Source organism: Cognatundibacterium crateris, assembly GCF_010078235.1.
Lineage (GTDB): Bacteria > Pseudomonadota > Gammaproteobacteria > Burkholderiales > Burkholderiaceae_D > Undibacterium > Undibacterium crateris.
Map to the genome: position 1 here is coordinate 57,672 of NZ_JAABOS010000001.1, position 114,413 is coordinate 172,084.

101 protein-coding genes, 4 tRNA genes and 1 pseudogene (1 of these 106 only partly in view) are annotated in these 114,413 nt (G+C 51.9%); 63 read left to right on the top strand and 43 right to left on the bottom strand.

The genetic code is table 11. From position 1 onward, the window contains the following. Positions 1–340 carry the 3' portion of a bile acid:sodium symporter family protein gene (locus EYB48_RS00210; RefSeq protein ID WP_162018280.1) on the top strand. 626 nt of this gene lie to the left of the window's left edge, so only the last 340 of its 966 coding nucleotides appear in the window; its start codon lies beyond the left edge, outside the window; its stop codon occupies positions 338–340. Between the two features lie 48 nt (positions 341–388). Continuing rightward, complete coding sequence (otnI, locus tag EYB48_RS00215; protein WP_162018281.1) at positions 389–1,186, top strand: 2-oxo-tetronate isomerase; 798 nt, start codon at positions 389–391, stop codon at positions 1,184–1,186. A 79-nt stretch (positions 1,187–1,265) separates the two neighbouring features. Here the strand turns inward: otnI and EYB48_RS00220 are convergent, their stop codons facing one another. Continuing rightward, positions 1,266–3,863, bottom strand: coding sequence for a collagenase (locus tag EYB48_RS00220; protein ID WP_202927617.1), 2,598 nt, complete (start codon positions 3,861–3,863; stop codon positions 1,266–1,268). A gap of 644 nt (positions 3,864–4,507) precedes the next feature. After that, positions 4,508–5,533, bottom strand: coding sequence for an NADP-dependent oxidoreductase (locus tag EYB48_RS00225; RefSeq protein ID WP_162018283.1), 1,026 nt, complete (start codon positions 5,531–5,533; stop codon positions 4,508–4,510). 285 nt (positions 5,534–5,818) lie between these two features. Between EYB48_RS00225 and purU the strand changes: the two genes are divergently transcribed. Beyond that, entirely contained in the window at positions 5,819–6,691 is an 873-nt protein-coding gene (purU, locus tag EYB48_RS00230) for a formyltetrahydrofolate deformylase (protein ID WP_162018284.1), read from the top strand. Further along, positions 6,691–7,233, top strand: coding sequence for a YaeQ family protein (locus tag EYB48_RS00235; protein ID WP_162018285.1), 543 nt, complete (start codon positions 6,691–6,693; stop codon positions 7,231–7,233). The genes purU and EYB48_RS00235 overlap by 1 nt, the downstream gene beginning before the upstream one ends. Before the next feature lie 139 nt (positions 7,234–7,372). Here the strand turns inward: EYB48_RS00235 and EYB48_RS00240 are convergent, their stop codons facing one another. From EYB48_RS00240 to yjgA, 4 genes are all read right to left on the bottom strand, one after another. Further along, complete coding sequence (locus EYB48_RS00240) at positions 7,373–8,047, bottom strand: phytanoyl-CoA dioxygenase family protein (RefSeq protein WP_162018286.1); 675 nt, start codon at positions 8,045–8,047, stop codon at positions 7,373–7,375. 93 nt (positions 8,048–8,140) lie between these two features. Next, complete coding sequence (locus EYB48_RS00245) at positions 8,141–8,812, bottom strand: alpha/beta hydrolase (RefSeq protein ID WP_162018287.1); 672 nt, start codon at positions 8,810–8,812, stop codon at positions 8,141–8,143. Between the two features lie 68 nt (positions 8,813–8,880). Then, entirely contained in the window at positions 8,881–9,498 is a 618-nt protein-coding gene (gene mog, locus EYB48_RS00250) for a molybdopterin adenylyltransferase (RefSeq protein WP_162018288.1), read from the bottom strand. Continuing rightward, complete coding sequence (gene yjgA / locus EYB48_RS00255; RefSeq protein WP_162018289.1) at positions 9,491–10,093, bottom strand: ribosome biogenesis factor YjgA; 603 nt, start codon at positions 10,091–10,093, stop codon at positions 9,491–9,493. The genes mog and yjgA overlap by 8 nt, the downstream gene beginning before the upstream one ends. Before the next feature lie 204 nt (positions 10,094–10,297). Here yjgA and pmbA point away from each other — a divergent pair, with 204 nt between their 5' ends. Continuing rightward, the gene (gene pmbA / locus EYB48_RS00260) at positions 10,298–11,650 is read left to right on the top strand and encodes a metalloprotease PmbA (protein WP_162018290.1); all 1,353 of its coding nucleotides are present in this window, start codon (positions 10,298–10,300) and stop codon (positions 11,648–11,650) included. A 152-nt stretch (positions 11,651–11,802) separates the two neighbouring features. Here pmbA and EYB48_RS00265 read toward each other — a convergent pair whose 3' ends face one another. Together EYB48_RS00265 and argH are read right to left on the bottom strand one after the other, a co-directional pair. After that, positions 11,803–12,948 (bottom strand): ABC transporter substrate-binding protein, encoded by a 1,146-nt coding sequence (locus EYB48_RS00265; RefSeq protein ID WP_162018291.1) that lies wholly within the window; start codon positions 12,946–12,948, stop codon positions 11,803–11,805. 140 nt (positions 12,949–13,088) lie between these two features. After that, positions 13,089–14,483 (bottom strand): argininosuccinate lyase, encoded by a 1,395-nt coding sequence (gene argH, locus EYB48_RS00270; RefSeq protein WP_162018292.1) that lies wholly within the window; start codon positions 14,481–14,483, stop codon positions 13,089–13,091. 91 nt (positions 14,484–14,574) lie between these two features. On the opposite strand from argH, the gene EYB48_RS00275 reads away from it, so the two are divergent. Next, the gene (locus tag EYB48_RS00275; protein WP_162018293.1) at positions 14,575–15,612 is read left to right on the top strand and encodes a sensor histidine kinase; all 1,038 of its coding nucleotides are present in this window, start codon (positions 14,575–14,577) and stop codon (positions 15,610–15,612) included. 5 nt (positions 15,613–15,617) lie between these two features. Continuing rightward, positions 15,618–16,409, top strand: coding sequence for a LytR/AlgR family response regulator transcription factor (locus EYB48_RS00280; RefSeq protein ID WP_162018294.1), 792 nt, complete (start codon positions 15,618–15,620; stop codon positions 16,407–16,409). Between the two features lie 15 nt (positions 16,410–16,424). Here the strand turns inward: EYB48_RS00280 and EYB48_RS00285 are convergent, their stop codons facing one another. Beyond that, a complete protein-coding gene (locus EYB48_RS00285) occupies positions 16,425–16,652 on the bottom strand; it encodes a hypothetical protein (protein ID WP_162018295.1) in 228 nt (75 codons plus the stop codon). Positions 16,653–16,829: 177 nt separating this feature from the next. Then, a tRNA-Met gene (locus EYB48_RS00290) sits at positions 16,830–16,906 on the bottom strand. A 253-nt stretch (positions 16,907–17,159) separates the two neighbouring features. Here EYB48_RS00290 and ppnN point away from each other — a divergent pair. After that, complete coding sequence (ppnN, locus tag EYB48_RS00295; RefSeq protein WP_162018296.1) at positions 17,160–18,536, top strand: nucleotide 5'-monophosphate nucleosidase PpnN; 1,377 nt, start codon at positions 17,160–17,162, stop codon at positions 18,534–18,536. 282 nt (positions 18,537–18,818) lie between these two features. After that, positions 18,819–19,775: a chemotaxis protein gene (locus EYB48_RS00300; protein WP_162018297.1), complete on the top strand. Its 957-nt coding sequence runs from the start codon at positions 18,819–18,821 to the stop codon at positions 19,773–19,775. A 64-nt stretch (positions 19,776–19,839) separates the two neighbouring features. On the opposite strand, the gene EYB48_RS00305 is transcribed toward EYB48_RS00300, so the two are convergent. Further along, positions 19,840–20,268, bottom strand: a complete 429-nt coding sequence (locus tag EYB48_RS00305; protein WP_162018298.1) for a hypothetical protein — start codon at positions 20,266–20,268, stop codon at positions 19,840–19,842. Between the two features lie 296 nt (positions 20,269–20,564). On the opposite strand from EYB48_RS00305, the gene EYB48_RS00310 reads away from it, so the two are divergent. The 7 genes from EYB48_RS00310 (at position 20,565) to EYB48_RS00340 (ending at position 29,282) form a co-directional block, all read left to right on the top strand. After that, on the top strand, positions 20,565–22,610 hold the full coding sequence (locus tag EYB48_RS00310) for a CocE/NonD family hydrolase (protein WP_162018299.1): 2,046 nt from the start codon (positions 20,565–20,567) through the stop codon (positions 22,608–22,610). A gap of 75 nt (positions 22,611–22,685) precedes the next feature. Next, entirely contained in the window at positions 22,686–24,755 is a 2,070-nt protein-coding gene (locus tag EYB48_RS00315) for a M13 family metallopeptidase (RefSeq protein ID WP_162018300.1), read from the top strand. 165 nt (positions 24,756–24,920) lie between these two features. Beyond that, the gene (nadA, locus tag EYB48_RS00320) at positions 24,921–26,057 is read left to right on the top strand and encodes a quinolinate synthase NadA (protein ID WP_162018301.1); all 1,137 of its coding nucleotides are present in this window, start codon (positions 24,921–24,923) and stop codon (positions 26,055–26,057) included. A gap of 76 nt (positions 26,058–26,133) precedes the next feature. Beyond that, positions 26,134–27,003 (top strand): carboxylating nicotinate-nucleotide diphosphorylase, encoded by an 870-nt coding sequence (nadC, locus tag EYB48_RS00325; RefSeq protein ID WP_162018302.1) that lies wholly within the window; start codon positions 26,134–26,136, stop codon positions 27,001–27,003. A gap of 214 nt (positions 27,004–27,217) precedes the next feature. Next, positions 27,218–27,541, top strand: a complete 324-nt coding sequence (locus tag EYB48_RS00330) for a hypothetical protein (RefSeq protein ID WP_162018303.1) — start codon at positions 27,218–27,220, stop codon at positions 27,539–27,541. 4 nt (positions 27,542–27,545) lie between these two features. Further along, positions 27,546–28,427, top strand: a complete 882-nt coding sequence (locus EYB48_RS00335) for a sensor histidine kinase (protein ID WP_235934806.1) — start codon at positions 27,546–27,548, stop codon at positions 28,425–28,427. Positions 28,428–28,460: 33 nt separating this feature from the next. Beyond that, on the top strand, positions 28,461–29,282 hold the full coding sequence (locus EYB48_RS00340; RefSeq protein WP_162018305.1) for a LytR/AlgR family response regulator transcription factor: 822 nt from the start codon (positions 28,461–28,463) through the stop codon (positions 29,280–29,282). 31 nt (positions 29,283–29,313) lie between these two features. Here EYB48_RS00340 and EYB48_RS00345 read toward each other — a convergent pair whose 3' ends face one another. From EYB48_RS00345 to nadB, 5 genes are all read right to left on the bottom strand, one after another. Beyond that, entirely contained in the window at positions 29,314–30,546 is a 1,233-nt protein-coding gene (locus tag EYB48_RS00345; RefSeq protein WP_162018306.1) for an ABC transporter permease, read from the bottom strand. Beyond that, positions 30,543–31,805, bottom strand: coding sequence for an efflux RND transporter periplasmic adaptor subunit (locus EYB48_RS00350; protein ID WP_162018307.1), 1,263 nt, complete (start codon positions 31,803–31,805; stop codon positions 30,543–30,545). The genes EYB48_RS00345 and EYB48_RS00350 overlap by 4 nt, the downstream gene beginning before the upstream one ends. After that, positions 31,802–33,754 carry an HlyD family secretion protein gene (locus tag EYB48_RS00355; RefSeq protein WP_162018308.1) on the bottom strand — a complete coding sequence of 651 codons (1,953 nt, stop codon included), beginning with the start codon at positions 33,752–33,754 and terminating at the stop codon, positions 31,802–31,804. Before EYB48_RS00355 ends, EYB48_RS00350 begins: the two co-directional genes overlap by 4 nt. Next, positions 33,751–34,425: an ABC transporter ATP-binding protein gene (locus EYB48_RS00360; protein WP_162018309.1), complete on the bottom strand. Its 675-nt coding sequence runs from the start codon at positions 34,423–34,425 to the stop codon at positions 33,751–33,753. Before EYB48_RS00360 ends, EYB48_RS00355 begins: the two co-directional genes overlap by 4 nt. A gap of 183 nt (positions 34,426–34,608) precedes the next feature. After that, positions 34,609–36,216: an L-aspartate oxidase gene (gene nadB / locus EYB48_RS00365; protein ID WP_162018310.1), complete on the bottom strand. Its 1,608-nt coding sequence runs from the start codon at positions 36,214–36,216 to the stop codon at positions 34,609–34,611. Between the two features lie 319 nt (positions 36,217–36,535). On the opposite strand from nadB, the gene EYB48_RS00370 reads away from it, so the two are divergent. From EYB48_RS00370 to EYB48_RS00430, 13 genes are all read left to right on the top strand, one after another. After that, positions 36,536–36,808, top strand: a complete 273-nt coding sequence (locus EYB48_RS00370) for an HU family DNA-binding protein (protein WP_162018311.1) — start codon at positions 36,536–36,538, stop codon at positions 36,806–36,808. Positions 36,809–36,856: 48 nt separating this feature from the next. Continuing rightward, positions 36,857–36,932 (top strand) — tRNA-Val (locus EYB48_RS00375). Between the two features lie 20 nt (positions 36,933–36,952). Next, a tRNA-Asp gene (locus EYB48_RS00380) sits at positions 36,953–37,029 on the top strand. An 87-nt stretch (positions 37,030–37,116) separates the two neighbouring features. After that, positions 37,117–39,036 (top strand): SurA N-terminal domain-containing protein, encoded by a 1,920-nt coding sequence (locus EYB48_RS00385; RefSeq protein ID WP_162018312.1) that lies wholly within the window; start codon positions 37,117–37,119, stop codon positions 39,034–39,036. 208 nt (positions 39,037–39,244) lie between these two features. Continuing rightward, positions 39,245–40,681, top strand: a complete 1,437-nt coding sequence (gene ccoN, locus EYB48_RS00390; RefSeq protein ID WP_162018313.1) for a cytochrome-c oxidase, cbb3-type subunit I — start codon at positions 39,245–39,247, stop codon at positions 40,679–40,681. Between the two features lie 26 nt (positions 40,682–40,707). Then, the gene (gene ccoO, locus EYB48_RS00395) at positions 40,708–41,325 is read left to right on the top strand and encodes a cytochrome-c oxidase, cbb3-type subunit II (RefSeq protein ID WP_162018314.1); all 618 of its coding nucleotides are present in this window, start codon (positions 40,708–40,710) and stop codon (positions 41,323–41,325) included. 44 nt (positions 41,326–41,369) lie between these two features. Then, a complete protein-coding gene (locus EYB48_RS00400; RefSeq protein ID WP_162018315.1) occupies positions 41,370–41,516 on the top strand; it encodes a cbb3-type cytochrome oxidase subunit 3 in 147 nt (48 codons plus the stop codon). Positions 41,517–41,518: 2 nt separating this feature from the next. Next, entirely contained in the window at positions 41,519–42,496 is a 978-nt protein-coding gene (gene ccoP, locus EYB48_RS00405; protein ID WP_162018316.1) for a cytochrome-c oxidase, cbb3-type subunit III, read from the top strand. Between the two features lie 108 nt (positions 42,497–42,604). Beyond that, a complete protein-coding gene (ccoG, locus tag EYB48_RS00410; protein ID WP_162018317.1) occupies positions 42,605–44,017 on the top strand; it encodes a cytochrome c oxidase accessory protein CcoG in 1,413 nt (470 codons plus the stop codon). An 8-nt stretch (positions 44,018–44,025) separates the two neighbouring features. Then, complete coding sequence (locus tag EYB48_RS00415) at positions 44,026–44,571, top strand: FixH family protein (RefSeq protein ID WP_162018318.1); 546 nt, start codon at positions 44,026–44,028, stop codon at positions 44,569–44,571. A gap of 60 nt (positions 44,572–44,631) precedes the next feature. Further along, on the top strand, positions 44,632–44,889 hold the full coding sequence (locus EYB48_RS00420; protein ID WP_230403596.1) for a hypothetical protein: 258 nt from the start codon (positions 44,632–44,634) through the stop codon (positions 44,887–44,889). A 9-nt stretch (positions 44,890–44,898) separates the two neighbouring features. Then, the gene (hemN, locus tag EYB48_RS00425) at positions 44,899–46,302 is read left to right on the top strand and encodes an oxygen-independent coproporphyrinogen III oxidase (RefSeq protein WP_162018319.1); all 1,404 of its coding nucleotides are present in this window, start codon (positions 44,899–44,901) and stop codon (positions 46,300–46,302) included. Between the two features lie 2 nt (positions 46,303–46,304). Further along, the gene (locus EYB48_RS00430; protein WP_162018320.1) at positions 46,305–47,072 is read left to right on the top strand and encodes a sulfite exporter TauE/SafE family protein; all 768 of its coding nucleotides are present in this window, start codon (positions 46,305–46,307) and stop codon (positions 47,070–47,072) included. 4 nt (positions 47,073–47,076) lie between these two features. On the opposite strand, the gene EYB48_RS00435 is transcribed toward EYB48_RS00430, so the two are convergent. From EYB48_RS00435 to trpS, 8 genes are all read right to left on the bottom strand, one after another. Next, the gene (locus tag EYB48_RS00435) at positions 47,077–47,409 is read right to left on the bottom strand and encodes a flagellar basal body protein (RefSeq protein WP_162018321.1); all 333 of its coding nucleotides are present in this window, start codon (positions 47,407–47,409) and stop codon (positions 47,077–47,079) included. Between the two features lie 23 nt (positions 47,410–47,432). Next, entirely contained in the window at positions 47,433–49,439 is a 2,007-nt protein-coding gene (locus tag EYB48_RS00440) for an MASE3 domain-containing protein (protein WP_162018322.1), read from the bottom strand. 132 nt (positions 49,440–49,571) lie between these two features. Further along, positions 49,572–50,411: a universal stress protein gene (locus EYB48_RS00445; protein ID WP_162018323.1), complete on the bottom strand. Its 840-nt coding sequence runs from the start codon at positions 50,409–50,411 to the stop codon at positions 49,572–49,574. Between the two features lie 119 nt (positions 50,412–50,530). Continuing rightward, entirely contained in the window at positions 50,531–51,355 is an 825-nt protein-coding gene (locus tag EYB48_RS00450; RefSeq protein ID WP_162018818.1) for a helix-turn-helix domain-containing protein, read from the bottom strand. A gap of 107 nt (positions 51,356–51,462) precedes the next feature. Then, entirely contained in the window at positions 51,463–51,819 is a 357-nt protein-coding gene (locus tag EYB48_RS00455; RefSeq protein ID WP_162018324.1) for a response regulator, read from the bottom strand. Positions 51,820–52,098: 279 nt separating this feature from the next. Continuing rightward, entirely contained in the window at positions 52,099–52,740 is a 642-nt protein-coding gene (locus EYB48_RS00460) for a response regulator (protein ID WP_162018325.1), read from the bottom strand. A gap of 81 nt (positions 52,741–52,821) precedes the next feature. Continuing rightward, positions 52,822–54,060 (bottom strand): winged helix-turn-helix domain-containing protein, encoded by a 1,239-nt coding sequence (locus EYB48_RS00465; protein ID WP_162018326.1) that lies wholly within the window; start codon positions 54,058–54,060, stop codon positions 52,822–52,824. 54 nt (positions 54,061–54,114) lie between these two features. Next, the gene (trpS, locus tag EYB48_RS00470) at positions 54,115–55,137 is read right to left on the bottom strand and encodes a tryptophan--tRNA ligase (RefSeq protein WP_162018327.1); all 1,023 of its coding nucleotides are present in this window, start codon (positions 55,135–55,137) and stop codon (positions 54,115–54,117) included. Between the two features lie 308 nt (positions 55,138–55,445). Here trpS and hemC point away from each other — a divergent pair, with 308 nt between their 5' ends. From hemC to ppa, 5 genes are all read left to right on the top strand, one after another. Further along, entirely contained in the window at positions 55,446–56,333 is an 888-nt protein-coding gene (gene hemC / locus EYB48_RS00475; protein WP_235934851.1) for a hydroxymethylbilane synthase, read from the top strand. Between the two features lie 4 nt (positions 56,334–56,337). After that, positions 56,338–57,114 carry a uroporphyrinogen-III synthase gene (locus EYB48_RS00480; RefSeq protein WP_162018329.1) on the top strand — a complete coding sequence of 259 codons (777 nt, stop codon included), beginning with the start codon at positions 56,338–56,340 and terminating at the stop codon, positions 57,112–57,114. After that, complete coding sequence (locus EYB48_RS00485; RefSeq protein ID WP_162018330.1) at positions 57,111–58,265, top strand: uroporphyrinogen-III C-methyltransferase; 1,155 nt, start codon at positions 57,111–57,113, stop codon at positions 58,263–58,265. Before EYB48_RS00480 ends, EYB48_RS00485 begins: the two co-directional genes overlap by 4 nt. Beyond that, positions 58,266–59,462, top strand: coding sequence for a heme biosynthesis HemY N-terminal domain-containing protein (locus EYB48_RS00490; protein WP_162018331.1), 1,197 nt, complete (start codon positions 58,266–58,268; stop codon positions 59,460–59,462). Between the two features lie 118 nt (positions 59,463–59,580). Beyond that, positions 59,581–60,111: an inorganic diphosphatase gene (gene ppa / locus EYB48_RS00495; protein WP_162018332.1), complete on the top strand. Its 531-nt coding sequence runs from the start codon at positions 59,581–59,583 to the stop codon at positions 60,109–60,111. A 73-nt stretch (positions 60,112–60,184) separates the two neighbouring features. On the opposite strand, the gene EYB48_RS00500 is transcribed toward ppa, so the two are convergent. Both EYB48_RS00500 and EYB48_RS00505 read right to left on the bottom strand, forming a co-directional pair. Then, the gene (locus tag EYB48_RS00500; RefSeq protein WP_162018333.1) at positions 60,185–61,225 is read right to left on the bottom strand and encodes a serine/threonine protein kinase; all 1,041 of its coding nucleotides are present in this window, start codon (positions 61,223–61,225) and stop codon (positions 60,185–60,187) included. 36 nt (positions 61,226–61,261) lie between these two features. Continuing rightward, entirely contained in the window at positions 61,262–62,437 is a 1,176-nt protein-coding gene (locus EYB48_RS00505; RefSeq protein ID WP_162018334.1) for a GNAT family N-acetyltransferase, read from the bottom strand. A gap of 58 nt (positions 62,438–62,495) precedes the next feature. On the opposite strand from EYB48_RS00505, the gene EYB48_RS00510 reads away from it, so the two are divergent. The 3 genes from EYB48_RS00510 to EYB48_RS00520 are packed head-to-tail and all read left to right on the top strand — an operon-like array spanning position 62,496 to position 65,637. After that, the gene (locus EYB48_RS00510; RefSeq protein ID WP_235934808.1) at positions 62,496–64,082 is read left to right on the top strand and encodes an NAD+ synthase; all 1,587 of its coding nucleotides are present in this window, start codon (positions 62,496–62,498) and stop codon (positions 64,080–64,082) included. 47 nt (positions 64,083–64,129) lie between these two features. Further along, on the top strand, positions 64,130–64,468 hold the full coding sequence (locus EYB48_RS00515; protein ID WP_162018336.1) for a P-II family nitrogen regulator: 339 nt from the start codon (positions 64,130–64,132) through the stop codon (positions 64,466–64,468). A gap of 26 nt (positions 64,469–64,494) precedes the next feature. Beyond that, positions 64,495–65,637: an ABC transporter substrate-binding protein gene (locus EYB48_RS00520; RefSeq protein WP_162018337.1), complete on the top strand. Its 1,143-nt coding sequence runs from the start codon at positions 64,495–64,497 to the stop codon at positions 65,635–65,637. 49 nt (positions 65,638–65,686) lie between these two features. Here EYB48_RS00520 and EYB48_RS00525 read toward each other — a convergent pair whose 3' ends face one another. Beyond that, on the bottom strand, positions 65,687–66,334 hold the full coding sequence (locus tag EYB48_RS00525; RefSeq protein WP_162018338.1) for a Smr/MutS family protein: 648 nt from the start codon (positions 66,332–66,334) through the stop codon (positions 65,687–65,689). Positions 66,335–66,357: 23 nt separating this feature from the next. Then, positions 66,358–67,302 carry a thioredoxin-disulfide reductase gene (gene trxB, locus EYB48_RS00530; RefSeq protein WP_162018339.1) on the bottom strand — a complete coding sequence of 315 codons (945 nt, stop codon included), beginning with the start codon at positions 67,300–67,302 and terminating at the stop codon, positions 66,358–66,360. A 255-nt stretch (positions 67,303–67,557) separates the two neighbouring features. Between trxB and EYB48_RS19395 the strand changes: the two genes are divergently transcribed. The 4 genes from EYB48_RS19395 (at position 67,558) to serS (ending at position 73,357) form a co-directional block, all read left to right on the top strand. Next, positions 67,558–69,903 (top strand): DNA translocase FtsK, encoded by a 2,346-nt coding sequence (locus EYB48_RS19395; protein WP_162018340.1) that lies wholly within the window; start codon positions 67,558–67,560, stop codon positions 69,901–69,903. 39 nt (positions 69,904–69,942) lie between these two features. Beyond that, entirely contained in the window at positions 69,943–70,602 is a 660-nt protein-coding gene (gene lolA, locus EYB48_RS00540; protein ID WP_162018341.1) for an outer membrane lipoprotein chaperone LolA, read from the top strand. Between the two features lie 13 nt (positions 70,603–70,615). Beyond that, on the top strand, positions 70,616–71,920 hold the full coding sequence (locus EYB48_RS00545; RefSeq protein WP_202927618.1) for a replication-associated recombination protein A: 1,305 nt from the start codon (positions 70,616–70,618) through the stop codon (positions 71,918–71,920). A 138-nt stretch (positions 71,921–72,058) separates the two neighbouring features. Beyond that, positions 72,059–73,357 carry a serine--tRNA ligase gene (serS, locus tag EYB48_RS00550; RefSeq protein WP_162018342.1) on the top strand — a complete coding sequence of 433 codons (1,299 nt, stop codon included), beginning with the start codon at positions 72,059–72,061 and terminating at the stop codon, positions 73,355–73,357. A gap of 92 nt (positions 73,358–73,449) precedes the next feature. Here the strand turns inward: serS and EYB48_RS00555 are convergent, their stop codons facing one another. Beyond that, positions 73,450–75,300 (bottom strand): GGDEF domain-containing protein, encoded by a 1,851-nt coding sequence (locus tag EYB48_RS00555; protein WP_235934811.1) that lies wholly within the window; start codon positions 75,298–75,300, stop codon positions 73,450–73,452. 472 nt (positions 75,301–75,772) lie between these two features. On the opposite strand from EYB48_RS00555, the gene EYB48_RS00560 reads away from it, so the two are divergent. The 5 genes from EYB48_RS00560 (at position 75,773) to EYB48_RS19340 (ending at position 82,096) form a co-directional block, all read left to right on the top strand. After that, positions 75,773–76,933 carry an Acg family FMN-binding oxidoreductase gene (locus tag EYB48_RS00560; RefSeq protein ID WP_162018343.1) on the top strand — a complete coding sequence of 387 codons (1,161 nt, stop codon included), beginning with the start codon at positions 75,773–75,775 and terminating at the stop codon, positions 76,931–76,933. 1 nt (position 76,934) lies between these two features. After that, positions 76,935–77,825 carry a DUF6920 family protein gene (locus tag EYB48_RS00565; RefSeq protein ID WP_162018344.1) on the top strand — a complete coding sequence of 297 codons (891 nt, stop codon included), beginning with the start codon at positions 76,935–76,937 and terminating at the stop codon, positions 77,823–77,825. Between the two features lie 429 nt (positions 77,826–78,254). After that, entirely contained in the window at positions 78,255–78,896 is a 642-nt protein-coding gene (gene udk, locus EYB48_RS00570; protein WP_162018345.1) for a uridine kinase, read from the top strand. 962 nt (positions 78,897–79,858) lie between these two features. Next, positions 79,859–81,601, top strand: coding sequence for an AIPR family protein (locus EYB48_RS00575; protein WP_162018346.1), 1,743 nt, complete (start codon positions 79,859–79,861; stop codon positions 81,599–81,601). Between the two features lie 312 nt (positions 81,602–81,913). Continuing rightward, positions 81,914–82,096 (top strand): putative holin, encoded by a 183-nt coding sequence (locus EYB48_RS19340; RefSeq protein WP_328823224.1) that lies wholly within the window; start codon positions 81,914–81,916, stop codon positions 82,094–82,096. A gap of 74 nt (positions 82,097–82,170) precedes the next feature. On the opposite strand, the pseudogene EYB48_RS19470 reads toward EYB48_RS19340, so the two are convergent. The 6 genes and pseudogenes from EYB48_RS19470 to EYB48_RS00605 form a co-directional block, all read right to left on the bottom strand. Continuing rightward, positions 82,171–82,368: pseudogene (locus tag EYB48_RS19470) on the bottom strand (phage integrase central domain-containing protein); the annotation flags it as partial. Positions 82,369–82,402: 34 nt separating this feature from the next. Then, entirely contained in the window at positions 82,403–82,717 is a 315-nt protein-coding gene (locus tag EYB48_RS00585; RefSeq protein ID WP_162018347.1) for an Arm DNA-binding domain-containing protein, read from the bottom strand. Positions 82,718–82,881: 164 nt separating this feature from the next. Further along, a tRNA-Ser gene (locus EYB48_RS00590) sits at positions 82,882–82,971 on the bottom strand. Positions 82,972–83,087: 116 nt separating this feature from the next. Continuing rightward, complete coding sequence (locus EYB48_RS00595; protein ID WP_162018348.1) at positions 83,088–83,909, bottom strand: 4'-phosphopantetheinyl transferase family protein; 822 nt, start codon at positions 83,907–83,909, stop codon at positions 83,088–83,090. Beyond that, a complete protein-coding gene (locus EYB48_RS00600; RefSeq protein ID WP_162018349.1) occupies positions 83,902–85,971 on the bottom strand; it encodes a hybrid sensor histidine kinase/response regulator in 2,070 nt (689 codons plus the stop codon). The genes EYB48_RS00595 and EYB48_RS00600 overlap by 8 nt, the downstream gene beginning before the upstream one ends. 16 nt (positions 85,972–85,987) lie before the next feature. Then, a complete protein-coding gene (locus EYB48_RS00605; protein ID WP_162018350.1) occupies positions 85,988–86,845 on the bottom strand; it encodes a phosphate/phosphite/phosphonate ABC transporter substrate-binding protein in 858 nt (285 codons plus the stop codon). Positions 86,846–87,143: 298 nt separating this feature from the next. Here EYB48_RS00605 and EYB48_RS00610 point away from each other — a divergent pair, with 298 nt between their 5' ends. The 9 genes from EYB48_RS00610 to pip all read left to right on the top strand — a co-directional run bounded on the left by EYB48_RS00610 (position 87,144) and on the right by pip (position 96,284). Continuing rightward, the gene (locus tag EYB48_RS00610; protein WP_235934813.1) at positions 87,144–88,358 is read left to right on the top strand and encodes a molybdopterin molybdotransferase MoeA; all 1,215 of its coding nucleotides are present in this window, start codon (positions 87,144–87,146) and stop codon (positions 88,356–88,358) included. Continuing rightward, complete coding sequence (moaD, locus tag EYB48_RS00615; protein ID WP_162018351.1) at positions 88,355–88,612, top strand: molybdopterin converting factor subunit 1; 258 nt, start codon at positions 88,355–88,357, stop codon at positions 88,610–88,612. The genes EYB48_RS00610 and moaD overlap by 4 nt, the downstream gene beginning before the upstream one ends. A 1-nt stretch (position 88,613) precedes the next feature. Then, entirely contained in the window at positions 88,614–89,105 is a 492-nt protein-coding gene (moaE, locus tag EYB48_RS00620; protein ID WP_162018822.1) for a molybdopterin synthase catalytic subunit MoaE, read from the top strand. Next, positions 89,102–89,485 (top strand): fluoride efflux transporter CrcB, encoded by a 384-nt coding sequence (gene crcB / locus EYB48_RS00625; protein WP_202927619.1) that lies wholly within the window; start codon positions 89,102–89,104, stop codon positions 89,483–89,485. Before moaE ends, crcB begins: the two co-directional genes overlap by 4 nt. Positions 89,486–89,633: 148 nt before the next feature. Then, on the top strand, positions 89,634–90,491 hold the full coding sequence (locus tag EYB48_RS00630; protein WP_162018352.1) for a response regulator: 858 nt from the start codon (positions 89,634–89,636) through the stop codon (positions 90,489–90,491). 156 nt (positions 90,492–90,647) lie between these two features. After that, complete coding sequence (locus EYB48_RS00635) at positions 90,648–91,037, top strand: BlaI/MecI/CopY family transcriptional regulator (protein WP_162018353.1); 390 nt, start codon at positions 90,648–90,650, stop codon at positions 91,035–91,037. Positions 91,038–91,039: 2 nt separating this feature from the next. Continuing rightward, a complete protein-coding gene (locus tag EYB48_RS00640; RefSeq protein WP_162018354.1) occupies positions 91,040–92,887 on the top strand; it encodes a M56 family metallopeptidase in 1,848 nt (615 codons plus the stop codon). A 112-nt stretch (positions 92,888–92,999) separates the two neighbouring features. Continuing rightward, positions 93,000–95,231, top strand: coding sequence for a TonB-dependent receptor plug domain-containing protein (locus EYB48_RS00645; RefSeq protein WP_162018355.1), 2,232 nt, complete (start codon positions 93,000–93,002; stop codon positions 95,229–95,231). Between the two features lie 90 nt (positions 95,232–95,321). Further along, positions 95,322–96,284 (top strand): prolyl aminopeptidase, encoded by a 963-nt coding sequence (gene pip, locus EYB48_RS00650; RefSeq protein ID WP_162018356.1) that lies wholly within the window; start codon positions 95,322–95,324, stop codon positions 96,282–96,284. 9 nt (positions 96,285–96,293) lie between these two features. Here pip and EYB48_RS00655 read toward each other — a convergent pair whose 3' ends face one another. Further along, positions 96,294–97,307, bottom strand: coding sequence for an SAM-dependent methyltransferase (locus EYB48_RS00655; protein ID WP_162018357.1), 1,014 nt, complete (start codon positions 97,305–97,307; stop codon positions 96,294–96,296). 245 nt (positions 97,308–97,552) lie between these two features. On the opposite strand from EYB48_RS00655, the gene clpB reads away from it, so the two are divergent. Then, on the top strand, positions 97,553–100,141 hold the full coding sequence (gene clpB / locus EYB48_RS00660; RefSeq protein WP_162018358.1) for an ATP-dependent chaperone ClpB: 2,589 nt from the start codon (positions 97,553–97,555) through the stop codon (positions 100,139–100,141). A 330-nt stretch (positions 100,142–100,471) separates the two neighbouring features. After that, positions 100,472–100,714 (top strand): hypothetical protein, encoded by a 243-nt coding sequence (locus EYB48_RS00665; RefSeq protein WP_162018359.1) that lies wholly within the window; start codon positions 100,472–100,474, stop codon positions 100,712–100,714. 12 nt (positions 100,715–100,726) lie between these two features. Here the strand turns inward: EYB48_RS00665 and EYB48_RS00670 are convergent, their stop codons facing one another. Next, on the bottom strand, positions 100,727–101,527 hold the full coding sequence (locus EYB48_RS00670; protein WP_162018360.1) for an AraC family transcriptional regulator: 801 nt from the start codon (positions 101,525–101,527) through the stop codon (positions 100,727–100,729). A gap of 108 nt (positions 101,528–101,635) precedes the next feature. On the opposite strand from EYB48_RS00670, the gene EYB48_RS00675 reads away from it, so the two are divergent. The 6 genes from EYB48_RS00675 (at position 101,636) to EYB48_RS00700 (ending at position 110,332) form a co-directional block, all read left to right on the top strand. Then, positions 101,636–102,907, top strand: coding sequence for an MFS transporter (locus EYB48_RS00675; protein ID WP_162018361.1), 1,272 nt, complete (start codon positions 101,636–101,638; stop codon positions 102,905–102,907). A gap of 50 nt (positions 102,908–102,957) precedes the next feature. After that, entirely contained in the window at positions 102,958–103,470 is a 513-nt protein-coding gene (rraA, locus tag EYB48_RS00680) for a ribonuclease E activity regulator RraA (RefSeq protein WP_162018362.1), read from the top strand. 206 nt (positions 103,471–103,676) lie between these two features. Next, a complete protein-coding gene (locus tag EYB48_RS00685; protein WP_162018363.1) occupies positions 103,677–104,387 on the top strand; it encodes a CerR family C-terminal domain-containing protein in 711 nt (236 codons plus the stop codon). Between the two features lie 71 nt (positions 104,388–104,458). Continuing rightward, positions 104,459–105,931: an efflux transporter outer membrane subunit gene (locus EYB48_RS00690; protein ID WP_235934815.1), complete on the top strand. Its 1,473-nt coding sequence runs from the start codon at positions 104,459–104,461 to the stop codon at positions 105,929–105,931. A gap of 27 nt (positions 105,932–105,958) precedes the next feature. Then, complete coding sequence (locus EYB48_RS00695; protein WP_235934816.1) at positions 105,959–107,194, top strand: efflux RND transporter periplasmic adaptor subunit; 1,236 nt, start codon at positions 105,959–105,961, stop codon at positions 107,192–107,194. Positions 107,195–107,203: 9 nt separating this feature from the next. Continuing rightward, entirely contained in the window at positions 107,204–110,332 is a 3,129-nt protein-coding gene (locus EYB48_RS00700; protein WP_162018364.1) for an efflux RND transporter permease subunit, read from the top strand. Between the two features lie 124 nt (positions 110,333–110,456). On the opposite strand, the gene EYB48_RS00705 is transcribed toward EYB48_RS00700, so the two are convergent. The 6 genes from EYB48_RS00705 to EYB48_RS00730 form a co-directional block, all read right to left on the bottom strand. Further along, on the bottom strand, positions 110,457–111,038 hold the full coding sequence (locus EYB48_RS00705; RefSeq protein WP_162018365.1) for a DUF6438 domain-containing protein: 582 nt from the start codon (positions 111,036–111,038) through the stop codon (positions 110,457–110,459). Positions 111,039–111,081: 43 nt separating this feature from the next. Then, positions 111,082–111,465 carry a hypothetical protein gene (locus EYB48_RS00710; protein ID WP_162018366.1) on the bottom strand — a complete coding sequence of 128 codons (384 nt, stop codon included), beginning with the start codon at positions 111,463–111,465 and terminating at the stop codon, positions 111,082–111,084. A gap of 330 nt (positions 111,466–111,795) precedes the next feature. Continuing rightward, positions 111,796–112,224: a hypothetical protein gene (locus tag EYB48_RS00715; RefSeq protein WP_162018367.1), complete on the bottom strand. Its 429-nt coding sequence runs from the start codon at positions 112,222–112,224 to the stop codon at positions 111,796–111,798. 111 nt (positions 112,225–112,335) lie between these two features. Beyond that, positions 112,336–112,881, bottom strand: coding sequence for a DUF6988 family protein (locus tag EYB48_RS00720; RefSeq protein ID WP_162018368.1), 546 nt, complete (start codon positions 112,879–112,881; stop codon positions 112,336–112,338). Between the two features lie 583 nt (positions 112,882–113,464). Then, positions 113,465–113,845 (bottom strand): hypothetical protein, encoded by a 381-nt coding sequence (locus EYB48_RS00725; protein ID WP_162018369.1) that lies wholly within the window; start codon positions 113,843–113,845, stop codon positions 113,465–113,467. Positions 113,846–113,908: 63 nt separating this feature from the next. Beyond that, the gene (locus tag EYB48_RS00730; protein WP_162018370.1) at positions 113,909–114,349 is read right to left on the bottom strand and encodes a hypothetical protein; all 441 of its coding nucleotides are present in this window, start codon (positions 114,347–114,349) and stop codon (positions 113,909–113,911) included. Between the last annotated feature and the right edge of the window lie 64 nt (positions 114,350–114,413).

The following is a 114,413-nucleotide window of genomic DNA, read 5'->3' on the forward strand; positions in this document are numbered from 1 at the left end:
GGTGTATGTGGCGTTTGGCGAAGCGGTGGTGCAGGGTATCTGGCAGCGTGTACCGCTGACGATGCTGCTGGTGATACTGATGATCAGTGCGCTGCTGCTGACCATCATTATGCTTATCACGACTTATGGCAGCCGGCGTCTGGGGTTTTCTAAGGAAGATGAAATCACTATCGTATTTTGTGGTTCGAAAAAAAGTCTGGCCAGTGGTGTGCCTATGGCCAAAGTGTTGTTTGCAGGTGGTTCCGCAGGTTTGGTTTTACTACCCATTATGTTGTTTCATCAGTTACAGTTGATGGTGTGTACGGTGTTGGCGCAGCGGTATGCCAATCGGAAAAGCTGAGCGGACAATGTCTTCCGTTTTCAGTCAACTCACTTAAGGATAGAAAGCATGCCTCAGTTCGCCGCCAACCTCAGCATGATGTATCAGGAATATCCCTTCTTGCAGCGTTTTGCCGCTGCTGCGCAGGATGGATTCAAAGCGGTTGAGTATCTGTTTCCCTATGATTTTTCTGCGCAGGAATTGCGCGACGCACTGGATGCGGCAGGATTACAGCAAGTCTTATTCAATGCACCGCCAGGTGACTGGGCTGCGGGTGAGCGCGGTATTGCGGCTTTGCCCGGACGCGAGGCCGAATTCAGACAGGGCTTTGATCTGGCACTCCGCTATGCCGAAGTGTTGGGTAATCCGGCCATTCATGTGATGGCTGGTATCGTCGATGCGCAGCAAGACCCTGAGCGTTGCCGTGCGGTGTATCAGCGTAATCTGGCGTATGCGGCATTGCACGCTGCACGGCATGGGAAGATAGTATTGATCGAGCCGATTAATACCCGTGATATGCCAGGCTATTTTTTGAATTTGCAGGAAGACGCACAGCAAATCTGCCATGAAATCGGCGTCGAAAATCTGCAACTGCAGTTTGACATCTATCATTGCCAGATCATGCAGGGCGATGTGACGACCCGCATGCTGGATGGCTTGCGACGTCAGGTCGGCCAGATCGCGCACATACAGATCGCAGGCGTGCCGGGCCGGCATGAACCTTCGCTGGGAGAGCTGAACTATCCCTATCTGTTTGCACAACTGGATGCGGCGGGCTATGCGGGCTGGGTCGGTTGCGAATACCGTCCGGCGGCTGGCACCTCAGCCGGGCTGGACTGGCTGCGGCCTTACTTAAAGCGTGATTGAAAAGCTGCTTTACTGCGCGCTAAGCATGGGCGACAAAGCCCCGGTACTGCGGGCTTTGTCGCTTTCAGCAGGTTTATATTCAGTATTGCGTTGTGACTTTCAGACCCGAGAACTTAGTCACTCCATATAAGCTGATATAGATGTAACCGGCAGGCGGGTTGTTGATGATCACGCTTTCGTTGTTGCCCGGATTGACCGAACTCGCATTGTAGTGGTCACGTGAAGGCCAGCTGCCATTGGTGCTCACATACATATCCGCATTGCCGGTTCCGCCACTGGTGCTGATGGTCAGTTTGGTGGTGCCAGCCGGGACACTGAGATACAGATATGCGTAGTCGCCTGCCACACTGCTCACATTGCTGCGACTGCAGTTTTTTCCGAGTGCAGCAGCACTACCCGGGCATTCCGGTAAATTTCCCCCACTGCTGAGATTGATGGTTGTTGAGACTTTACTGCTGTCGCCCGCATTGTCTTTAACCGTCAAAGTAACCGTGTAGCTACCTGGATTGCTATAGGTTTTCGAAGGGTTGCTGGCGCTGGAGCTGCTGCCATCGCCAAAGTCCCAGCTACGGCTGACGATACTGCCATCACTGTCGGTCGAGGTATCGCTGAAACTGACGCTAAGGCCATTGATGCTGCTATTGAATGCGGCTACCGGTGGCTTGTTTGCCGGTGGCACAGTCGAGCTGCATTGTGGTAAAGAGCTATTGTTCACGCAAGGCAGCCATGCACTGAAGTCCGCATCCAGCGTGGTGTTGATGCCATTCATATAGCTGGTGTAAGCGCTGTAATTCCCAGGCCGGAAATAGGAATTCAACAGCGTGCTGACCCGATTGCGCTGTTTTTCAAACATATAGCGTACTGCCAGATAGCCCCAGTTATACACTCTGGTCTGACCGGACGAATAATCGTTGTTGAAAATCTGACTCAGTTTGTAGGTGCCGCTGGCTGCCTGAGTTTTAGCGTCGTTGTAATCGAGCTTACGATACGAGTAAGACATATACTCCGCAAAACCCTCTATCCACCAGATAGAATTGACGCTGACGGCAGCATTGAAATCACCAGACATATTGAAACGCCCATCCAGATAATGGATGTATTCGTGGGTCAGATTCCAGATTTCAAAAGCAGGCAGCTTCCATTCGGCCTGGTAAGCGATAAAACGTGCCTGGTTATTCGCAGCGGAAGGATCACCTTCCAGATACATACCGCCGTTATTGGTATCGATGCCAAAAATTGCACCGGCATAGGTGGCGTAGGATTTACTGCTATTGAAAATCACCATTTCCAGCTGCTTGTTATTGTCATTCGCAACCGGCACATTGCCAGACTGTACCTGCTGATGAAAATACGATTCTTCACCGCCGACGATGCTGCAAGCTTCCTGCAGTTGTGCGCTGGTCAGCGACTGCGCTTTGAGTTTCAGTGTCGGTGAGCAGCTATATCGTACCGGCAGCACATTGCTATCCAGCGTAGACTGGAAATTACACAGATTGTAGTAAGCGCAATTCGCCTTATCGTAGTATTCGACCATTTCGCCAAGCCCTACCCAGACAGCGGCCGTGCTACCCGTCACATTGCTACGGTCTAGCATGGTTTTTACGCGGGATTTGGCCAGATTTTTTAATGCGCCGCCTTCGCTATATTGCAGAAAGCGCGCCATTTCACGGCCTGCATTGGCGACCAGGTAGTCGTTATCGCTTCCTAACAAACCGAAGTTCGCATTCATGAAATTGTAGAGGCTGTCCACGATAGCAGGGTCAGACTGCACCAGCGACTTGAAGTCGGCATTCTGATGCCCGCGGAACAGAATGGTGAACGCGTTGTTGACTGCACTGCGCATGTACCAAAAATTGAGGAAGCTGCTATTCAGGCTCAGCATGCGTTTGACTGCCGTGTTCAGGTAGCGTGCGTTCTCAGTTGCGCTGTCTATCAGGGTGATGAACTCAGACAGGATTTCGCCGTGCACGTCATTAATCAGCGCAAAATTCGGATTCTTGATAAATGCGTCTAAGGCTGCGCGTATCGCTGTCTGCAGATTCGTGCCATAGCTGCCCACTGCCGTATCGTAAAACTGCACATAGTAACCCGCACGCAAAAACATCACCATTTGCAATGCGCTACCCGCATTGCTGCCGTTATAGCTGGCGGCTTCGTTTTCAAAGGCTTTGGCAATCGTGACCATTTGCGCTTCTTTAAAAATGGCATACGCCTGAGCGCCACTGACGCCGAATAAATCATTGATGCAAGCTGAGCTTGAGGACTTCACCAGACTGACCAGCGCAGCGCCGCTTGCAGAGGCAAACGCATTGCGATCACAGGCCGCGAGTGCTTTGTCCAGTGTTAAACCACGCGATGACTTGGCCAGTTCAGCTTTGGACAGATTCGTGCTCAAGGACGAGGGGCGGTTTGGAATAGCGGGCTGGTCGGCGCTGCTATAGCTGGTGCGGGCGTTGATCTGGCTCGCCTGTTGCGGTGCACGTTCAGCAGCAGTGTAGGATTTTTTCTGGTGGTGCTTGCTGGACGCTTGAGACTCCAGGCTGGCGGTTTTTTTGACTGGCGGGGATAGCTTGTCCTGAGCGTCAAGCGCATGGCCTTCTGAGGCAAGCAGAGCGCCGCTGATCGCTGCGCAGGAAATAAGTAAACGGGGTAAGGCAGTGGAAAGATAGCGTTTCAATTGAGTCTCCTTTATTGGCATGGATGCTTGGAAGTTTGTCCATGACGTGTAGATGCTTAACTGTTTTGCACATCATTGAAGCCTGTCAGTGTCCTCCTGAAATGTGGGTGGATAAAATGAATATTTGTTTGTTTTTATTCGGAATGGCAGAGCTGAATTTTCTATTTATTGCTTATTTAATACCAAAAACTATGATTTAGGCATTAAAAATAGTAAATAAAGCAATAATTTCAAGAAAATATTTGCATTGGTGTAATGGTTAAATATATTTATATCAGATTTGCGAAAAGTCAAATATATTTAGCGCGCAGGCTTAAAAAGAGCAGGGCGGGCAAGCAGCGCACTTTTCAGCGTTTATTGCCCGTTCTTGTCACCAGCCTGCGAAGACCGCAAGACAGAAATGGCGTGGTAGCGGATTCAGACTTGAGCGCTGAAGCAGCGGCGGCAGGCTGGTCTGAGGTAGCCGTGCAAAAGTGAGATAGTTAAGGAGTTGGGCAAAGCGGTGGGGCGGTGATGTAGCGATATGTACGCTGAGCGTCAACGCTGCATATAGATAGGATAGTGGGCAAGTGGAAGAGCCGGCATCAGCCAGCTCCTCCAGTCCCTCCAGTTTTTGACCGGCAGTTTATTTACTGCTATCTGCTTTATTCGTCCGAGACTTGCAGTATCAGTTTGCCGAAATTTTTACCTTCAAACAGCATCAGCAGGGCTTGCGGGAATTGTGCTAAGCCTTGCACGATATCTTCGCGGGTATGGAATTGTCCCTGCTGCATCCAGGCGCCCATTTCAGCAACGGCTTCCGCATAGCGGCTCGCATAATCAAACACCACGATGCCCTCCATGCGTGCGCGGTTGACCAGTAAAGACAGGTAATTCGCCGGGCCTTTCACTGGCGAGGTGTTGTTGTACTGGGAGATCGCGCCGCAAATGATGATGCGTGCTTTCAGGTTGATGCGGGTCAGCACCGTATCGAGAATGTCGCCGCCGACGTTGTCGAAGTAGATATCCACGCCATTCGGGCAATGTGTTTTGAGTCCTTCTTTGACTGAGCTGTTTTTATAGTCTATGCAGGCGTCAAAACCCAGTTCATTGACCACGAAATCACATTTCTCTTTGCCGCCTGCGATGCCCACCACGCGGCAGCCTTTTTGTTTGGCGACCTGGCCCACGGTTTGTCCTACCGCACCGGCGGCACCTGACACCACCACGGTTTCGCCAGCCTTGGGTTGTCCGACATCGAGCAGGCCGAAATACGCGGTCATCCCCGGCATACCCAGCGCATTCAGAAATTTTGGCAGCGCCGCCAGCTTGGGCGAGACCGGATAAAACGCCGCGTGTTTATCATTGGCGTCGCCTATCCAGTATTCCTGCACACCGGTTCCGCCGGACACATAATCACCCGCTTTAAAACGCGGCGATTTGGAGGCGACCACCTGGCCGATGCCGCCCGCACGCATGACTTCACCGATCGCAACCGGGCGTATATAGGATTTACCTTCATTCATCCAGCCACGCATGGCCGGGTCCAGCGACAGGTAAATGGTTCTGACCAGGATTTCGCCGTCCTGCAAGTCGCGCAGCGGCTCTTCGGTGAATTGCCAGTCGCTGGCTTGTGGTAAGCCGACCGGGCGGGCTGCCAGGCGGATTTGGTGGTTGATGCTTGCGTTCATGTCGTCTCCGTTTTTTTAGGGGGGGATATCAGCGTGCACGCGCGGTGCGGGGGGAATCTCTTTTTTGTCGCCGCACACAATATACATCAAATCAGAATAAATAGAACGATCGTACTTTTTAAATTTTTTTGATGAATCTGGATTTTCTCAGTGCCGCTGGCCTTGCCCGGTCTGAATAAAAACGCGTTCTCATGCGACAATGCACACTGCGCTGTTTGCAGCATTATCCGAATATTATTTGAAAACCCTATTCGTCAGAATAGCTGAACCAACGAAAAAACGAAAATGAGTCAAAAACCTGAATTTATCCTGACCTTGTCCTGTCCCGATCAGCGCGGCATCGTGCATCGCGTATCCGGCTTACTGAGCCAATATGCATGCAATATCATTGACTCAGCCCAGTTCGGCGATGCACAATCCGCCAGCTTCTTTATGCGCGTGCATTTTGCAGCAGAGGATGACAGCGCGAGTCATACGGTATTGCATGCGGCATTTGCCGGACTGGCGCAGGAACTGGGCATGGAATGGCAGTTACATGACGCGCATCATAAGCCGCGTGTGATGATACTGGTGTCACGCATAGGTCACTGCCTGAATGATTTATTGTTCCGCCATAAAAGCGGTTTGCTGCCGGTAGATATACGTGCCATCGTGTCGAATCATCCGGATTTTTACCAACTGGCCGCCAGCTATAACATTCCTTTCCATCATTTGCCCTTAGCAGCCGGGGCGCCGGAAGGTCTCAAGCGCGCGCAGGAGAAAAAGATCCTGGAAATCGCTGAAGCGCAGGATGTGGAGCTGGTCGTGCTGGCGCGTTACATGCAGATACTGTCACAGCAGATGTGTGAGGATCTGAAAGGCCGCGCCATTAATATCCATCATTCTTTCCTGCCCAGCTTTAAAGGCGCGAAACCGTATTACCAGGCGCACGAACGCGGCGTGAAGCTGATCGGCGCGACCGCGCATTTTGTGACCAGTGATCTGGATGAAGGTCCGATTATTGAGCAGGACGTGGCGCGGGTTGATCATGCGATGGGGCCGGAAGAACTCACCGCAATCGGGCGCGATGTGGAATGCGTAGTTCTGGCACGCGCAGTCAAGTGCTTTGTGGAGCACAGAATTTTAGTTAACGGACATAAGACAGTCGTATTCAAATAATGGCATTAAAATCGATCATTTATAAAGCAGAACTCAATATTTCTGATATGGACCGCGGCTACTACGCGGATCACAACCTGACCATCGCAAGACATCCGTCGGAAACCGATGAACGCATGATGGTGCGGGTCTTAGCTTTCGCTATTCATGCCGCAGAAAGGCTGGAATTCGGCAAAGGGATTTCGGATACAGAAGAACCCGATTTATGGGAAAAAGACTATACCGATGCGATCCAGACCTGGATAGAAGTCGGCCAGCCGGATGACCGCCGCTTGTTAAAGGCTTGCGGCCGTTCTGATAAGGTGTATGTATACAGCTATGCCAGTGCCAGTGATGTCTGGTGGAAGCAGATGAATAGCCGCTTAGACCGCGCGAAAAATCTGTGCGTCAGAAATATCCCGTCCGAACAAAGTCAGGCACTGGAAAAACTGGCACAACGCACCATGCAATTGCAATGCACGATACAGGATGGTCAAATCTGGCTGTCAGCCGGTGAGGTATCGGTACAGATCGATGTGGAAACGCTGAAAGACTTTAGCTGATCCTATGTGTACATGCTGGCCAGCCAGACAGCATGGAGCACATGTGCTCATCCTGTTCTTGCTGGGCCTGGCGTATCTTGCTTTGAATCTTTTTGCCCGATGCAGTCAGTTTGAGCGGCAGTTTTCTGGCAGTACTCAATTATGTGCGCTCTGCCCACTGTAAGGGAAAGGGCAGTGAGGCTGCACTCATTTCAAGATGCAGAATTCGCCTTTGCTGGCATAGTCGGGATTTATCTGACGCATGCAGTAGTAAAGGCCGCATCAGTAGTACATCGCCAGCCTGCAGCTCGCAGTAGTGACTTTGGTCAGCTGCGCTGCGCTGGCTGATTTCTTCCAGCGTCAATTTTCCTGCCTGATGACTGCCGGGGATCACCTTCAGTGCGCCATTATCCCGGTCGCTATCGTCAAGTGCGAAGCGCCAGGTCAGCATACTATTGAGGATATCTGCCGGTGGCTCCACATGAAAAATACCATTTTTCTGCGTCCATTTTTGATATTCACTCAATCTGGCTGAAGAAGTATTGACGCAAATAGTTTTATCCTGGTGCCAGGGAACCAGCCAGTTGTGTGCTGCATTTTTATTGAAAAACAGACCGCGTACCGTGCTCGCTGCGCTCAGGTCTAGCGCGTTAAGCACGGTATTCATTGCTGAAACCGGAAGCGCAGCCTGAATTGCCGGATACTGTTGCAGTACTTGTCTGACGCCATACTGTGCCTGAACCGGTGTGCAGGCGGAACCCAAGGCTTCAAGTTCGGCAGAGTTCAGGAATTTCCTGAGAATGAAGTAGCCATTTGCATGCAATTCCGTTTGCATGTTGGACGAGCAGTGCTGAGAAATCATGTCTGAAGTGAAGTGCAGATAAGCACAAAGCGTCCGTGGAAGCCTTGCGCATATCCGTTAATCAGCTCAGTCTGCCAATACCTTGGTCAGCCAGTTGCCGATATCGACGATTTCTTCCGCGCAGACGGAGTGAGGCATCGGGTAGGTATGCCATTCTATCTGGTAGCCGCATTGTTCCAGTAACTGACGCGATTGCTCTGCGCGCTGCAGAGGGATCACGGGATCAGCCACGCCATGCACCAGGAATATCGGTGTATTCTGGTTAGCAGGATGACGCTCGGCAGCGATGTGTTCGCTGAGTGGTACATAGCCGGACAGGCACAGCATGCCGCCCAGTTGCTGCGGGTAGCGCAAGCCGGTTTGCAAAGTCATGGCGCAGCCTTGGGAGAAACCAGCCAGGATGATGCGATGTGCAGGTATGCCGCGCTCGATTTCTCTGCCGATCAGTTTTTCTATTTCCCCTTGTGACTGACGCAGGCCAGCTTCATCTTCACGTCTGGCGATGTCGGTGCCCAGTATGTCGTACCAGGCGCGCATGACGTAGCCGCCGTTAATGGTGACCGGCATGGTTGGCGCATTCGGAAACACAAAGCGGATAGGCGGACAGGCGCGTAAATCCAGCTCTTTGACGATAGGGACGAAATCATTGGCGTCCGCACCCAGTCCATGCATCCAGATGATGGAGGCAGTTGCTTGCGGGGCGCTTTCCAGTTCTATGGTGGTCAGGTATTGGCTCATGACAGACTGATGCTCAGGTTAAGTGTTAACGCGGTGTTGGGTATTGAAGCGGTGCTTACTATGCCGTTTCAGGCTGGGTCTGGCTGTTTGCGTATTGCTGATTTCGGGCGGAAGGCCTGACATACAGCGGCATGGGTTTCCACATACGGGCCGCCGATCAGATCGATGCAATACGGTACAGCAGCAAAGATGCCGGGCAACAGCAGCTTGCCATCCGCATCCCGTAAGCCTTCCAGAGTTTCTTTAATCGATTTGGGCTGACCCGGTAAATTCATGATCAGCGCAGCATGGCTGTCGGTTTCGCGTATTACCGCGACCTGACGTGACAGGATGGCTGTCGGCACAAAGCGCAGACTGATCTGACGCATTTGCTCGCCAAAGCCAGGCATTTCTTTGGTGCCCACCGCCAGTGTCGCTTCCGGCGTCACATCGCGCCGCGAAGGGCCAGTGCCACCGGTCGTGACCACCAGATCGCAATGCGCGTGGTCGACCAGTTCTGTCAGTGCTGCTTCGATCGCGCTGCGCTCGTCAGGAATCAGACGGGTTTCCAGATGCCAGGGCGTGGCCAGTGCCTGACTAAACCAGTCCTGCAAAGCGGGTAAGCCCTGATCCTGATAAATACCGGCCGAAGCACGGTCTGATACTGAGACCAGACCGATACGTAGAGCGCGTTCGGTATCACTCATCGAAGGCTTCGTCCTCAGCATCTTCTTCATCGGCCTCGTCCTGCGCGCCAGCTGGTTTTTTGCTGATCTGTTTCAGGATCTGGAAGATTTCGCGATAGGCTTTCGGTGCTTTGTTCTCAGCCTGCTCTTTACGCGCATTGCGGATCATGGTGCGTAACTGCTGCACATCCAGTTCCGGATGCTCAGCCAGCAATTCTGTGAGCGCATTGTCATCGGCCAGCAATTTGTCGCGGCGGCGTTCCAGTGCATGCATCGCTGCAGTCTCGGATTTGGATGCGCCTTTCCAGCTATCGATGGTTTTCTGTATCAGCGCGACTTCTTCTTCATCAAGCGTGCGCATTTTTTTGCCGACATATTGCATCTGGCGGCGGCGGCCTTCGTGGTTCTTGATTTGCTGGCATTCCAGAATCGCGTCGCGCACGTCTTCTGGCATAGGAACGCGTTTGACACGGTCACGCGGCTGTTCAACCAGTTCTTCTCCCAGTTTTTGCAAGGCGGTCATCTCGCGCTTGAGCTGGGATTTTGATGGACGTTCGTACTCTTGTTCGAACTCGTTGGATTGGTAGCCACATGAGCCACGGTTTGGATTTGGCATAATTCTGCGCCTTTACTGTATAAACTTTATGAAACGGCTGCTATGATACCCGTTTTAGTGGGCGCCGCGACAAAAATGCCCATTCTGGCAGCCGGGATGCAGTGGAAAAACTGCTGCACGCTGTCTGCAGTGCGCAGTTTCCGGTGTCGCATCGGCCTAAGAACTGGCAGTCCTATCCTCGTATTTATAGTAAAGAAAACGTCTATGAGCAAACCCGTGTTCTCCCATTCCCAGGATCAGTTGCGGCAGATCGCGAATGATATGTTACGTTTTGCGAAAGAAAAAGGCGCGTCGGATGCGGCGGTCGAGATCAGCGAAGGTGGCGGTCTGTCGATCAGCGTGCGCAAAGGGAAGGTAGAGACGATAGAGCTGAACCGCGATAAAGGCATAGGAATTACAGTCTATCTGGGTCAGCGTCGTGGTAATGCCAGCACTTCGGATTTTTCTGAACGTGCGCTGCGTGACACGGTGGATGCTGCCTACAATATCGCGCGCTTCACTGCCGAGGATGACTGCGCCGGTTTGCCGGATGCCGATATGCTGGAGCTGGCACCGCGTGATCTGAAGCTGTGTTACCCGTGGCAGATCAGTGCGGAAGAAGCGATAGAAATCGCCCGGCGTACCGAAGCGGCTGCCTTTGCGGTCGATAAGCGCATCACGAATAGTGAAGGCGCCAGCGTACATGTGCAGCAGTCGCATTTTGTGGCTGCAAATTCGCGCGGTTTCATCGGTGGCTATCCGATCTCACGCCATACCATTTCCGTAGCACCGATTGCCGGTAAGGGGGCAGCCATGCAGCGCGATGACTGGTACTCCTCACAACGTAATCCTGCCAAATTGGCTAAGCCCGAAGAAATAGGCCGCTACGCTGCCGAGCGTGCGCTGGCGCGCCTGCACGGACGCAAGCTGACAACCCGTCAATGCCCGGTCTTGTTTGAGGCACCTTTAGCTGCAGGCATATTGGGTGCATTTGTGCAGGCTACCTCCGGTGGTGCTTTATACCGTAAATCCAGCTTCTTGCTCGATAGCCTGGGTACGCAGATTTTCCCATCGCATATACAAGTGCTGGAAGATCCGCATGTGCCGGGTGCTGTGGGCTCGTCTCCGTTTGATGATGAGGGTGTGCGCACCAGCAAGCGTGAAGTGGTCACACAAGGCATATTGCAGGGCTATTTCCTGTCCTCGTATTCGGCGCGTAAGCTCGGGATGCAAACTACTGGTAATGCCGGTGGTTCCCATAACCTGAGCCTGCTGTCTTCGCAAACCAAACGGGGTGATCATTTTGCCGGTATGCTCAAAAAAATGGGTACCGGTTTGCTGGTGACTGAGCTGATGGGGCAAGGCGTGAATTATGTGACGGGCGATTATTCGCGTGGCGCATCTGGCTACTGGGTGGAGAACGGCGAAATCCAATATCCGGTTGAAGAAATCACGATTGCTGGCAATATGCGCGATATGTTCCGTCAAATCGTCGCAATCGGTAATGACACACTGATCCGTGGCACCAAACAGACCGGCTCCATCCTGATTGAAAACATGATGGTGGCGGGGAATTAAGGAATTCAGGAATTAAATGCAGGGGTGCAGTCAGGCTGATTCGTGCAATGAATATACACAACGGCAGGGATGAGTATCCCTGCCGTTGTTGTTTGTAGTTCAGACTGTATTGCCGATTTTGTGCTGATTTTTGTGCCGAATTTGCGCAGGTTTTATTTTAGTAAAACGAATTTGCCACCTTTGGCGATATTGACGATGGCTTCCTGCTGCGCATCGTAGCCGGATTCCTTGCCATCTCTGGCAGGCGCTTTGCGGAACGCAAACTTGCCAGTCGCGCCTTCATACCGAACCTGAGGCAATGCATCGCGCAAGGCGATGCGGTCTTTCGCGAGGTCACCGCTTAAGCGTATCGTTTTGAGCGCTTCCGCCACGATGTACATCGCATCATAAGCCTGCGCTGCGAATTGATCTGGCTCACTCTTATATCTGGCGCGGTAGTCGGTCAGGAACTGCTTATTGCTGGCGGTAGCGTTTTCAGCCGACCAGGGGCTGCCCATCAGCGTGTTGTCTGCGGCATCTTTGGCTATATCAAACAGCTTAGATGAGTTAAAGCCATTACCACCGATGAAGGGTTGTCTCATGCCCAGTGAGCGGGTTTGCAGGATGATGTTGGCGGCTTCTTCGGTCAGGCAAGAGCATACGATGGCATCGGGCGCTGAATCTTTAATTCTGTTGAGTTGCGCTTTGAAGGACAGTTCGCCTTTGCCATAGGTTTCTGTGTTGGTGACGATAACCCGTTGATCTGCCAGTGTGTTTTTGAACACATCATAGCCGCTCTTGGTGAACGCATCGTCATTGCCATAAATGATGGCGACCTTTTTAATCTGGAACTGTCTGATCGCGGCGCGTACCGTGGTCGGTAATACGTCTGCTTCTGTGACTGAATTGCGGAAAGTGTAGGGGCCCATGGCCGTAATGCCATCAGCCGTATTGCTGGTCGCGAACACCACAGTTTTGGCCAGATTGGCGACAGGATCGGCCGCGAATGCGGAGTTAGACAGGGTAGGGCCAAACAGCATCAATACCTTATCCTGATAAATCAGTTTTTTAAAGACATTGATCGCCTCTTCTTTTTTACCCTGTTCATCGGCAACCACCAATACCAGCTTATCGCCATTGATGCCGCCTTGAGCATTGATGCTGTCGGCCGCGAGCATCAGCCCATTCCGGATCGGGCCACCATACTTGATGGTAGGGCCGCTTAAGGCGGCAGCAAGGCCAATGCGGATGTCGGCTGCCTGCGCCAGTAATGGGGACAGGGCAAAGAGTGCGGCAAAAAACTTAAACTGCTGCGACATTGTATCTCCGGACGCTTTTAATCATTGTCAGCAGATTGTATGGTGTAGCTCAACTATCAGCAATCAGGAACGCGACTCCTGTTGTCGATGAGTGCCTGGGATGACGCTAAGTGGTCCGCGCGAACGCGGACCAGGGCACATTAAGCCAGCTGCTGACGCGCACGCGCAATTGCCAGTCGTACTTGTTCAGGTGCCGTGCCGCCTACATGATTGCGCGCAGCGACTGAGCCTTCCAGTGTCAGTACGGAGAAAATATCAGCTTCTATCAGTGTCGAGTAGGTTTGTAATTCCTGCAGCGACATATCGCTCAGGTCGCAGCCTTTTTCGACGCAGGTTTTGACCGCATGGGCAACAGCCTCGTGCGCATCGCGGAATGGCAAACCTTTTTTCACCAGGTAATCCGCGAGATCAGTTGCGGTCGCATAGCCTTGCAAAGCAGCGGCACGCATGGCTTCTGGCTTCACGCTGATGCCGGTTGCCATGTCAGCGAAAATTCGCAGGGTATCGACCACGGTATCAACCGTGTCAAACAAAGGTTCTTTGTCTTCCTGATTGTCTTTGTTGTAGGCTAAAGGCTGGCCTTTCATCAGGGTCAGCAAGGCGATCAGGTGACCATTGACGCGACCGGTTTTGCCACGCGCCAGTTCTGGCACATCAGGGTTTTTCTTTTGCGGCATGATCGATGAGCCGGTGCAGAAGCGGTCGGCGATATCAATGAAGCCTACCCGTGGGCTCATCCAGATTACCAGCTCTTCCGACATGCGTGAAATATGGGTCATCACCAGTGCGGCCGCCGCGCAGAATTCAATCGCAAAATCGCGGTCAGATACGGCATCGAGCGAGTTGTAGCACACTTCATCAAAGCCCAGGGTTTTTGCCACGCGTTCACGGTCAATCGGGAAGGTGGTGCCGGCCAGCGCAGCGGCGCCCAGTGGCAAGCGGTTGACCCGTTTGCGGCAATCCAGCATGCGCTCGGTATCGCGCCCAAACATTTCCACATAGGCCAGTATGTGGTGGCCGAAGGTGATTGGTTGTGCTACCTGCATATGGGTGAAACCAGGCAGGATGGTGGCTGCATTTTTTTCAGCCAGATCAATCAGTGCCGAGCGCAAAGCGCGCAACAGATCGACGATATTATCGATGGCAGAGCGCATATACAGACGGATATCGGTCGCGACCTGATCATTTCTGGAGCGGCCGGTATGCAGGCGCTTGCCAGCGTCACCCACCAGTTCGGTCAGTCGCTTTTCTATATTCAGATGCACATCTTCCAGATCCAGCAGCCATTCAAATTTGCCTGACTCAATTTCATCCAGTATTTGCTGCATGCCACGCTGAATATCGGCGTAATCCTGAGTGCTGATGATGTGCTGTGCGCACAGCATTTCAGCATGTGCCAGCGAACCCTGGATATCAACCAGCGCCATGCGGTTGTCAAAGAAGACCGAAGCGGTGTAACGTTTGACCAGATCAGAAACAGGTTCAGAGAAGCGCGCCGACCAGGCTTCGCTTTTTTTATTGAATTGTGATGTCATAATGAATGGTTTGCCGTAAAAGGCAGCGGTTTGCGGTAAGTTTTCAGCAGATTATAAAGCAAGCGTCCCATTTTCCCGAATAAAAGCATCGATGAGTAAGAAAACACCTGCCTCCAGCTTTGAGCCCTACATCCCGGATTGCTGCAATCTGGGCGTGGTTTTTCGCGTGCTGCTCGCGGTTAGTGTAGTGGTGCTGGCCGGATTGTGGTCGCGTGGCGACAGTGTCTGGCTGGTGCTGGGTAATTTCATGGAGGCCTCAATACTGATAGAGCTGATCTGCCTGTGTTCGCTGTTTTTACTGTGCCTGTGCCGGCGTGCTCTGTATCAGGTCTATCTGTCACCGCATTTGCAGCGTAGCCTGTGTGCACTGCTGCCGGCACTGGTGAGCTGGCTGGCGGTTGTGTCACTGCGCAGTATGGATTGGTTTGCTTTGATTTTCCCCAGGCTGGATCTGGCTTTCGTGGTGTTGGCAGCGGGCTGTGCCGGACTGCTGTTTCAACAGTATTTTGAAATGCGTACGCGTGCCTTTTCGCCGGCGCTGGGCGAGGCCAGGCTGCAGGCTTTGCAGGCCCGCATCCGTCCTCACTTTCTGTTTAACAGCCTCAATACAGCCTTGTCGCTGATCCGGAGTGATCCGCGCCGCGCGGAGGTGGTGCTGGAGGATTTGTCAGACTTATTCCGCATACTGATGCGCGACACGCGGACCATGATCAGCCTGCGCGATGAATTGCGGCTGTGTGAGCAATACCTGGCGATAGAAACTTTGCGGCTGGGGGAGCGGCTCAATGTTATCTGGGATAGGACTGATCTGGCAGACAACGACGCAAGGGAGGTAGAGATTCCCTCTTTGCTGTTGCAGCCTTTGATAGAAAATGCGGTGCATTACGGCGTGGAGCCATCGGCAGAAAAGTCTGACATTTCAATTCAATTGAAAAAAAGTTTAAATAAGATTGAAATCCGTATCAGAAACCCGCAGCATGCGCGATCCGGTACGCCATCTGGCAATCAGATGGCGCTGGAAAACATCCGGCAGCGTCTGGCTTTGCTCTATGACGTAGAGGCAGGCATGAGCAGTATGGCTGTGGATGGCTACTTTGAAGTGAAACTGCATTTTCCGGCACGCCGCTGAAGACCATGACGCCTATTCGTTTATACATAGTTGATGATGAATTGCCTGCACGCCAGCGGTTACAGACTTTGCTGGGTGATATCGCTGCGGAATTGCCGCATCAATTGCTGGGCGAGTGTGGTCAGGTGATGGAGGCGCTGGCGCAAATCCAGGCCCTGAAGCCGGATGTGATTTTGCTGGATGTGCAAATGCCGCTACTCAATGGCATTGAGTTTGCGGAAAAACTGCATACCTTGATGGAACCTGAGGAAGTGCCGGACATTATTTTTGTCACGGCTTACGAAGAATATGCATTGCGTGCATTCGATGTGCATGCCAGTGATTATCTGCTCAAACCGGTGCGTGCGACACGGCTGGCAGATGCCTTGAAACGCGTTGCCAGTCGCGCGCAGTTGCGGCAGCGGCAAATAACGCAGCAATCAGAATTAACTGCTTCGCGCCAGCATTTTTCAGTGGCTGAGCGTGGTCGCATCAGCTTGGTGCCTGTCACAGAGGTGCTGTATCTGAAGGCGGAGCAGAAATATGTGAGTCTGCACACGGCACAGAAAGAATATCTGATCGAAGAGTCCCTGACCGCATTGGAAGAAGAGTTCAGTGGCTTGTTTGTCAGAGTGCATCGCAATGCGCTGGTAGCGCGCGCCGCTATCGCCGGCGTGGAAAAAACCTTGTTAATTGCCGACTCTGGCAGTGAGCAGGAAAAGGTCAGTGAAGTCTGGCAGTTACGCATCACTGGCAGCGAAGAAAAATTACTGATTTCGCGTCGCCAGTGGGCGGTGATTAAGGCTTTGCTGAAGTAGTCGCTGCCATGAGCCTCAGCGCCAGACCGGTAATCCGCTCAGATCCAGATTCTCATCGTTGACCCAGGCAGGCAGGCCACTGATATCGGTGGGTCCCAGGTCGGCCAGTAAATCCAGTTGCACCTGTTTCATGACTTTGCCGCGTTTTGAATTTGCCTGCGATTTTTTGTGATCGCTGTTTTCAGGCATGGGTTCGTTCAAACCCGGTAATTCCATCGTGGCGTTGTCTTTGTAATCTTTCATCGGACTAATTTGAACTGAGTGCAGGACACATAGGCATCAGCTGCCAGAATGCAGCGCATTGACATGATGCTCATCAGGCGAGTTCAGTCTGTCACTGAAGCGCGCTTGAACAACATCCTTCGTGCAAATAACAAAGCCACCTTAACGCTGCATAGCAGCCGGTGGCTTTGGGAATTCTGGTTGCGGGGGCAGGATTTGAACCTACGACCTTCGGGTTATGAGCCCGACGAGCTGCCAGACTGCTCCACCCCGCGTCTGAAGAGGCCGAATAATACATGGCCGGACTGGTATATACAAGGGGGATGCCGGATTTATTTTTTATTTCATTCTTTTTTATCGCGCTTTTCTGCAGTCTGCGTGGCAGTGCTTGAATTTTATTGGCTCCAAGGATTGCTTGTGCAGTGAAACACTGCATAATAGGCAACATGGTTTTAGGAAACAGTTGGTCAGTGAAATGCTGCCTCGCTGTTGCATCACCACAGGCTGATAAAAATAAGGAGAGCCATCATGAGTCAAGCTACTTACGATACCCAAATCTCGCCTGAAGGCAGAATGGAAGTTTTATCCAAAGCCGAGGTCGGACGCCTGCTCGATAGCAGCCATGGCGGTTTGTACCAGTTATTCCGCAATTGCGCTTTAGCGGTACTGAATTGCGGCAGCGGTCTGGACGACGGTAAAGAATTGCTGGAGCGTTATAAAAACTTTGAAATTAATATCATTCAACGTGAGCGCGGCATCAAGCTTGATGTGAAGGGTGCTCCCGCCAGCGCATTCGTTGATGGCGTGATGATCAAAGGCATACAGGAACATCTGTTCGCAGTATTGCGCGATATTTTATTTATCAATGCTGAAATCGCCCAAGGCGCGAAATTTGATCTGAGCCACAGCGAGGGAATCACCGATGCGGTATTCCATATTTTGCGGAATGCGAATTTGCTGCGACCCCAGGTCAGCCCGAATCTGGTGGTCTGCTGGGGCGGACATTCGATTTCCGGCACTGAGTACGACTACACCAAGCAGGTTGGCTATCAACTGGGCTTGCGTGGTCTCGATATCTGTACCGGTTGTGGTCCGGGTGCGATGAAGGGGCCGATGAAAGGCGCAACCATCGGCCATGCCAAGCAAAGAACCGGGCAAGGCCGCTATATCGGCCTGACTGAGCCTGGCATCATCGCGGCGGAAGCGCCAAATCCCATCGTCAATGATCTGGTCATTTTGCCGGATATAGAAAAGCGGCTGGAAGCCTTTGTGCGCGTCGGTCATGCAGTGATCGTATTTCCTGGTGGTGCCGGTACAGCGGAAGAAATTCTGTATCTGCTCGGCATACTGCTGCATCCGGAAAATACCGATTTGCCTTTCCCGCTGATTTTCACTGGCCCTGAGGGCGCAGTCGATTATTTCAGACAGATAGATCAGTTTATTGGCGATACCATAGGCGCGGAAGCACAGAAACGTTACAAAATTATCGTCAATGATCCTGCGCAAGTCGCACGTGAAGTGGAGGCCGGAATTCGCGAGGTGCGCGCCTACCGCAAAGCCCATGGCGATGCCTACTATTACAACTGGATGCTCAAAATCGACAGTGAATTTCAGCATCCGTTTGAGCCTACCCACGCCAATATGCATAATCTGGCGCTGCATAAAAACCAGCCGCCGCATTTGCTGGCGGCAAACCTGAGACGTGCTTTTTCAGGTGTGGTGGCGGGTAATGTCAAGGATCAGGGTATACGTGCGATAGAAAAACACGGCCATTTTGAATTGCGGGGGGATCCGTCTATTATGGATTCCATGGATACCTTGCTCACAGCATTCATTGCGCAGCACAGGATGAAGCTGCCGGGTAAGGCCTATGTGCCTTGCTATCGTATCTTAAAATCAGGCTAAGCCAGTTGGACGTGCGGACTGGCACGCTGCGATGCTGTGTCAGTCGCAAAAAGCTGCTGGCTGGCTGACAGACAGTCGTTTTTGTACGATTCATGCATTTAAGTAACATTAGTTGACGGAAACAATGCAGTCGGGCTTGTTGCGTATGCTATAAATCACCTAAGATGTGAAAGCGACACATTGCTGCAATTATTTCTGTGGGGACATCAATTTCTTTGGGTTCATCCTGTGAAATTGGTAAGATAGCCAAGTATCGATCTTTTCACTATTGAGGAAACTATTATGAGTACCGTACAGCAAGAAGTTGATGAACGTACCAACCTCACAGGCTCCAATAAATTTGAGTTGTTATTGTTCCGCCTGGGCGGTGATGCCAGCGGCGACCGGTCCGAGCTGTTTGGTATCAATGTATTTAAAGTGCGGGAAATCGTGGCCATGCCAGCTATTACCGCTGTAGCTGGCTCCCTGCCGCATATGCTGGGCGTAGTGAATTTGCGCGGTCAGATCATTCCCGTGATTGATCTGCCATCGGTGGTTGGCTGTACCCCTAAGACTGGCCTCAATATCATGCTGGTTACCGAATATGCGCGCACTACTCAGGGTTTTGCGGTGGAATCGGTAGAAGAAATCGTACGCCTGGACTGGAGTCAGGTCTTGTCAGCAGAAAGCAGTGCGGTTGGCGGCATGGTGACCAGTATTGCGCGCCTCGACGGTGACACAGAAAACACTCGCCTGGCGCAGGTGCTGGACGTGGAACAAATCCTGCGGCAGATCACGCCTTCTGATACCAAAGACGTCGATCCGGAAACCATAGGCGATAAATTACAAATGAAGGAAGGTGCGGTCATTCTGGCGGCCGATGATTCCGGTGTGGCGCGTAGTCTGATCGAGCAAGCGTTGGGCGCTATCGGTGCACCTTTCATTATGACCAAGACCGGTAAGGAAGCCTGGGATAAATTGCAAGTCATCGCAGCAGCAGCCCAGAACGAAGGCAAACAACTGCGCGATAAAGTCGCGATGGTGCTGACCGATCTGGAAATGCCGGAAATGGATGGCTTCACGCTGACCCGAAAAATCAAACAGGATGAACGCTACAAACACCTGCCGGTGATCATCCACTCTTCTTTGTCCGGCACTACCAATGAAGAGCATATCCGCACCGTAGGCGCCGACGCCTATGTCGCGAAATTTGTGGCAGAAGAACTCGCAGCGGCGATACGTAAGATACTCGCCAAGTAAGCATCTGCCTGCCGAAGTAAAAAAGGACGCTAATGGCGTCCTTTTTTATTCAGGATCTACAGATTTATCTGCTGCCCGCAACTTTCTGCCATCCGCCCGGACATTGTTTGATGGCGGGATAGAAGCCGTCTGGGTCCCGGCAATACAGCCATTCATTGGGGGCGGTCATGGGTGGAGCTGTACGTATTTCATCCCTGTAGATGACGGTCGGTGCCGGTTCTATGCTGTAGCTGCTGGTGGAATACGTCGTTACCGGCTGGGTGTAGACAGTCCGGACTTCTACCGGAGCCGGGTACACAATATTGCGCGTGTACACTGGGCCATAGTACACCGGTGCGACGCCATAATAAGGCCGGTACCAGGAATGATGATGGTGATGGCTGTAATGAGCCGGTGTCAGGTTGATACGCAAGCCAGCGTGGACGCCAGCTTGTGCCTGTGTTGCTGCGCCTAATCCGAGTAGCAGGGTGCCAGTGATCATCCAGGTTTTCATTATGCCTCCTTTAGCCTTACTATTTTCCTGTGGATGGAAACTTATTGCGGGATTCGCAATCTGTGTACCTGTGCCAGAGATTCGAGTTTTGGGGCGGCCCAGGTTGCCGTATTTCTGCATCATAGCAGCAAATTGATGCAGGGAATCAGCTTGCTGAAAGAGGCATCTGATGTGCGCTATGGTGCTGCCTTCTGCTACTTTTTTGAGCGGAAAACAGGATTTTGTGTAAATTGAAACGTCGGTTTGCCGCGATCTCTGCGAAAATGAAAATAAATAAGTTAACTAGGGAAGCAATAATGAAAATAAACCTTAGCTTCAAACATAAGGTACTCACGCTGGCAGTGTTTGCAGTAACCCAGAGTTATGTCGGCCTGGCGCAAGCAGCAACATCCTCCGCTGTTGCCAACGCCGCTGCAGATGGCGCTGAAGCACCTGTCAATACAGTACGCGAACGCTACACCAAATACGAATATCAGATACCGATGCGCGACGGCGTCAAGCTGTTTACTGTGGTGTATGTTCCAAAGGATAGTAGCCAGACTTACCCGTTTCTGATGCAGCGCACGCCTTACGGCTCCGGCGTGCATGCCGGTGGCGAAACGCACTATGGCGTTGATTTTTATCCCAACTCCCTCGGGCCGGGGCGTGATTTTGAGCAAAGTGGCTATATCTTCGTGACCCAGGATGTACGTGGCCGTTACATGTCTGAGGGCGTATGGCAGGAAATGACGCCACATGCCAAAACCACGCGCGCCGCTGGTGAGGGTGTAGAAAGCCAGGATATGCATGACACGGTGGAATGGCTGCTCAGGAATGTGCCGGGCAATAATGGCAAAGTTGGTATCTGGGGTATTTCTTATCCCGGGTTTTATACCTCGGCCAGCATCATCGATTCACATCCTGCGATTAAAGCGGCTTCGCCTCAGGCGCCAGTGACCGATCTGTATATGGGCGATGATTCCTATCATGGCGGCGCTTTCATGCTGGCGGCTAATTTCGATTTTTATTCGAATTTCACTGTCGAAAAAAATCCTACGCCACTGCCCAAGACCTGGGGTCAGTTTGATTACGGCACGCGCGATGGCTATCAGTATTTCCTCAAGCATCTGACGCTGGCGAATATCACTGCGCAACTCAGCGATAAGCAACGTGAGCTGCTGATGCCGATTATCGTGCACAGCACTTACGACGCCTTCTGGCAGGAGCGCAATATCACGCCGCATCTCAAAAACATCCGTGCAGCGGTGCTGACGGTAGGTGGCTGGTATGACGCAGAAGATGTGCAGGGCCCGTTCAGTACGTATCAGGCGATACGCAAGCAGCAGAGTAAAAAAAATGGCGAACGTGCCCCGTTTAATGGTCTGGTAATCGGACCCTGGGTACACGGCGGCTGGGCTGGTGCGGATGGCAAATCACTGGGCCAGGTCAGCTTCGACAGCAAAACCGGCGAGTATTATCGCAAGCAGTTACTGTTCCCGTTTTTTGAACATCATCTGAAAGATGCCAAGATCAAATCTGTTGCGGAGGTGAATGCGTTTGAAACCGGCACCAATATCTGGCGGCAGTATGCAAGCTGGCCGCCTGAACAGGCGAAAGCGGCGACTTTGTATTTCGGTGCTGATGGCAAGCTTAGCTGGAAGCAGCCTGCTGCCGTAAATACCGCAAATGCCGCTAACACTGGTTTTGATGAATACATTGCTGACCCTAAAAAGCCAGTGCCATTTGTGTCCTATGTGGCGACAGGTGCGCCGCGTGAATACATGGTCAGCGACCAGCGTTTCGCCTCGGTGCGGCCGGATGTGCTGGTGTACCAGACTGAGCCGCTGGAGCAGGACGTGACCATCGCGGGTCCGCTACAGCCACGCCTGTTTGTGTCGACCAGCGGTAGCGATGCGGATTGGGTGGTGAAACTGATCGACGTCTATCCTGATGACTATCCGGAACGCAGCGGTGGACGTGAACGTGGCAGCGATGTGCCGCCACCTTCAACGACGCTGGCTGGCTATCAGCAATTGGTACGCGGTGAACCTTTCCGTGGCAAGTTCCGTCAGAGTTTTGAACAGCCTCTGCCTTTTGTGCCAAACGAAGTCACGGAAGTGAAGTTCAGCATGCCCGATGTGTTGCATACGTTCCGGCGCGGTCATCGCATCATGGTGCAGGTGCAAAGTTCCTGGTTTCCGCTGACCGACCTCAATCCGCAGAAATTTATGGAAATACCACAGGCTAAACCTGAAGACTTCCAGAAAGCAACACAAAGGGTGTATCGTTCTGCCACCCAGGCCTCAGGTCTGGGTGTGCAGGTCATTACAAGCAATAAAAATCCTGTATCTCTGACACAATAAAAATAGCCAACTTATTTGGGCTCATTATTAAGACTTATTATTCAGACTTGTTATTCAGACCTTTTCAGACCAAAAATGAAAACACCTTTACTTCGCTTAAAACGTAGCACCCTGGCAGTGGCCTGTGGCTTGCTCAGCTTGTCCGCTACAGCGCAGAGCCCCGCACAAAACGTGTCGCCTGCTGCGAGCAATGCCTTTGTGCTGGAAGCGCATACCATGGATTTGAAAGCCGATCCATGCACCAGCTTTTTTGAATATGCGAATGGCTTGTGGCTCAAAAATAATCCTATCCCGGCGGATCGTTCGCGTTACAGCGCGTACGACGAAGTGACTGAGCGTAATCTGCTCGCATTGAAAGAAATCGCTGAGCTGGCCGCTGCCAGCCAGTCACCGGATGCGCAACAACGCCTGGTTGGCAATTTCTATGCAAGCGGCATGGATGAAGCCCGTATCGAGCGCGAAGGCGCCCAGCCTTTGCAGGCGCAGTTTAAGCTGATCGATGCCATCAGCGATAAAGCCGGTTTGATACGCGTCATCGCGCAATTACACCAGCAAGGTGTGATGCCGCTGTTTGGTTTTTCCGTCGATCAGGATTTGAAAGACAGCAAGCGTTATATTCCACAACTGGGTCAGGGCGGCCTGGGTTTGCCAGACAGAGATTACTACCTGAAGAATGATGCCAAGACCAAGGAAATCCGCGCTCAATACCTGGCCTATATGAAGCAGATTTTCAGTTTGTTGGGTGAAGATGCAGCGCAGTCTGCCCAGCATGCAGCGCAAGTGATGGCACTGGAAACACGGCTGGCGAAAGCCTCGCTGACCAAGGTGGAATTGCGTGATCCGGCCGCCAGCTATCATCTGACCGATTTGGATGGTTTGCAAAAACAAGGCAAATCGGCTTACTGGAGCAGCTATTTCCAAACCATAGGACTGCAGCAGCCCGGTCAACTGAACCTGGCACATCCTAAATTCTTCAGCGAAGTCGATAAGATGCTGGATGCAGTTCCGCTCGCGCAATGGAAAACCTATCTGAAATGGGATGTCGCGAACAGTCGCGCCAATTTCCTGAGTCAGGCTTTTGTGAATGCGAATTTCGATTTCTATGGCAAAACCCTGGCCGGTACTAAGGAGTTGCAACCACGCTGGAAACGGGTGCTGGCGAATATCGATGCGCAAGCCGGTGAAGCGCTGGGCCAGTTATATGTCGCGAAATTCTTTGGGCCAGAAGCCAAGGCGGGTGTGCAGGACATGGTACGCAATATCCAGGCTGCGATGCGGGACAGCATAGGCAAGCTGGAGTGGATGTCGGAACAGACCAAACAGCAAGCCTACAAAAAACTCGACAGCATCGTCGTCAAGATCGGCTATCCGGATGTCTGGCGCGATTACTCCAGCCTGCAAATCGATCGCGGCTCGTATGCAGACAATGTGGCGCGTGCTTCGGCATTTGAATTTCAGCGTGTGCTGTCCCGTCTCGGCAAGCCGATAGACCGCAATGAATGGGGCATGACACCACAGACTGTGAATGCCTATTACAACCCGACCATGAATGAAATGGTGTTCCCGGCTGGTATATTGCAACCGCCGCTATACCACGTGCAAGCAGATCCAGCAGCCAATTATGGCAATACCGGCGCAACGATAGGCCATGAACTGACCCATGCATTTGATGATGAAGGGCGCCAGTTTGACGCAGCCGGTAATTTGAAAAGCTGGTGGACTGCACAGGACGAGAAAAAATTCCTGACCCGCGTTAAAGCGATAGAAACCCAGTTCAATGAATTCAATCCTATCGACAAACTGCACATCAATGGCAAGCTGACTGCAGGTGAAAATATTGCCGATCTGGGCGGTATGAAAATCGCCTTGCAGGCATTGCGTACTTCGCTGCAGAAAAATCCTCAGCCAGCTTTACTGGATGGCCTGACGCCGGATCAGCGTTTCTTTATTGCTAATGCGCAAAGCTTCCGCAGCGCTATCCGCGATGAGATGCTGCGCCTGAAAATCGCGACTGACCCACATTCTCCGGACAAATATCGCGTGATTGCGCCGCTCGCGAATATGCCAGAATTCTCGTCGGCCTTCAGCTGCCAGGGCGAGCGCTCGCCCTTGCGTCAGGGGGCAAAGCGCGTAAACATCTGGTAACAGCGTATACTAGCGCTGAATTAACGCTTAATTAGCGCTGAGTTATCTCTACGATCAGACTACGGCGGGGTAAAAATCATGATTTTTGCCCCGCTGTTTTATTGAAATTTTGATACTTCATAGCGCAGCCTACAGCCAAACACCTTGTTATTTTGAGCCAGAACCATGATGGAAAACACCAAAGTCATCGAATTTGAACGCCCTCAGATGGAAGAGGGTAGCAGTTGTACCGCCAATGCCTGGGCACGTGTACCGGAAGCACCAAGCGCGGAAGAAAAACAGGTATTGAAGGAAAAAATACGCCGCCTGCTTAAAGAAAAGCAGGCAGTATTGGTGGCGCATTACTATGTCGATGCAGAATTGCAGGACCTGGCTGAAGAGACCGGTGGCTGCGTATCCGATTCGCTGGAGATGGCACGTTTCGGGCGCGATCATGCCGCCAAAACCCTGATTGTGGCCGGTGTGCGCTTCATGGGTGAAACTGCCAAAATCCTGAGTCCGGAAAAAACCATTTTGATGCCAGATCTGGATGCGACCTGTTCGCTTGATCTGGGTTGCGATGCCACCGAATTCGCCGCATTCTGTGATGCGCATCCTGACCGTACCGTAGTCGTCTATGCCAATACCAGTGCGGCTGTCAAAGCACGCGCTGACTGGATGGTGACGTCCAGCATAGGCCTGGACATCGTGGCACATCTGCATGCGCAGGGTAAGAAAATTTTATGGGCACCGGATAAACATCTGGGTGGCTATATCCAGAAACAGACTGGTGCCGATATGCTGTTGTGGCAGGGTTCCTGTCTGGTGCATGATGAATTCAAAGGCATAGAGCTCGATGTGCTCAAGGCCGAACATCCGCATGCCAAGGTGCTGGTACATCCGGAATCTCCGGCTGCCGTGGTGGCTCAGGCCGATGTGGTCGGCTCCACCTCACAACTGATCCATGCCGCCCAGACGCTGGATGCGCAGGAATTCATCGTCGCGACCGACAATGGCATACTGCACAAAATGCAAATGGCTGCACCGGGTAAGCGTTTTATTGTTGCACCCACTGCCGGTAACAGCGCCACCTGTAAGAGCTGTGCGCATTGCCCGTGGATGGCGATGAATGGCCTGCGCAATTTGCTGGCTGTACTGGAGCAAGGCAATAATGAAATTCAGGTTGAGCCTGCGACGGCCGAAAAAGCCAAGCTGTGCATTAACCGTATGCTGGATTTTGCCGCTGCGAAGAAAGCCAATGTACGTCCATCCGGCGATCTCGCTAAAGATGCCGCACTGTTCCAGAACATAGGCCCGGCCTGATAGCCTCCGCCAGCAGACGGCAAACTAAGCCCAGAATAAAGACCGGATACACTGAACAAAAACAAAATTCAATACTATGTCCAGCAATTTACAAAACAAACACTTCCCTTTCGATGCCGATTTACAGTCTGCGTTTGAGCGCAATGTGCGCGATGCGCTGGCTGAAGATGTCGGTGCGGCTGACCTGACCGGTTTGCTGGTGCCGGCTGAGCAAATGGTGCAGGCGCAGGTCATCGTGCGTGAAGATGCGATACTGTGCGGCGCACCCTGGTTCGATGCAGTGATGCAGGCTTGTGATCAGCGGATACGCGTCGAATGGCAATATGCCGAAGGTGATGCGATGACCGCCAATTCCGTCGTTTGCACAATCCAGGCTCCCGCGCGTGCCTTGCTGACGGCCGAACGTTCGGCACTCAATTTCCTGCAAATGTTATCGGCGGTCGCCACGGCGACCTCGCATTATGTGCAACTGATCGCGGGTACCACGGCCGCCATTCTGGATACCCGCAAAACCCTGCCTGGTATGCGACTGGCGCAGAAATACGCAGTCCGTGTCGGTGGCGGTAAAAATCAGCGTCTGGCTTTGTATGATGGCATCCTGATTAAGGAAAACCATATCGCCGCCGCAGGCGGTATCGCACCTGCCATGCAGCATGCACTGGCGCTGAATGCAGGTGTCAGCATACAAATCGAAGTGGAAAACCTGAATGAGCTGCACGCCGCGCTGAATGCAGGTGCGACTTCTATTTTGCTCGATAACTTCAATACCGACATGATGCGTGAAGCTGTCAGCATCAATGCTGGCCGTGCCTTACTCGAAGCCTCAGGTGGCGTCGATCAGCGTTCGGTACGCGCAATTGCTGAAACCGGTGTCGACCGCATTTCTATCGGCAGCCTGACCAAAGACATCAAAGCCACCGACTACTCACTGCGCGTGCTGGCTTAATTGATGCCGTAACTGCTGCGTAATGCACACTGCCTGCTCAGCCTTGGTCTGTTTGTCTGAGCAGGCAGTGTGCAGATGTGTTCCCGTTTATCTGCTTAATCCACCGCTTGAACCAGTGCTGTTGCCACTGGTCGCAGCGTGGATGTGATGTCTGCTTTGACTGTTTATGCTGTCTTCACTGACACCTGATTTCAACCATACTAAGGAGAACAGCATGAACACAATGAACGATACAAACAATACAAATAAGACAGAAAATACAAACAGCAAAAAGGACAGCGCATCGAATCCGGTTCTGGCATTTTGTCTGAACCTGGGTGCTACCTTGCGCTACTTCTGGCAATCCTATGTCATCCGCGTCGCAGCGACCAGCTGGAAACGCTGTCTGGGCGCGTGTTTTCTGGCCTTGCTGTTGGGCGCAATGTTAGGTTTGCCTGGTCTGGCATTCATACTGGTCATCACGACGCTGCTGGTCAAGTGCATCGTTCCACAAGCGGTGACAACAGTGGAAGTTATTGAGCAGGATGGCAGGGAGTAAACACATGCAACGCAAAGACGACAATCCGGTATTGGATACTGTACTGAATATGCTGGAAACGCTACGCATCCTGTGGTGGCGTTTTTTTGACTGGCTGGCAGTGGTGCCCTGGAAAAAACTGCTGTTGGTCTCGCTACTGGTGATGATCATAGGCGGCATGCTGGGCTTGGGCGCTTTGCCTCCGGTGCTGGTACTGTCCTCGGTATTGATTAAGAGTCTGGCTGGTGGCAAGCGGCGTGCCGAAATGGCGGCCAGTGCAGCCGCCAGCCGCGCCGACAGAGAGGCGCTGGAGCGGCGTGTGATAGAGGCTGAAATGGCGGCCTTGCAGGCGCAGATAGAGCCACACTTTCTGTTCAATACCCTGGCCCTGATCGGACAATTGATAGAAACCGATCCCGCACGTGCTGCGTTGGTTCACACCGACCTGATCCGCTATCTGCGTGCAGCACTGCCACAAATGCGCCAGCCCGGCATGGGCAGGCTGGGGCAGCAAATCGACTTGTCGCGCGCTTATCTGAACATTATGCAAGCCAGGATGCAGGAACGTCTGAGTTATCAGATTGAGGTGCCTGAGGCTTTAGCGCAGGCGCAATTCCCTTCGATGATGATACAGACGCTGGTAGAAAATGCGATTAAACACGGTCTGGAACCCAAAACCGATGGTGGCCACATACATATCCATGCCAGCAGCGATGCACACAATATCCTGCTACAGGTCAGTGACAATGGCATTGGTCTGAATCCACATGCCGAGGATGGGGTAGGGCTGAGCAATATACGCGAACGGCTGCAGGCCTTGTATGGTATCCGCGCCGCGCTGATTACCGAAATTCCTGAATCCGGCGGCGCCAGTTTTACGCTGCAGATTCCCCTGGAAGCCGCATAGATAAACATAATTGAATTTACCTCGGAGCACACGATGCAAAGAACAGCAATGATCGTTGATGATGAAGCGCCTATGCGCGACCTGTTACGCAGCCGCTTGCGTACGGTCTGGCCGGACTTGCAGATAGTCGCTGAGGCAGCGAATGGAATTGTGGCGCTGGAACAGGCCGCGCTGAGTCAGCCTGACATCGTATTTCTGGATATACGCATGCCCGGTAAGAATGGCATAGAAGCAGCGGCCGAACTGGCTGGTAAGGCTCAGCTGGTGTTTGTGACAGCCTACAATGATTATGCGATTTCTGCCTTTGAACGTGGTGCGATGGATTATTTGCTTAAGCCGGTTGAAGCCGATCGCCTGCAGCAAACCTGCGAGCGTTTGCAGCAGCGGCTGCAAGAGCGCGACGCGGCCAGAAGTGCAGTCAAGCCAGCAGATGCAGATACTGCGCTGCCTGCGACCGCTTTGTCAGCCAAGGCGAGTCAGGTTCAGGATTTACTGACTCAACTGATGCAGCAACAAGGTGCAAACAAAGAATATCTGCGATGGATACAGGCCAGTGTAGGCAATGCTTTACGCATGATCAGCACCAAAGAAATCCTGTATTTTAAGTCCGATGAAAAATACACCCTGGTGCAGACCGCGCAGGCTGAATACCTGATCCGAAAATCGCTGAAAGAGCTGGAAGACGAACTGGACCCGCAAGAGTTCTGGCGCATTCATCGCTCGGCCATCGTGAGCGTGTCCGCGATAGCCGAAGTCAGCCGCGATTTTCGCGGCCGCCTGATGCTGAGCGTAAAAGGGCAGCCGGAAAAGCTGGAAGTCAGCCGCAACCACACGCATTTGTTTCAGCAGATGTAGCCAGCCTTTGTGTCGTCGTCAGCAGATCCGCTCAATCGCTGCGTAAAGCGGCAATCGGGTCCAGTTCCGCCGCTTTGCGGGCTGGGAATACGCCAAAACCCAGACCCACTGCGATACAGGCTGCGACAGCGGCGGCCAGGCTCAGTGGTGACCACGCGACTGACCAGCCTGCCAGCGCGGCGATGCTGTAAGCCGCGACCGCCCCAAGTAACAGACCGAGCAGGGCGCCGCTGCTGGCGATCACCAGCGCTTCGGCCAGAAACTGATCGATTACATCGCGCTTTCTCGCGCCCAGCGCACGTTTCAGGCCGATTTCTTTTTTGCGCTCCAGCACATTGGCCAGCATGATGTTCATGATGCCTATGCCACCGACCAGCAGCGACACAGCGGCGATAGAGCTCATGACAATGGTGAACATTTTCTGGGTTTGCTGATTTTGCCGGTACAAGCCCATAGGCACAATCAGATCGGTGTCATCCGCACCTGCATGCCTGTCTTCCACCACTTGCTGCAATACGCGCGCAGCGGCTTCCGGTGCGACCTTGCCATCCAGTTGCAGACTGATGGCGTCGGCTTCGTCATCCATCACAGGGAAATAAAAGCGTGCCTGCGCCGTTGCCCACGGCACGAACAGCCGTTCATCATCAAGTCCCAGCTTGATGCCTTCGAATTCGGACTTGCTCAGGGTGCGGTCAGCCAGCACACCCACCACCTCCAGCCAGACATGATTGAGCTTGATTTTTTCACCGACAGCAGCCTGGTCACCGAATAGTTCTTTAGCCAGTCTGGGGCCCAGTACGCAGACCGCTGCCAGGCTGTTATTGCCTTCCTCGCTGAACCAGCGGCCTTTACCCATTTGCAGGCCGCTGTGCTGCATATACGCATTTGAGATCGCATAGGCTCGCCCCTCAATGACGCGTGACTGGTAGACCAGCTGATCGACCTTGATTTCTTTGCGCAGCGCCACTGAGCGCGCGCCGGGGACCACGTTTAAGGCAGCCTGTGCATCGGCCTCACTCAAGCCTAATGAGCGGCTACGCAAATCTTTTTTGCGTTTGTAATCCATGGTCTTGCTTTCGACGATGATATTGTCGAGTCCCAGTTCTGCTACCAGTCGCAGCGCTTCGCGCTTGCTGCCTTCCCCGACTGCAAGCATGGCGACGATGGCTGCAACACCAAACACCATGCCGAGTAAGGTGAGTCCGGTACGCAGCTTGCGGCGCTGCAGTTCTTCTATCGCTTCAAACAATAAAGCACGGTTCATGATTCGTCTTTTTCTTTGTTTTGTTTGTTTTGTTTGTTATCTTTGTTGTCTTTATTGGTTTTACTGTCGTCTTTCGGCAGTAAGAGCACACTGGCTCCTTCGTTCAGACCCGAGAGTATCTCGCTGCGTGCGATGCCGCGTTGTCCTACCTGAACTGCTACGCGTCTGATCTGATTACTGTCCTGGATATCGGCAAAGTATTTTCCGTCTTGTTCTGTCAGTGCGATATTTGGGACGCTATGTGCTTTGGGTAAATCGATGAGATGGATGTCGCCGCGTATCGCTTGTCCCGGACGGATGTGATACTGGCTGATGCTGGCATCATCAAGCGCTGCTTCAACTTCTATATATTTCACCGGGGATTGCGCGTGCTGGGTGCTGGCGGTGGTGCCGATTTTTGTGATCTGCAGCTTCACATCCTGCCCGCTGCCTGCCAGTCTGATGGTGAGTGGCAGACCCGTTTTGAGGCCAATTGCACGCGCTTCGGGCACCTTGAAGCTGGCCAGCAGTTTATCCATTTGTGGCAGCACGCCGAAATCGCTGCCCGGCGTCGTTGTCATGCCCACCTGAGGCTTATTTCCAGTCCAGGATTCAGTCAGTTTCAGCACGCCATCATGCGGTGCGCGCAACTCCAGTGCCGCCAGGCTTTTTTTCTGGCGGCTGGCTGCTATGGTTTCTACTTGCGACTTGAGCACGGCTTCATTGGCTTGCCGGCGCGTACTGACCTGGGTATTTTTCCAATTGAGGAAGCGCTGTTTATTGTTCAGGAAAGTCTGGTCCTGTATCGCATCCAGAACGCGGTTTTTGGAGAATAAGGCTTGCTCGGCACCGGCATAGCGTTCGCTCAATAGCAGGTCGGCAACGACCTTGGATTGATCCGCATGTAATTCGGCCAGACTTTTGACTTCCGTTGCCTGTAACTCTTGTTCGGCCAATTCTTTGCGCAGCAGGTCAAACTCAGCCTGGCTCAATTCCAGCCTGGAATTGGGTGCGTCGAAACGCGCAATCAGCTGATCTTTTTTAACCAGACTGCCTTCTGCAACTATCTCGGTGATTACTCTGGTTTCCCAGCCTTCGCCAGGAATCAGCAACTGGGTTTTTTCAGCGGCGCTGATTTCACCTTCTACGCTCAGGCTTTCTTGCCAAGGCTTTTCAGAAAAAATTTCCGTCGCTGTTTGCGTAGCGGGCTGGTCGCTACAGGCAGCCAGATTCAGGCTTAGCACTAAAGTGCTTACAGTGATGTAGCTGGAATTTTTCATGCGCCTTCCTTCGCGCTGCTTGTCGCGCTGCCTGGTACAGACGCCGTTTGCAACTGGATTTGCACCTGTACTGCTGAGCCAGGCTTTAAGCTGGCCTGACTGTTTTGTTCGAATTCCAGTTCAATATCGCGCACTATGCCCGGTTGGGTGGCGGATTTGCTGTGAAATACTTTGCCTAGCTGAGTGATGCGCGCGCGCAGTACCTGATTCCCGCCTGGTACGCTGACTTTGGCTTCCTGACCTGTACGCAGGTAGGCAGCCTGCGCCTCTGCGACCTGCGCATTCACAAATAATTGTTTGGGGTCGGACAGATTAGCAAGCGACTGGCCCATCCAGATTTTGCTTCCTGAGCTAAATTTCTCTTCATTGAAATTGTTTTTATAGATCAGGATGCCGGGCTGCTCTGCCTTCACTGCCATACGGGTCAGGCCTTGTTCCAGTACGTTGATTTTGTTTTGGCTTTGCATTAATTCAAACTCCAGTGCTTTTTTCTCAGCCTGGCGCGCGCGCTTACGGGTCTCGTTGAGTTGTTTTTCGATGTCCAGCAGCTTCAGCGATAATTCTTTATCGATCACCAGTTTGTCATAATCCACCCGGCGGATTAACTCCTTAGGCATACTGGCTTTACGGGCCGCCTTATCCGCATTAGCGCGCGCTTCATCGACTGCCAGCGTGGCATTGCGTTCAGCTTCAGCCTGATCGAGCCTGAGTTTTTCCAGTGCCCGCTGTTTTTCATTGAGGGAGCTTTTGTGTCTGGCTAAATGGGTCATGACCTCGGCTGCCTGAAACTGGGTAATCAGATCACCAGCTTTGAGCAGGCTGCCCTCAGGCGCGAGCTGGGTGATGGTGTATTGCCAGATATGTGGAATCGCAGGCGGCACGACCGGCAAATTAACGCGTGACTGTACTTCGCCCTCAAGGGTGAGTTTGGCGGGTGCGATGATTTTATTGGTGCTGGCTGCCTTCTGGTCTGCAGGCTGTATCAGTACACTCATGCCTGGCGCAGCCAATTGCCTGAACTGCTCCGGAACCGGAATATCTATTCTGAAATAACGTCCATTACCCCATTGGGCCTTGAGTTCCGGTGCCTGAGAAATGGTTTTGATTATGCTGTCTGCCTGTTGCCCGGGCAGGGCATCAAACTGCAGGCTGACGGCCATGTTTTCCCGGATATGCAGCCGGTCCGCCTCCAGTACCCAGCCTTTCACTTCAATTTTCCCGGTTCCTATGATGGTGCCCGCCAGGGTGCCTGGATGGACGCTGGAACCTTCATCGATACGTTCTTGCGGCCATTGATTGAAATTGTGGGTTACGAAGCCATCCTGGGTGGCGATGACTGAGGAGAGTGCAATTTCCTGTTTGGTAAATTCCAGTTTGATGTGTTGTTTGCGGATGTCCAGTTCGCCATCCTGTTTCATGCGCAGCACCGCAGCCTGTGAGGTTTTCGCGGCAAGCCGCCTGACTTCCAGATCGCGTATTGCTTTTTCTTTTTCGGTCTGATTTTTGTCAAAGTCCAGTGCGCTAATCTGCGTCTTGGGTAAAGCAGCATCCACTTCAGCTTTATCATGGGCCGTCTGTGTGACAGCGAAGGCTTTATCTGCTTCCAGTGCGGCCACTTCCAGTTTCGCCACTTCGGCATCCAGTTTGGCGCGCGTCTGTTCCAGCGTGGTCTGTAATTGCTCCAGTGTGCCTGCGTTTTGGGCTTCTATGCTTAACACCACATCGCCTTTACGCACAAACTTTCCTTCACCCACAAATTTCCGTAATGTGACAGGCGAAGATTTGGACGGTGGAACAAAGATCAGCTGCGAGTCTGCCGCGATCACTTCGCCTGTGATGAGGACTTTACGCTGTTTGACAGATGGCATTTTGCTTTGGGGATCAGCAGCCAGTGCTGGTGATAACAGTGCGAACAATAGGGCACTGTGGATATACGAAGAGAATTTCATACCTGTGTTGCCAAGATGCGTCCATCACTCAGATGGATGGTGGTTTGTGCCTGTTGCGCGATATGCGGATCATGTGTGACCAGCACGATAGTTTGTCCGTCCTGATGGAGTTCTTTGAGCAGTGCGATCACATCCGCAGCGCTTTTGCTGTCCAGGTTCCCTGTGGGTTCATCGGCCAGTAACAGTGTGGGCTGATTTAGCAAGGCACGCGCAATCGCGGCGCGTTGCAATTGCCCGCCTGAGAGTTCTGTCGGCCTGTGATCAATACGATGCGACAGGCCTATGCGATTCAGCAGTGTGCGTGCTCTGGCTTCTGCTGCCTCCAAATCCGGCGTTTTGCTGTAGCGCTGAGGCAGTAAGACGTTTTCCAGTACGGTCAGTCTGGGGAGTAAGTGAAAGGATTGAAAAATAAAGCCCAGGTAGCGGTTGCGTATATCCGATGCGGCATCATCATCCATTTCGCTGACCGCTTGTCCAGATAAAATGTAGCGCCCGCGGCTGGGCCGGTCCAGCGCACCCAGTATGTTCAACAGGGTTGATTTACCTGATCCGGAAGCGCCCATGATGGAGAGAAATTCACCGCTGCCTACCGTCAGGTCTATGCCATTCAGGGCATGGATTTCATTGCCGCCCTGGACATAGGTTTTATACAGTTGCTCTAGTCTGATCATGCTTTGCTTTTTTTTGAAAGGCCGCTTCATCGTCGTTGTCGACGGAGGCGCAATACTACTTTGTGTAGAAAAAAAGTCAAATAATTTAGAGGCTAAATTCGGGTTTTGAGGTATTGAATAAGGCTTGGGCGGGAATAGAAAAAAGCCGGACCAGGTCCGGCTTCTTGGGAGGGCGACAGAGCTTTATTTTTTTCGTTTAGGTGTGAGAACGGTAGGCAGCGCCTTCGGTAGTGTGTCCGGATAATCGCGGCTGAAATGCAGACCACGGCTTTCGCGGCGCGACAGCGCGCTGTTGACGATCAGTGAGGCGACTTCGACCAGATTGCGCAGTTCCAGCAAATTATTCGATATGCGGAAGTTGGCATAGTATTCGTCGATTTCTTCTTTCAACAAACGGATGCGGTGCTTGGCACGTTCCAGGCGTTTGGTGGTGCGTACGATGCCGACATAATTCCACATGAAGCGACGCAACTCATCCCAGTTGTGCGCGATCACGACTTCTTCATCGGCGTCAGAAACCCGGCTTTCATCCCAGTCGGGCAGAGCGATTGGTGTATCGCGGGTTTGCGATTCGATGTGGCCAGCAGCAGCTTTTCCTATCACCAGACATTCGAGCAGCGAATTGCTGGCCAGGCGGTTTGCACCGTGCAGGCCGGTGTAAGCGGTTTCGCCGACAGCGTATAAGCCGGGCAGATCGGTACGGCCAAAGTTGTCGGTGACGACGCCACCGCAAGTGAAGTGTACCGCCGGTACGACCGGTATCGCCTGCCTGGTAATATCGATGCCCAGCTCAAGGCAGCGCGCATAGATAGTCGGGAAGTGTTCCTTCAGAAATTCCGGTGGCTGATGACTGATGTCGAGTTCCACATAGTCCAGGCCGCGTTTTTTCATTTCGAAATCGATGGCACGCGCCACCACGTCGCGCGGTGCCAGCTCCATGCGTTCATCATGCTCAGCCATGAAACGCTTGCCAGCGCTGGCGCCAGCTTCTGCCGGTAATTTCAGTACGCCGCCTTCGCCGCGTACTGCCTCGGTAATCAGAAAGGACTTGGCATAAGGATGGTACAGACAGGTAGGGTGGAACTGTATGAATTCCATATTGCCTACGCGGCAGCCCGCACGCCAGGCCATTGCGATGCCATCACCGGTCGCGGTGTCCGGGTTGGTCGTGTAGAGGTAGACTTTGCCCGCGCCACCGGTTGCCATGACGGTGTGCTGCGCCGCGAAGGTGTCGACTATTCCAGTCTTCACGTCCTGTACGTATAGTCCGAGGCAACGCGGGGTTGGTGAGCGGTCGCCCAGTTTGGTCGATGTGATCAGATCGATCGCGTAATGGTGTTCAAACAGCGTGATATTGGGATGGTTGCGGACTTTTTGTTCCAGTGTGACCTGAACCGCATGGCCGGTGGCGTCCGCTGCATGGATAATGCGGCGCTGACTGTGACCACCTTCGCGGGTCAGGTGAAAACCGAGCTCAGCATCTTCATCACGCGTGAACGGGACGCCTTGTTCTATCAGCCAGTCGATTGCTTCGCGGCCATGTTCGATGATGTAGCGGGTCGCACCTTCATCACACAGGCCGCCACCGGCGATCAGGGTATCGGAAACGTGCTGTTCATGACTGTCATGCGAATCGAGTACAGCAGCAATACCGCCTTGCGCCCAGTTGCTGGCACCATCGAGTAATTCGCGTTTGGAAATGATGGCGACTTTACGTGTCTGCGCCAGATGTAATGCGACGGAGAGTCCCGCCAGGCCGCTGCCGACGATGGCGACGTCAAAATTCTTCATTATGTCTGCTTCTCTGATCCGGCTACTAAGTCGGCGGTGCCGCTGTTCGCTCACAATTCTTTTGTTGTGCGCACCAGGCATATCGGGTTCTGTGACGCCGCAATCCTGGCCGCTGAAATCTGTCCTGTGCTGATTATACTGAGTAATCTGCCGCGAAATGCAAACATTACATTGATTTTCCTGTAAAGCCCTTGACACAAGGCTTTGCGACTTGTTTTAATACCGGACGCAGATTTCCTGCTTGCCGTGATAGATGCACGACTTGGAAGATAATCGAATACATCGTCGCGAACTTCAAATTCTTGTGAGGGGGCTTTAAGTGAATAAAACTGAGTTGATCGATCATATTGCGAAAACAGCGGACATTTCTAAAGCGGCTTCGTCCCGCGCCCTGGACGCGCTGATCGGTGCGGTAAAAACAACTTTGAAGAAAAATGGTACGGTCACACTGGTTGGCTTTGGTACCTTCTCCGTCGGTAAACGTGCTGCAAGAACAGGTCGCAATCCACGTACTGGCGAAGCAATCAAAATCAAATCTGCCAAGGTTCCTAAATTTAAACCTGGTAAAGCTTTGAAAGATGCTGTAAACTAATGCTCTTTCGCGACGCGTGACTGGCGTCGCGGAAGTTTATAAGGTGTGGGGCGCTTAGCTCAGTTGGTAGAGCGGAGCCCTTACAAGGCTTAGGTCGGGAGTTCGAGCCTCTCAGCGCCCACCAGATAAACTTCAGCAGTAATTGGAGCGGTAGTTCAGTTGGTTAGAATACCGGCCTGTCACGCCGGGGGTCGCGGGTTCGAGCCCCGTCCGCTCCGCCAGAAATCCAAAAAAGGCGAACGAAAGTTCGCCTTTTTTTATATTCGCAGTTTTGTGATTACTATTCTTAGTCATACGATCGGTTGAACATGTTTGAATATATTCGTACCCATCAGCGTTTAATGCAGTTTTTGTTATTGCTGATTATTTTCCCTTCCTTCGCTTTTTTTGGCATTGAGAGCTATACGCGTTCCCAGGCTGCTGCGGGTGCTAATGTGGCGACAGTTGCCGGACAGTCGATTACGCAGCAAGAGCTGGATAATGCCTTGCGTGAACAGATGGATACCATGCGCCAGAATTATGGTCCACAGTTCGATCCTAAGATGTTCAATACGCCGGAAGTCAGGCAAAACGTATTGGATGAGCTGATCGCGCGTAAGGCAGTGACCGAAGAAATCAGAAAACAAAATGTGTCGATTGCTGATGCAACGCTGCAGCAGGAATTGCTCCGTGCGCCAGGTTTGCAGAACGCGAACGGTGCATTCGACAATGACAAATACAAGCAAGTTCTTGCACAGCGTGGCATGACGCCTGCGGTGTACGAGCAACGCATGCGTCAGAACATGGCGTTTGAGCAGTTGCTGGGTTCTGTGCAGAATACCGGTTTCCTGCCACGCGCTGTGGCTGAGCGGATTGCGCTGATCACTGAGCAGGAACGTGAAGTGCAGGTACTCAATCTGAAGGCAGCTGATTTTGCCGCTCAGGTCAAAGTGACTGACGACATGATTAAGGCTTACTACGATAAAAACGCTGCCTTGTTCGAAATCCCGGAAACGATGAAGGCACAATATGTCGTGTTGACGGCCGATGCATTGGCTGCGCAGGTAACTGTCAGTGAAGATGATATCGCTGGTTTTTACAAAAGCAATACAAAAACTTATACCAGTGATGAGCAGCGCAAGGTCAGCCATATTCTGATCGGCTTTGCAAAAAACGCCAGCGATGATGTGAAAGCGAAGGCGAAAGCCAAAGCGGAGACACTGTTGACTGAAGTGCGTAAAAATCCTGCTGTGTTTGCTAAGCTGGCCAAAGAAAATTCAGATGATCCTGGTTCCAAAGAGCAGGGCGGTGATCTGGGTGTGATGGTGAAAGATGCGTTCGTCAAACCTTTCGAAGCGGCTGCGCTGAAATTGAAGCAGGGCGAAATCAGTGAACCTGTTTTGACTGATTATGGTTACCACATCATTTATCTGACGGAATTGCATGCTTCGGCTGTCAAGCCTTTAGATGAAGTGCGTGCGCAAATCGCTGCTGACATTAAAAAGCAGAAAGCTGCCAAGTCTTATTCTGAAGCAGCAGAAGCCTTTACCGATGCGGTCTACCAGCAGGCTGACAGTCTGCAAGCTGTGGCAGATAAGTGGAAGCTGAAACTGGAAGTTGCAGATGGTTTGAGTAAGCAAGGTAATCCTGGTGTGCCAGCTACTTCGCCGGTGAATAATCCTAAGTTCCTCAAGGCTTTGTTTAGCGATGAAGTCATTAAGAAAAAGCACAATACCGAAGCAGTAGAAATTGCGCCAAGTACCTTGATGGCTGGTCGTATGGTGGAATACAAAGCGGCGTCCAAGCGTCCTTTGGATGAAGTCAAGGCGGCGATTGTTGCGAAAATCACGCAGACAGAAGCAGAAGTGTTGGCCGAAAAAGAAGGCAAGGCCAAGCTGGCAGCATTGAAAGCAGCTGATGCGGTGGCAGGCTTCTCCGATGTGAAGGTGATTTCCCGTGCGAAGACGGAAGACGTTTCGCCACAGGCTTTCTCTGCCATCATGAAAGCTGATGTGCAAAAATTGCCAGCATTTGTTGGCGTGAATATGCCGGGTGCAGGTTACGCGGTGTATCGCATCAGCAAAGTAAATGCTGGCAACCCGGATGCGGCGCGTCGTGCTTCGGATGCGCAACAGATCGCCAATCTGGTGGCGCAACAGGAGCTGACGTCCTATATCGATTTATTGAAGAAAAAGGCGAAAGCCAGTGTCAATAAAGAGACATTAAAGGTGAGTCCTGAGACAAACTGATTAAATAAGTACGAATGAAAACGGCGCCCGAGTGGCGCCGTTTTTGTTTTGCAAAAACAAAGATTGAAGACTATTCTCAAGGGCGTTGCCTTTCGGAACATATCCATGTGGAATCTGGTAAGTTTTGATGTGAATCAATGTAGTTGTGCAGTGCGATTGTTATTCTGACGGTGTATTTTTACAACAAGTGTTACAACAGAGTGAGATCATGACGATAACTAAAGAAAACACATACAACTATAGGGTTGTGCGGCAATTTTCTGTCATGGCAGTGGTCTGGGGAATAGTTGGTATGCTGGTCGGCGTACTGATTGCAACTCAGCTTGCCTGGCCGGAATTCCTGGGCGGTATACCTTGGCTTAGCTACGGACGTTTGCGTCCTTTGCACACAAATGCGGTAATTTTTGCTTTTGGTGGCTGCGCCTTGTTTGCGACAGCTTACTACGTGGTTCAGCGTACTTCCAACGTCAGGTTGTTTTCTGATGGCCTGGCAGAATTTACTTTCTGGGGCTGGCAACTGGTCATCGTTGCGGCTGCTATCACTTTGCCGCTGGGTTATACCCAGGGTAAAGAATATGCGGAACTCGAATGGCCTATCGATCTCCTGATCGCAGTGGTCTGGGTTGCGTTTGCCGTGGTGTTCTTCGGGACTCTGGTCAAGCGTAAGGTCGAGCATATCTACGTGGCAAACTGGTTCTACGGTGCCTTCATTATTGCGGTTGCAGTTCTGCATATCGTCAATAGCGCGGCGATGCCAGTATCCCTGTTCAAATCTTACTCTGCTTACTCAGGTGTGCAGGATGCGATGGTGCAATGGTGGTATGGCCATAATGCGGTTGGTTTCTTCCTGACTGCAGGCTTCCTGGGTATGATGTATTACTTCATTCCTAAGCAAATCGAACGGCCTGTTTATTCTTACCGTTTGTCCATCGTCCACTTCTGGGCATTGATTTTCACTTACATGTGGGCGGGTCCACATCATCTGCATTACACCGCTTTGCCTGACTGGGCACAATCGATCGGTATGCTGTTCTCCCTGATTCTGCTGGCTCCATCCTGGGGTGGTATGGTCAACGGTATCATGACCTTGTCTGGCGCCTGGAGCAAACTGCGTTCTGATCCTATCCTGCGCTTCCTGATCGTTTCTCTGTCCTTCTACGGTATGTCGACTTTTGAAGGTCCTATGATGGCGATCAAAACCGTGAACTCTTTGTCTCACTATACTGACTGGACAGTAGGTCACGTTCACTCCGGTGCTTTGGGCTGGGTTGGCTTCATCTCTATCGGTAGTTTGTATTACCTGATTCCACGTTTGTTCGGTCAGACGCAAATGTATAGCAAACGCCTGATCGAGGTGCACTTCTGGGTTGCGACTATCGGTGTGGTTCTGTACATCGCCTCGATGTGGATCGCGGGTGTGATGCAAGGTCTGATGTGGCGTGCAGTGAATGAGGACGGTACTTTGACTTACTCTTTCGTTGAGTCTGTAAAAGCGACTTTCCCGTACTATGTGATTCGTCTGACTGGCGGTGCGATGTATCTGAGTGGCATGCTGGTAATGGCCTACAACGTTGCGAAAACTTTGATGGGTGCTAAACCTGCCAACAATACTATTCCTGCTGTGCCTGCTGCGGCGCACGCCTGAATCAGAAAGTATTAAGGAGAAATTTGATGCGTAACTTTACACACGATCTGATTGAGCGGAATGTCGGTCTGTTGCTGGTGCTGGTCATCCTGACGATCAGTGTTGGTGGCCTGGTTGAAATCGTTCCTTTGTTCTTCCAGAAATCGACCACGCAGCCGGTACAAGGTCTGAAGCCTTATACACCGCTGCAACTGGCGGGCCGTGACATTTATCTGCGTGAAGGCTGCTACGGCTGCCACTCCCAGATGATACGTCCATTCCGTGCTGAAACTGAACGTTATGGTCACTACTCGGTGGCGGGTGAGTCTGTCTATGATCACCCATTCCAATGGGGTAGTAAGCGTACTGGCCCCGATCTGGCACGCGTGGGCGGTCGTTACAGCGACACCTGGCATCGTGATCATTTGAACGATCCGCGCTCTGTGGTGGTTGAGTCCAATATGCCTGCGTACCCTTGGCTGGCTAAGACTGCACTGGTACCAGAAAGTATTGCGCCTAAGATGGCTGCCATGAAGACCCTGGGTGTGCCATATACCGATGCAGAAATCAAGGCTGGTCCGGATGAACTGAAGGACAAGTCCGAACTGGATGCCCTGATTGCTTACCTGCAGGTCTTGGGTACCGCAATTAAAAACAAAAACTAATAGAAGCCGCTCCTTGTTGGCGTGATATTTGGGAAGGAAAAAAGATGAATTTCACCATTTTGAGCAGTGTCGTGACGGTGATCAGCCTGTTCGTATTTCTGGGCATCGTTTACTGGGCATTCAGCTCAGGCAATAAGGAGCGCTTTGAAAAACTGGCTCGCTTGCCAATTGATAATGAGAATGGAAAATAGTCATGGCAGATTTTGTAAATGAATGGTGGGGCATAGGCATAGCCATCGTTGTCGCCATCAGCTTTGTCGCCTGTATTTTATTACTGTGGTCTCAATCCAAAGTGAAGGTGAAACTCGGTGCTGACGGCAAGCCTTTGCCGGCAGAAACCACCGGTCACGTTTGGGATGGTGACCTGATGGAGCAGAATAATCCTCTGCCGCAATGGTGGAAATGGTTGTTCTATCTGACCATCATATTCAGTATCGGCTACCTGGTGGTCTATCCTGGTTTTGGTGGTAATCAGGGTTCTTTCGGCTGGAGTCAGGTCGGTGCCTATGAGAAGGAAATGAAGGAAGGCGAAGCGCAGTATGGCCGTATCTTCAATAAGTACCTGGCGATGGATCTGAAAGATGTGGCAAAAGATCCGCAGGCGGTAGAAATTGGTCAGCGTCTGTTTCTGAATACTTGCGCACAATGTCATGGCTCTGATGCGCAGGGCGGTAAAGGCTATCCGAATCTGACGGATAACGACTGGCTGTATGGTGGTGATCCGCAAGTGATCAAGACCACTATTACAGAAGGTCGTCACGGTCAGATGCCTCCTATGGGTGCAGCGGTCGGTACGGATGATGATGTGCGCAATGTCGCTAACTACGTGCTGAGCTTATCGAATTCCGCCCACGATCCTATCAAGGCGGCATTAGGCAAGTCTAAGTTCGCAGCCTGTGCTGCCTGCCATGGTGCAGACGGTAAAGGTAATCAGGCATTGGGTGCGCCTAATCTGACGGATAAAACCTGGTTGTATGGCGGCAGCATAGACACGATTATGGAAACCATCAACAAAGGTCGCAATAATCAGATGCCAGCCCATAAAACGATACTGACTGAAGGCAAAATCCATTTGCTCGCAGCCTATGTCTGGAGTTTGTCAAACAAAGGCGGCGCACAGGTATCTGATGCGGATGCCAATGCGATCAAACAGATCGCAGAAGTAAAGTAATTGCCGTAGTAATTGCTGTACTAATTGCTGTAGTAAGTCCTGCATAGGCAACAGGAGCACTCCCGCTTTGCAACACGGGAGTGCTCTCACCCAAAGAAGATATTCGCAATGAAGCATATACCCATCGTCCCCGTTCCTATCGAAGAAACCGAACTTGCGCTGTTCGAGGAAAGAAAAAAAATATACCCGCGTTTTCAAAAGGGATGGTTTGCCTCCTGGCGGTGGACCTTGGTTGCATTGACACAAATTTTGTTTTACGGCACAGCCTGGCTCAATTGGAATGAGCGTCAGGCTGTTTTGTTTGATCTGGTCGCCAGGAAGTTTTATATTTTCGGCTTCGTATTCTGGCCCCAGGATTTTATTTATCTGGCGGTCTTGCTGGTCATCTCCGCCTTATCCCTGTTCTTATTTACCGCAGTGGCGGGTCGTCTGTTTTGTGGATATGCCTGCCCGCAGACGGTATATACCGAGATATTTTTGTGGGTAGAACACAAAGTCGAAGGCGATCGCAATGCGCGTCTTAAGCTGGATGCAGGTCCGCTCACAGCCAGAAAATTCTCGCTGAAATTTATTAAACATTTTGTCTGGCTGGCCATAGGTTTATGGACTGGCTTTACCTTTGTCGGTTACTTCACGCCTATCCGCGAATTATCTTTTTCGGTTGGCAATCTGACGCTGGGACCATGGGAAACCTTCTGGTTGCTGTTCTATGGCTTTGCCACCTATGGCAATGCAGGCTGGATGCGTGAGCAAGTCTGCAAATACATGTGTCCTTACGCACGCTTTCAAAGTGCGATGTTTGATAAAGACACGCTGATCGTTACCTATGATACCCAGCGCGGTGATCCGCGTGGTTCCCGCAATAAGAAGGTGGATTACAAAGCACAAGGCCTGGGTGCCTGCGTCGATTGTGGTATCTGTGTACAGGTCTGTCCGACCGGGATTGATATCCGCAATGGTCTGCAATATGAGTGTATCGCTTGCGGTCTGTGTGCAGATGGCTGCGATCAGGTGATGGATAAGATGGGTTATGAACGTGGCTTAATTCGCTACACCACGGAACATGCGGTCACACGCAAGCTGGACCGGGCTGCGATGTGGAAGCGCGTGTTCCGCCTCAGAACCTTGATCTACAGCGGTATCCTGGGCCTGATTATTCTGGCCAGCGCAGCTTCCCTGTATTACCACATGCCTTTAAAAGTGGACGTGATACGTGACCGTGGTATGCCGCGTGTGACCGAAACTGGCGAAATCGAAAATGTGTATCGCTTGCAAGTCATGAATACCCAGGAATCTCCGCGTCGCTACAGCATAGCGATTCAGGGAGTGAATGGTGCCAGTATCGTCAACAACGCTGACATTGATGTGAAGTCAGCCACAACAAAGGCATTTCCGGTCAGAGTGCGGGTGCCTGCGAACGTATTACCCACTGGATCAAATCGTATCCGCTTTGTCGTCAAAGATCTGGATAAGCCAGAAGTGAATGTGACAGAAAAAGCGGTTTTTATCGTCCCGAGATAGAGGTTGTTATGGAATCAGTATTAAAACCCCAAAAACGTCAGAGTGATAAATGGCATAAAGAACCTTGGTTATTGCTAGTCGTGGGTGGCCCTTTAATCGTTGTGGCCGCCAGCATATTTACCGGCTATGTTGCGTTCAGCGGCGCCGACAAAGTGGTCGCTGAAGACTACTACAAACAAGGCCTGATGATTAATAAAGACATACAGCGTGACGCCAAGGCGCGCGAGCTGCACTTGTCTGCAAATCTGAGTCTGCATGCTGCCCAAAGCCTGATACGGGTGGAGGTGAATGGCGCTGGTGAATTGCCTGAACAGATACAGATGAGCTTAGCGAACGCTTCGCCCAATGCGACCAAGGTTACGGAGATCGTACACCGTATTCCTTTAATCCGGGTCGCACCTGGCGTGTATGAGGGTGAGTTAAAACAAACCTCGAATATTTCAGATAGTTCTGTTAAATTGTTTCATATCAAGCTGGAAACAACGGACTGGCGACTGACCGGAGATTGGTTTGAGCCAGAACAAAAGGCTGCGCAGCTAAATGCATCAAAATAAATAGCGCTTCCTTGAGATTTCTTGACTTGGAGTTAGATAATCACTAGAGGGGAGACAAGAATGGAATACGCTGTTTCTGCACCAAGAAAAGTCTTACTCAGGCCCATGCTGATGATCGTACTGTGGCCTGCGTTCCTGATGGCTTGCGCTGCAACCGGTCTGGTTTTTAGTCTTGTCGACCCAATGGAGCTGATCGTATTGGATGACCGTCTGCAAATGCATTTGACGGGCGTTTATACCGTCGGCTTTTTTGCATTCTGGTTGCTAGGCATATTGTCGAGCGGACTGACTGCCTTACTTGTGCAAAAAGCACACTAACAGAAAAATATGATCACATCAGTTCCTGCAGCGTCGACGGAGTTGGATATTCCGGAGACGCTGATCCGCCGTTTTGATACGCTCGGACCACGTTATACTTCTTATCCGACAGCTGACCGTTTTCATACCGGTTTTACTGCCTTATCCTATGTCCAGTATTTGCAACAACGTGCCGGTGCGCAGCAAAAACCGCCATTGTCGCTGTACATCCATATCCCATTTTGTGCTTCATTGTGCTACTACTGCGCCTGCAATAAGGTGATCACTAAGGATCGCTCGCGCTCAGCCCGCTATCTGGCTTATCTGGAAAAAGAGCTCAAGCTGGTTTTGCAGCATTTGCCGGAGCGCGAGATAGTCAGCCAGTTGCATCTGGGTGGCGGTACGCCGACCTTTCTGAGTCACGATGAATTGCGCCAGCTGATGGCGATGCTGCGCGAGCATTTTGATTTTTCTGCAGATGCAGAAATTTCTATAGAAATTGATCCACGTACAGTGAATGCAGAAACCCTGGCTTTATTGCAGCAACTGGGCTTTAACCGTACCAGTCTGGGTGTGCAGGATTTTGATGCAGATGTACAGAAGGCGGTACACCGGGTACAGGACTTTGCGATGGTGGAACGGACTATCCGTGAAAGCCGCGAGTTCGGATTTACCTCGATCAATTTTGATCTGATTTACGGCTTGCCGAAACAAAATCTGGACAGCTTTACCCGTACGCTGGATCAGGTGATAGAACTGGCACCGGATCGCATTGCCCTCTACAACTATGCGCATTTGCCAACCCGTTTCAAGCCGCAGCGCCGCATCGCGGAAGCCGATTTGCCGAGTGCAGAACAGCGCCTGCAGATTTTCCTGATGTCTTTGCGCCGCCTGATTGATGCCGGTTATGTGTATATCGGACTCGATCATTTTGCCAAGCCGGATGACAGCCTGGCGCGTGCGATGGCGGATGGCAGTCTGCACCGTAATTTCCAGGGTTATACCACCCGTTCCGACTGCGATCTGATCGCGCTGGGTTTGTCCTCTATCGGTAAACTGGGACAGTCTTATGTGCAAAACCTGAGAACGCTGGACGAGTATTATCAGGCGCTGGATGAAGGCGTGCTGCCAGTGGAGAAGGGTATTCATCTGATCGATGAAGACGTGCAGCGGCGTGAAATTATCATGGATCTGATGTGCAGTAATGGTTTGAATTATGCGCAACTGAGTCAGCGTTTCCAACTTGATTTCGAAAGCCACTTTGCGCAGGAATTACGCATGCTGCGCACTTATGAAGAATTCGGTTTGCTGAAATTTGCACAGGACGGGGTGCAAGTATTGCCCAAAGGACGGTTCTTTGTGCGCGCATTTGCCATGATCTTTGATCAGTTCTTATCCGAGCAAACCACGGCAAAATATTCCAAGCTAATCTGAGTATGCTGACTTTGCCACTCGTCATCGCAGCCCTGACAGCTGGACTGGCGGGTGGCGTGCATTGCATCGGTATGTGTGGCGGGATCACAGTGATGCTGAGCCAGCCCGCATCCAAAGACGAACGAGTTATTCCTATACACGCAACTGTCGCCACTGCAGCACCGGCACAGCCCTCTATCACCAGCGAAAATTCAGCGTTGATGCGCCGCGTCTGGCTGCATGCCGGACGCATTTCTGTTTATATGCTGGTTGGTGCGGTGTTTGGGCTGATGGGTGCGGCCGGGATGATGATACGGCCATCGGCATTACAGCATCAGATACTGTTCATGCTGGGTAATGCCGCATTAATTTTGCTGGGTTTGAAACTGCTTGGCATTGCACTCCCTTTACACAGACTAAGCGGCAAGATCGCTGTCTGGCAGCAAAGATTTTTCTCTTCGATACCGCTGTTGTCTGCGCCGCGTGCACATCCCTATGTGAAGGGGCTGATGTGGGGCTGTTTACCCTGTGGTCTGCTCTACAGCGTTGCGCCGTTCGCTTTATTTTCCGGCAGCGCCTGGTCAGGTGCAGTGTTGATGCTGGTGTTCGGCATCGCGGCCTTGCCGCATTTGTTGCTGGCGGAGGGACTGGCACAGTTTGCGCGCCGCTCTCACTTCACTTCCTGGATCAGGTATGCAGGAGCGAGCGCATTGATCTTGATCGGTATGCTGGGAATCTGGTTTGCTGACATGAAAAACATGCCGGATTTTTTGTGCGTACTTCCAGCCTGAGGCTTCAGGCCTTGGTGTTCACCAGCGTACCCAGCATGTCATCCGTAGTCTTGACCATCTTTGCATTTAAATCGAAAGTAGCACGAAACTGCAGGCTATTCACCATCTCAGTCGCTGCATCAGTGCCACTTGTGGCCGCTTCAGGCTTGCCAGCAGACTCAGCAGCCGGTGCCCTGACCGCAGTGCTGACACCACCGGTGCTGTTTTCGCTCTGTATGATTTGTTGAGGCTTAAAGCCCTGCGTATTCATATTGGCAATGTTGTGCGAAGAGACATCCAGCGCGGACTGGGCCGCACGCATGCCTGACAGGCCATTGTTGAGTGCATTGGTGATCATGTTTTATCCCATTTCTGTGCGAATTAGTGTTTCAGATCCTGCTGGATCAGCATAGTATGGAATTCACCGGTTTGCTGTTTTTTTTCATGATCCGCATGCAGGTGTGGCAATTCTATGCTTAAGCAAGTCCCTTCGCCGGTATTGCTGTGGACGGTGAATGTGCCATGCATTGCTTTCACGCGTTCACGCATACCGACCAGACCAAACGAACGCGTTTTGCGGATATCTTCTTCCTCTATGCCACGGCCATCGTCGCAAATAGTGAATTTCAGATGCGTTTCAGTTTCAGAAAATTCTATATGGACGGTTTGTGCCTGTGCATGGCGGGCGACATTGGTTAAAGATTCCTGCACTATCCTGAAAATAGCGGTGCTTTGTGCATCATCCAATATTAACTGCTCTTCATCGGCGATCAGTTCACAATGGATCTGATGCCTTTGCGAAAATTCTTTTTGCAGGGTCTGCAGGGCAAAATACAAGCCGCCTTCATCCAGTGCGCGTGGCCTCAGGTCAGTTGCGATGCGGCGCAAAGTAGTAATTGCGCTCAGAATTAACTGATCCATGCTTTGTATCGTGGACTCATTCCTGCTGGTGAGCTGGTTGTCACGCTGCAGCAAGGACAGATCCATACGTAAGGCAGCGAGTAGCTGGCCTAAGTCATCATGTAATTCCCGTGCTATATGCTTGCGTTCTTCTTCACGGATGGACTGTAATACGCCAGACAGCTGACTGAGCTCTTCGTGATAGGCCGCCATTTTTTCTTTGGCGATTTTGCGGTCAGTGATGTCCCGGAAAATCACGGTGTAAAAACGTTTTCCATTCTCTAACTGATGCGCAATCGAGGCTTCTATCGGGAATTCCTCGCCATTGGCACGGCAGCCTGTGACATAAAAGTCTTCGTAATGGGTGCCCATTTTCCTGCGGGTGACACCGGTTTCACCAAATTTTTTGACATGGTTGCCATGTGCATGGCGGTGACGCATAGGAATCAGGCGATCGAGTGAACTACCTTCCAGTTGTCCGACTTCATAGCCAAAGATGCCGGCTGCAGCCGGATTGATCAGGATAATGTTTTGTTCTTCGTTGACGGTAATAATCCCATCAATCGCGGTATCTATCATACGGCTAAGACGTTCGCGCTCTATGCTCAATTCTTCTGCGGATACGGCCAGTTGTTTGCTGCTTTCCGCCAGTTGGGCATAGGGCGTATGGATATTGACTGCCACCATGCTGCGGTAAATCGCAATGGCCGCCATGAGTTGCATCAGATGGCCAAGCACGATATTGAGGTCATTGGTTTCTGTATAGATGCAGAAATAGACTTCTGATACCGCCAGTAACAGGCTCGCCAGAAACAAGGGCAGGCGGTTGATATGTAAATGCTCTGCTGAATTACGTGTTTCCAGCTTACTTGCATGTTGATAGAACAGATAAGCTGACAGCAGGTTAATCCCTATCAGTCCCGCTTCACAGGCGACTTTGAACCAGGTTTGACCCAGATGTTCAACGTAAGTCAGCGGTATCATGTGCGGGAAAAAGAAAATCAGCCCAGCCCAGAGTGCGGTGCCGGTCAGTGCGCTCAGTAAGATGGCGTAAGACTGACTTTGTGATATGTCCGCATCTTCCGGGTCAAATGCCAGGCCTAGCAGGGTTGCTGCTACGATAGCCCGGCTCGCCAGCCAGGCGCTGAATGACTTGTGCATATCGATAGCAGTGTCGAAGCCTGGCATGCCCATAAAACTGATGGCATGGGCAAAGCCGAGTATGGCGGTGCATAGAAAAGCGACTGCCAGGATGACACTGCTGATTTTCCGGGTGCTGCCAAACGCATTCCAGCAAACGATGAACACCGAGGTAAAAATAATGATCGTGACGGTTTCCAGTAAGGTGTGTACCGGAAGCGGATTGCTGACAATAAATTGGGAAAGAAATGCCTGGTTCATCCAGCCTATGAAGGAAAAGAAGATGAGTAATACGGCGAGCAGACGTGCCCGGTTCAAATTCGGGTGGTGTTTTCCTGAGCTGGACATGGGAATGCGGTTTGGACTAAAAGCAATATTTTAACTTGTCGCTATCCTGCCCAGTAATAAAAAAGCACCCTGATTCAGGGTGCTTCGATGCTGCAATACTCTGAATGGGATTCAGAACTGCGCTGTACGTACTCAATGGGACATAAATACCGGAACTGTCATGCTCTCCAGTATGGTTCTGGTCACGCCGCCCATGATCATTTCGCGGAAACGTGAGTGCCCGTAACCACCCATCACCAGCAAATCGCTGTCAAGGTCATGGGATAGCGAGAGCAGCGCATTACCGACATCGGTATGGGTAGTGTGCACAGATACCTCCACTTTTACGCCATGCCTTGCGAGGTAAAGTGCAATATCAGCACCTGGCTGTTCGCCATGCGCACCTGGATTTTTCTTAGGATTGAAGATGGCGACCTGTACCAGATCCGCCTGTTTTAACAGTGGCAGCGCATCGGTCACGGCGCGGGTTGCTTCGCGGCTCGCATCCCAGGAAATCAGCGGGCGTTTACCTATGGTGGGAAAGTCGCCGGCATAAGGAATAATCACAGCTGGTCTGCCTGCATTCATGACTATGTATTCCGGAAAATCCGGTAAAACCGAGGGAGAGGGCTCATCCGGATTGGTCTGTCCTATCACCACCAGATCACTATAACGCGCTTGTAAGCCTATACCGCCACCTGCTTCATCATTGGCGATGGAACTTTCAAAAGATTGCAGACTGGTCTGGCGCACAACGGTCTCAAAACTGGCAACCGCTTTTTCTGCACGTTCCCGCAAAAACTTCAGATGTATCATCAGATTCGGATCACTGGCGCTGATGTTCCCATCCTGGTAAATGAAACGGGAAACACCAGTGACCGCAGTACCGATTAAATGTGCTTCTTCTTTCGCGGCAAGCTGGGCTGCAAACTTTACCCGTAAATCGGATCTTTCGGTTTCGTCTATGTGGACGAGTATCGTTTTATAAGTCATTGCAAGGCTCCTTGAAGTTCCCGGAGCGCATGGCCCCGGGAATGTTACTGGGAATTGCGAGGGTGCTAGAGTGCGAGAATGCGACTGAAGCTGGGCAGATGCCCAGCCTGTCACTGATATTATGCGGCAACTGCGGCTTCGCCACTCCAGCTTGGCATTAATTTTTTACCTACCAGCGCAGATACTTTGTCTGTGACCTTGTTTCTTGCTTTTGCAGGTGGCAGGCGGCGCAATGTTTTCAGTGAGCTCGGGTCCAGCAGGGAAATTTCACGCTGATCCACGCTGATCAGACCCATTTCATTGAATGCAGATAAGGTACGGCTGACAGTTTCCAGTGTCAGGCCCAGATAGCTGCCAATTTCATGCCGTGTCATACGCAGATTAAACGACTTACCTGAGTAACCGAGCTGGCTGAAGCGTTCGCCCAGATTCGTCAGGAAACGAGCTACCTTGGCTTCTGCACTCAATGCACTCAGCATGCCTATCATGCTTTGTTCGCGTACCAGTTCGCGGCTCATCACGCTGAACATCGCATGTTCCAGTTCGGCATAGCTGCGTCCCAGTGCAGCAAAGGTCTTGTAAGGCATCAGGATAATGTCGCAATCAGATAAGGCAACGGCTTCAGAAGCATGATGCAGCGAGTGTATGCCATCGATGCCGAGCAGATCGCCTTTCATCGGGAAACTCAGTACCTGTTCATTTCCATATTCATCGATCAGCACTGTTTTCAGGAAACCGGAATTGACGATGTACAGTGTGTCGAAATTCTGGCCTATGGTATGGATGCGCTGACCCGCTTTGAAACGTACATGCTGGAACAGCACTTCTTCATCGGCACTCACAGCAGGAGCTGGAATATGCAACAGATCACACACTTCGCGCAAATTGGACCACAAATTGCCGTGGCAGCGCCATCCGGCTTCCTGATTGCCATGGCTGGCCATTGCTCTCATTTTGGTATTGGCTGACAGAGTGGACTGTGATTGAAATGCTGTTGTCATTTGAGGCTCCACGAGATAAATTGAAAAATTTGAAATTTTGGTAAATTCTTTTATTGCCATCGCAGTAAATAATCGGGAATCTGTGCAAAGTCTTTTGACTTATCCAGAAATCCATCTGCTCCTGCGCGCATTGCCTGGGTACGATTGTCGTCAGTTGAGTGATTTGTCAGCACAACCACCTTAATCGCCGGTAAATTCTCTTTCACTTCTTTTAGCAACTGCAGACCGTTCTGGTCGCCAAGTTGCAGGTCCAAAAGCATGGCATCGGTATCGGATGCTTTTACTTGTTGATAGGCCTCGTAGATATCACCGCAAACGCCAACGACATGGAAGCCTGGAATTTCTTCAATAAAGCGCACCAGTCGTTTCTGGATGAGTAGAGAATCTTCAACAATAAATAAATTCATAATTCCTTGATACCGGACAAAGCTTTGTTTGCATGTGTCCATTATCACGAATTCAAAACTTGATTTAAATCAGGCAATGCTGATTTGAAATGTCGGATTTAACCCTGGCTGACTAGGAATATTCCTACAAGCACAAATGCTGATGCTTGCGGCGCGTAGCAGTGATGGCTGACTGCACATAGGGGTGCTGACAGCTCAGGGTCAGGCCTGGAGAAAAAAATGAAGGGAGCGAAGTGCGAGGCGCCCGGGGCTGGCCTGAGCGCGAAACAGGGAGGGGACTTAGTTCTGCGGAACCAGTAAATGGTGGGTGATGGCGTACTGCACCATGTCGGACAGATTGCTCATGTTCATTTTTTGCATGATGCGCATCTTATGCGTACTGACCGTTTTGACGCTCAGATGTAATAGCTCGCCAATTTCAGTAATCGATTTGCCTTTCACCAGATAGCTGAATACCTCGAATTCGCGGTCAGACAAGCTGGTATGCGGCATGGTTTCATTGGCTGGCATGGCATTCATGGCCAATTGCTCGGCTACTTCTATGCTGATGTAGGGACGACCGGAAGCGACTTTTCTGAGAGCGGTGACCAATTGGGTACCGGCACTTTCTTTGGTCAGATAGCCACGCGCGCCGGCGCGAATAGCGCGCACCGCATACTGCTCTTCTTCATGCATGGTCAATATCAGTATCGGCAGTTTGGGGAATTCTTCCTTAATCTGGCGTATCAGATCGACACCACTGCGGCCCGGCATCGATAAATCCATCAGCAGTACATCAAACTCAGTGTTTCTGACTTTTTCTAAGGTATCAAATCCATCCACAGCTTCGGCCACAACCTGGATGTCGTCTATGCCTTCCAGTATGCGTTTGAGTCCTTCGCGCATAATGGTGTGGTCGTCAGCGATGAGTATGCGTGTCATGGGCTACTTCAATTGTTAGAAATTATTACAGGAAGCGCGCATTGTACTGCAGAAGACTGGTATTGAACGCGCAAAGTATAGTTAGCTGCTGCCTTTGCTGAACTGCAGTGATCGCAGTTGCGTCTTTGATAAGTCAGGGCTGGCGGTGATGCGTAATGTGTCGCAGCCATGCCAGGCGCTGAATTCTGTGAATACCTGCAACAGGTCTGCACGCAGCCGTTCGCTCCACGAAAAGCCAGGCTCAGCATGGAAGGCCTTGATCTCCATGATACGGTCCGCACGGTGCGCCTTTGCATCGATGCGCGCGATGAATTTACCATTCCTGAGTACAGGCAGACAGAAATAGCCATACTGCCTTTTAGGCTCAGGGGTATAGCATTCGAGCCTGTAATCAAAGTCAAAGAATTCTTTCAGGCGCTGTCTGTCCCACACGACCGGGTCAAACGGCGACAAAATCCGGCAGCCGCGTATCTGTGCCTCTGAATTCTGCAGCTCGAGTGCCAGAGCCGCATGGTCAGGGTGGATAGTGTAAGTGTCTGGCTGACCCTTGATAGACGCAGGCAGTAACAAGCCTTGTTCTGTCAATTGCTCCGGTGTGTTAGTGGCTGCCAATGGGCGCTGCCTGAAATAATCTCTTACCCAGGCTGATTTGCATATGCCCAGTGCCCGGATTGCGGTCAATACCATGTCGCGCTCGGCCTGATGTGGTGTGCAAGGATTGCTCTCATCGCGCCAGTCCGGATGCACGCGTTCGGTCAGGTCGTAAATGCGCTGAAATTTATCGCGCCGTGCCACCATTAACTGTCCGCTGGTAAATAAAACTTCTAGCGAACGCTTTTCAGGCTTCCATTCCCACCAGCCCGATTTGCGTGCCTGATCTGACTGAAAATCGCGTGAGCCGGATGCGCCCTGAGTGCGTATGCTGCTCAGTACGTGATTGACGTTATCTGCCTGTTCATTGAGCCATTTTTGATTGAATTTCCAACCCAGATGCTGGGGCGACAGCATTTGATGGCGGTACCAGGCGAACTGTTCGATAGGGAGAAAGCAGGCTTCGTGTGACCAGTATTCAAACAACTGACGCTCAGCTAATAACTCATCCAGCCATTGCGGCTGATAGTGGCCTAAACGGCTCCACAGCACCAGATAAGGGCTGCGTGCGACGACATGTATGGTATCGATTTGCAGTGCACCCATCTGGCGTATGCACTGCAGTACGTTTTGCTTACTGGCTTCCCGTGCAGGCCGCTTCAACAAGCCCTGGGCATGCAAATGCAATTTGCGCGCCTGGGCTGGAGTGAGTTGTAGGCCTGCATTCATCGGAATTTCCCGCTGCCGGGGCGGACTGCTGCGTGCGTCCGCCTTACTGCCGTATCAGAAGTGTTTCAGGCCGATTGCAGCCTTCACTTCGTCGGTGGTTTTTGCTGCCACTTCACGTGCACGCATGGTGCCTTCTTTGAGCATTTGCAGAACCTGACCACGATCCTTGGCAAACTCTTCACGGCGTTCACGGATAGGGGCGAGCATGTCTTGCAATATGCCTTCCAGGCGTGCTTTCACCACGCTGTCACCCAGGCCGCCGCGCACATAGTGGTCTTTCATGGCTTGCAGGCCTTCTTTGTCTTGGTCAAATGCGTCCAGATAGGTGAATGCGACATTGCCTTCCAGATGGCCGGGATCACTGACCTTCAAATGCAAAGGATCGGTATAGACATTGCGTACCGCTGCTTTGATTTCTGCCGGTGTCGCACCGAGGTTGATCACATTACCCAGGGACTTACTCATTTTAGCCTTGCCGTCTATGCCCGGCAGACGACCGATTTCCGGCACCAGTGCCTGGCATTCAACCAGGATGTCCTTGTTGACCAGGCGATTGAAGCGGCGCACGATTTCATTGGTTTGCTCTATCATCGGAATCTGATCTTCGCCTACCGGCACCAGGCTTGCTTTGAAGGCGGAGATGTCGGCGGCCTGGCTGACCGGATAGGTCAGGAAGCCTGCCGGGATATCACGCTCAAAATTGCGTAATACGATTTCCTGTTTGATGGTCGGATTACGTTCCAGGCGCGCGACCGATACCAGGTTCAGATAATAGAAAGTCAGCTCAGTCAGTTCAGGAATCTGGGATTGGATAAAAATCGTCGATTTGGCAGGATCGATGCCAACTGCCAGATAGTCGAGTGCGACTTCCAGTACATTGTTATGTACCTTGACCGGATTATCCATATTGTCTGTCAGCGCCTGCGCATCGGCCAGCATGATGTATTGCTGATACTGATGCTGGTATTTGACGCGGTTACGCAGACTACCCACAAAGTGGCCCAGATGCAGGGGGCCGGTCGGGCGGTCGCCGGTCAGGATTAAATGGTTTTTGTTTTCTGTTGTACTGGCTTGCATAAAGAATCCGTAGGTTGAAACATGCGTAAAAAAAGCCGCATTCAGTAGGGCGGCATTTCATTGTGGCGTTCTGATTTTGCTCTATGATGCAGCCTCAGCAGATTGTGTGTCAAGTTTGGCCTGAATGTGGCGTTCATTGATACATTTCAACAGTCTGGCGCAAGGATACGTGTACTCAAATGGTAAAATCCATCCCATTTCTTACAATCCTGACTGGATTGAATTTTTTGGCAAATCGGAAAGAATTTATTTTGAACGCGACCTCTCCCCAAAAACTGATCATCGCCTCGCGCGAAAGCCGTCTCGCCATGTGGCAGGCTGAGCATGTACGTGACCGTCTGAAATCCTTGTATCCTGACTGTGACGTACAAATTCTAGGTATGACTACGCGTGGCGATCAGATACTGGATAAGGCTTTATCGCAAGTGGGTGGTAAGGGTTTGTTCGTCAAGGAACTCGAAGTTGCGATGGCCGAAGGCCGTGCTGATCTGGCAGTGCACTCGCTCAAAGATGTACCTATGGATTTGCCTGAGGGCTTTGCGCTGGCAGCAGTCCTGGAGCGGGAAGATCCACGTGATGCCTTCGTGTCCTCAACATATGCAGCGCTGGACGAGTTGCCGGCGGGTGCTGTCGTTGGTACCAGCAGCCTGCGGCGTCAGGCTTTGATTGCAGCACGTTTCCCGCATTTGGTGGTGCGGCCTTTGCGCGGCAATCTCGATACGCGTCTGAAGAAACTGGATCAGGGCGAATACGCGGCGATTATTTTGGCAGCAGCAGGTTTGAAACGCCTGGGCCTGGCTGAACGCATACGTGCATTTCTGGAGCCGGAGCAAAGTCTGCCTGCGGCCGGACAAGGTGCGATGGCGATAGAAATTCCGGCTGACAGACCAGAGTTGCAAGCCTGGCTGGCGCCTTTGAATCATGCGCTGACCGCAGAAGCGGTGCATGCCGAGCGCAAGGTGTCAAAGGCGTTTGGCGGCAGTTGCCAGATTCCGTTGGCTGCGTATGCGCAGCAATCTGATGGTCAGGTACGTTTCCGCGCCATGATCGCCAGTGTGGATGGGCAACGCATAGCGCGTGCAGATATGACTGCGCCTGCGGGACAGGCTGACCAACTCAGTCAGGAAGTCATTGCCATATTGAAGCAGCAGAATGCCGAAGAAATACTCGCATTGTGCCGTACCCAGGATGCCTGAATTGATGGCAACTGGCAGACCGGTCGTTATTACCCGCCCCCTGAAACAGGGTGTGTTGTTTCAGCGCCTGCTTAGTCAGGCGGGTTTGGCCGGTGTGTTGTTTCCCTTGTTGAATATCACTGAGCTGCCGGATACTACTGAGTTGCGTGCTTCGCTAGCACGGCTGAATGATTACGCGATGGTGGCGTTCGTGAGTCCGAACGCGATCGATCATTATTTTGAGCACGTTCAGTCATGGCCGCAGCAAGTCGATATTGCAGTGATGGGTGCGGGTGGTGTCGCTGCTTTGCAGGCATACGCAGATAAACTGCAGGGTGTGCGCATTATCAGCCCAACTAATCCGCTGAAGACAGATTCTGAAACTTTGCTGGAAGAACTGGATTTGCAGCGACTGGCTGGCAAGCGGGTATTGATTGTACGCGGGCAAAGCGGTCGAGAATTCCTGGCGGATGCCTTGCGCTCCCATGGTGTGCTGGTGGACCAATTGCCTGCATATTTGCGCAGTGAGCCCAGCTTTGATGCGCAACGACAACAGCAATTACATGCACTGATCAGGCAGCATGCGATCTGGGTGATTACCAGTTCAGAGGCTTTACGGACTTTGGATAGCTGGATCAGGCAGTCAGGTGAGGATATAATCGTGGCAAATATGCAAGGTCAGCATTTGCTGGTTCCGCACCGCCGAATTGCTGAAACGGCGCAACAGCTTGGATTTCATTCAATTACTTTAACTGGCTCAGGCGACGAACAGTTGCTTGTCGCGTTACAATCGCAGATATGAACGAATCGCACAATAATCCAGGCGTTCCGCCTGTTGCCCAGGAATCTGCAACTGCATCATCAGTTGTGGAGACACAATCCTATCGTCAGGAAACAAGTGGCGCAGGCTGGACTCAGCCTGCCTATCTGTTGTCAGGCGTACTTGCCATGTTATTAGCAGCCAACTGGTGGAGCTCACAGAATCAGATCAGCAATCTGAAGGAAGAGGTCGCCAAACGTCTGCTGAGCGCGGATGCATCCAGTACCGAAACCCGTTTGCTGGCAAAAAATTCCCAGGACATCACCAAGGAAATCCAGACTAAGGTAATTTTGCTGGAAGGCAAACAAACCGAGGCACAAAGTCAGCAACTGGCTTTGGAGCAGTTGTACCAGGATTTATCTAAGAACCGCGATGAATGGGCGTTGGCGGAAATTGAACAGGTGCTCGCGACTGCGAGTCAGCAATTGCAATTAGCAGGGAATGTACAGGGTGCATTGATCGCATTGCAGAATGCTGATAGCCGCCTGGCAAAATCGGATAAGCCGCAATTCATCACTATCCGCCGTGCCATTGCCAAAGACATCGATAAGCTGAAGTCCCTGCCGGCGCTGGATCTGGCTGGTATTGCACTGCGACTCGATAGCGCGATTGCGCAAATTGACCATATTCCTTTGTGGTCCGATGAAAAATCAATTATTACCTCGACGCCACCGAAAGCCCCTTTGCGTGTGTTATCAAAATCCAAGGCTGCTGATAAGGCGGGCAAGGATGATAAAGAAGAGGAACTGACCTGGACCATGCGCGTGCAGGATTCCTGGCAAAGTTTTTCTTCGGAGATGTGGGGTGAGGTGAAGCAATTGATACGGGTGCGCAATGTAGAGGCCCCCGAAGCCTTGTTACTGGCTCCGAATCAGTCTTATTTCGCGCGCGAAAACCTCAAGCTCAGATTGCTGAACGCGAGGCTGGCCTTGTTGTCGCGTAACGAAAGCGTGTTCCGCAACGATATGATCCTCGCGCAGGATGGACTGTCCAAGTACTTCGACACCCGCGCCAAACAGACACAAACGGTACAGGCCTTGCTGCGCCAGATTCAAGGCAGCAATTTGTCGATAGAAATGCCTACTTTAGTGGAAAGTCTGAATGCTGTCCGTAACTACAAGGTGAAGCCATAAATGACGATTTTTATCCGGCTTCTTATTTTATTTGCACTGGCAGTCGGCCTTGCCATCGGAGCCCGCTTCAATCCGGGTAATGTCGTGCTGTTCTATCCGCCTTATCGGATAGATTTGTCACTGAATTTGTTCCTGGTTGGTTTGTTATTACTGTTTGTGGTTGGCTATCTGGTACTGGCAGCCATCAAAACGACGCGCGATATGCCAGCCAGGGTTGCCGCTTACCGCCAGGGTAAGCGTGAACGTGATGCTAATAAAGCCTTACGTGAGTCCCTGAGGACTTTGTTTGAAGGCCGTTTTGGGTATGCAGAAAAGGCGGCGGCACGGGCAGCAGAATTACCTGAAAATGCAGGCGTGGCTGCCTTAATTGCTGCCAGAGCTGCACATCATATGGGCCAATTTACGCGACGTGATAAATGGTTGTCCAGCGCAGAAGCGGATGCCAGCCATAAAGTTGCGCGCCTGGTCAGTGCGACCGAGCTGTATGTGGATCAGCACGAGTCAGATAAGGCATTAGAGGCAGTCAAAGAGCTGCATGCCAATGGCAGCCGCCACATTCAGGTGCTGCGTTGGGCCTTAAAAGCGAATCAGCAAGCAAGACGCTGGGCGGATGTGCTCAAATTAGTCCGTACTCTGGATAAGCATCACGCGCTGCACCCGGCCTTATCGAATCGCCTTAAAGAGTTGGCGTATGAGGATTTGCTGCGTGATCACGCACATGATGCAGAATCTATCCGCCGTGTTTGGTATGAAATTCCAGCTGTCGACCGTAAATCGGTGACGGTTGCCTATCATGCGGCGCTGGCGTTTAACGGACGTGGTTTGTTCGATGATGCGCGTGATATTGTCGAAAAAGCTTTGCAGTCTGAATGGGATGAGCGTTTGTTGCGTGCTTACCGTGATGCCGCTGCTGCTGAGGGCTCCGCTGCTTTATTGTCACAAATTGAACATTGTGAAAAATGGCTGCTCGAACATCCAACCGATCCTGAGCTGGCATTGAGCCTTGGCAGCTTGTGCTTCCGTCAGAAATTATGGGGCAAGGCGCAAAGACACATGGAGCAGGCTTTGTCTGATGCGATTTCGGCAAGTACTGTCAGAGAAGCTAATCTTAAGCTGGCGCAGTTGCACGAAGCGCTGGGGCAGGATGAGGAAGCGGCTTATCACTATCGCCAATGTGCCATTGCGACCACCTTATAAATTATCTGTTTTGATACTTTGGTGTTTTCTATATGCACTGCACAATTGGCGGCGGAAAGCCGATATAATTCTCCCGAAATAATTTTCAAACTTCCTGATTTTTAATAGAAAGAGTGACATGAGCTTGAATAACGTTCCTGCAGGTCGTGATCTGCCAAATGATTTCAACGTAATCATTGAAATCCCTATGAATTCCGATCCGATCAAATATGAAGTTGACAAAGATACCGGTGCTATTTTTGTTGATCGCTTCATGGGAACAGCAATGCATTACCCATGCAACTACGGCTATGTTCCTCAAACCATCGCTGGTGATGGCGATCCGGTCGACGTACTGGTGATCACACCATTCCCGCTGATTCCAGGTGTGGTCATTCGTTGCCGTGCGATTGGCGTACTGAAGATGACTGATGAAGCTGGTAACGATGCTAAGGTATTGGCTGTTCCAGTTGACAAAATCCTGCCGATTTACGCAAACCTGCAAAAGCCTTCTGATCTGAATGAACTGCAATTGCGCCAGATCCAGCACTTCTTTGAACATTACAAAGATCTGGAAAAAGGCAAATGGGTCAAGGTTGAAGGTTGGGGCGATGTGGAAGAAGCACGCAAGGAAATCCTCGATGGCGTGGCAAATTTCCAAAAGGCCTGATACGGTTTTCCAATAAAAAAATGCGACCTGTGGGTCGCATTTTTTTATTGGTGCCGGCCAGTCAGCGTGAAATTCAATGCCGCAGATTGTAATAAACGGCACATATCAAAGCCAGACCAATCGCTGCGGCGCTGATCCAGCTTATCCGGTTTTTTTCACCTGACGTTTCTTTATCGGCAATTTGTTCAGTCTTGCTTCTTGCACCTTTGCGCTTCAGCTTTTTATCGCGCTCCAGAAACTTTTGCAGTGCTTGCGACATTTCTTCTGCGCTTTGGTAGCGGGCTGCCGTATCTTTACTCATCGCCTTTATGACGATGCGGGATAAGGAGTCCGGAATATTGGGGCTGATTTCAGATGGAGATTTCGGGTTTTTTTGTATGATCTGCTGCAACAGCTTGTTGATGTCGTTCGACTGAAATGGCTTCTGGCAGGTCAGCATTTCATACATGACTGCGCCCAGCGAATATACATCGGTTAGCTCAGTGACTGGCTTACCCATCGCTTGTTCTGGCGACATGTAATTGGGCGTGCCGAGGATATTGTTATTAAACAGTGTAACGTCACCGGTTTTGCCTTCTTCCAGTATGCGGTTGGGCGCACGCGCAATGCCGAAATCCAAAACTTTTGGCTGTTGATTCGATGAAATAAAGATGTTCCCAGGCTTGATGTCACGATGTATTACACCATTAGCATGGGCATAAGCCAGCGCATCCGCGATTTTCTGCATGACGGAGGCGGTCTCGATAATATCGAATTGTCGTCCAGATGCCAGTTCGTCGCGCAGGTCTTTTCCGGGCAGGAATTCCATCGCAATGAAAGTGGTGCCGCCTTCACTCGATGCATCAAATATAGTCACAATATTAGGATGTGATAAGCGTCCTGCAGCCCTTGCTTCATTAATAAACTGATGCTCACGCTGCTTTTTGTCTGCGAGTGTAGTGCTGGTATTCAGTATTTTTATTGCCACATCCCGGTCTATGACCGGATCATGCCCCAGATAAACCGTACCATTGGTGCCAGTGCCGAGTTTTTCTGTTAAATAGAAGCGACCCACACGCTTATTGAGTGGCGCGGCTGCCTGGGAGCTTTCCTGGGGTGTTAAATTATTTTGCATTTGCGCAGAATGCCTTGAAGTGTCAAATAATTCAAGTTATTCCTCTTCTTGAGAAGGAAAAAGGCGATATGCCTGATGCTGCTGCAGCACTTGCCGGTATTCCTGCATCTCAATTTCTTCTCTGTTCAGAAAATCTTGTATCGCATCACGAAAGCCTGGGTGGTGAATGTAATGTGCAGAGTACGTCGTTTCTGGCTGGAATCCGCGTGCCAGCTTGTGCTCGCCCTGTGCGCCGCCTTCAAACCACTGGATGCCCTCGCGTATACACAAGTCCAGACCTTGATAGTAAGCAGTCTCAAAGTGCAGGCAAGGATGCTCCTCTACGCAACCCCAGTAGCGACCATACAATCTGTGTTCAGATCGCAGAAAAAGCGCTGCTGCAACTGGCTGTCCTTCCAGGGAAGCAATGACCATATGCAAAGCGGCGGGAATCTCCGCGCCTAAACGTAAAAAGAAGTCCAGATTCAGATAGGGGCTGGAGTGGTGGTTGTGATAGGTCAGGTCATAACAGCGCTTAAAGAACAGCCAATGCGCTTCCTGCAATTCGCTCCCCTTCAGATGTTGAAACTGAAAGCCGCGTTCCTGAACTTTCTTACGCTCACTTCGTATGTTTTTTCTGCGCTTTTTATCGAGTGTGAGCAAAAACTCGTCAAAACTCTGGTAATTCTGATTTTGCCAGTGAAACTGTACGCCCTGGCGGCATAAAAAGCCGGCCTGTGCCAGTGCTGCTTGCTGCGCTTCCGGCAGAAACAGGATATGGCAGGACGAATAGCTGCCTGATTCGCATAATCGCCGTAACTCGGCCAGCAGCATGTGTAATGCTGGTTCATTTGTGGCGAGCAGGCGTGGTCCGGGAATCGGGGAAAAGGGCACTGCACCCAAGAGCTTGGGATAATAGTCTAGCTGGTGTTGCTGGTAGGCGCGCGCCCAGGCCCAGTCGAATACGTATTCACCATATGAATGGCTTTTGCTATACATCAGGCAGGCGGCGACCAACTCCTGTTCATCCCAGATCGTTATATGCTGTTCCTGCCATCCAGTCTCATGTGTGGCGCTGCCGGATTGATGTAAGGCGTCCAGAAATGCATATTGCATGAAGGGATCATCACATTTGGCGGCGAGTAACAGCCGATTCCACACTTCTTTGCCGATATCAGAAAGTGAAGTGATGATGCGCATGCGATAATGTCGGTCTGTAGAAACACATTTCATATTGGCTTTACATCTGAATTAAACAAAAATGACGACCACAAAAATTGCAATAGTACAGATGAATAGTACTGTCGGGGATTTAGCTGGCAATGCCGCGCAAATACTTGCGTATGCTGTCCAGGCTGTCAGCCAGGGCGCGAATATTGTTGTTACACCAGAGTTATCTCTGGCGGGATATCCGCCCGAGGATTTATTGCTCAGACCAGGATTCTATCAACAGACTGCGCTTGTTTTGGAGAAACTCAAGCAAGACCTCGCAGCTTATCCAGGTTTGCATGTACTGGTCGGCCATCCGCTTGAAGAGCAGGGTGCTTATTACAATGCCGTATCGGTGCTGGCAGACGGGCAAATCAAAGCGCGCTATTTCAAACACAATTTACCAAACAATATGGTGTTTGATGAGTTGCGTTACTTCCAGGCCGGACAAGCCGCCAGTGTATTTGAACTCAATGGCACCGTATTTGGCATCAATATCTGTGAGGATACCTGGTTTAGTGTGGCACCCGCCAAGGCGAAGGCTGCCGGTGCTCAGGTTTTGCTGGTGCCGAATGGTTCGCCTTATCACATGGGTAAGCAGGATCTGCGTCTGCAAGTTATGCGTGAACATGTGTCTTCGCAAGGCATGGCGCTGGTCTATGCCAATCTGGTCGGTGGGCAGGATGAGTTGATTTTTGATGGTAACTCGTTTGCCTTAGATGCGCAGGGCCAGCAAGTATTGAGCATGGGGCATTGCAAAGAAGAAATGGCAGTGCTGACGCTGGAGCAGGGTGCCTTACACGCAAAAACAGGAGCAACACAACTCTCACTGGAAGCACAGATTTACGATGCGCTGGTGCTGGGTGTGCGCGATTATGTGAATAAAAACGGCTTCCCAGGGGTGTTGCTGGGCTTGTCGGGCGGGGTTGATTCGGCATTGACCCTGGCGATTGCCTGCGATGCACTCGGCGCGGATAAGGTACGCGCAATCATGATGCCTTCACCGTACACAGCAGATATTTCCCTGACAGATTCACGCGACATGGTGCAGCGCCTTGGTGTCCGCTATGATGAACTGTCTATCAGTCCTTGTTTTGATGCCTTCCGTACTACCTTGCAACACGAGTTTCAGGGATTAAAAGAAGATACAACTGAAGAGAATATCCAGGCACGTATACGTGGCACGCTGCTGATGGCCATGTCGAATAAATACGGCTCGATAGTATTGACGACTGGCAATAAGAGTGAAATGGCCGTCGGATACTGCACCTTGTATGGCGATATGGCTGGTGGTTTTGCCGTGATCAAGGATATCGCAAAGACGCTGGTATATCGTCTTTGCGCTTACCGTAATCAGATTTCTGAAGTGATACCTGAGCGCATCATCACGCGCCCACCTTCTGCTGAATTGCGTCCTGACCAGAAAGATCAGGATTCTTTGCCGCCTTATGAGATTTTGGATGGCATCATGCGCATGTATATGGAAGAAAATTGCTCGCGTGCTGAAATTGTTGCTGCCGGTTATGCATATGAAGATGTGGAGCGTATCACACGCCTGATTAAACTGAATGAATATAAGCGCCGTCAGGCACCAATCGGCATTCGCATCACTCATCGCGCATTTGGGCGGGATTGGCGCCATCCGATCACGTCGAAGTTCCGTGATTAAGTGCCTTTCATTTCGATCAATAAATTTGTGTATCAACAGGAGTCATCATGAAACAAATTACCGCAATTATTAAGCCTTTCAAACTGGACGAAGTACGTGAGTCTTTAGCGGACGTAGGCATTACCGGCCTGACTGTGACTGAAGTTAAGGGTTTTGGCCGTCAGAAAGGCCACACTGAACTTTACCGTGGCGCTGAATATGTTGTTGATTTTTTGCCAAAAATCAAAGTAGAAGTGGTCGTAGATGACAAAATTGCTGAGCATGTAGTAGACGCCATCATTAAAGCCGCCCATACTGGAAAAATCGGCGATGGGAAAATATTTGTGCAAAATGTGGAGCAGGTAATCCGGATACGCACAGGTGAAACTGGTCCTGATGCGGTGTAAACAACTTAATATAAGAGAAATGATTTATGAGGGTAGTTCAAGGCTTGTTTTTTGCGTTTCTATTGGCCTTTAATGCAGCCAGGGCCAGTGCTGACCCTGGTGTGACTGAGAGTAAGATCCTCGTCGGGCAGTCTGCAGCATTTTCCGGCCCAGCTGCCCAGCTGGGAATACAAATGCATGCCGGTGCTAAGGCATATTTCGATCATGTCAATGCAATTGGCGGTGTGTTTGGACGTAAGATCGAACTGATCAAACGTGATGATCAATACGAGGCTGAATTAGCAGCTGCTAATACCAAGGCACTGATAGAGAAGGATGAAGTTTTTGCCTTGTTTGGTTACGTTGGTACGCCCACCAGTAATGCAGCACTTCCGATTTTCACCCAGGCGAAAGTCCCGTTTTTTGCTCCATTTTCCGGTGCGCAATCTTTGCGCGAACCGTTCAATAAACTGATTTTTCACGTCAGAGCCAGCTATTTTGATGAAACCGAGCATCTTGTTGGTCAACTGGTCAACACCGGGATCAAGCAAATTGCAGTGTTTTATCAGAATGATGCTTACGGAAAAAATGGTTTGACCGGAGTGGAACGTGCGCTGAAAAAGTTCAATGCCACAGTCGTGGATACCGCAACTGTAGAGCGCAACAGTCTGGACGTGGGCAAAGCTGCGGAACGCTTGCTGGCGAAACGTCCTGATGCGATCGTACAGGTTAGTGCCTATGCATCTTGTGCTGCCCTGATCCGCGAGATGCGCAAACGCGGCTATACCGGTCAGTTTTACAATCTGTCTTTCGTTGGCAGTCAGGCCTTGGCTGATGCTTTGGGCAATGATGGGCCTGGCGTGATGATTTCACAAGTGGTACCGTTTCCATGGTCGCTTAGCCAGGCACCCATCGTGGCGGAATATGCGAAAATCATGGCTAAGGCTGGCGTGACTGATTTGAACTTCTCTAGCCTGGAGGGATTTATTGCGGCCAAAGTGTTTGTTGAAGGCTTACGTCGCGCCGGACAGAATCTGACACGTGAGAAACTGATCGCGGCTTTAGAAACCATCAATCTGAAATCCTATGATGCGGGTGGTTTTAATTTACAGTTTTCAGCCACAAACCATAATGGCTCAAAATATGTGGATATGACCGTGATTAGTAAAGATCGCAAATTCAAGAATTGAAGCACTTTGTTCTAACGCTGAAAAAAAACTCCGGCATGCCGGAGTTTTTTTATGTCGCTGAACAGGATTTCAGCAGTACGATCAACGCGCCCGAGCCACCGTCAGCGGCAGTGGCCTGACTAAAGGCCAGTACTTCTTCTTTCTGTATCAGCCAGTTGCGTACTTTCTGCTTGAGCACGGGCTCTTTATTGACTGAGCCCAGCCCTTTGCCGTGAATGATGCGCACGCAGCGTATGCCATTTTTGACGGATTTACGCAGGAATTCACCCAGGCTGTCGCGCGCCTGATCGCGCCTGAGTCCATGCAAATCCAGCTGAGCCTGAATGACCCAGTGTCCTTTGCGCAGTTTGCTGGTCACATCCGCGCCTATGCCCGGACGCGCATAGCTCAGGTTTTCATCTGTTTCCAGCAAAGAAGCCGGGTCGAATTCATCCGACAGCGATTCTTGCAACGCAGCCTGTTCATCGGCCAGATGCTGGAAAGGAATAGGCGCTGGTTTGGCAGGGGAGTGCAGGTGTTTGCTGTCCGTTTTGATGGGTGCTACATCGCCTATGCTGTTGCGAAAAATATTCGCCTCAGCCCTGGCCTTTTTTTCCTGGGCCAGGCGCTCCGCCTCCGCACGCGCACGTACTTCCTGTTCCTTTTTTAATTGCTGCCCCAGCGTACTGAGGTCAGCAAAGCTTTTTAGTGAAGACATAGTCCAGGTAAGGCCTGTTCCGATTACTCTTCGAGATAACGCTGTGCATCCAGTGCCGCCATGCAACCGGTACCAGCGCTGGTAATTGCCTGACGGTAGACGTGATCCTGCACGTCACCGGCAGCAAATACACCAGCGACGCTGGTTGCGGTGGCCATGCCCTCAGTACCGGTACGTGTCTTGATATAGCCGTTATGCATTTCTAACTGACCTTCGAAGATGCTGGTATTTGGCTTATGTCCGATCGCAATAAACACACCATGCAACGCTACTGAAGAAATCACGCCGTCTGCTGATTTGATGTTGATGCCGGTCACGCCACTGTCATCACCAGTCACTTCATCCAGTGTATGGTTCCATTTGATTTCTACTTTGCCTTCTGCGACTTTTGCCATCAGACGGTCGATCAGGATTGCTTCAGCACGGAACTTGTCACGCCTATGGATGACGGTTACTTTGCTGGCGATGTTAGACAGGTACAGCGCTTCTTCCACCGCTGTATTGCCGCCACCGACTACGGCGACTTCCTTGCCACGATAGAAGAATCCATCACAAGTCGCACAAGCGGAGACACCTTTGCCCATGAAGGCTTGTTCCGAAGGCAGGCCCAGATACTGCGCCGAAGCGCCAGTGGCGATAATCAGTGAGTCACAAGTGTATTCCGCCTGGTCGCCGATCAAACGTATCGGTTTTTCATCCAGCTTGGTGGTGTGTATGTAATCAAAAATGATTTCTGTATTAAAACGCTCGGCGTGCTGCAGGAAACGCTGCATCAGTTCCGGGCCTTGCACGCCCATCGGGTCGGCTGGCCAGTTTTCCACATCGGTCGTGGTCATCAGCTGACCGCCTTGTTCCACACCAGTGATCAACACTGGATTCAGATTGGCGCGTGCAGCGTAAATTGCTGCAGAATAGCCGGCTGGACCTGAGCCCAGAATTAATACTTTTGCGTGTTTAGTGGTAGTCATAGCAGACCTGCATAGAAAAATTGTTTTGATAAGCACGGCACAAGTTGTTGTGTCGTGCAGCTGTTTTCCTGCTTACAGATGGCGTTGATGCCGGGATTTGCAAGAGATTTTCTTGTTTTAAGGCAAGCTCGGCAAATGCATGGGGCGAATTATAGATCATCCTTCCGAAAGTCGCTCTCGACACGGGTTTGGAGACTCAGGCTGATCATGCTATCTTGTCAGTCTTTGCTGTCTGGATGATGAATTTCCCGATTTATGACTACGAGTAACGAAGCCTACACCCGCAACAGTAAAGCGACACCGCCGCCTCCGCTGCCGGGTCGCATGGTTGTGCTGGTAATGGAGGCGCGCTGGATTATTTTCGCGGCCTTAAGCATATGCCTGATATTGATATTGTTCAGCTACTCTAAGCTGGACCCGGGCTGGTCGCAGGCACGTGAGGTCGCACATATTCACAATCTGGGCGGGAAATTCGGTGCCTGGCTGGCGGATGTACTGTTTTATGTATTTGGTTTCTCTGCCTGGTGGTGGTGCGTGGCCTCGTTCCGGCAAGTGTTTTCATCCTATCAGCGCCTGTCCGGGCGACTGGCTGTGCGTCCGGATAACAAAGAAGAGCAGGAAAATCTGACCCATATCGTCGGTCGCATGACAGGATTTGGCTTGCTGCTGGCTGGTTCTATGGGGCTGGAATTTTTACGCATGTATAGCCTGAATGTGCAACTGCCGCTGGCGCCGGGTGGTGTTTTGGGAAATATCATCGGCAGTCTGGCTTTTATGTCGCTGGGTTTTACCGGCGCGACCATGCTGCTGCTGCTGTTCGTCGCTATAGGGATCAGTTTGTATTTTCAAGTCTCATGGCTGACGATAGCGGAAAAAGCAGGTGCTGCAATCGAGTGGATTTTTGTCTTCGCGCTGGATAAATACGCAGCAGCTGAAGATCGCCGGGTCGGCCAGACTGCTGCCGTCAAACGTGAAGAAGCGGTGGTGCAGGAACGTGCCAAGATCGTTGAGGCGGCACCTGTACGCATAGAGCCTCAGGTCGTGGCGGTACAGCGCTCTGAGCGCGTAGAGAAAGAAAAGCAGGTTTCGCTGTTTAACGAGCTGCCAGATACCAATTTACCTCCCTTGTCCTTGCTGGACGATGCGCCCCCAGTGCTGGAAACTGTCAGCGTACAAACTCTGGAATTTACCAGCCGCCTGATCGAGAAAAAACTGTCCGACTTCGGCGTTGAGGCAAAAGTGGTGGCGGCCTATCCTGGCCCCGTGATTACCCGCTATGAAATTGAACCGGCAACCGGTGTTAAAGGCAGTCAGATTGTGAATCTGGCGCGTGATCTGGCGCGCTCGCTGTCACTGACTTCTATCCGTGTCGTTGAGACGATTCCGGGTAAAAATTTCATGGGCCTGGAACTGCCTAACCCCAAACGTCAGATCGTACGTCTGACGGAAATCCTGAGTTCCAAAGTTTACAACGACAGTGCATCCAGCCTCACGGTTGCCTTGGGCAAGGACATTGCCGGTCATCCTGTCTGCGCTGATCTGGCAAAAATGCCGCATTTGCTGGTCGCAGGTACGACCGGTTCCGGTAAGTCGGTGGGGATTAATGCGACCATTTTGTCCCTGCTGTATAAGTCTGACCCTAACGATGTACGCATGATACTGATCGATCCTAAGATGCTGGAGATGTCGGTGTACGAAGGTATTCCGCATTTGCTGGCGCCGGTGGTGACGGATATGCGCCAGGCTGGACATGCACTCAACTGGGCGGTGGCAGAGATGGAACGCCGCTACAAGCTGATGTCCAAGCTGGGCGTGCGGAATCTGGCTGGTTATAACGCAAAGATTGCCGAGGCTATCCGCAAAGAAGAGCTGATTCCAAATCCTTTCAGTCTCACGCCGGACGCGCCTGAACCTTTGGAGAAATTGCCGACCATTGTGATTATCATCGATGAGCTGGCCGACCTGATGATGGTGGTCGGTAAAAAGGTAGAGGAGCTGATCGCCCGTATCGCACAAAAAGCCCGTGCTGCCGGCATACACTTAATCCTGGCTACCCAGCGTCCATCGGTAGACGTAATTACCGGTCTGATCAAGGCCAATATTCCTACCCGTATCGCGTTTCAGGTCAGCAGTAAAATTGACTCGCGCACCATTCTGGATCAGATGGGTGCGGAAACCCTGCTGGGTATGGGCGATATGCTGTATATGCCACCGGGCACAGGTTTGCCGGTACGCGTACATGGTGCTTTCGTCTCGGATGAAGAAGTCCATCGCGTGGTCGAGCATTTGAAAGCGCAGGGCGAACCCAACTATATCGAAGGTATATTGGAAGGCGGAGTACTGGAAGAGGGCGCAGATGGTGCTGCTGCCGGCGAAGGCGCAGGCGGTGGCGAAGCAGATGCCTTGTATGATCAGGCGGTCGCCATCGTATTGAAAAACCGGCGCGCTTCGATTTCTCTGGTACAGCGCCACTTGCGGATTGGTTACAATCGCGCGGCACGCTTACTGGAACAAATGGAGCAAAGCGGCATCGTATCGACCATGCAGTCGAATGGTAACCGCGAGATTCTGGTCCCGGCCGGTAATGCAGCTGAGTCCTGATCTTGATCCCAAGTCTTATTGAAAGATTGAAAGCATCTGATGTTGAAAACCGAATTTTTATCGCGCCGGCGTTTGCTCGGTGTTGTGGCAGCGATGTGCTGTGCCTTGCCGGTCTGGGCGCATGCCTCTGCCGTTGAGCAATTTAAGACCTTTGTCGCTAACAATAAAACCGCCAGAGGCGAGTTTGTACAGCAGCAGGTCAAAATGGTAGATGGCAGTGCCAAAGTCGTTAAAACCTTTCAGGGCAATTTTGTCTTTTCCCGTCCCGGAAAATTCATCTGGAATTACACCAAGCCTTACGAGCAGCATTTGCAGGCTGATGGCGAAAAATTGTATGTCTACGATAAAGATCTGAATCAGGTCACCATCAAAGCCTTAGGGAATGCACTTGGTGCCAGCCCGGCTGCCATCCTGTTTGGCAGCGCAGGTGCGGCTGATCTGGAAAAGAACTTCACGCTGAAAGAAGCACCAGCGCAGAATGGCATGGAATGGCTGGAAGCCATCGCCAAAGCGAAAGACAGCCAGTTCGACCGCATAGGCATTGCGATGAAAGACGGTGTGCCGCAGGTACTGGAATTGCGTGACAGTTTCGGTCAGGTGTCCTTGGTGACCTTCAAAAGTTTCGAAAAAAATCCAACGCTCAAGCCGGATCAGTTTAAATTCACCATCCCGGCCGGGGCGGACGTATTCCGTCAGTGAGTCGTTTGTGAACATGCATAAATCCCGTCCGGTGCCGCTGGCAGAGCGCATGCGTCCGGCCACGCTGGCTGATGTGATCGGACAGCAGCATATTCTGGGCGAGGGCAAACCCCTGCGTCTGGCCTTTGCCTCCGGCGAACCGCATTCCATGATTTTATGGGGCCCGCCCGGCGTAGGCAAAACTACGCTGGCGCGCCTGATGGCGGATGCGTTTCATTGTGAATTCATCGCCTTATCGGCGGTACTGTCCGGTATCAAAGACATACGCGAAGCGGTGGAGCGTGCGCAGATATTGCAGGCGACTTCGCAGCGCCGAACGATTTTGTTTGTCGATGAAGTGCACCGGTTTAACAAGTCCCAGCAAGATGCTTTTCTGCCGCATGTAGAGAGTGGCTTATTCACCTTTATTGGCGCCACCACAGAGAATCCCTCCTTTGAGGTCAACAGCGCCTTGCTGTCGCGCGCTGCAGTTTATGTGCTGAAGTCCTTGCAGGACGCGGATCTGGAACAGATGGCCGTGCGCGCCTGCGAACGTGAGCTCGATGGTTTGCAACTGAGTGCGGAGGCTTTGGTCAGCCTGGTCGCAAGCGCGGATGGTGATGGCCGTAAGCTCTTGAATAACCTCGATATCGTCGCCCATGCGGCGGCGGCCAAGCATGTGACGCAGGTCGATCAGGGCTTGTTATCGGAATGTCTGGGGGATGCACTCAGACGCTTTGATAAAGGTGGTGACGCCTTTTATGATCAGATTTCAGCATTGCATAAATCGGTCAGGGGATCAAATCCGGATGGCGCGCTGTACTGGCTGGTCAGGATGCTGGATGGTGGCGCTGATCCTCGCTATCTGGCACGCCGCATCGTGCGCATGGCAGCTGAAGACATCGGTCTGGCCGACCCGCGTGCCTTGCGTATCACGCTGGACGCGGCAGAAACCTATGAGCGTTTAGGCTCACCTGAAGGTGAGTTGGCGCTGGCCGAGGCGGTGGTGTATCTGGCGTGCGCGGCCAAGTCGAATGCAGTCTACAAAGCCTATAACGCGGTGCGTGCCCTGGTGGCTAAAGATAAGAGCAGGGTCGTGCCTGAGCATCTGCGCAATGCGCCGACTAAGCTCATGAAAGATCTTGGCTACGGCAAACTCTACCGCTACGCGCATGATGAACCGGATGCCTATGCGGCCGGTGAAACCTATTTGCCAGAGGGTTTGGAAGGCGAGTCCTGGTATCACCCGGTGCCGCGCGGACTGGAAATCAAGATAGGCGAGAAGCTGCGTTATTTGCAGCAACTCGATCAGGACGCCCTGAACCGCAGCAAAAAATAAACCGCCCATCGCCACTTGCGCTAAGCAATCACCAGCGCAAGCGGCATGCAGCCGCCTTTAGTGCCCGGTGTCTAGGGATTTCCGCTTTCCCTTGCTACAATACCGGATTCGACCATTTTCTCCTCCTGGCAAGACACCATGATAGATATTCAACTTCTGCGTAAAGACATCGATACGGTTGCGGCAAGGCTCGCTACCCGTAAATTCCAGCTCGACGTAGCGACTTTTAATGCGCTGGAAGCAGAGCGCAAACAAATTCAATCACGCACCGAAGAATTGCAAGGCAAGCGCAATACCCTGTCTAAACAAATCGGTATGCTCAAGAGCAAAGGCGAAGACGCCTCTGCTGTGATGGCCGAGGTCGCTGCGATTCCTGAAGAAGTGAAAAAATCTGAAATCCGTCTGGCAGAAGTGCAGGCGCAGATGACAGCATTCCTGCAGGCGATTCCAAATCTGCCGCATGAATCCGTCGTGGTCGGTCAGGATGAAAGTGCCAACGTGGAAGTGCGTCGGGTCGGTACGCCACCAGCGTTTGATTTTGAAGTCAAAGACCATGTCGATATCGGTTCTGCACTGGGTCTGGATTTTGACACAGCGGTTAAATTGACAGGCTCACGCTTCTCGGTCATGAAAGGTGGCATCGCACGTTTGCATCGCGCACTGGCGCAATTCATGCTCGATACGCAAACTGTAGAGCACGGCTATACCGAGGTGTACACACCTTATATGGTGAACGCCGATTCCATGCGCGGTACCGGCCAGTTGCCTAAGTTTGAAGAAGACCTGTTCGCCGTGAAAAAAGGCGGCCAGGAAGGCGAGGGCGAAACCCTGTACCTGATCCCGACCTCTGAAGTGACTTTGACCAATACCGTACGCGATGAAATTCTGGCTGCGGATGCCTTGCCGGTCAAACTGACCGCACACACACCATGCTTCCGCTCAGAAGCAGGCAGCTACGGCCGCGACACACGCGGCATGATACGTCAGCATCAGTTTGATAAAGTCGAAATGGTGCAAATCGTTCATCCGGAAAAATCGATGGAAGCCCTCGATGAAATGGTCGGCCATGCAGAAGCTGTGTTGAAAAAACTCGGTCTGCCATATCGTGTGGTCAGCCTGTGTACCGGTGATATGGGCTTTGGCGCGACCAAGACTTTTGATCTGGAAGTATGGCTGCCAGCGCAGAATACTTACCGTGAAATTTCCTCGGTGTCGAATATGGAAGCCTTCCAGGCGCGCCGTATGCAGGCCCGCTTCCGCAATGCGCAAGGCAAGCCTGAAATGGTGCATACGCTGAATGGCTCTGGCCTGGCGGTAGGACGTACGCTGGTCGCCGTACTGGAAAACTTCCAGCAGGCTGATGGCTCGGTCATCATTCCTGAGGCACTGCGTCCTTACATGGGCGGCATAGAAAAATTGTCGCCAGCCGCAGCCTGAATTTTGCCAGTCGCAGTTTGAATGTGAAAACGCCTGATCGTAATCAGGCGTTTTTTATTACTGCTCAGACTAGGTGCAGTCTTTAAGCAAACTCATTCAGAGCGTCTGTCTACAAACAGGCTGTTGCCATGGATTTTCTTAGCCTGTTTTTTCGCATCCGAAGCCGCGAGCGAAATCTGATGGTGCGAATAAAATTGTCGGTCCTGCGCCTTGACCACACCCAGTGACAGGCTGACCAGCGGATAAAATACTTTTTTCCCCTGCCGGTCTTCGCTCAGATAGCCGCCGCGTTCACGGTCTTCATTGCTGTAAAAATCCTGAATTTCCAGCGCGAAGCTATCGAGGATGGCGCGGCAGCGCGCTTCCCAGTCCGCGCTGCGAAACAGGATAATAAAATCATCGCCACCGATATGACCGATGAAATCCTGATTCAGATCACAGTGCTTTTTCAGCACCTCGCTGGTCATTTGTATGATGTCGTCACCACGCCGGTAACCATACACATCGTTGAAGGGCTTGAAGTGATCGAGGTCGCAATAGCAGGCGCAGAATTTTTCCTGCTTTTCCAGTAATTGTTCGATATGCTCATTGATTGGCACATTGCCTGGCAGCTGGGTCAGCGGATTGGCATAGCGCGCTGCATTAATCTGCATTTGGGTGATTTCGCGCATCAGATCCGGGCCTGTGCAGATGCCTATGTACTTGCCATTTTCGGTCAGCATGATGCCATTGATCAGATGGTCAGGATTGGCCTGCACGATAATGTGGCTGACTTCCTGCATGCTGGTGTGTTTGTCGACAATGATAGGATGCGCATCCATAAACACCCGGCACGATTTTTTACCATACAGCTCACGCTGATACGGACGCGCAAAGCTATCTATCATGTGATAGCGGTTGATGATGCCAACCGGGATGCCATCATCGACCACAGGCAGCATCTGCAGTTTTGGATTTTCCAAAAATATCGCATCGACCTGATTGTTCAGCATCGATGAAGGAATAGTCGGTGAGGTGCGTAAAATTTTTCCAACCGCTGAAGAGGTTTCCATCTGTTGATGCTGGCGCTTCCCGGAATGATAAGTATGTGCCGACAGGGTTTTAGCGACTTCAGCAGAAATAGAGCGGGTAGGGGAAGGATGCGGGCGCGCGATATGATAACCCTGACCACAGGCGACACCGATTTCCCTGACTGCCAGCAATTCAGCCTGCGTCTCTATGCCCTCGGCGATCACGCGCGTGCCTGACTTCTCGGCGATAGACTGAATAGAACGTACGAATTGCGCCTTTACTGCATCATTATCTATGCCCTGAATGAAGTGCATGTCTATCTTCACATACTCAGGCTTCAGCTCTGACCATAATCTGAGGCTGGAAAAGCCTTCACCCAGATCGTCGATCGCGATTTCAAAACCCATATTCCGGTAATGCAGCACCGCGTCTAACAGCAGCGCGTAATCATGGGTAGGCTGGTACTCGGTAAGTTCGATGATCACGCGATCCGGATTAATACCGATCTGATGAATAAAGTCCAGCGTCTCGCCATAGCGCGCATCTCTTTGCATCAGGCATTCCGGACTCACATTCAGAAACAGCTTGCCCGGCAGTTTTTGCGCAGCGAATTGCTCGAGTACTACCTGTCGGCACAGGTGCTCAACTTGTACCGTCAGGTTATTTTCAGCGGCGGCTTTAAACAGATTGATCGGTGAATGCAAGGATGAATCAGACGGCCCGCGTATCAGGCCTTCATAGCCGAGGATGCTGCCATCGGACATTTCTATGATGGGTTGAAAGCGCGCAGTCAGCAGCCGGTTGTTGATGATGTTTTGTAGCTGAAAGCGTAACGCAGACAAATCCGCCTGGTCAAACTGGCTTGCGTGCAAAGGTGGAGAGGCATGCCCACCGTTGACGGACATGTTGCCCTCAAATAAGACGCTTTCCATGGGAACAATTCCTAAAAAATCCTGGCCAGCCCGTGTTACATGTAATTACAACTGGCTTTATGTGTAAATTGTCCGCAAATATAGTCAGGAAATATGACGTCTTCGTGTCATTGTTGATTTTGGGAAATTTTTTTGTTTTTCGTTGCGTGCTCACTGAGCATGACATCGTGCTGAGGCCGGAGAGTACGCTTTGCAGAACTGGATGAAACCAGCTTGCTTAATTTGAATTTAACTAAGATTAGGTGCTAATGCTGCCAAGCCATCTTTATGCTGCGCAGCGCTGCTGACCAGTCTGTCCTGTTTTTGAGTAACGCCTCAAGGTCTACATGCTTACCCTCTCCGCCGATAAAAGCAGACTGAGTTGTCGAATCGTTAGCCAGCGAACGGAATGGAGGTACTGGGTCATCTATTCTGTTTTCCACAATGGCGTACCAGAAAAATTCTGAAGCGCTTTTTGCCTGGAGGAAGAATCATGGATCGTCGCAAGTTCATTCGGGTCGTTGGGGGTGTTTCCATCGCCGCAGCAACAATATCATCGGCTGGGTGTGCTCAACGCATGCCTGCCTCAGCCATAGCGAGCTGGCGTGGGCCTGGACATGAAGCAGATGTACGGCGCTGGATACTTGGCTACGCGATCCTCGCGCCACATTCGCACAATCTGCAATCCTGGTTGGTGGATTTGCGCACTCCGGACGAGATTCTGTTGCGTTGCGATACTTCTCGTTTGCTGCCCGAGGCAGACCCTTTTTCGCGCCAGATTATGATCAGTCACGGTGCGTTTCTCGAATTACTGGACATGGCTTCACGCGAGTGTGGCTTGCGGGCCGATATTTCCTTATTCCCTGAAGGGCAATTTACTGCTGTCGATATTGATCAACGCCCGGTTGCACGCATTCGTCTGGTGGCCGATTCCACATTAGTCAGAGAGCCTCTTTTTACACAGATTCTGAAGCGTCGCACGAATCGCGAATCGTATGAGCTGACGCGGCCGATTGCGCCAGACACATGGCTGGCGATGGCGGATAGTGTTAAGCCCAATTTACTGCAGTTTGGACATGTTGGTCCGGATCAGCCCGGGTTACTACAACAGCACCGCAAGCTCGCAGCCGAAGCCTGGCGGATCGAATTGACTACTGCCAGAGTCGTGTTGGAAACCTACAGCGTATTGCGTATTGGTGCTGCAGAAGTGGAATTGCATCGTGATGGCATGGCGCTGCTGGATGGTGTCCCAGTGTTAATGAGTACGTTGGGAATGTTTAATCGTCATATATCTCCCGCGGCGGACGACTATGCAGTGACCAGTCAGATTCGGGATTTCAATTCCAGGCTTGCCTCGACGCCGGCTTTTTTGTGGCTGATTACACCTGACAATGATCGTCAGACGCAGATTAACGCTGGCCGGGCATTCGTTCGTATTCAGCTTGCCGCAAGTGCCGCCGGGGTTTCCCTGCAACCCCTGTCGCAAGCCTTGCAAGAATATTCTGAGCAGGCCCAGTCCTATGCTGAGATTCGCCGGCTTCTTGAACTTTCACAGCCAGGTCAGACGGTACAGATGTGGGCCCGTGCCGGCTTTGCACCTGCTATCGGTCCGGCGCCGCGCCGAGGTGTGGACGCCCAATTGGTTAGGGCTTGAGGTGATCATCCTGCTATGCATGGTGTCGGCTTTGGCCATTGCGGTTCTGACTGGCACTGCGTTATGGTACCGTGGTGTTTGGCGCTCAGCCAGCAATTTTGATCGCGAAAAGATGGGGCGAGCCGGGTGTTCTGATGCATGCAATGCTTACGATGCCAGAGAAATTCAGGCACTTCCACCTCCAGTAAAACGCTATTTCGAGGCTGCGCTTCGGGACGGGCAGCCGTTGATCCTTCAACTCACTTTTTTACAGCAAGGTCAGTTTCGCTTGAATTTAAAAAGCAGACTTTGGCGGCCATTTCATGCCACCCAATGCGTGGCTGTATCTCCGCCTGGATTTGACTGGGATGCCAGGATCAGATGTGCGCCTGGGCTGGATATCTGGGTCCGGGATGCCTACGTTCTGGGCGCAGGACATTTGAAAGCTGCGCTGGCCGGATTGTTCAACCTAAGCGATCAGCACGACCGCCCGGAGCTGGCCCGTGGTGAACTGATGCGCTACCTCGCAGAGGCGGTGTGGTATCCAACGGCATTGCTCCCCAGTCAGGGTGTGCAATGGCGGGCGCTGGATGATACGTCCGCAGAAGCGACTATCCATGATGGGGGAACTGCTGTCACCCTGGTTTTTACTTTTGGAGCGGATGCTTTGGTCTCGACGGTGAGAGCCGCATCACGTCCGCTGTCAGCTACCCAGTCAGCACCCTGGTTGTGTCGTATTCATGCTTATATACAGTGCCATGGCATGTCTATCCCACTACATGCTGAGGTTGAGTGGGAGCTGCCGGACGGTTCCGCACCCTATTTTGTTGGTCACGTCAGCGAACTGGCGTACAGCTTCTGCGCTATCGCTCCGGCAATTGCAGTATCGCCTGTTCAGCCGGGAAAAAACTAAATCAGAAATTGAGTGCTGACGGGCTGTGCAAACCTTGCCCGCACCAGGTTCATGTCTGAGTAACACCACAGCAGATTTTATTGACAGGCCAGGCGTACAGATAGATGCCATGCGAGACATCGGGAAGGGCGTTGAAGCTGCGCATCGTTTTTGTATGCAGTGAAATATAAGATGGCATAGCTGCAGAAAAGGCTGAAAGTCTTGATCGCTCTGCACCTTTGTGGGATGTGTCAAGGTGAGCAGAAGGATGCTGTTGCGGTGTGCTTTATTTGACTCGAATTGCGCCGGAAAAGGTTGCAGGTTCTGACTGGTTCTCGTGTTGAATTTTCCTGGTAAATTTCTAGACCCAGGGTGTAGTTAGACTACCAAATGCTTATTTTGGATAGGCTGCTCCCTGTCAGTTCAATCGCGCATCTGGTATCATTCGGCATGAACAAGATTTCTTTCCATCCATTTGTTATTGGTGTCGCTGGCGGCAGCGGCAGTGGTAAGTCTACGGTATCCCAGCAAGTGCTCGCGTCGTTTGGCGCCGATATGGTCTCGGTGGTGATGCAGGACGATTATTACTGCGACCAATCCCATCTCAGCCCTGAAGAACGCCGCAGGCAGAATTACGATCACCCACAAGCTTTTGACTGGCCTTTGCTGGTGCAACACGTCCAGGCCTTGCGCAATGGCGAAACGATCGCGATGCCTGAATACGACTTCACGATTGATAACCGCTCTAACCGCACCATCCCCGTGAAGCCCGCACCGGTCATCGTGATCGAAGGCCTGTTTGCTTTGTATGATGCCGATTTGCGCAATCTGATGTCGCTCAAGATTTTTGTCGATACCGCATCTGATGTGCGTTTTATCCGTCGCATGCAAAGGGATATCACCGAGCGCGGCCGTAACGTAGAAAGCGTCGTCAGCCAGTACATGGAAACGGTACGCCCTATGCATCAGCAATTCATAGAACCAACCAAGCGCCACGCCAACGTCATCATCCCGCACGGTGCTAACGGCCCTGCAGTCGACGTGATTACCACCAAGGTAGCCAGCGTACTCGACCAGTTAAAGCAAAACTGATAGTCCGGTGCGAGCGTTAAAGGATGCTTGCGCCATTCCTAGCTATCCCCCGCAATATACCTAAGCGCCACGCATGCATGTATCTACGCAGTGCAGTGGCGCTTTTTCTTGTGCGGGTCAATCCTGAAGCTATTGGCCGCTCTTTGCTCTTGTTTGTAGAAAAATGGTACTGGTCAGAAAATAAAAAAGCCTTTAAGTCGCATGCACTTAAAGGCTTTGTGTCTTGGTAGGGGGCAAATAACCTCTTGAAAGCCTTATCAATAAAGGGATCAGATTTTTTTGAATTTAATCATGAATGCAACGATGGATGCAAAAAAAACTCAACAAATAAACAGATCAGGTATTGAGCAAATATGCCATTCAAACTAACAAAGTGTCACAACCTCTAACGAGACGTAATTATTTTGTTACAGGAACTACTAATGACATGGCGTATTGGAGTCCAACATATCAACCATAAATTCAGGTTTTATCTTTTCGCCTAATCCTAGTTTAAACGTTACATTTGAAGAGAAAAAAACGTCAAAATGATTTAACGGATGAAAGTGACCTTTTACATGCAGAGGGTCACGTTCATATCCTCCATCTTAACTTATCCGTTCTTCTGTACAGGCTTCGCATGAGACTGGATACCCGGTATCCCCTGCACGTGTCGGACTTAAAGTCCTAACCGTATCGCGACACGCCAGATTGATGAGTAACCACAAATTTTCGAATAGGTGCAGGTTTAGGACCGTTAAGTCCGTTGTATGGAAAATAGGACCGGTTTTCAATTATGGGATGAGTGTCGGGCGAGCTGGTTGCAATTCCAAGCAAGAAATTTCTTTTTTAATATTTGTTGTGACTAATGCCACTATCTGATATTTTGTTTGGTATTAATACAGAAAAATAAAGCCTCTTTTTAGGTTCAGATAATAGCGCTTCAAGTTAAGCACACATTTCGTAAATTATAAAACAGCTATATGGACAAAATAACTAAATCATTACTTGAAACATTCGCAAAACAAAATGATTTGATCAAAGTAGAGGAATCTACTCAATTTGAGCATTTTGCCAATTATTGCATTACATCAAAATTGAATCGATCAAGTTTTGAGTTAGAAGACATTCACACTGGGAGTGGCGGTGATAGTGCGATTGACGGGTTATGCATTATTGTTAATGGAAAAATAGTCACAGATAGCGATGAGCTTTCGGAGCTCGTTCAGGCAACAGGACATCTGGATGCGGAGCTTATTTTTATTCAAGCCAAAACAACGTCATCGTTTAATGGTTCAGAGATTGGTTCATTTATTCATGGTGTAAAAGATTTTTTGTCAGATGAGCCAAAGCTTGTTCAAAATAAAAGAATAAAATATTTCAAAATGCTATGGGATGAAGTTATATCTTTATCATCTTACATGATCAACAGAAGGCCATACACCCGTCTTTGTTACGTTTGTACTGGCAAGTGGGTTGATGATCAAAATCTCAGAGCAGTGATAGAAGGTGGGGTCAGCGAACTCGATTCAATTGGGATTTTCGATGAGGTGTCTTTAACTCCGTATGGTGCGACCGAAATTCAAAAATTATACCAAGAGACAAAAAACAAACTTTCAACCACTATTACTTTTCAAAACAGAATAACACTGCCTGATATAGAGGGTGTTAAAGAGGCTTACCTTGGAGTAGTGCCATTTGTTGAGTTTATTAAGCTTATTCAAGACGAAAATCAAACCATACATAACATATTTGATGACAACGTCCGAGATTACCAAGGCGAAAATGAAGTTAATAAGAAAATTAAGGGAACATTAGAAAAAGGGGCATTTGACTTATTTTGCGTACTTAACAATGGAATTACTGTTGTTGCATCGTCTCTTACACCAGCGGGAAATCGTTTTACGCTGCGAGACTATCAAATTGTAAATGGCTGTCAAACAAGTAATGTTTTGCATAGCTGTCAAAAAATGAGTGGCATAGAAGATACCAGTATTCCGATCAGAATCATTGTCACAGAAGACGATGCGATAAAAACAGAAATTACACTCGCGACAAATAGCCAAACTGAAGTGAAGACAGAGCAGCTTGAAGCGTTGAATGCATTTCAAAAACAATTAGAGCTTTATTTTAGCTCTGAAAAATTGCCGCAAAATTTGTACTATGAACGACGTTCTCAACAATATAACGCGATGCCTGAGATTAAAAGGCCTCAAATTATTAGCATTCCAATACAGATAAAGACTTTTGCGTCTATGTTTTTGCTCTCCCCCCATTTGGTAACGGGTTATTACGGTACGATTGTCAATCGTTTCAAAGGGAAAATTTTTGCCCCCGATCATAAATTTTTACCGTATTTTGTTAGTGCACTTTGCTATTTTAAAATTGAACAGTTTTTTAAAAATGGTGATTTACCCAATGATTATAAAAGAGCACGCTTTCAGATTATGATGATCGCCAAGATTATTGCAATGGGCAAGAATGATGATTATCTAAATAGCAATAAAATAGAAAGAAAGTGTGAAGCTTTAAAGCAATTATTAAAGGATGACAAAAAAGCCTTAGATCTTTTTTTATGTGCTATAAAGGTGTTTAATTCGTCTGGAGTTGATATTGAGAAGCAAAGGTATAAAGCGGAGTCAGATACTGAGTTGCTAATAAAAGCAGCAGAAGCATATCAAAAAGAAAATAAAACGATTCAGCCTCCTCTTGATTTATTTGCCTGAAAGCAACACCTAACTGCACCAAAATATTATGAAAATTTAGTTAAATTTTTTTTATTGTATTAATGGTGAAATACGGAATATTGACCAATGAACCCAATCCAATAGCTGCCAACAAAGGAAATATCTATCCTTGGTGATGTCTGATTTTAGACACCACGCTCATCACCAAGGATAGCCATGCGTAAATACCTACCCAAAAACCTCCTCCGCATGACTGATTGGCTGATCGCAGCCATCCTCCTCTTGCTTTGCATCCTCGCCTTTTCGCCGCAGTAAATACCGGTCAGCCTCTACAAAATCAATCTCATTTCGATAGCTGGCGTCGTCGGTTATTGGCTTGACCGCAGCTTGTTTCCGTATGCGCGGCCAGATACGTTTATCGGGCGATATCTGGAAGACGCCGAAGCGCCTTTACATTTCGATGCTGTCTGCAAAACGACTTGCTGCTGGCCGCAGCGATGCTGCGCCGGTCGCTCATCGTTGCCGCCGCCATGATCGCAGTCGGCCTGGGGGGGGCTGAACATGAATTGTTTTTTGGTTCAATCATTTGCTAACCTCTACTTGATAGTTCAAAGGCTAAAGACACGGGCACAAGTCGATTTAAGACGATGCGCAATTTCGCCACCACCGCGTGCTTCTATCTTGCGCAGGGCTGCGATCATCTGGGGATGCGTGATTGATGCAATAGGTAACTTGCCAATCACTGGGAAAATATCCTTTTCCAACCTATGAATTGTTTCCTTGGTAGTAGTTGCGCTCCATGCACTTAGGCGGTTTGAGTGCTATTCACGGGCTATCTTTTCAAAAGTGTTGGCGCGCTGGCTGATTCCTCTTTGGCCTTACGTCTAGCTTGTCCTGGGTCGATCCTTGTGCGATCTGCTTGCGGGCTTCTAGGCGCTTCTCTCTTGCCTCCGCTAGCGAAACTTCTGGATATGTTCCAAAAGCTAAACGGCACTCGCTTCCATTGGCTTGTCTAAATTTCTTTTGCCATAGTTTTGAGCATGTAGGTGTTACCTCCAAGTACATACCGCCGCAGTCTGCCAGCTTATAGGCTTTCTCTTTTGGCTTCGCGTTTTTGACCTGAATGTCAGTAAGCGGGGCGGCTATCTTTGGCATTTTGGGGCATCCTTTGGGTGGGGTATGTAGATGCCCTCAAGAGGGCTCCTAAAGAATGTGGGTGTCAATGGGCATACTTTGCGGCTACAGACGAAAAAAGACCCCTAAATAGTTGATTACTTAGGGGTTTTTTTGGCAAACTTTGTAGTAGTTTGCGGTGTTCCTGGCGGAGAGGGGGGGATTCGAACCCCCGATACCTGTTACAGTACGCCTGATTTCGAGTCAGGTACATTCAACCACTCTGCCACCTCTCCGGCTTGGGTTGTTCGTCATAAACGAAGCCTGCGAGTATAGCAAAGAATCCTGACTTTTTCCAGTTCGTGTTGCGTATGCGTAAAGTATTTCTGTTCTGGCGTTGAGAGCAGGAGTTTCAGCGCGTTTCGTTCAGGTAGCGCTCCAGCAGTGTTGCTGCGGGCAGTTGCTGGATTTGTAGTTGGCTGCGGTGGGTGGAGTGAAAGGCCAGGGCTAATTGTTGCGTGCTCTGGATTGATGCGCAGGTTTGCAGATGGAATTGCCAGCCGTTCAGCGGGATGCCTTCCGGGGCGCTGATCAGGCATGGGTGGTCCTGCCTCAGACTGAGGCTGAATTGCAGTGGGTCTAAGCGGTAGCCCATGCCCAGTGCTTTGAGTAAGGCTTCTTTGAGTGACCAGTAAGCGATGAAGCGTGTGGCCGGGTCCGGGTGAGACAGGATGTCCTGACTTTCTGCTGCGGTGCATACGGTAGCACACAGGTGTTCCAGGTCAGGAAATGCCTGGACTACTTCAATATCCACGCCCAGTTGACAGTCTTGCGGTAAGGCCTGGCGGCTGACGGCGACCAGTATCTGATGTTCATTATGCGAAAGGCTCAGATGGTAGTTGGTCTGGTTAAGCTGCAGGCTGGGTTTGCCAAGTTGATCCCTGACTATCCGGATCTGATGGATCTGCGAACAAGGGAGCTGAAACAATTGGGCTGCCAATAATTTGCTTAGTGCGCGCCCTCCCAGAAAGCGCTGTTGATCGCCCAGATGCTGATACTGATGCAGGCGCGAAGTCTCTTCCTGATCCAACAGAGTCAATAAATGATCCCGGTGTTGCGCTACCTCCGTGGTGGCGATCTGGCTCAGGTAAATACTGATTTGCTGAGGTTTTTTGTTCCATGCCATCGCGGCTGGAAGTTGACTGAGCCAGACTGACAGGCGCTGATTAAACATGTCCGGAAACGCTAGTTGACAAGCCCGCGGCTGGCTGTGCGGCGAGCTGATTCAGTAATTCGTACAAGACCTGGCGGTTAATCGGTTTTGTCAGATAGCCGTCCAGCCCGACTGCCATTGCTTCCTGCTGCTCGCTGGCCAGTGCAGAGGCGGTCAGCGCATGTATCGGTGTGCGTTGCCGCTCAGGTGACTGTTGTTCCAGTTGCCGTATCATTTTGCTGGCATCCAGCCCTCCCATGACCGGCATTTGCATGTCCATCAGGATCAGGTCAAAGCTGTCTTCTTTCCAGCGCTCGACGGCTTCCTGGCCGTTATTGGCTAACACCGTCTGATGGCCTTGCTTAGCGATCAGGCTCAGGATCAGGGTCTGATTCACGGTATTGTCTTCGGCGATCAGGATGTTAAGCTGCCGTAATTCGTGCTGAGCCGGTATGCTCGCGACTACCTTCTTATCTGCGGAAGACTGGCGTGGAAACACGGCAGGGATGGTCAGGCAAAATTCACTGCCCATGCCGGGCACGCTGTTGAGCGTAATGCTGCCGCCCATCAGTTGTGCCAGCCGGTTGCAGATGCTCAGGCCCAGCCCGGTGCCGCCGAAACGTCGTGTAGTTGAGGCATCTTGCTGAGAAAACGCGTCAAAGATACGTCCCTGTTCAGAAAGCGGGACGCCGATACCTGTGTCCTTCACCATGAAGTGCAGGTGTGAGGTATCTTCAGCATGGCTGGGGGGCGTTAATTTAGCGCGTAAAACGACTTCGCCATGATCGGTAAATTTGAGCGCATTGCTGAGCAGATTGTTCAGAATCTGGCTCAGACGGGTAGGGTCACCGAGTATGATTTGTGGGATGTCTGGCGCAATTTCTGCGCGTAGCGGCAGCTGTTTTTTCTGTGCGTTCAGCTCGTGACTGGGGAGTATGTCCTGCAGTAATTCCGGCAGGCGTATCTCTATCGCTTCCAGCTCTATTTTATTTGCTTCGATTTTACTGAAATCGAGTATGTCATTGATGATGACCAGCAGATTATTCGCAGAGCGATGCGCCATCGCCAGATAATTGATTTGTTCTTTATTGAGCTGGGTATCTAAGGTCAGCTCCAGCATGCCTATCACGCCATTCATCGGTGTGCGGATTTCGTGGCTCATATTGGCCAGAAAACTGCTCTTGGCATGATTCGCACTTTCTGCCGCATTCTTGGCAAATTCCAGCGCATACCTGGATTTTTCGCCTTCTTCCACCAGTTTGCCTATGGTCGCAATAATGGTGGCAATGTTGTCGTCTTGCGCCATCCGCTTGCGCGAGTCTGGTACCAGGCTGATCAGAATTTGGCGTAAGGAGCTTAAGGTGTGTTCGCGTTCACTGAGTTCGGCTCTGAGCTGGCTGGCGGTATTCTGCAGTGTCAGCAGTGTCTGCCTGAGTTCTATCGGCGCGTTTTGGATCAGGTGCTCATATTCGACGTCCCGACCTTCTGAGGTGCCGAGTTCCAGCATTTGGCTGGCTTGCAAAGTGCCCAGCCAGCGTTGTAGCGGAAACCAGATCAGCACCAGTCCGCCGATAAAGCTGGCGAGTGTCATCAGTATCGCGACTTTGATCATCTGCCACATTTTCTGGGCGATTTCGAAGTTGTCGAAACTCAGGCGCAATACGCCGTAATCCTGGCCGCCAACCCGGATGATACGGTTATCGTCGAACAGATGGCTGGCTACGCGGGCTGTTATCCAGTCGGGGATGTAATCGCGTGTTTCATTTGCCTTCTCCTGGCTGGTAATCAGGCCGTTTTGCAGGGGGATGAATTTAGCGGATGAATAATTGGGGCTATTCACCATGCGGTCCAGCGTGCGTTTGATGGTGTCGTAGTCGCCTATGACTGCACTGTCAGTGATGGTGTGGGCGGACACCTCCAGCATAGAAGCTGCGGATTCCTGCACATCTGATATCTCTTGGGTAAAGCGGGTCTCGTAGTAAACCGAAATGGCACCCAGCATAAACACCAGCCAGGTCACGCTATATAAAGCGTAGACGCGCAACACCAGTGATTGAGGCAGCAAATAGCGCAGGAAGGACACAAAGAACTCCGTTCAGTTAGCGCAGGCTGGCTGGCGCATTCTGATAAAAGCGCCTATAGCTCGCGTATTCGCTGTTATCGGCCGGAATGAAATAGTTATCGGTACTTAAGCCAACTTTTTGTGAGACCTGGTGCAGGATTTCTTTGCCTTGCGGGTCGTTTTTCATATTGAAAAAAGCATTAGCGACGGCTTTGACAGTCGCATCATTGACTTTGCCCGAGGCCATCAGCGCCAGGTCATGATAGGGTTCGGACGACCACAAGATGCGGAATTTCTTTTTTTCACGGGTGGAGTAACTGTCTATCAGTTGGGAATTGCCACCTACCGCCTGCACCTTACCTGCAAACAGCTGAGCCAGTGCGCCATTTTGATTGCCACCGAAAACGACATTGACGTCTACGCCCTTGCTGATCAGCTGTGCCATAGGCACTTTGTAGCCTACCAGCGCTTCTGGCCCAGGGAAGGCAACACTTTTGTCTTTCAGTTGCTGTAACTCAGTGATGCCGGAGTCCGCCGGTACCACGATTTGTCCGGTCACCGAGGGTATATTCCTGCGGCCAAAGACCTTCCATCCCAGCTTCTCACGTTCGGGGGAAAACAAATGGTTGGTGAATGCAAATTCCACTTCCTGTGCCAATACAAAGCTGGTGGTGTCTGCGCTGGTCCTGCCGATTTTGAGGCTGAGCTTGACGCCGCTTTTTTCGGAAATGTAGTTAATGATGGGATTCCAGTAAGCGGCAGTCAGATTGATGTCGTATTGATTGACTGGCGAGAAACGGTAAACCGTCTCTTCTGCACTGGCTACACTGGGCAACAAAGCGCTGGATATGAGTACAGCCGCAGCCAGCTTAGGTATGGACAGGACGAGGCGCATGCTTAGTCTCCGGATAGCAGGAAAGTTGCTTTCATTATAGCGACATGATGGAAAGAAACATTAAAATGTTTCCGAAAAAGAACGCAGCTTTGATCCAGTTAAACTAATTTGACGGCATTTATGCCTGAATACGATGTTTTTTTATAGAAGTTCCAGATCGTAAACAATTGTTAGTCGCATGTTCGTCGTATTCTTGCAGCGAATAAACAGTCGCTAAATGCCTACATTGCGCTGGGTCGCGACAGGACAGAGGCAGACCGGATACAATCCAGCTCTGCTGATTTGTATTGCTTTTACTATGACAACAAAAACAAACATGCTGAGTGTCGCGCAGGCGCTGGACCACATGCTGAGCCGCGTCAGGACCTTGAGCGCAACAGAAACAGTCGCAACGACGGATGCGCTGGGTCGCATACTGGCCAGCGATCAGTATTCACAACTGCATGTACCGCCGCAGGATAATACCCAGATGGATGGCTATGCCGTACGTGCCGCCGACTGTGCGTCTGGCCATGCGCGTTTGCGCATCTCCCAGCGCATCCCGGCTGGCAGCGTCGGTCAGCCACTGGAACCTGGCACAGCAGCCAGAATATTTACCGGTGCGCTGATACCGCAAGGAGCGGATGCCGTGGTGATGCAGGAACAATGCGAGTCTGATGGCGATGCCGTCGTGATCCGCCATCAGCCAGCAGCCGGGGAGTGGATACGACGCCAGGGCGAAGATATCCGCGCCGGGGCGACCATTTTAGAGGCTGGAACCGTGCTGCGTGCGCAGGAAATGGGGCTGGCCGCTTCGGTTGGGTTGGCCATGCTGCCTGTGTTACGCCGCCCTAAGGTCGCAATTTTTTTCACCGGTGATGAACTCGCAATGCCGGGTGATACGCTGCGTCCCGGCGCAATTTACAACTCTAACCGCTATACGCTGACAGGCTTATTGCAAGGTCTGGGCTGTGATATCACCGATCTGGGCATCGTCCCGGATAATCTGGCAGCGACCCGCGCCGCACTGCGCCAGGCGGCAGACGGACATGATCTGATTATCACTTCTGGCGGTGTGTCGGTCGGTGAGGAAGATCACGTCAAGCCTGCCGTAGAAGCCGAAGGGCAACTGGCGATGTGGCAGATTGCAATGAAGCCGGGTAAGCCACTTGCCTTTGGTGAAGTTGGCAGCGCGTTTTTTATCGGTCTGCCTGGCAATCCGGTGTCCAGTTTCGTGACCTTCCTGCTGTTCGTACGGCCTTTCCTGTTGCGCTTGCAAGGCGTGCGCGCTGTAACGCCTCATGCATATAACATACGTGCCGATTTTGACTGGTCTAAGCCAGATCGTCGCAATGAATTCCTGCGCGCACGCATCAATGCAGACGGTGGGCTGGAACTGTTTCCGAATCAAAGCTCTGGCGTATTAAGCTCTGCGGTATGGGGGGATGGTTTGATCGATCTGCCACCCTCGCAAACTGTAGTGCGTGGTCAGATGGTAAGTTTTATTCCTTTCAGTAGTCTGGGTGTCGTATGAAAATTCAGTGCCGTTTTTTTGCCAGTGTCAGAGAAGCCTTAGGTACTTCCGCCGAGGAAATCGAGCTGCCGCCAGAAGTGATGACGGTGGGGGCTGTGCGTGCTTTCCTGCGTCAGCGCGGTGGCGTGTGGGACGAGGTTTTGTCGGATCAAAAGTTACTGCGCACTGCCTGCAATCAGCAAATGTGCGCAGCGGATACCGTGCTGACCGAGCAGTGTGAAGTGGCTTTCTTCCCGCCAGTTACCGGGGGCTGAGATGGTGGTCAGAATACAGACTGCGGATTTTGACGTTGGGGCAGAGCTCGCTGCGTTGCGCAGCAATCAGCCTGAAATTGGTGCTGTCGTCAGTTTTGTCGGGCTGGTCAGAGACATCAATGAAGGTGCTGAGGTTAGTGGGCTGGAGCTGGAGCATTATCCGGGCATGACAGAACAGTCTTTGCAGGACATACTGACGCTGGCCGCGCAGCGTTGGCCTGTGCTGCAAAGTCTGATCATCCACAGGGTTGGCCCTTTACTGCCACTCGATCAGATCGTATTGGTGGTGGTCGCGACGCGCCATCGGGGTGATGCATTTGCCGCCTGCGAATTCATCATGGATTATTTGAAGACCCGTGCACCTTTCTGGAAAAAAGAGCAAACCCCGGATGGTGCGCGCTGGGTGGATGCACGTGAAAGCGATGAGCGCGCCAGTCAGCGCTGGCAAGATGCCGCTGCGGCTGCCACGCTGTCGCAACAGGGGGCACTATGAATGCGCTGGGGATACTGGCGGTCGGTATTGGTGCGGCGTTTGGCGCCTGGTTGCGCTGGCTGCTGGCACTCTGGGCTAATCAGGTCTGGGCGCAAGTCCCGCTGGGTACGCTGATCGCGAATCTGGGCGGTGGCTATCTGATCGGACTGGCGGTTGCTTTCTTTAGCAGCTATCCCGATTTGTCGCCGGCCTGGCGGCTGTTTGTGATTACCGGTTTTTTAGGTGGTTTGACGACTTTTTCCAGCTTTTCTGCTGAGTCTATGCAATTGCTGCAAAAGGGCGAAGTTGCCTGGGCACTGGCGCATGCCAGTTTGCATTTGCTGGGCTCCGTGTTGTGTTGTTTTGCTGGTTTTCTGAGCTACCGCGCGCTCTCAGCTTGACTTGCCGCACGCAGGGGAGCCGTCTGCATGGTATGATTGCGTAACAATTTGATAGCTTTTTGTTGCTTTAAGCACACTCATGGCCTGTCACTTGCATGATTCGACTATTAAAGTTTGTCCATTTTCTGACTCTTTGTTGCGCCAACAAATGATCACTTCAATTTCAGCCGCCGTACCGGAAAGTCAGCGTTTTTTCATGCAACTGGCCGGTTTTTCCGGTACCGAGCAAGAACTGCTGCAATCCACTTTTCGCCTCACCAGTCGCCGTACTTTTTTATATGAAGTCGCTGCATTGGCCGAGGTCAGACCCGATATCTACCTGATCAACGCTGATCATCCTGAGCTGCCGCGTCTGCTCCATGAATGCGCACCCAATGTGCACGCGCCAGCCATGCTGATCGGCAGCCCTGCTGTCCTGCTGTCAGACTGGCCCTGTTTGCCCAAGCCGATACAGTGGATGCGCTTGTTCGAACAGCTCGATGAACAAATGATGCTGGCGCTGGCTGAACGCAGCCGTCGTCGTCAGGATGCCGCCTGGGATGGTGCAAGCTTGCGTCGTGAAACCGACCGTGTGCTGTCTTTGACTGAGCCTGTGTTGAGTCCGCCACCGATGGAATCGGTGTTAGTGGTGGATGACAGTGCCACCGTACGTGCAGTGATGCGTAAAAAGCTGGAACCCTTCCGTTTCGATGTGGATTTTGCTGAAAATGGTGAAGATGCTGTGTTGATGGCGATGAAAAAATCGTACACCTGCATTTTCCTCGACATCATGATGCCGGGCATAGATGGCTATGCAGTATGCAAGCAAATTAAAGGGCATCCACACACCAGCAATACCGCCGTGGTGATGCTTAGCAGTAAGTCTTCCGCCTTTGATAAATTCCGTGGCAGTTGGGCTGGCTGTGATGCCTATCTGACTAAGAGCGTGGACGAGGATGAATTACTGTCCACCATTGCGCGTTTCCTGCCCAGCGCCAGACAAGTGTTACATGCCAGAACGGCCTGAACGCAATTAAAACACCGCGCAGGCTGAGCTTGCGCGGCAAGTCCGGTATCCATTCTTCCAGTAAAGACGAAAATTGTAGAAAAAAAGTTCTAGACAAAATTTTCTAGAACATTTATTCTGCATCCATTCTGACTCTATCCTGATGAATGGAAACGTATGCCTGCCTCAATTTCTCGCGCTATTCCCAAACCTACTGCAGCAGAATTGAATTTACTCAAGGTGCTGTGGCAACACGGTCCGTTAAACGCCAAGCAAGTCCACGAAATCGCACTGGCCGATAAGCCTGATCTGAATTACGCCACCGTGTTGCGGCAATTGCAGATCATGCATGGCAAGGGTATTTTGACGCGCGATGAAAGCCAGCGTTCGCATGTGTATGCGCCAGCTCAGGAAGCCGATTCCCTGCAAACCAATTTGCTCAAAGACCTGATACAGAAAGTCTTCGCTGGTTCCGGCAAGGCACTGGTGCTGGCTGCGCTGCGTGGCGGCCATGTTTCGGCTCAGGAACGTGCCGAAATCGAAAAAATCCTGAAAGAGGAAAAATAATCATGAATGCCGCAATCAGTCAGTTTTCTTTTGAGCGGCTGACCCAGATACTGGGCTGGCCTTTACTGGATTTCGTCTGGCAAGGTGTGTTGATCGCCGGTGTGGTAGCGCTGTTGCTGATGTTTTGCCGTCACGCCAGGCCGCAGACCCGCTACCTGATTGCCTCAGGCGCGATGCTGTTATGCGCGCTGTTGCCTTTGGCTGGCATGCTGCTGCAAGCCTCGCGTCCGCCAAGCATGACATTGAGCGCGGCTTTGCAATTGCTGGCCGAAACGTCTGCCACGACCGAAGTGCAATGGCAGGACAGCCATGTCATGCTGAGCTGGCTGGCGCCGGTATTGCCTTTCCTGGTGACGCTATGGCTGAGTGGCGTCACGCTGATGCTGAGCCGTTATCTGTTAGGTCTGCTGTGGATCGCACGTCTGGGTAGTCAGGCCGGGCAGGCTGGCTACGTCAGCGCGATGGACGACTGGCAGCAAAGCGCGCGCACTTTGCAGGCAAGATTTGGCATACGGCGTGAAGTCCGCTTGCTGTGGAAAACCGAGATCCTGAGCCCGATGACGACAGGCTGCTTACGTCCTGTGATACTGATGCCGGTGTCACTGCTGAGTGGCATGTCGCCCAGCATGATAGAAGCCTTGCTCGCACATGAATTCGCGCATATCCGGCGCTGGGATTATCTGGTCAAGCTGCTGCAGAATCTGGTGCAGGCGCTGCTGTTCTATCATCCTGTGGTGTGGTGGCTGGGCCGTCAGATGGATAGCGAGCGTGAGCTGATTGCGGATCAATTAGCGGTTGCTGCTACCGGTCAGTCGCGTGAACTGGCGCTCGCATTGCAAAGCCTGGACCAAATGCAGATGCAGCAGCAAGCGCTGGCACTGGCTGCACATGGCGGTGATTTACTGAGCCGCATACGTCAGATCCTGCGTCCCGGCCCGCAAGCCTGGCAATGGAAAATGGCATTGCCGCTCGTATTGGCGGTCGTCAGCCTGATGCTGATTTTTCAGGCCAAAGTCGATGCCGTTCCTGCCGCTGACCAGTTAGTACAGAACCGACAAACGCGCGACGTCGCCTTGCCAGCTAAGCTGATGATTAATACCCATTCGCGCCACGTGATGGTGCTGGACGAGGCAAGTGGCGCCGTCTTGCTGCAAAAGGACGCCGATGTGGCGGTGCCGATTGCGTCGATCTCGAAAATACTGACGGCGATGGTCACCCTCGATGCGCAGCTGGATATGCAGCAGGAATTGCAGTTGAGCCGACAAGACATGGTGGGTTCGCAGCAGGGGCTGACTATGCTCAAACCCGGTTTGTCAGTCACGCGCCAACAATTGCTGGAACTGATGCTGGTACCGTCCAGTAATACGGCGGCCAAAGCGCTGGGGCGTACTTATCCGGGCGGTGAAGCTGCACTGATTGCCGCGATACAGCGCAAACTCCAGACTTTGGGCTTGCAGCAGACCAGCATAGAAGAACCAGTCGGGATATCTGCTAACAACCGTTCCAGCGCTGCCGATCTGGCTCGTCTGGCGCGCATTGCAGCTGGCTATCCTGAACTGCAAAAACTCAGCAGCAGCCCGGAAATGAAGTTGTCGCTGGCAGGTAAGTCTGAGCGTCTGCCTAGCAGTAATCCTTTGGTGGGCCACGCCAGCTGGGATATCTCGCTGACCAAAACCGGCTATTCCAAAGCGGCGGGTCGCTGCCTGTTATTGCGCACCAAAATCGCAGGCAAACACTGGATAGTCGTGTTACTCAATGCCGATCAATTCGCGATGCGTACTGAAGATGCGGAGCTGATACGCGATGCAATCAGTGGTGCAATAGACAGCAGCGGTTCTGTAGCGCTCTGAGTCATGCTGATCCCTACCCACATCAACTAAGCCAACTTTATTTATTAGCCTTCATAGCGCTGTTCCTGTATGGACAGCGCAGGGGCAGCTGCGCACTTTTTTCTGAAAAATCATGCCACATCCGACTATTTATCTGCTTCCCACCGCTACACAACATGGCGCTTACCGCACACTGTCTATGCTGCCTGCAATTGGACTGACACTGAGCTTCGCTGGGTTAAGCCAGACTGCCTATGCGCAGCAAACCGTACAACAGGTCGAGGTCAAGGCCAACGCCGCAGCGCGTGCGGGGCGCGACGACACGGCCGCCAAAGTGCTGATCCCGCATGAAGAAATCATGCGCTACGGCGATCATCAATTGCTGGACGTGCTCAGGCGTCAGCCCGGTATCACCATCGCTGAAGGCAAGGGGAAAGCGCCTGAGTTGCGCCTGCGCGGACTCGGCAATGGCTATACCCAGATCCTGGTGAATGGTCAGGAAATGCCAGCCGGATTTCAGCTTGACAGCATTGCGCCTGAGCTGGTCGAGAGCATAGAAATTTTCCGGGTCGCCGGGGCTGATCTGACTGCAAGCAGTATGGCGGGCAGCATCCATATCAAACTCAGGCAAAAAAAGACCACTGCTGAATCCGAATGGCGTGCTTCTTCCTCGCTGCAGGATGGCAGGCTGGGCACACAATTCTCGGTACAAAGCGGCGGCGCTTTAGCGTCTGCACCGGACTGGCGCTATTTGCTGGCTTTACAGCTTGATAGCAGTAGCACGGAGCAAAATCAATTCAGTCAGCAGTTAGTGCAGAACCTGACGCAGAATGGCAATCAGGCATTTTGGCAGAACAGCACAGACAGCCGTCTGCAATTGCAGCAGCATAACCGGCGTGACAGCATCACACTGACACCCTCGCTGCAATGGCAGCCAGACCAGCAGCGGCAATGGCGCTGGCAATTATTTTTGAATTACGCCAGACCGGAAACCACCAAGCAGGAAAGCGAGCAGGCTGGCGCGGGGATGCCTGCAACTTCAGAATTTCCGCTGAATCACAGCAGCTGGGCCGCGCATATTCTGACTGCACGCCAGGAATTGCAATGGGAACAGCGCCTGAACGACAGCGCTAAACTCAGTATGCAATGGGGCTGGAACCATTTCGCACGTGATTCGCGTTTTCGCTTTTGGGGTAGTAATCCTGCGGCAGGACTCAGCGAGCAGCGCGTGGTGTTTGCCGATGCCAAAGAAAACAGCTGGCGCTGGGCCGGCAAATATCTGGCACCGTATTCGGAGCAGCATGTGCTCAGTCTGGGCTGGGATAGCAGTCTGGCACAACGCGAAGAGAGCCGCGATGAATGGGATACGCCTTCGCTCGGTCAGCCTCAGCAATCGGCACATCGCTATGACGCCAGCATGCGCAAGCTGGCGGGCTATATCCAGGATGAATGGACACTGCATGCGCAGCTGTCGGCTTATCTGGGCTTACGTTGGGAGCAGTTCGCCGCACACAGCGAAGAAGCCGGGCAGTTTGATATCCGTCAGCAAAATGCAGTCTGGAGTCCGGTGCTGCAAACCTTGTGGAAAGCTGACCCGCACACCCAGTGGCGCCTGGCTGTCAATCGCACGCTTAAACAGCCAGCGCTGGCGAAGCTGATACCACGCCGCTTCCGTGTCGACAATAACAATAATCCGTTTAATCCTGATCAGCTTGGTAACCCCGGCTTGCGGCCGGAGCGCGCATGGGGATTGGATCTGGGCTATGAGCGCGCATTGGGTGAGGATAGTCAGATCAGTGTGAGTGTCTATCGTAAATGGGTACAGGATTTAATGCTGGAACATCTGAGTCTGCAGCAGGGCATTTGGGAAAGCCAGACGCAGAATCATGGTAAGGCGGTGGTCGATGGCTTGGAGCTGGAGGGCAAATTTGCCTTGAAAGAGTTCTGGGAAAACAGCCCGGCTGTCCGACTCAGAAGCAGTCTGGCGTATAACTGGTCACGCTTATCGGCAGTCTCAGGGCCGGATAACCGGCTGCCGGAGCAGGCGCGTCTGAGTGCCAGGCTGGGCTTGGATTACACGATCAGCCCGGCATGGAAAATGGGCCTTGATGCGGCCTATCAATCCAGCGAGCGTTATCGTGATACAGCCGGCATGCTGTCGCTGAGCGGGCCACGGCGCCATCTCGATGCTTACCTGAGTTTCAGCGCGCAGGCGCATAGCCAGTGGCGGCTCAGCGTGAATAATTTGCTGCAGCAGGATCAGCGCAGTGCAGATTATTTTCAGCTGACTGAGCGCCGCTGGAGTGAGCAAACCACGCAAGCCAGCAGTCGCCAGTGGCGTCTGAGCTGGGAGGGTAAGTGGTAGTAGTGCTTAGCCCCTCATCTGTAGACGCTGCGCATTGAGTTTGCCGTTTATAATGGGGCGCATTTTTCACGCCACTCTTCAGGTCTGACTATGAACGACAACAACACCCTGTTTCCACCGATAGAACCTAATCGCAGCGGCATGTTAGCCGTCGACGAGCTACATACTTTGTATTGGGAAGAATGTGGCAATCCAAACGGCCAGCCTGTGCTGTATTTGCATGGTGGCCCGGGTGCTGGTTCATCGCCGCTGCAAAGGCGTTTTTTCGATCCTGCGCATTACCGCATCGTGTTGTTTGATCAGCGTGGCGCTGGCAAATCGACACCACTCGGTGAATACCGCCAAAACACCACGCAATTGCTGATTGAAGACATAGAAAAACTGCGTGTCATGCTGGGCATAGAACAGTGGCTGATTTTCGGTGGTTCCTGGGGCTCAACGCTGGCGCTGGCTTATGGCGAGGCTCATCCTGAACGTTGCCTGGGCTTTGTATTGCGCGGAATTTTCCTGTGCACCAAAGCCGAGGTGGAGTGGTTCGTGAATGGCATGAAATTCTTTTACCCTGAAATTCATGCCGCGTTTGCTAATGCGATTCCTGAAGCGGAACGTGGCGATCTATTGCAAGCCTATGTCAGCCGTCTGTTCTGTGATGATCCCGCTGTCTACACCGAGGCTGCGCGTAACTGGAGCCGCTACGAAGGTTCCTGCCTGTTCCTGAAGCCACAGCCGGAAGCGATAGCCAGCTTTGAATCAGACGCCGTCAGTCTCGGTATCGGGCGACTGGAAGCCCACTACATGCGCAATGGCGCATTCATGGAAGATGATGCCTTAATCCGCAACATCGGCGCGATCCGTCATTTACCGGCAGTGATAGTGCAAGGCCGTTACGATGTGATTTGCCCGCCAGTGTCGGCCTACCGCCTGCATCAGGCCTGGCCGGAAGCGGCTTTCCACGTGATCGGTGATGCCGGACATTCGTCCATGGAGCCGGGAATTACAGCAGCACTGGTGCGGGCTTTAAACCAGTTTGCTGCTGGTCTGGCGTTTGACTGATTAGCGGCTTCAACCGGGCTGTACCTCTGCTGTCACCGCATCCTGTTCTGCGATAGCTGCATGTGCGATATATGCGATATGAGGCGCAGCCCCCAGCGCATAGTGAAAGCGGAACTCGCCCACGCCCGGCGCAGGGCGCAGACGCTGCGGCAGATTCAGGCTGCTTTCATGATCCCTGAGCCAGTGCGAACCAAATACCTGGATGCGGGTCAGCAGATAATACGCCTGATCATTCGTACTAATTTTTTCCAGGCTCAGGCTGTTTCCCGCTACGCGCATCGCTTCGGGACTGGTCGAGAGCAGGGTGGCGTGATCCAGGCTGAATACCCGGCCAAGTTCGCGCAATTCGCGTGAATGTCCGAGTCCCAGATCGATATGCACTGCTTGCGGCACGGTCAGTGCCGAAGGTGCCTGCTGACACAGATGACGCATGATCGCGAATTGCGGTTCTTTACTCAGCGCGACATTCATGGTTTCACTGATGATCAGATCCGGTTTTCGCTCAGACGGTATGGTGTAGCGTGTCGCATCCTCGCACAGATGCAAGCCCACATGATCCGATAATCCCAGACCTGTCAGCAATTGCATCGCATACGCCAGCGAGCTGGCTGAGACATCCAGTAAATCCACCTGCACCTGTTCTGCGCTATGGCTAAGCAGGATAGGCAACACCAGCAAGGCATATGGCCCGCAGCCCGCATACAGTATGCGTTTCGGCCCGCTGACCGGGCTTGGGCAGGCTTGCAGCGCTGCCAGACTGGCGCGCATGAAGGCGATGCTGCGCAGCGGTTCACGCGCACATAGCGCCGCCTGTACCGGTGAAATCGCGATGCCATGCGCTAACTCCTGCCGTCCTTCATGCATAGCATTCACGCCGCCCGGAAATAAATCGAGCTCAGACAATTCATCCAAAATGTGCCGGAAGCGGTCAATTTCCAGAATTCGGTCTGCGCTGTCTCCGTTTTCCTGTAACAGACGCTGACTCAAAGACCGTAATTCTGCTAACTGGGACGCGCGTGGCATTCGTCTTACTTTCAATTCAGGTGGCTGCTGTTTTGCAAATTGTATCCTTAAAGAAATGTTGCCTGTTAAGTATTTTATTTCCCTCTGAAAACCTGCGTGACACCATGTCTTGCCACTCTGTATTGAAGCCTAAGCTATCCGGCTTTGACCTACAACAAGACTTCTGTTTTGTTTCGCTTCCAGACTGCTTGAAATCAGGCCTGCTGCCCCAAATTGGGTGTTAATCAACTATTCAGGAGCACATCATGCGTCTCGATAAACTCACGACCAAATTGCAGGAAGCCCTGGCTGACGCACAAAGTCAGGCAGTGGGCAATGATCATCCGTATATCGAACCCTTACATTTGCTGCTGGCGCTGATACAGCAGGATGACGGCAGCAGCCGTTCGCTGTTGCAGCGTGCCGGTGTCAATGTGAATGCCTTGCAGACTGCACTTAAGGCCGCTGCCGAGCGACTGCCTAAGGTCTCCGGTAACGATGGCCAGGTGCAGGTTAGCCGCGAATTGACTGGCTTATTGAACATGGCCGATAAAGAAGCGCAGAAACGCGGTGACCAGTTCCTCGCCAGTGAAATGATCTTACTTGCGCTTAGCGATGATAAATCCGATGCCGGTAAGCTGGCACGCGAGCATGGACTGAACCGAAAATCGCTGGAAGCCGCGATTTCTGCGGTGCGTGGCGGTGGCAATGTTGATTCCCAGGATGCCGAAGGTCAGCGTGAAGCCTTGAAAAAATATACGCTGGATCTGACCGAACGCGCCCGTCTGGGCAAGCTCGATCCGGTGATCGGTCGCGACGATGAAATTCGCCGTGCGATTCAGGTATTACAGCGTCGCAGTAAAAATAATCCTGTGCTGATCGGTGAACCGGGTGTAGGTAAAACCGCGATTGTGGAAGGCCTGGCGCAGCGTATTGTGAATGGCGAAGTGCCGGATAGCCTGAAATCCAAGCGCGTGTTATCGCTCGATATGGCGGCATTGCTGGCGGGTGCCAAATACCGTGGTGAGTTTGAAGAAAGGCTGAAAGCCGTACTCAAAGAAATCGCACTCGATGAGGGGCAGACCATCGTCTTTATCGATGAATTACATACCATGGTCGGTGCCGGTAAAGCGGAAGGTGCGATGGATGCCGGTAATATGCTCAAGCCCGCACTGGCACGCGGTGAATTGCATTGCGTCGGTGCCACCACGCTCGATGAGTATCGTCAGTACATAGAAAAAGACGCCGCGCTGGAGCGTCGTTTTCAGAAAATCATGGTGGATGAGCCTACGGTCGAGGCGACCATCGCGATTTTGCGCGGCTTGCAGGAAAAATACGAAGTCCATCACGGCGTCGATATTACCGATCCGGCCATCGTGGCTGCGGCTGAATTATCCAACCGCTATATCACCGACCGCTTCCTGCCCGATAAAGCAATCGACCTGATCGATGAAGCTGCAGCTAAGATCAAGATAGAAATCGATTCTAAGCCCGAGGTGATGGATAAGCTGGACCGCCGCCTGATACAGCTCAAGATAGAACGTGAAGCCGTTAAACGTGAAAAAGACGAGGCCTCGCATAAACGTCTGGGCTTGATTGAAGAAGAGATAGAAAAGCTGTCCCGCGAATATGCGGATCTGGAAGAAATCTGGAAGGCAGAAAAAGCCAGTGTGCAGGGCAGTACCCATATCAAGGAAGAAATTGAAAAGCTGCGCCTGCAGATGGAAGATGCCAAGCGTAAGGGCGACTGGCAAACCATGTCTGAGCTGCAGTATGGGCGTTTGCCTGAGCTCGAAGCGCAGCTGAAGCAGGCCGATGCCGCTTCCGCCAGCCAGCAGCCAGGATCGAAAAACAAGCTGCTGCGCACTCAGGTTGGTGCTGAGGAAATCGCCGAGATCGTCTCGCGTGCGACCGGCATCCCGGTGTCGCGCATGATGCAGGGCGAGCGCGAAAAACTGCTGCATATGGAAGACGCATTGCATCAGCGCGTGGTCGGGCAGCACGAGGCGATCGTCGCAGTATCCGATGCGATCCGCCGTTCGCGTGCCGGCTTGGGTGATCCTGGGCGTCCGTATGGTTCTTTCCTGTTCCTCGGGCCTACCGGCGTCGGTAAGACAGAATTATGCAAGGCGCTGGCCAGCTTCCTGTTTGATACCGAGGATTCGCTGATCCGCATCGACATGAGCGAATTCATGGAAAAACACAGCGTGGCACGCCTGATCGGTGCGCCACCTGGTTATGTCGGCTATGAAGAAGGCGGTTACCTGACCGAAGCCGTACGCCGTAAGCCTTACAGCGTGATTTTGCTTGATGAAGTAGAGAAGGCGCATCACGATGTATTCAATGTCTTGTTGCAGGTGTTGGATGACGGACGCATGACCGATGGTCAGGGCAGAACTGTGGACTTTAAAAACACGGTGATTATCATGACCTCGAATCTAGGTTCACATCAGATTCAGGCCATGGAAGGCAGCGATCCTGAGTTGATTAAGCTCGCAGTCATGGGCGAAGTCAAAACCCATTTCCGTCCTGAATTCATCAACCGTATCGATGAAATCGTGGTATTCCATGCGCTGGATGCGAAAAACATTGGTGCGATCGCCAAGATACAGCTCAAAACTCTGGAGCAGCGCCTGTTGCAGATGGATATGGGCTTGCAGGTCAGCGATGCCGCCTTACTCAAAATCGCAGAGGCCGGTTTCGATCCTGTGTATGGTGCAAGGCCACTGAAACGCGCGATCCAGCAGCAGATAGAAAACCTGCTCTCTAAAGAGATATTGCAAGGAAAATTCGGCCCTAAAGATATTATTTTGGTCGATGTCGAAAATGGCGAGCTGGTATTCGAGAAAGTGTGATTTAATACGTTTAAGCAAGTTGGGGTGGTGCGTCAGCATCACCCTTTTTTTTAGAACTTACGCAAAACCGCCCCAGCTGCGTTATGGCTCCTTGTCGTACTATGCGTACTGCCTGCGTCGCCAGGGTGTAGCCAGGGTTTCAGGCAACACGTTGCCTGCTGGCGAAACGGACATCGCTTGCCAGCGATGTCACCCAAAGCAGAAAAGGGTTTTTTAGCTCTTGCTGGGACAATTTTGCGTAAGCCCTATTTTTGGGCTATCTTCCTGTTTGCTATGTTTCGTATCTTGCTCATCCTCATTGCTGGCGTCGTTGCATATTATGCATATCGCATGCCGGATTATGCTTACAGCTATTCCACGAATAAAAAAGAAGTCATTTCCATTTTTGGCACGCAAGGTAAGGCCAGTAGCAGTACAGACACGCTGGAACTGCGCGATGGCCGTGTTGTGCTGCTGAATCAGAAAATCGTGTATCAGGCTGAAGGCATCCGTGCCGTGGCGCTGGAACAGCAGGCAGGTGTGCGTACGCTCAAGGTGAATGGCAAGGCTGTGGTATGGCAAACAAATCCATGATGGCTGCGCTCATCAGGCAGCCTGTTCCGGTTTGCGTTTAAAAAAAGCGGTCGGTGAACTGCCCAGGGTTTTTCTGAACATTGCAGAAAAAGCCGACTGGCTGGTATAGCCCAGCTCAGCCGCTACCTGTGACAGCGGCATGCCGGACGCGATCAGAGGCGTGGCGCGCGCCAGCCGCATTTGTTGGCGCCACAGTCGAAAACTCATTCCCAGTTCTTTATCGAACAAACGGCTCAGGGTGCGTGCCGATGCGCCGCTGTGCTGCGCCAGTTGTTCCAGACTATCCTGATTGGCAGGCTGGTTCAGCATCAGCTCACACAGGGTTTTCAAGCGCTTATCCTGCGGCATGGGCAGATGAATAGGCAGCGGGGTGGCGGCGCGCAATTCATCAAATATGACTTTGAACAAATTGGATTCGCGTTCACATCCGGCCTCAAACTGCGCAATGGCGGCGATCAGCTCACGTAACAGGCCTGAGACTTCAAGGATCACACAGCTATCGCCCGGAAAGGGATGACAATCCCTGTGTATCTGCAGTACGCGCAAACGCGAGTCGGCCAGTGTGCGCACTTCGTGCATCATATCCGGCGGTATCCAGACTGCGCGCATCGGTGGCACAAACCAGATTTGCCCATCTGCCAGCACCTGCAACATACCTTGCGGGGTATAGGTGAGCTGGCCCCAGCCATGCTGATGCGCTTCCAGATTCCTGGCGTTTTGCATATCTCTGGAAATCAAACGGATAGGACGTGCCGGAGTAGGGTGGCGTTCCGGCGGATGCGGCTGGTACTCGGTCAGTTGCGGGATGCGCATGATGATGTTTAATTTGGCGGGTTTGCGACAAAAATTGGCATTCTATCTTAAATCTGCCGTGGCGAATTTCCGTAGACTGAGGCCAGTTTCTACTTAACGGAGTTTTTTATGTCGAATGCAGGATATGCCCCCGCCACAGGGACTCAGCCAGCCGCAGGCAAAACCGATGCGCTGATCATCAGCCTGGTCGGCGTCGCGCATGGGATTTCGCATTTTTTTCACATGATACTGGCGCCCTTATTCCCCTGGATTAAAGAAGCATTTCAATTATCGTATGCCGAACTGGGCTTGCTGATGACGGTGTTTTTTGTCATCTCGGGTATCGGTCAGGCCTTATCCGGTTTTGTGGTGGACCGTATCGGCGCGCGCGCGGTGCTGTTCTTTGGTATTAGTTGTCTGGCGCTGGCGGCCTTGCTGTTATCGATGGCACCCAGCTATGGCTTCTTAATGCTGGGCGCGATGGTGGCTGGTGTAGGCAATAGCGTATTTCATCCGGCCGATTACACTTTGCTCAATCAAAAAGTGACGCCCGTCCGCCTCGGTTATGCGTTTTCTGTACACGGCATTACCGGCAATCTGGGCTGGGCGGCGGCGCCGGTTTTTCTGGTCTCGATTGCGCAGTTCAGTGACTGGCGCACGGCATTATTATGTGCATCCGCCTTACCGTTGGCTGTGCTGGCGCTGCTGGTCTGGCACAAAGATTTACTGCGTACTACCCAGGTCGCAAAAAATCCTGCAGCAGACAGTGGCAAACTCAATGCAAACGGCGCGCAGGCCGAAGGTACGCTGGACTTTTTGAAAATACCTGCGGTCTGGATGTGCTTTGCTTTTTTCTTTCTGATCGCTATGGGTCTCGGTGGCATACAAAACTTTTCTGCCACCAGTCTGCGTGATTTATATGGCATGTCGCTGGCTACGGCCACCAGTGCTTACACCCTGTATATGCTGGCTTCGGCTGGCGGTATGTTGTGGGGCGGGATGCTGGCGGCGAAAGCCAAAAATCATGACCGCACTATCGCAATGGCGTTTGGCGCAGCCGGTATGTTTGCACTGTGCCTCGCTACTGGTTTGCCGGGTAGCGGGCTGGCGGTAGTCTTGATGGCGGCAATAGGCTTTGGCTCCGGTGTGGCTGGCCCATCTCGCGACTTGATGATACGTGCAGCCGCGCCCAAGAACGCGACAGGCCGCGTGTATGGCATCGTGTATTCAGGATTAGACTCTGGCCTCGCTTGCTCGCCGCTATTGTTTGGTGCGATCATGGACAGACATCAGCCATCCTTGGTATTTGTATTGGTCTGTGTGTTCCAGGTGCTCGCTATCCTGACAGCGGTCAATGTCGGTGCCCGAACCCGTGCCCGCAATGCCAGTGTGCGTGCCTGACCTGGAACCGCAGCAGATGGCTTTTCTGATTGCCTACTTGGAGGATATCGATGTCTGAAACTTCTGCTTCTTTACTGACCTGCGATCTGTGTGATGCACACGAGCCCTTGCTGGCAAAGGGTAGTTTGCGTGTATTGCCACCGGTTTTTTTATCCTTTGGCGCCAAAACTCAGTTCGCCGGTCCGGCCGCCACTCTGCGTTTGTTTGAAGATAATGGCATGGTGCGCAGCACTTTAGAAACAGCCGGGCAGGGGCGGGTGCTGGTGATCGACGGCGGCGGCAGTCTGCGCTGTGCGCTGGTTGGCGGCAATCTGGCCGTGCTGGCAGAAAAAAATGGCTGGTCTGGCATCATCGTGCATGGCTGTGTTCGGGATAGCGCAGAAATCAATGCCTGCCAGATCGGTGTGCGTGCGTTGGCCGCGATGCCGGTACGCAGTGTGAAGAAAGGTGGTGGCGAAGCGGAAGTCACGGTCACGATAGCCGGTGTACGCATCGCGCCGGGGCAGTGGATCTATGCCGATGCCGATGGTGTGTTAGTGGCTGATCAGGCCTTGCATACCTAAATTGCCTGACTAAAGCTGCCTCAAGCGAAGCAGGCATAGCAATGAAAGCCAGTTGATCTTTGTTGATCTGCTGGCTTTTTCATTTGACCTGATGTCTATGCATACAAATACCCTTACTGTTCTCTCTAGTTCAATCAAACGTTTGATTTGTGTGCTAGTATCCGTTTTTATTTTTACGCCCTTCGTTTAAGGGCACGGTTCCAGCCATGAAATCTCAAGACGCTCAGTCTCAGCCAGACCAACAGAACATTCATACCGCAAGCAATGCGCAAAAGCTGGAGCGCGGGCTCAGGGCAGATGGTGCAGAAGCACGCCTGCGTTTGTTAGACGCCGGTTTGCTGCTATTTGCAAATCACGGATTTGCCAAAGCCTCCACGCGTGAAATTGCGCGTACGGCAGAGGTGAATATTTCCGCGATCAGTTATTACTTTGGCGACAAAATGGGTTTGTACCGCGCGGTATTTCACGATCCGCGCTACAACCCGGAAATTAAACCGGAAGTGTTTGAGGGCGAGGATTTACGCGCTTCCATGACCGCGCTGGTACACGGCTTCACCGATGCGCTCAGGCAGGGCGAGAAAGCTGCTTTATTCATGAAGCTGTACTGCCGCGAAATGCTGGAGCCTACCGGTCTGTGGCAGGATGAAATTGAGACTTTGATCAAACCGGCACATGCCGGGCTGGTGCAGTGCATTAGCCGTTATCTGGGCTTGCAGCAGCCGGATGCGGATGTGCAGCGCCTGGCATTTTCCCTAACCGGACTGGCCTTGTCCTTGTTCGTCAATCTTGATGTGATTGAAGCGATCCAGCCAGACCTGATTAACAGCCAGGCCGCTATCGATCAGTATGTGCAGCGGATTATCGATTTCGCGCTGGCGATGTGTGAAGCCGAGCTGCGTCGCCGCCAGACTGTCTGATAGCTTGTGAAGCGCCTGAGCCCTAAAAATTGTAAGTATTGATTTGGATCTGAGATGGAGAAATCTTGAACATGAATATGAAATGCAGTCTGATTCCTATACTGCTGTTGAGCACCGCTTGCAGCAGCACGGTGCGCGCTCCGGCCGAACAACTGGCGGCCACGTCAGTGCAGAATCAGCAGACTCAGCAGTCTCTGCTGCAGGCTCTGCCACCAACTACGCAGGCCGCCAGCTTGCAGCAATGGTGGCAGGCACAAGGTGATCCCGCCTTGCTGCAACTGATTTCAGCTGCGCAGGCAGTCAGCCCCGGCATTGCCCAGGCCTGGGCCAATATCGAAACTGCCCGTGCTGCGCGCGTGAGCAGTGGTGCGGCCTTGCTACCGACGCTGGATGCGACAGCCAATGCCAGCCGTGCGCGCAGTCAGCCTGGTATGCCAGCTGCTAATCAGGGACAGGCTGGCTTACAGACTTCCTGGGAAATTGATGTGTTTGGCGCTGGCCGCGCAGGTCGTGATGCCAGTCAGGCCAGCCTCGATGCGAGTCGCGCTATGTGGCATGACGCCAGAATCTCGGTGGCAGCGGAAACAGCCACACAATACGTGAATGCGCGCCAGTGTCTGCTGACGCTGGCTTTGACCCGTAAAGACAGTGAGTCCAGACAGGAAACCGCAAGGGTAACGGCGCTCAGCGCGAAAGCCGGTGTAGCTTCGCAAAACCAATTGGTGCTGGCGCAGGCAGCTGCGGCAGAAGGTAATAACCGTACGCTGCAACAGCAGGCGGCCTGCGAAGTAGAGCGTAAGGCGCTGGTAGCGCTGACTGACTTGCCTGAAACCGAAGTCGCGGCACTGATACAGCAAGCCGCCACCCAGCCTGCCTGGCAACCGGTCGGCATCAGCAGCCTGCCGGCCAGTGTGCTTGGTCAGCGGCCCGATGTGTATGCCGCGGAACAGGAGATGACTGCGGCGTATGCGCAAATTTCAGCAGCTCAGGCGCAGCGCTTTCCGCGCCTGGCGCTGACTGGTTTTGTCGGTCGCGCATATGCTGAGGGCAGTTCCGGCACTTTATCTGCACCCAGCTGGTCGCTCGGTCCGCTGAGCCTGACTCTGCCTTTGTTTAACGGTGGCCGTCTGGCGGCAAACGTCGATGCGGCCGAGGCGCGTTATCTGGCCAGTGCCAGCAACTACCAGGCCAAAGTGCGGCAGGCAGTACGTGAGGTGGAAGAAGCACTGGTGAATCTGCGCAGTGCTGAAGCCAGACAACAGGATGCCGCAGTGGCAGCCCGTTCCTATGCAGCGCATGCAGCGCAGACGGCGAGCCGCTATCAGCAAGGCATGGCCAGTCTGTTTGATCTGGAAGACGCGCGCCGTAGCGCGTTTGCGGCCGAGCTCAATGAAAGCGCGCTGCAATCCGAACGTCGCCGTGCCTGGATCTCGCTGTACCGCGCCGCCGGTGGTGGCTGGAACACGCAGGCAGCACTACCTGCTGCAGCGGCTACTTCTGCTACCTCTGCTGTCTCCGCTACCTCCGCACAGAATTCACAATAATCCCGCTTGCTAAGAAAGCAGATGACTATGTTTACCCAAATTTCACAGCATTTTTCTTCACGTACTGCGCTTCGTCCCTCGTTTTGGGCGACTTCTTCAGTATTGGTCTTACTGGCCGCATTGGGCAGCTACAGCCTGTCTATGGCGGCTGACAGCAGTGCGTCGGCACAGGCCAATAGCAGCGCCGCAAGCAACAGCAAACTCAAGCCTGCACTGACCGTGACTACCACGCAGCCTACGATTGCAGACATACCGTTGCGGCTGGCGGCCAATGGCAATGTGCAGGCCTGGCAGGAAGCCATCATCGGTTCAGAAGCGAACGGCTTACGCATACAGGAATTGCACGTCAATATCGGTGATGTGGTTCAGCGCGGCCAGCTACTGGCCAGCTTTGTCAGTGAAACGGTGCAGACCGATCTGGCAGCAGCTAACGCCAGTGTGGCAGAAGCGGCAGCCAATCTGGCTGAGGCACAGGCCAATGCAGAACGTGCACGCAATCTGCAAAACACAGGTGCGCTCAGTGCCCAGCAAATCGGCCAGTATCTGAGTGCTGAAGCGACCGCCAAAGCCAGACTGGATGCGGCGAAAGCTGCGCTGGCAGCACAACAGCTCAGGATGAAACATACCCGTGTGCTGGCACCCGATGCCGGTGTGATCAGCGCCCGTCCGGCGACGTTTGGGGCAGTAGTGCAGAGTGGCGCGGAACTGTTCCGCATGATACGGCAAGGACGGCTGGAATGGCGCGCTGAGCTGACCGCGTCAGAAATGGCGCGTATCAGCAATGGCAGCGAAGCCATCGTGACGGCACCTGGCGGTGCGCAATGGAAGGGCAAGGTGCGTATGGTGGCGCCAGTTCTGGATGCGCAAACCCGCAACGGTCTGGTGTATGTCGATTTGCTGCCGCCTAAGGAAGCGAAGGCAGCGGGCGTGTTCAAACCCGGCATGTATGCCAAAGGCGAATTCCTGCTCGGTCATTCTGCCGGATTGACGATACCGCAGCAGGCCATCGTGGTCAGGGATGGCTTTAGTTATGTTTTCCGCCTGAATAACGATGGCAAAGTTACGCAAGTGAAGCTGCAGACCGGACGCCGGGTCAGCCAGCCGCAAGGCGAAATGGTGGAAGTGCTGTCCGGTATACAGGCAGGCCAGACCGTGGTGGTCAGCGGTGCCGGTTTCCTCAATGATGGCGATCTGGTCAAAGTGGTTAATCCTGCAGCGGGCAAGCCTGCCGCTGCGGCTGCCTCGACCAGCACACAAAAATAAGGGGCGATTGTGAACTTTTCAGCGCTATCAATTAAAAACCCGATACCGGCGATCATGCTGTTTATCTTGCTGACGCTGGCTGGCCTGCTATCGTTTAAAGCAACGATAGTGCAGGATTTTCCGGATATCGAATTACCTATCGTGACTGTCAGCGCGACCTTGCAGGGTGCTGCACCGGCTCAGCTGGAAACCGAAGTCGCACGCAAAATCGAAGACGCAGTCTCTTCAGTGCAAGGTGTTAAAAACGTCTACACCAAGGTGCTGGACGGTGATGTGTCGGTGACGGTGGAGTTCATCCTGGAAAAACAAATCTCGGATGCCGTCAATGAAGTGCGTGATGCAGTCGCCACGGTCAGGGCGGATCTGCCCAGCGAAATGCGCGACCCGGTGGTGACCAAAGCCTCAACAGCGGGGCGGGTGGTGAGCACCTATACCGTGGAAGCCAAGGCAGATGCGGCTGACAGCAAGGATGGCCCGGAAAGCCGCATGGATATTCAGGATCTGAGCTGGTTCGTGGATAACACCGTGGCGAAACGCCTGCGCAATATCCCCGGCGTCGGTGGCGTCAAAAGGGTAGGCGGGGTTAACCGTGAAGTGCGGGTCGAGCTGAATGCCGATCAGATGGCGGCTTTGAATGTGTCTGCCGTCGATGTCTCGCGCCGTATCAAACTGGTACAGCAGGAAGCCCCCGGTGGCCGTGGTGATGTCAGCGGTGCCGAGCAATCGATACGTACCATCGCCACTGTCAAAACTGCTGCAGAACTGGCGCAGCTGGATGTGCCGCTGCCGGATGGCCGCCACATACGGCTGGACCAGGTAGCGAAGGTCAGCGATACCATCGCCGAGCCGCGCTCAGTCGCGACGCTGGATGGCAAAGTGGTAGTGGGCTTTGAAGTGTTCCGCACCAAGGGTGCGAGCGAAGTTGAAGTGGCACTGGCCAGCAAACAGGCGATAGAAGAAATGAAGGCGAGCTATCCCAAGCTGCATTTCTTTGAAGCGATAGACAATGCGCAGCCGGTAGAAGAGAACTTTGATGGCTCTATGCATTTGCTGTACGAAGGCGCTTTGCTGGCGGTGCTGGTGGTCTGGTGGTTCCTGCGTGACTGGCGCGCCACCATAGTCGCAGCGGCTGCTTTGCCTTTGTCGGTAATCCCGACTTTTCTGGGGCTGAAGTATTTCGGTTATACCCTCAATACCGTGACCCTGCTGTCACTGGCGCTGGTGGTGGGTGTGCTGGTCGATGATGCGATTGTGGAAATCGAAAACATCGCACGCCATCTGCAAATGGGTAAAACCCCGATGCAGGCTGCAATGGAAGCAGCCGATGAAATCGGGATGGCGGTGATTGCCACTACCTTCGCGCTGGTGGCCGTGTTTTTGCCGACTGCCTTTATGGGCGGGGTGCCGGGGTTATTCTTTAAGCAGTTTGGCTGGACGGCGGTGATCGCGATTCTGGCGTCGCTGGTGGTGGCGCGTTTGCTCACACCGATGATGGCGGCCTACCTGTTAAAGCCTGCCTCTGATGCACATGTTCAGGCACATGCGCATGGTGAAGCGGCCGATGGCTGGATCATGCAACGCTATATGCGCACTATGCAATGGTGTCTGCGCCATCGACTGTTGACTATGCTGGCAGCGGGCGCATTCTTTGTTGGCTCTATCATGCTGGTCGGTTTGCTACCTACCGGTTTCGTGCCGGCCTCTGACCGCGCCCAGACCCAGGTTAACATCGAACTGCCGCCCGGCAGCACGTTGGCCGAGACGCGTGCATTAGCAGAGCAGGCACGCGTGCTGATCAAGGAAGACCGCAATGTGCTGAGTATCTTCAGCTCTGTCGGTGGCGGCTCCAGCGGTGATGCGTTTGCACCAGGTGCTGCGGCTGAAGCACGCCGTGCGGTGTTGACGATTACCACCACCCATCGCGACAACAGAAAGGCCAGCATGGCCGATATCGATGGCGCGATACGCGAGAAACTGGCGTCACTGCCGGGTGCTAAGTTCACCGTCGGCCCACCCGATTCCGGCGTCAAAATGCAGTTAGTGCTGAAGAGTGAAGACCCGGTCGCACTGGTGGAAGCCGCCAGAGCCGTAGAGCGTGAATTGCGTACCCTGAAAGGTGTCGGTAACGTGAGTTCCAGTGCTTCGCTGGTACGCCCGGAAATCATCGTCAGACCCGATATGGCACGTGCTGCCGAGCTGGGCGTAACTGCTGCCAGCATCGGTGAGACGGTGCGCGTGGCGACAGCAGGGGATTACGATACCATGCTGCCTAAGCTGAATCTGGCGCAGCGTCAGGTGCCGATCCGTATCAAACTGCCTGACCATTTCCGCGCCAGCCTGGCCGATATTGAGCGCCTGACGGTGCCGGGTAAAAATGGTCCGGTGATGTTGGCCACCATCGCTAAAGTCACGATGGAATCCGGCCCGGCCCAGATCGACCGCCTGAACCGCAGCCGCAATGTCACGCTGGATGTGGAATTGGGTAGCCGCCAACTGGGTGAAGTCAATGCAGAAGCACGCGCACTGCCAAGCATGAAAAATCTGCCTGCCGCAGTCAGCATCGCTGAACTGGGCGACGCACAGGAAATGCAGGCGCTGTTCGCCAGCTTCGGCATCGCGATGTTGATCGGCATCCTGTGTATCTATGGCGTGCTGGTCTTGCTGTTCAAAGACTTCCTGCAGCCGGTAACGATTTTGGCCGCACTGCCGCTGAGTATAGGCGGTGCCTTCGTCGCCTTGCTGGTGACCGGTCAGGCTTTATCCATGCCGTCCATGATAGGTCTGATTATGCTGATGGGTATCGTGACCAAGAACTCGATTCTGCTGGTCGATTATGCGGTGCTGGCACGCGCAGAAGGCATGAGCCGTTTTGATGCACTGGTCGACGCCTGCCATAAACGCAGCCGTCCTATCATCATGACCACGATCGCCATGGGCGCAGGCATGATGCCACTGGCACTGGGCTGGGGCGCAGACCCTAGCTTCCGCTCGCCAATGGCGATTGCCGTGATCGGCGGCCTGATTACCTCGACCTTACTGAGTCTGCTGGTGGTCCCCGCCGTGTTCACCTACATCGACGACTTCGAACACCTGCTGGGCCGCCTGCGCGGCAAGAAAGCGGCGCAGACTGTGAGTTAAGGTCGGGTGTTTTCTGCTATCCCGCCAGTTTTGCCAGCACCGCCTTCATGGGGTGCTGGTGACTGAGATAAGTAAGGATTTGATGCGTGCGAGTTGTTGTCATTAGTCCATGGGCAGCTTAGGATCATTGCTCCTTCTTCGCATCAAGCTTTCGCCACTTGATTTGATGGCGAAGATTATCAATCAAGTGTTCGATACCCCATAATTCAATTGGGCCAGTTCTGCCAGTCTCTGTCACTGAAATTTCCCGGTTTGCTGTGGTGACTGTGATCTTGATCGTTTCCGCATCAAGCATCATTGGGCTGTACTCAGGTTCCAGTGTTAAGAATCCAAGTCGATCAAGCAAATAACAAAGATGGCCATACGAATATAAATCTATTTCTCCTTCGTAGTTGCCGATGTGAAATCTGCTCTGCTCATCTATGTGAAAGTACCCAATTACCTCTGCTTTAAGATTTTTATGGAAGATGAGCTTTTGGAAAGGGCATCCTCCATAACAACCTTGTCGCTCCATTGAAATTGACTCGTATGGGAGTGCATCCAATGCAAAAAATTCCGTCTTTGGCGTAATCGATCTATCAATAAATGGCTGATACTTTGATGCGGTCGACTGATGCTCAGAGGATGTTTGGAGTTTTTGGGGGCCACAACCAGCCAACGCAATTACTGCAGAGATTAGTAGCGGAATCATGTACTCTCGAGTCATTTACGTATCCCGTAAAAAGTCAAATGCTGGATGTGACAGAGGTCTATTTGGCGCGAGCGGATTTTTCGCCGCTGTCCATGTTTCTGCTGGCTGGTTGTCGTTCGTAACTAGCCAAAGCGAATGATGCAATACACTGAAGAATACCAGGCTTCATTCCGACCGCAGCCAGCAAGACCAGACCCAGGCACACGCCAAAACCTGCGCCAAAAACAAGTTGATTCCGGCTCGACCAGGAAAGAGGAAAAACGATGGTGCACAATATGGCTATGTTGTAGACGATTGCTAACAAGAGCGCACTCGTATTTACTTGTCCACCAGGTAGCAGCCAGTCGATAGCTACAACAGACCAGATGGCTGTAGTTTTCAAATAGGTCAATACGCAGATAAGCAGCGTAATGAAGTGGCAGATGATGACTGTACGTTTCATGTGATTTTTTTCTGGGTTAATCTGCACTTAGCGCTCTTTTTATTCATACAGCCTATTGGCACATCCGTGGCAAACATTTTCGAGGTAGGCAAGTGCTTCTGCACACTGATTAGAGCGTGCCACATCTTCCGGCGTCCTCCAATCAATGTCCAAGGTAGCTACGCATAAATCAGCACCATACTCTTTCAGAATTTGTAGCGCCTCGATATCGTTGAAACGTGCAGCCCAGTGCGCAGCGGTAAAGAAGTTAGAGCTGATAACATCATGTGCCGCCTGCGTATTTTGTCGAGAGTGCTTTAGTAATTTTTGGCGGCAATGGCAGTTTGGAATTCATATACGTTTCCACACTTGTAATAGCCCAAGCAAGTGAGTGAGGCCGAAGACGAGACAAATGGCCGAGGTCACAAACCAGAACGTAGGGCTGTTGTCAGGAAATGCTGGTTTCAAGAGTGGGAAAGCCACTGCTCGCAACAGGTAAATCGCAGTGATGCCAATCAAGGCCGCTCGTAGCAAGGGTAACGGTCGAATGACGCCCGCTCCTGAAAAAGCGTAAAGAGCCCAGGTAGTCAACACAGCGCCTATGGCAAAGGCAACTACCGGTGGATACCAATGGCCCGCGGCAGACATACTGACTATGGGTTCGCCTGCGCCAAGAAAGCGAAAACCATCAGCACCCCAGAAAATGCAGGAGAAATGTAGGGCTGCCGCAATCAGACTAAGTGCGGCACCTAGGAGCAGGGGGGAGTTGTAGGTCGACATGGTGGTGTCCTGAACTTTGTGTAAACCGATTTCCATCACATTAAATTATGGTTTAAGTGAGGCTGTAATTTTTTTGATTGATTGTACTTGCGCCGATTTTACGGGGTGATTTTACGGCTCTAATGAAATTGCCAATACCGCTCTATACGCTAATCCTGCGATAAGCCCTGACACCTTAATGAGTTCAGATACTTCTGACTCAGTGTAGCTTGGTTCAATGTCATTTGTCTTAAGCCAACGTTGAACTTGTAATTCACCCGTGTGCGTATAGGCAGACAACGCTGACCAATTTTTGTAAATGGATTGGTGTGAACTTAGACCAAGGGCGGAATCTAACTTCCTCAACATACTAGCCATATCCAGCTTGGTTCCCGAGCTAAGATACTTATCAACTTCTGCGTCACTTGCTACATGAGACAGCCACAAGCCACGAATGCAGGACTCAACATGCGGGCGAAATAGCGCGAAGGCTGTGGCCTGCAGTGGTGGGTTCCGTGATAGTAATAACAGGATAGAGTTGTAATGTTGTTGTGATACTGCAAAGCAGGCTGCTGCCAGTTTGGAACGCAAGTCATTTTTCAGCTTCTTTTCTTGAAGTTTGCTTGCGATTTCGTTTGCTTCTTCGATGGCTTCTAAAAGTTGAATTTTAATTTTCATAGACTCTTAATTTATGGCTTGTGGCTGGCACCTGGTACAGATGAATTTAAATATATTGCATCTAGCACGATCAACTTTAAGTTTCCAAATGAATTGGGTTCGATGGCATGTTGGAGTTATCTCTTCCTCGTATGTGGACGTACGTAAGTTCCATCTTTTCGGTAGTAGCCTTTCACGTTCACCGGTCCGCAATAGGAAGTTACACAGGGAGCCGGTAACGAAGTTGTTGTGATGGCTTTGTATCCTGAGGCCTCTTGATAGGACTTACAGCGCATATATGGGCCAACCAATGAGCCATCTTTTTTTGTATAGCTTGCTACGAATGTGCAGCCGGAAGAGTTGACTACGTTAGCGGAATTAATCGTTAGTGCATTAACGTTGTTTGTCGCAGGACGTAAGAATGGTGTGCAATAGTAGGCAGCTTCCTGCTTCAATCCATCAAAGGTGAAATGTTCGCTCTGATAGGTGCATACCTCAGTTGCTGAGCTTGCCAAGTCAGGGGTAGGAAATGCCGATTGTCTGTACGACGGCGATGCACATGCCTGAACTAGCAGAGCGAAACATAATATAAAAAGTCGCTGAATCATGACTTTGTTTGCACCACCACGTTCAACGGCATATAGGCTTTGGCTCGCGGGCAGTTTTCGAAGTGGGTGACATCAACCTTGTACGGGCCGTACCACTTGTAGGTGCCGGAAAAGCCGCCGTATTGGTAGATCCAGGCTTGCTGCGCATTGCGATCGATCAGTGCGGCGTACAGAAACTGGTCGGTGGTACCTACGGGTTCACGCAGCGATATGCTGCGGAGCGCTTTGCTGTCTGTGGTGGAGAGGTCGGGGGCTTCGGCTGCTTCGGACAAGACGATTGCAGGCGGCGTCAACGAAGAGAGTTGGCACACAGGAGGGGTTTCTGCGGCAGAGATAGCGCCTGAAGCGGCGATGAATAATGTCAGCAGGGCTTGCATGATATGTCCTTGAGTGAGTGCGAAGTATGGCGAATCCGGATGCCGGGTATTGCCTGACGAATCTCAATGATCGCGTTTGTAAAGCCAGACACCGAGCGGTAAGGCAAACAATGGTAAGACCAGGGCAGCGATGGAAGACCATAGCGGGACAGACAGATCATGGGGCAGGCGTTGCACCCAGGCGCATAAACCAGCTGCGAACAGGCTGGCCAGCAGGGTGTTACGCGTCAGCCCTGATGCACTGAGTTTGACTACCCAGCCGCCGCCAGCTAACGGACCTATCAGGCTTAACAGGTGGGCACCTATCAGTGTGAGTGTGAACGCGAATGTGCTTACATCCGATGCTGTGGCTGGTACGCCAGGGGTGTTGTGCAGCCAGAAATATCCCGATGTGACGGCAAATACAATAGGCTTGGTGAGGCCGGAGCTCACAATAGCGGCAAACACGATGGCAGCGCAGTTACGGACAGAATCAGGGGCGGCAAGCAGTTGTTGGGTATTCATGTTACGTGTGGATGTTGTTATAAATTAATTCTTTGACTTTAGCATAGTCGTGTTCATTTTGATA

What these genes read in the sequence shown, in the direction of transcription:
- otnI (WP_162018281.1), top strand. Translation starts at nt 389, where the DNA reads ATGCCTCAGTTCGCCGCCAACCTCAGCATGATGTATCAGGAATATCCC.
- EYB48_RS00225 (WP_162018283.1), bottom strand. Translation starts at nt 5,533, where the DNA reads ATGAACGCAAGCATCAACCACCAAATCCGCCTGGCAGCCCGCCCGGTC.
- purU (WP_162018284.1), top strand. Translation starts at nt 5,819, where the DNA reads ATGAGTCAAAAACCTGAATTTATCCTGACCTTGTCCTGTCCCGATCAG.
- EYB48_RS00235 (WP_162018285.1), top strand. Translation starts at nt 6,691, where the DNA reads ATGGCATTAAAATCGATCATTTATAAAGCAGAACTCAATATTTCTGAT.
- EYB48_RS00240 (WP_162018286.1), bottom strand. Translation starts at nt 8,047, where the DNA reads ATGCAAACGGAATTGCATGCAAATGGCTACTTCATTCTCAGGAAATTC.
- EYB48_RS00245 (WP_162018287.1), bottom strand. Translation starts at nt 8,812, where the DNA reads ATGAGCCAATACCTGACCACCATAGAACTGGAAAGCGCCCCGCAAGCA.
- mog (WP_162018288.1), bottom strand. Translation starts at nt 9,498, where the DNA reads ATGAGTGATACCGAACGCGCTCTACGTATCGGTCTGGTCTCAGTATCA.
- yjgA (WP_162018289.1), bottom strand. Translation starts at nt 10,093, where the DNA reads ATGCCAAATCCAAACCGTGGCTCATGTGGCTACCAATCCAACGAGTTC.
- pmbA (WP_162018290.1), top strand. Translation starts at nt 10,298, where the DNA reads ATGAGCAAACCCGTGTTCTCCCATTCCCAGGATCAGTTGCGGCAGATC.
- EYB48_RS00265 (WP_162018291.1), bottom strand. Translation starts at nt 12,948, where the DNA reads ATGTCGCAGCAGTTTAAGTTTTTTGCCGCACTCTTTGCCCTGTCCCCA.
- argH (WP_162018292.1), bottom strand. Translation starts at nt 14,483, where the DNA reads ATGACATCACAATTCAATAAAAAAAGCGAAGCCTGGTCGGCGCGCTTC.
- EYB48_RS00275 (WP_162018293.1), top strand. Translation starts at nt 14,575, where the DNA reads ATGAGTAAGAAAACACCTGCCTCCAGCTTTGAGCCCTACATCCCGGAT.
- EYB48_RS00280 (WP_162018294.1), top strand. Translation starts at nt 15,618, where the DNA reads ATGACGCCTATTCGTTTATACATAGTTGATGATGAATTGCCTGCACGC.
- EYB48_RS00285 (WP_162018295.1), bottom strand. Translation starts at nt 16,652, where the DNA reads ATGAAAGATTACAAAGACAACGCCACGATGGAATTACCGGGTTTGAAC.
- ppnN (WP_162018296.1), top strand. Translation starts at nt 17,160, where the DNA reads ATGAGTCAAGCTACTTACGATACCCAAATCTCGCCTGAAGGCAGAATG.
- EYB48_RS00300 (WP_162018297.1), top strand. Translation starts at nt 18,819, where the DNA reads ATGAGTACCGTACAGCAAGAAGTTGATGAACGTACCAACCTCACAGGC.
- EYB48_RS00305 (WP_162018298.1), bottom strand. Translation starts at nt 20,268, where the DNA reads ATGAAAACCTGGATGATCACTGGCACCCTGCTACTCGGATTAGGCGCA.
- EYB48_RS00310 (WP_162018299.1), top strand. Translation starts at nt 20,565, where the DNA reads ATGAAAATAAACCTTAGCTTCAAACATAAGGTACTCACGCTGGCAGTG.
- EYB48_RS00315 (WP_162018300.1), top strand. Translation starts at nt 22,686, where the DNA reads ATGAAAACACCTTTACTTCGCTTAAAACGTAGCACCCTGGCAGTGGCC.
- nadA (WP_162018301.1), top strand. Translation starts at nt 24,921, where the DNA reads ATGATGGAAAACACCAAAGTCATCGAATTTGAACGCCCTCAGATGGAA.
- nadC (WP_162018302.1), top strand. Translation starts at nt 26,134, where the DNA reads ATGTCCAGCAATTTACAAAACAAACACTTCCCTTTCGATGCCGATTTA.
- EYB48_RS00330 (WP_162018303.1), top strand. Translation starts at nt 27,218, where the DNA reads ATGAACACAATGAACGATACAAACAATACAAATAAGACAGAAAATACA.
- EYB48_RS00335 (WP_235934806.1), top strand. Translation starts at nt 27,546, where the DNA reads ATGCAACGCAAAGACGACAATCCGGTATTGGATACTGTACTGAATATG.
- EYB48_RS00340 (WP_162018305.1), top strand. Translation starts at nt 28,461, where the DNA reads ATGCAAAGAACAGCAATGATCGTTGATGATGAAGCGCCTATGCGCGAC.
- EYB48_RS00345 (WP_162018306.1), bottom strand. Translation starts at nt 30,546, where the DNA reads ATGAACCGTGCTTTATTGTTTGAAGCGATAGAAGAACTGCAGCGCCGC.
- EYB48_RS00350 (WP_162018307.1), bottom strand. Translation starts at nt 31,805, where the DNA reads ATGAAAAATTCCAGCTACATCACTGTAAGCACTTTAGTGCTAAGCCTG.
- EYB48_RS00355 (WP_162018308.1), bottom strand. Translation starts at nt 33,754, where the DNA reads ATGAAATTCTCTTCGTATATCCACAGTGCCCTATTGTTCGCACTGTTA.
- EYB48_RS00360 (WP_162018309.1), bottom strand. Translation starts at nt 34,425, where the DNA reads ATGATCAGACTAGAGCAACTGTATAAAACCTATGTCCAGGGCGGCAAT.
- nadB (WP_162018310.1), bottom strand. Translation starts at nt 36,216, where the DNA reads ATGAAGAATTTTGACGTCGCCATCGTCGGCAGCGGCCTGGCGGGACTC.
- EYB48_RS00385 (WP_162018312.1), top strand. Translation starts at nt 37,117, where the DNA reads ATGTTTGAATATATTCGTACCCATCAGCGTTTAATGCAGTTTTTGTTA.
- ccoN (WP_162018313.1), top strand. Translation starts at nt 39,245, where the DNA reads ATGACGATAACTAAAGAAAACACATACAACTATAGGGTTGTGCGGCAA.
- ccoO (WP_162018314.1), top strand. Translation starts at nt 40,708, where the DNA reads ATGCGTAACTTTACACACGATCTGATTGAGCGGAATGTCGGTCTGTTG.
- EYB48_RS00400 (WP_162018315.1), top strand. Translation starts at nt 41,370, where the DNA reads ATGAATTTCACCATTTTGAGCAGTGTCGTGACGGTGATCAGCCTGTTC.
- ccoP (WP_162018316.1), top strand. Translation starts at nt 41,519, where the DNA reads ATGGCAGATTTTGTAAATGAATGGTGGGGCATAGGCATAGCCATCGTT.
- ccoG (WP_162018317.1), top strand. Translation starts at nt 42,605, where the DNA reads ATGAAGCATATACCCATCGTCCCCGTTCCTATCGAAGAAACCGAACTT.
- EYB48_RS00415 (WP_162018318.1), top strand. Translation starts at nt 44,026, where the DNA reads ATGGAATCAGTATTAAAACCCCAAAAACGTCAGAGTGATAAATGGCAT.
- EYB48_RS00420 (WP_230403596.1), top strand. Translation starts at nt 44,632, where the DNA reads ATGGAATACGCTGTTTCTGCACCAAGAAAAGTCTTACTCAGGCCCATG.
- hemN (WP_162018319.1), top strand. Translation starts at nt 44,899, where the DNA reads ATGATCACATCAGTTCCTGCAGCGTCGACGGAGTTGGATATTCCGGAG.
- EYB48_RS00430 (WP_162018320.1), top strand. Translation starts at nt 46,305, where the DNA reads ATGCTGACTTTGCCACTCGTCATCGCAGCCCTGACAGCTGGACTGGCG.
- EYB48_RS00435 (WP_162018321.1), bottom strand. Translation starts at nt 47,409, where the DNA reads ATGATCACCAATGCACTCAACAATGGCCTGTCAGGCATGCGTGCGGCC.
- EYB48_RS00440 (WP_162018322.1), bottom strand. Translation starts at nt 49,439, where the DNA reads ATGTCCAGCTCAGGAAAACACCACCCGAATTTGAACCGGGCACGTCTG.
- EYB48_RS00445 (WP_162018323.1), bottom strand. Translation starts at nt 50,411, where the DNA reads ATGACTTATAAAACGATACTCGTCCACATAGACGAAACCGAAAGATCC.
- EYB48_RS00450 (WP_162018818.1), bottom strand. Translation starts at nt 51,355, where the DNA reads ATGGCCAGCCATGGCAATCAGGAAGCCGGATGGCGCTGCCACGGCAAT.
- EYB48_RS00455 (WP_162018324.1), bottom strand. Translation starts at nt 51,819, where the DNA reads ATGAATTTATTTATTGTTGAAGATTCTCTACTCATCCAGAAACGACTG.
- EYB48_RS00460 (WP_162018325.1), bottom strand. Translation starts at nt 52,740, where the DNA reads ATGACACGCATACTCATCGCTGACGACCACACCATTATGCGCGAAGGA.
- EYB48_RS00465 (WP_162018326.1), bottom strand. Translation starts at nt 54,060, where the DNA reads ATGAATGCAGGCCTACAACTCACTCCAGCCCAGGCGCGCAAATTGCAT.
- trpS (WP_162018327.1), bottom strand. Translation starts at nt 55,137, where the DNA reads ATGCAAGCCAGTACAACAGAAAACAAAAACCATTTAATCCTGACCGGC.
- hemC (WP_235934851.1), top strand. Translation starts at nt 55,446, where the DNA reads ATGTGGCAGGCTGAGCATGTACGTGACCGTCTGAAATCCTTGTATCCT.
- EYB48_RS00480 (WP_162018329.1), top strand. Translation starts at nt 56,338, where the DNA reads ATGGCAACTGGCAGACCGGTCGTTATTACCCGCCCCCTGAAACAGGGT.
- EYB48_RS00485 (WP_162018330.1), top strand. Translation starts at nt 57,111, where the DNA reads ATGAACGAATCGCACAATAATCCAGGCGTTCCGCCTGTTGCCCAGGAA.
- EYB48_RS00490 (WP_162018331.1), top strand. Translation starts at nt 58,266, where the DNA reads ATGACGATTTTTATCCGGCTTCTTATTTTATTTGCACTGGCAGTCGGC.
- ppa (WP_162018332.1), top strand. Translation starts at nt 59,581, where the DNA reads ATGAGCTTGAATAACGTTCCTGCAGGTCGTGATCTGCCAAATGATTTC.
- EYB48_RS00500 (WP_162018333.1), bottom strand. Translation starts at nt 61,225, where the DNA reads ATGCAAAATAATTTAACACCCCAGGAAAGCTCCCAGGCAGCCGCGCCA.
- EYB48_RS00505 (WP_162018334.1), bottom strand. Translation starts at nt 62,437, where the DNA reads ATGAAATGTGTTTCTACAGACCGACATTATCGCATGCGCATCATCACT.
- EYB48_RS00510 (WP_235934808.1), top strand. Translation starts at nt 62,496, where the DNA reads ATGAATAGTACTGTCGGGGATTTAGCTGGCAATGCCGCGCAAATACTT.
- EYB48_RS00515 (WP_162018336.1), top strand. Translation starts at nt 64,130, where the DNA reads ATGAAACAAATTACCGCAATTATTAAGCCTTTCAAACTGGACGAAGTA.
- EYB48_RS00520 (WP_162018337.1), top strand. Translation starts at nt 64,495, where the DNA reads ATGAGGGTAGTTCAAGGCTTGTTTTTTGCGTTTCTATTGGCCTTTAAT.
- EYB48_RS00525 (WP_162018338.1), bottom strand. Translation starts at nt 66,334, where the DNA reads ATGTCTTCACTAAAAAGCTTTGCTGACCTCAGTACGCTGGGGCAGCAA.
- trxB (WP_162018339.1), bottom strand. Translation starts at nt 67,302, where the DNA reads ATGACTACCACTAAACACGCAAAAGTATTAATTCTGGGCTCAGGTCCA.
- EYB48_RS19395 (WP_162018340.1), top strand. Translation starts at nt 67,558, where the DNA reads ATGACTACGAGTAACGAAGCCTACACCCGCAACAGTAAAGCGACACCG.
- lolA (WP_162018341.1), top strand. Translation starts at nt 69,943, where the DNA reads ATGTTGAAAACCGAATTTTTATCGCGCCGGCGTTTGCTCGGTGTTGTG.
- EYB48_RS00545 (WP_202927618.1), top strand. Translation starts at nt 70,616, where the DNA reads ATGCATAAATCCCGTCCGGTGCCGCTGGCAGAGCGCATGCGTCCGGCC.
- serS (WP_162018342.1), top strand. Translation starts at nt 72,059, where the DNA reads ATGATAGATATTCAACTTCTGCGTAAAGACATCGATACGGTTGCGGCA.
- EYB48_RS00555 (WP_235934811.1), bottom strand. Translation starts at nt 75,300, where the DNA reads ATGGAAAGCGTCTTATTTGAGGGCAACATGTCCGTCAACGGTGGGCAT.
- EYB48_RS00560 (WP_162018343.1), top strand. Translation starts at nt 75,773, where the DNA reads ATGGATCGTCGCAAGTTCATTCGGGTCGTTGGGGGTGTTTCCATCGCC.
- udk (WP_162018345.1), top strand. Translation starts at nt 78,255, where the DNA reads ATGAACAAGATTTCTTTCCATCCATTTGTTATTGGTGTCGCTGGCGGC.
- EYB48_RS00575 (WP_162018346.1), top strand. Translation starts at nt 79,859, where the DNA reads ATGGACAAAATAACTAAATCATTACTTGAAACATTCGCAAAACAAAAT.
- EYB48_RS00585 (WP_162018347.1), bottom strand. Translation starts at nt 82,717, where the DNA reads ATGCCAAAGATAGCCGCCCCGCTTACTGACATTCAGGTCAAAAACGCG.
- EYB48_RS00595 (WP_162018348.1), bottom strand. Translation starts at nt 83,909, where the DNA reads ATGTTTAATCAGCGCCTGTCAGTCTGGCTCAGTCAACTTCCAGCCGCG.
- EYB48_RS00605 (WP_162018350.1), bottom strand. Translation starts at nt 86,845, where the DNA reads ATGCGCCTCGTCCTGTCCATACCTAAGCTGGCTGCGGCTGTACTCATA.
- EYB48_RS00610 (WP_235934813.1), top strand. Translation starts at nt 87,144, where the DNA reads ATGACAACAAAAACAAACATGCTGAGTGTCGCGCAGGCGCTGGACCAC.
- moaD (WP_162018351.1), top strand. Translation starts at nt 88,355, where the DNA reads ATGAAAATTCAGTGCCGTTTTTTTGCCAGTGTCAGAGAAGCCTTAGGT.
- moaE (WP_162018822.1), top strand. Translation starts at nt 88,614, where the DNA reads ATGGTGGTCAGAATACAGACTGCGGATTTTGACGTTGGGGCAGAGCTC.
- crcB (WP_202927619.1), top strand. Translation starts at nt 89,102, where the DNA reads ATGAATGCGCTGGGGATACTGGCGGTCGGTATTGGTGCGGCGTTTGGC.
- EYB48_RS00630 (WP_162018352.1), top strand. Translation starts at nt 89,634, where the DNA reads ATGATCACTTCAATTTCAGCCGCCGTACCGGAAAGTCAGCGTTTTTTC.
- EYB48_RS00635 (WP_162018353.1), top strand. Translation starts at nt 90,648, where the DNA reads ATGCCTGCCTCAATTTCTCGCGCTATTCCCAAACCTACTGCAGCAGAA.
- EYB48_RS00640 (WP_162018354.1), top strand. Translation starts at nt 91,040, where the DNA reads ATGAATGCCGCAATCAGTCAGTTTTCTTTTGAGCGGCTGACCCAGATA.
- EYB48_RS00645 (WP_162018355.1), top strand. Translation starts at nt 93,000, where the DNA reads ATGCCACATCCGACTATTTATCTGCTTCCCACCGCTACACAACATGGC.
- pip (WP_162018356.1), top strand. Translation starts at nt 95,322, where the DNA reads ATGAACGACAACAACACCCTGTTTCCACCGATAGAACCTAATCGCAGC.
- EYB48_RS00655 (WP_162018357.1), bottom strand. Translation starts at nt 97,307, where the DNA reads ATGCCACGCGCGTCCCAGTTAGCAGAATTACGGTCTTTGAGTCAGCGT.
- clpB (WP_162018358.1), top strand. Translation starts at nt 97,553, where the DNA reads ATGCGTCTCGATAAACTCACGACCAAATTGCAGGAAGCCCTGGCTGAC.
- EYB48_RS00665 (WP_162018359.1), top strand. Translation starts at nt 100,472, where the DNA reads ATGCCGGATTATGCTTACAGCTATTCCACGAATAAAAAAGAAGTCATT.
- EYB48_RS00670 (WP_162018360.1), bottom strand. Translation starts at nt 101,527, where the DNA reads ATGCGCATCCCGCAACTGACCGAGTACCAGCCGCATCCGCCGGAACGC.
- EYB48_RS00675 (WP_162018361.1), top strand. Translation starts at nt 101,636, where the DNA reads ATGTCGAATGCAGGATATGCCCCCGCCACAGGGACTCAGCCAGCCGCA.
- rraA (WP_162018362.1), top strand. Translation starts at nt 102,958, where the DNA reads ATGTCTGAAACTTCTGCTTCTTTACTGACCTGCGATCTGTGTGATGCA.
- EYB48_RS00685 (WP_162018363.1), top strand. Translation starts at nt 103,677, where the DNA reads ATGAAATCTCAAGACGCTCAGTCTCAGCCAGACCAACAGAACATTCAT.
- EYB48_RS00690 (WP_235934815.1), top strand. Translation starts at nt 104,459, where the DNA reads ATGAATATGAAATGCAGTCTGATTCCTATACTGCTGTTGAGCACCGCT.
- EYB48_RS00695 (WP_235934816.1), top strand. Translation starts at nt 105,959, where the DNA reads ATGTTTACCCAAATTTCACAGCATTTTTCTTCACGTACTGCGCTTCGT.
- EYB48_RS00705 (WP_162018365.1), bottom strand. Translation starts at nt 111,038, where the DNA reads ATGACTCGAGAGTACATGATTCCGCTACTAATCTCTGCAGTAATTGCG.
- EYB48_RS00710 (WP_162018366.1), bottom strand. Translation starts at nt 111,465, where the DNA reads ATGAAACGTACAGTCATCATCTGCCACTTCATTACGCTGCTTATCTGC.
- EYB48_RS00715 (WP_162018367.1), bottom strand. Translation starts at nt 112,224, where the DNA reads ATGTCGACCTACAACTCCCCCCTGCTCCTAGGTGCCGCACTTAGTCTG.
- EYB48_RS00720 (WP_162018368.1), bottom strand. Translation starts at nt 112,881, where the DNA reads ATGAAAATTAAAATTCAACTTTTAGAAGCCATCGAAGAAGCAAACGAA.
- EYB48_RS00725 (WP_162018369.1), bottom strand. Translation starts at nt 113,845, where the DNA reads ATGCAAGCCCTGCTGACATTATTCATCGCCGCTTCAGGCGCTATCTCT.
- EYB48_RS00730 (WP_162018370.1), bottom strand. Translation starts at nt 114,349, where the DNA reads ATGAATACCCAACAACTGCTTGCCGCCCCTGATTCTGTCCGTAACTGC.